Genomic DNA, 115,343 nt, shown 5'->3' with positions numbered 1-115,343 from the left:
ACTTCCTCTCCGTTCCTCCCGCATCTGGGGTCGGACGGGTCCGACCGCGGCGAGAAGGACCTGTGGTCCGGCACGCCGCACGGACTGCGCGTCGTCACGTTCGCTCCCGGGACGTCGTGGCTGATCGCCGGCGTGCTGCTCTGGATCGCCAGCACGCCGATCGCCGGGCCGCGTGGCCTGGAATCCGCCACTCCGGTCGAGTCGATCAGCGAGCACCTGCTGTTCCTGCTCATCACGTGGTGCGTGATCGCGCCGCTCGTCGGGCGGGGATCCGGCGGAGTGCCCCGCGCTCTCCTGCTCCAGCCGCTGGTCAGATTCCTCGGCCGGATCTCCTACGGCATCTTCCTCTGGCACATCCTCGCCCTCGAGGTGTGCTTCCGGCTGCTCGGCTTCACCCGGACGCAAAGCTCGTTCTGGGTGCTCCTGACGGTGACCCTGGCCCTGACTATCCCGGTCGCGGCCGCCAGTTACTACCTCATCGAGCGGCCGACGCAGCAGCTGCGGAGACTCCTGGAGAGGCGGGCCAACAACCGCCGGGCTGGCGCTTCGTCCGTCGTCCCCCTGGAAACGCCGGCGTCGCCGGCTGTCACGTCGGGCCCAGCCGAACAGCCGGCCCTCGCGCCGCGACTCGTACTTTCCGCGAACCCGCCGGGACCGCAGCACGAGGGCGGCGACAGCCAGGAGGAGCAGGGCCGTCGGGAGCACGCCGAGTAGCTCCGCCACCGGTTCCGGGCCGACCCGCCACAACCACCACCGCTCGGAACCGTAGATCGCGAGACCCACGGCGGCAGGCACCCAGATCCACTCAGGGGTGGGCATCCGACGCCGGTGCAGCAGCACGACCAGGAGCGCACAGCCGAAGCCGAGCAGACCGCCCAACAGCGCCGGTACGCCGATCGCGAGCAGCGGCGCGGTCGCCAGGGTGGTCGGCACCACCGGGTAGGACGGTCGGTGGCGGCGTGCGGGCAGCAGGGCCGCGACGACCAACAGCAGCAGGAGACCGCCGGCGACCCGCAGGATGATGTCGTACTGCCGGCCCGGTGTGAAGACGAGGTCGACCCGGCCTGCGGCACCGGCCGGCACGAGCCATGCCTGTTTCCACCCGTCGACGCGGGTCGGTTCGAGCCGGACACCATCGAGCGTGGCACGCCAGCCGGGATTGGCGTTCTCCGGTACGACCAGGTAGCTGCTGCCACCGGGACCGATCTCGACCGAGCGGTGCTCGTCGGTCCAGGAGAGCACTGTCACCGTCTGGCGGGCCGGTTCGTCGGCCATTCGCGCCGCTGTCGTACCGCCGAGGATCACGCTGTCGACGACGAACCGGTCCGCCGGGGCGGAGATCTCGTTCTGACCAGCCCGCAGCGCGACCTGGTCGGCGTCCACCTTCGGCTTCGCCTTGGCCTTCGCCTTGGTCGCCGGCTCGACCGTGCACGCGCGGTACCGCAGTGGCCGCAGGTCCCGAATGTCGCGCAGGGTGCCGGACACTGTCGTCGGCACCGGTGTGCCGTTCACGACGACCGTCGGCCCGACGCCACAGGGCAACGTCACGGCGCGGTCGACGCCTCGGGGTTGGTTGGCCTCGGCCACCCCCTCCACGTCGATGCCGCTCAGACCGACCGGAAGGGCCTGCAGCTCGAAGAACGCTGTCGATCGACTGTTGCGCGGCACCGTCGAGGTCACCGCGATGAAGAGCTTGCTCGTGCGCAGGGCCGGGAAGCGCGCCACTCCGTCCGGGTCGATGGTCACCTCCCGGATGCCGTCGTCGCCGGTGATCCGCAGTGTCCTCGGCGGTGCCGCGACCAGGTTCGCCCCGAACCGCAACCGCACCCAACTGACCTTCCGGGCCTTGGCCCAGCGCAGTGTCACTGTCGGCTGGGCGTCGTACGGGTCCGCCAACCAACTCGTACCGTCGTCGCCGTCGCCCAACGCTCGTGACGAGGCGACCGGGTCGGCGAACCAGGCGCTGGACGTCGTGAAGGTCTCACCGCCCACCATCTCGTCGTACAGGGAGAGAGCGGTGGTCGGCGTCGGACGGGCCAGGCCGGTGAGGCTGGCGGAGGACGCGCTCGGCAGATCGAAGCGACGAGGCGCCAGGCCGGTCTCCTCGCTCTGCCGGATCAGGTCGGGCGCGCAGAGGTAGTGGTCGGCGGCGGCGGCGCAGGCCGATCGATCGACTGCCCTCCGGGCCAGTGCGACGACCTCCGCCGCGCCGCTGGTCTCGGGCAGTGCCGGCAGCCGCAGGTAACGCTCAGGGCTCACCCCCGGCACCCGAAGGTCCCGGATACCCGCACGCCGGGCCGGCACGTCCATGCCGGAGACGCCGTCGACGGTGACGCGGATCCAGGTGGTACGCCCCGCCGGAATCGCCAACCGCTGCGGGGCTCGCCCGGCGTCGGTCATCTGATGCACCGAGGTACCGCTGGCCGTGCTGACCTCGACCCGCGTGACCGGTGCGGCGATCACCTCGTCGTCGACCACCTGTAGGTCCACGAAACCGACCTGGACCGCCCCCGGGAACCGGACCTCCAGCCACTGGCCCACCGGTTTGCGGGAGCCGTCGGTCAACCAGGCCGTACCGCTGTCGCCGTCCAGGGCCGCGAACGGCCCGGCGGACGGGTCACGCAGCCCGGCCGGACCGGCGACGTCGGCCGCGCTGGAGGAGGCCCGCACATCGGTGATCCCGGTGTATCCGGCCGAGGTGAACGACGCGTCCCAGGCGGGGTCGAGGACGTCGTGGACCGCGCGCACCTGCCGTGGCCGGTCGTCGACGGTGAACGTCCGCGAGGTGTTGCCACGGACAAGGCCGAAGTCGACCTCCCGGCGGCGAAGGCTGTCGGCGAGCACCGTGCCCGCACCCGGGGCAGCTGGGCCGTCGCCGTTGAGAATCACCGGCCGGTTGCCGAGGACACCGGCGTCGCTGAGGTCCAGCAGGGTCTCCGGCGCACCGACCAGGTCCAGCGGCTGCGCCGCATCAGCCAGGGTGACCCGAGGGGTCGGCCGGTCCACCTGGTAGATCTCCACCGCGGGGTACGTCTTACGCAGCCCGTAGTCCCAGGCCCCGAGGAGGTCCGGCGGCAGTCCCACACCTGGCCCGAATTCGGCGACCCTGGACAACCCGGGTGCGCTGTCGAGGGTCCGGTGCACCAGGAGCGGCCAGGCGACGGCGCCGACGGGTTGACGCAGGTCATTGCGGACGAGCAGGTAGCGCACGCCCAGTCGGGCCAGGACGTCGGCCAGGCCCGGGGACACCGCACCCGAGGCGAGTCGCTCGTCGATGGCGGAGAGCAGCCGCGCGTTCCCCGCGGAACCGCCCGGCACCAGTGAACGTACCGCCCACGGCGAGTCCAGCAGGGGCTGGACCGGCTCGTCCAACGAGCGACCCCAGTCGTACTCGGCGAAGTTGGACCCGGGTACGAGCAGCGTTGTACCCGGGCCGGCGTGCCGGTCGAGCCAACCGGTCGCCTGCCGCCAGTGCTCCGGCAGGGCCGGGAAGCCGCCGCCCGCGGTGAGGCCCGCGCTGCCCGCGCCGGCGGTCACCGCCACGAGAGCGGCGGCGGTGACTCCCAGCGCCACCCGCCGGGGCGCCATGCCCGTGGGTCGGGAGAAGCGGCGGATGACAGCGATGAGACCGACGGTGTCCAGCATGTGCGCGATGGCCAGGGCCAGCGGCAGACGGACGACGACGTCGAACTTGTGCAGGTTGCGGAGCGCGCCCAGCGGGCCGTCGAGGGCCTCCCGCACGGACGCGGCGAACGGTGCTCCACCGTTCGACAGGTTTCCCGCGGTCAGCGTCAACAGCCCGACCAGCGCCGCGACGAGGAGGAACCGCCGCTCGGGCAGGTCCCGGCGGGCCAGGCCGGCCAGCCCGATGCAGGCGACCAGGCCGGTGAGCAGGGTCATCCAGGGCACTGTGGCGAGGGCCCACCCCGAGGGCCACCAGGGCAGACCGTCGACGGCCAGGTGACCCACCCAGTGGGTGGCGCCACGCACGGCCTCCGGAAGTGTGGTCACGCCGGTCGTCACCGCGGCGCTCTCGGTGAAGGGCAGGAACGCGAAGCCGTACCGCTGGAGGAGCAGCAACGGCGCGAGCCACCAGAAGGTGGCTGCCACCATCGCCACCGTCCAGCACACCAGCAGGAGGATCCGCCGCTTCCCGGGGGCGCGCGTCACCAGATAGAGGAAGGCCGGGAGTACGGCGCACGCGACGGCCGCGCCGTTCACCCCGCCCATGCAGACCACCGCCAGGCCGCTGAGCGCTGCTGCCCGCCGCAGCGAGCCGCCCGCAGCTCCCTTGACCAACGGCAGCAACACCCACGGTGCGACGCAGTACGGCAGCAGTTCCACCGAGACGGTGCCGACCAGGGTCAGCGCCCGGGGCGAGAGGGCGAACACCGCGCCGGCCACCAGGCGGGACGCGGGGCCACCGAGGTCCAGGGCACGGGCCAGGCGGACCATGCCGGTGAGGGCGACGCAGAGCAGTGTCGCCATCCATAGCCGCTGGACGAGCCAGGCCGGGAGACCGATCGCCTCACCGAGGAGGAAGAACGGTCCCATCGGGAAGAAGTAGCCGACGGCCTGGTTCTGCAGGGTTCCGAACTGCCAGTCGACGACCCACAGGTGGGTGGCGCGGGCGAGGAACCCGCCCGGGTCCAGGGCCATGTCCAGTTTCGTGTCGGGCACGATGAGACCCGGGCTCTGGGTGACGCACAGGCCGATCAGCGCAAGGCAGACCAGCAGCTCACGCAGGCGCCACACCGCCCGGGACACCGTCGCGGACGGCACCCCCGGAGCGCGACGGGCGGTCGACCACGCGGTCAGCACTGCCGTACCGGAACTCCGGTGAGGAGTTCGTCTCGACTCGCCCTCGACTCGGTCACGGCGCCCTCGGGTACGCCCACATCGAGGAGCACCTGCCGGATCGCCGCCGGATCGGCACCCGGCACCAGAATCCACAGACTCCGCTGGTCGAGCGCGACGTGCCGGGTATGGGGCAGCAGTGGTGCCACCCGGGCGAGAAGGTCGTTCGGGTCAGGCGTCCGGACCACGAGACACGCGTCCTCGGACGCCCACGGCACCGATCGCGGGGCGAGCAGGTCCCCGAGGACCGCGCGGACCCGTCGGCCGGTGTCCGACCAGCGGAACGCGTCACTCCACTGTCGACATTCATTCGCCATCCGGTCCGCCTCGGACGGGGTGGCGAGGGAGTCCAGCGCGCGGTCCAGCCCAGCGGCGAGATCATTGGCCGGATGCTCGCCCTCACTCACCAGCCACCCGGTCCGACCAGGTCGTACGGCGTCGCGCAGACCGTCCACGTCGAAGGCGACAGTGGGCAGCCCGGCGGCGGCGGCCTCCACCACCACGAGGCCCCAACCCTCGCCCCACGAGCCGGAGACGTGCAACCAGGCGGCGGCCAGGAGCGCGTCCCGCTCGGCGGAGGGCAGGTGACCGTGGACCGTCACCACGCCGTTCAGCCCACGCTCGTCGACCTGCCTGCGGATCGTCTCCACGTCCGGCCCACCACCGACGATGTCGAGGCGCAGGTCGGGCCGCTCGGACCGCAGGTGGTCGACGGCGTCGAGCACCAGGTCGACCCGCTTGTGCCGGGTCACCCGGCCGACGCAGACGAGTCGGGGGTGCTCGTCCCGAGAACCGCGTGGGGGATGGTCGGCGTCCGCCCCGTTCGGCACCACGACCACCGGGCCGGTCCAGCCGAGCCGGTCGCGTACGGCAGTAGCGGTGGAGGGTGAGACCGCGAGGGTCACGCAACGGCGGTAGACCCGGCGGGCGACGGGCCCCTCCAGCCACGCCCCGAAGCGACCGATCAGCGGCCCGAAGTACAGCCGGAACTGCCGGTCGTGCACATGGTGGATCACGCAGACCACCGGCACGCTCGCCGGCAGAACCGCCGGGCTGAAGAACGGGATGCCGTTCTGACAGTCCAGCACGGCGTCGAACTGACGTCGGCGGCGCGACAACCAACCCAGCGCCCGGGGGTAGATGCTCCACCGGCCACCGACCCGGACGATCCGGATGCCGTCCCGAACCTCGTCGCCGCGCTGGCCTTTGGGCCGTGCGGTCAGGAAGGTGACCTGCGCGCCGGCGGTCACCAGATCACGAGCGACCTGCCAGGCGTAGACCTCGGCACCCCCGGCATCGGGATGCCAGGGGTCCTTCCAGTTGAGCACGGCGATCCGGCGGCCCACCACCGGGACGTCGGTGGTGGGAGCCGCAGCGACCGGGGAAGATCCGACACTCACGGCCGCAATCCAACAGTGGCGGCACCAGTGGATACGTCCGGGGCCACCGGGATGGCGACGACCGGCAGCGGCGTGGTGGAGACGGTATTGGCGTGACGGAGCCGCCAGCGGATCTTCGCGACGTCCACGAAGCTCTGCCAGCCGTGGCGGACCGGGGAGAAGCGGGAACCGGGCACGTCCACCCAGTTGACCGGGATCTCCTCCAGCCGGGCACCCGCCCGCTCGACGCGGCCCAGCACCTCCACGTCGAAGGCGAATCCGCCGCACCGCAGTGGCGCGAACGCCCGCCGTGCGACATCGCCGCGGAAGAACTTGAACCCGCACTGCGTCTCGCCCACGCTGCGAACCACCTGCCGGACCGCGCCCCGGAACGCCACCGCACCCCACCGACGGAGCAGGCTGTGCCGCTCCTCGACCACCGATTCGGGGTGCGCTCGCGAACCGACCACCACGTCGACGCCCTCGGTCAGCAGGCCGAGCACCTGCCCGAGGTTGTCCGGCGCGGTGGCCAGGTCCGCGTCGCAGAAGCCGACGTAGCGCGCGTCGCTGGCGAGCACACCGGTCCGCACCGCGAACCCCTTTCCTCGCTCGCCACACCACAACAACCGGACGGGGACCGTGCCGGGCAACGCGGACGACACCACCTCGGCGGTTGCGTCAGTGCTGGCGTTGTCGACCACTGTCACCCGGCAGGGCACACCGAGACCGGCCAGCGCCGCCCGGAGCAGGAGCAGGGTGTCCGGCAGTCGGTCCGCCTCGTTGAAGGCCGGCACCACGACGTCGAGTACGACCGCATCTGACGACACGTCAGGAGGTAGGACCTCCATGGAGGGCCGTCAGCGCTCGCCGTACACGATGATGGGCTGCTCCACGTTTGCAGGCTTGGTGTTGCTGTTGGTGATGGTGGACGTCCCGATCGAGACGGCCAGAATTCCCAGCACGGCCCCCACCGCGGCGGCGACGACCGCGGTCAGGAGGGGATTGAAGGATGCCTTCATTGACGATCCCTTCGACAAGAGGTACCGGACAGTAACATGCACCGCCGCCGTGCTGCGGGGTACGAAAGGGTGATCAACAGGGTGACCCCGAGTACCGAATACCCCAGCGTGGGAGCAATGCCGACAGTCTCTGATGAGTGGGGAGAAACGCCATCAGACAGACAGAACAGCGTCAATGTTCGGCCGCGCCGGATCAGGTCGGCGTCCGCGAAACGGTTCTCGACTTCGGCAGCGTGGGGTTGATCGGTTTGAATGAGTACATATCGCACACCGAGCTTACGGAGGGCCGGGCCGGGATCACCAGGCGCCGCCAACACGGCCGCCACCCGATCGGCTTCACGGCTCTCACCCCTGATCCGGTCCCGGCCGACCAGCACGTCCTGGTCCCCGATCACCGGCCGGCGAAACGCCCGTGCCGCCGGGTCGAGCACGGGCACGTTGCCTCCCCAGCGGTAGGCACGAAACGACGACCAGGGCAGCGAGACCAGGCTTCCGCCGACCGGGTCCTGGTTTACCACCGCACGCACGTCCGCCCACTCGGAGGGAAATCGCACCGTGTCGAGTTGACCGCTGAGACCCCAGGCCAGACCGGGTAGGAGCAACACCGGGGCGAACGCCACCAGCGGGGTCAACGCGCGAGCGCCCGTCCTGAGCAGCGACTCCACCAGCATCCCGAGACCCACCGCCTGGAGCAGCGCGAGCGGCGCGAGCAGGCGGGTGCCATCCCGGACAGCCCCGGCCAACGGAACATGCTCGACCAGCGCGGTCATCCACGCCGTGCCCGCCGGCAGGGCCGGAACGGCGGCGATCAGGGTGCCCAGCACGGCACCGACGAGCAGCCCCCACCAGGCTGCCGAAGGCCACCGACGACGCGTCAACGCGAACCCCCACACCGCAGCCCCGGCGAGCACCAATGCGAGCAGGGCGACCGGCCACTGGTCACGGCCGACCGGCACGGCGTGCCGGCTCCAGACACCGCCGAGCGTGACGACACTGCCGAGCACGCCGAGTGGCGTGTCCGCACGGGCAGCGAACGCGGCGACTCCCCGCTCGTCGAGATCGATCCCGCCTCCGCGCTCGGTGAGCGCCAGCAGCCACGGAGCGGTGAGGCCGACCAGCATCGCGGCGCCCGCGACGACCGCCCGCCACTGGCGGGCCAGGGCCAACGCCGGCGCGCAGGTCAGCACCGCCGCCAACACCATCGCGGGACCGCCCAACACCACCGCCAGGCCACCGGCCACCGCCGAGCGCCGGCGAGGGCCCGCGCCGTCCGCCGGGTCGCTGCCGTCCGACCGCCGTCGCAGCACCCCCAGCACCCAGGCGTACGCCCAGGGCAACGCGGCGTACCCGGCGGCCACCGCCCACTGCCCGAGGTGCAGCCGCCCGTACACCCACGGATTCCAGACGTACCCGAGCCCGGCCGCGACCCGCGCCAACGGGTGACCGACGGGAGCCAACCGGGCGGCACCCACCGCGGCCAGCACGAGGCAGCCGGCCAGGAGCGCCTTCTCCGCCACATCTGCGGGGAGCAACTGGGACAGGCCGACAGCGAGCAGCTCGCTGGGCACCGCACGCGGCAGCTCCGAGCCGCTGCCCCAGACCGTCGCGCCGAACGGCGGGTCCGGCACGAACACCAGGTCGTACCGGAGGAGGTAACCCCGGCGAAGCACCGGGCCGAGGATCGCGAGGACCACGCCGAGACCGAGCACGATCTCCGGCCACCAGCGACGGAGTACGACGACAGTCCGGCGCAGCGGCGTGCCGAACTCCGGTATCGGTCGGCGCACACGGACCCCCACAAAACCTGGACGGGAAGCGCTCCCGACGTCGCACCCCGGGGCTCCGGACAGCACTCTAGGGCCTGTGTCGGGAGGGCGGGCTCCGCTGTCGGCCGAGCAGTCCTTGCGGAGACGGGGCCTAGGCACAGGGCGAGCACGGGGGTACCTTGCCTGACGACGTCGATGAGCTGACGCGTCGAGGTCGCGAGGCTCAGGGCACAGCCATCCCCCGGCGAACCGACATGAGGCGCGATGACAGAGACGACGACCGGTTCCGGGCCGGGCCGGCTGGGAGCGGCCGGCGCGGCGGTGGCGGTCGCCGCGATGGTGACGAACGGCCTGGCCTACCTGCTTCCCATGGTCGGTGCCCGGCACCTTGCAGCCGAGGAACTGAGCGTGCTGGCCACGGTGCTGGCTCTCGTCGCGATCGCCGGTGTGGCGGGCGTGGGGCTGCAGATGGCGGTCGCCGTCCACCGTGCCCGCCAGCCCGGCGCGCCAACCATGCGCGTCACAGTCGTCACGGCCGCGGTCGCCGCCGGCGCCGTCGTCGTGGCCACGCCGCTGATGGTGACCGCCCTCCGGCTGTCGGTGACGGTCGTGGCACTGGTGGCCGCCACGACCTTCGCGGTCGTCCTGGCCGGCCGGTGGCTCGGTGAGCTACAGGGCGAGCAGCGGTTCCTCCGCCTCGCGTGGGCGATGGTCGCGTTCGCCGTCGGCCGGTACGCCGGCATGATCGTCACGCTCGCCCTCGGCGCCGGCGTCGTGGACACCCTCCTCGCCGGCCTGGTGACCGCGTACCTCGTCCTGCCGGTCCTGGCCTGGATCGCCCGCCCGGCCTCTGCCGCCTCAGGCGACGCGGTGAGTGTCGGGACCGCCCTGCGGGTCCGGCAGGTCCTGAGCGCCGGGACCGCCGCGCTGGCGATGCTCGTGGTGTCGTACGCCGACCTGATCTTCGCCCGCCAACTCCTGTCGCCTGCGGACTCCGGGGCGTACTCCGTCGGCACTGTGCTCACCAAGGGCGCGCTCTGGGCACCTCAGGTGATCACGGTGTTGGCGCTGCCCCGCCTCGCCGTCGGTGATCGCCGCCTGCGTACCACAATGCTCGCGATCATCGGCGCCTGCGGTGCCGTCCTCGTCGTCGCCTCGGCCCTGGCCGGCGGTTTCGCGTTCCGCCTGGCCGGCGGCGAGGACTACGCGCAACTGGGCGAGTACGCCCCGTTCTTCGCCGCCACCGGAGCGCTCTACGCGCTGGTCTTCGCTGTGGTCAACGCGAAGATCGCGGCTGGCGCTCGGTGGCCCTCCGCGCCACTCTGGGTGGCCGCCGGTGTGCTGGCCGTCCTGACGATGCTCGTCGCACCGCGGACGTTCCAGGGGATCATGTGGTGCGCTCTCGCCGTCGCAGCGGTGACCGCGCTGGTGATGGTCGGCACGCCGTCCCGGCGGGGCACGCCGCACCGGCCCTCGTCGACGACCTCCGTCGAACACCAGATCGTCGGCTGACCGCCCGGTCAGCTGCCTTCACGCTTGAACAACACCGAGTTGACGTAGCGCGGCCGAGGAAGCACGACACGTCGGACCAGGCTCTGGGTGACCCGCGCTATCGCGCCCCGCTGGTTGGCCCGGATATCGAAGTCGGCGAGCGGCACCCATTCGCGCTCCGGCAGCACGTAGCCGCGGTAACCCCACTCGCCCAGCAGCTCGAAGATCGGTGCGATGGGCTGGATCCTCTCCTCGACCTCGATCAAGAGCACCGGTCCGTCCCGGTCGATGGTCCCGGCCGCTCCGCGCAACGCCGACAGCTCGTGACCCTCCACATCGATCTTCAGGAACCGCACGTCGTGGAGGCCGAGACCGTCGATCGTGACCCGGGGGACGGTGACCGACGTCGAACTGCCGTCAGCCAGTTCGAGGGACGACGTGCCGACAGCCGGGCCGGCCTTCGGCAGGAACAGCTCCGCGCTGCCCTCGTGGTCCGACGCCACCGCACGCACCACCCGCACATCGGGGAACGCGCTCGAAATGCTGCGCGCGAGTTCCTCGTTCGGCTCGATGGCGACGACCTGGTCGGCCCGCTTGCGCATCCGCTGGGTCCACGGCCCGTACCAGGCGCCCACGTCGAGGGCAGTGCCACCGGCGGGCATGAACTCCGCGAGGCACGCGAGTTCCGGCTCCACCCGGGGATAGACAGCTCGGATCGCTCCCGCGACGACCCGGTCGGGTAGGAGCGACGCCACACGCGAACTCACTGCGGTCACCAGACCGGTCGAAGACGGCATGAGCGCAAAGGGTACGGGTCAGCGACACACCTGAAAAGGTGTACTTACTGCCGAGTAGAACCAGGCCGATCGGTCAGGACACCCCTGCCAACCAGTCCTCCAGGAGACGGTGGTCGATCGCGTCCACCCGACCCAGCGAACGGCCGGACTCCACTCGCTCCCGCAGCTCATCCCGGGTGAACCAACGCGCCTCCAACAGCTCCTCGCCGTCGACGCGTACCTCGTCGGACGTGGCGGTCGCCCGGAACCCCACCATCAGGCCGGCGGGGAACGGCCACGCCTGCGACCCCTGGTAGGTCACGTCGGTGACGGTCACGCCCGCCTCCTCGGCCATCTCCCGACGGACCGCGTCCTCCAGGCTCTCGCCGACCTCGACGAAGCCGGCCAACGTCGAGAACGCGTCCTCTGGCGCGCCCGCGTGCCGGGCCAACAAACACCGCCCCGGCGATGCCGGTGCCTCGACCAGCACGATGATCGCCGGTTCGATCCGGGGAAACAGCAGCCGTTCGCACTCCCCGCCGGTACAGGTCCGCAGGTGCCCGCCACCGCCGGCGACGGCCGGCGCACCGCACCTCCCGCAGAACCGCTGCTGCCGGTGCCAGTGCAACAACCCCCTGGCGTACGCCTGGACGGCCGCGTCGCCCGCATCGAGCCGCCCGACCAGCGCCCGTACGTCGACGGCACGCGTCGCACCAGCCATCTCGGCGGCGGACCGCTCGGGGAGCGCGGACAGGTCAGCGGCGAACACCGCCACGTCCCCGTCCAGCCCGAGGAAGACGGTCTCACCGGCGGCGGACCGGACGAGCGACGCACGGTCCGCGGTGAGCCGCACCGGGCCGTCCCCGTCGACGAGACAGCGGTCCCGCCACATCGGCAGCACGACCGTGGTCGGCTCGGCGAGCAGGGCCTCCACCCGGGCCGGATCGGTGCGCAGCGGGCCCGCCCGGTCCAGCCAACCGCCGCCGTACGCCAACACCCGCTCCGCTGTGTCCACGAGGCCACCGTGCCACGTCGGCGGTCCCCCGCCGGCAGCGCCCCCGGGCTCGTGCGACACGCCGGACGACACGCCGCACCTGGGTCCGGTGGGCGTAGCCGCCAAGGACCGCCGGGCATTCGTTACCGTAGGTGCCTCCGGGAGTGGGAAACTCCCGCGGCACCCTGGCGATCGAGGTTCCAGTGACGCTGTACGGCGACAAGACTCCACCCGCCGACGACCGGCCCACCGTGCAGGTCACCGCGGTCACCTGGCCCGACGACGGGCCGGCCACCTCGACGGCGCCCGGCCCCTCCGAGCCGGAGGCCGGCCCGCGCCGCCCCCGCCGCATGCGGATGTTGCTCGCCGCCGGCGTCACCGGGGGTGTGTTCGCCGCGGTGGCAGGTGCGGGTGCCTGGGCGTACGCCGGAGATGTTCCGCGCGGTACCAGCGTGCTCGGCGCCGAACTGGGCGGCCGGAGCCGCGCGGACGCCGACCGGGAGTTGCGGGCGGAGCTGGCCCGGCGGGCGGCGGACCACGCCAAGCCGCTGACCGTCAGCGTCGACGGGCGTACGGCCGAGATCAACCCGGCCGACGTCGGGCTTGAGGTCGACGTGCCGGCGACCGTCGCGGCTGCGGCTGCGGCCGACGCGCACCCGGTCAGCCGGCTGGTCGGTTCCCGCACTGTCGACCCGGTGGTCACCGTCGACGTTGCCCGGTTGGACGAAGCCCTCCGTAAGGTCCTCGGCGACCAGGCCCAGGGCATGACCATGCCGGCGATCACCTATCAGGGCACCAAGCCGAAGGTGGTGCAGCCCAAGCCCGGGCTGGCCCTGGCTCCGGAACGCTCCGCCGAGGTGGTCCGCGCCGGCTGGCTGGCCGGCACACCGATCACGGTGCCGCTGGTGGAGACCCACCCGACGACCACACCGGAAGAGCTGGACCGGCTGGTCAACGAGCTGGCGAAGCCAGCGGTCGCCGCCCCCGTCACGCTCCGCACCACCAAGGGGTCGGTGAAGGTCCCACCCACCGTCATCGCGAAGAGCCTGCGGTTCACCGCCGACAAGACCGGCAAGCTCACCCCGTCGGTGGACGTCAAGCGACTGCGGGCAGCGCTCGGCGACGACCTGAACACCATTGAGGTACCGGCCAAGGACGCCACCATGAGCATCTCCGGTGGCCGCCCCACCGTCACCGACGGGCGCCCCGGCCAGCAACTGGACACGGCAACCCTGGGGCAGGACCTGCTGGCCGTGCTACCGAAGGCGGACGGTCGCGAGGTGACCGGCGAGCTGAAGCCGACCCAACCCGAACTGACGGCGGAGAAGCTGTCCGGCCTGGGCATCAAGGAACAGGTGTCCACCTTCACCACCCGGTTCACCGGCGGCTTGGCCTCCTCGCGCAGCCAGAACATCGCCACCATCGCCAAGGACGTCGACGGCACCGTCGTCCTACCCGGGAAGACGTTCTCCCTGAACGGCCACACCGGCGAACGCGGCTACGCACAGGGCTACCGAGACGCGCCGGTCATCCTCAACGGCAAACTGGTGCCGGGTGTCGGCGGTGGCACCTCGCAGTTCACCACCACGCTCTTCAACGCGACCTACTACGCCGGGTTGGAGGACGTCGAGCACAAGCCGCACTCGTACTGGTTCGACAGGTACCCGGCGGTCATCGAGTCGACGATTTTCTGGCCGGACCTGGACTTCAAGTTCCGCAACAACACCGAGTACGGCCTCCTCATCGACACGTCGTACACGTCCAGCACGATCACCGTGTCGATCTGGAGCACGAAGATCTACGACAGCGTGAAGACGGAGTACGGTCCCCGCCGCAACATCACCACACCGAAGCTGATCCACCTGGAGCCCGGTCCGTCGTGCATCGCGACCAACGGGATCAACGGTTTCACCCAGGACGCCTTCCGGGTCATCAAGAAGGGTGGGGCAGTGGTCAAGCGGGAGAAGTTCACCTGGCGCTACGACGCGGAGCCCCGCTACGTCTGCGGCCCGAAGCCCTCCTAAGCCCCAAGGGCCTTACGGCCTTGGTCCGGTCTGTTCCTCACTGCCTCAGCGCGGAGGTGCCATCGCACCTCCGCGCCCACAATCTGTGGGTAGAACGAACGTGCGCCGGCTGCGCGGGTTGGCGTACCGCCGGCGACTTCACCGACCTCAGCTGACCACCCCCTGGCGGTGCCCCGAACGCCCGGTCGACTCGGTTCACTGATGTCGGGGCATCCAGCGGGCGGGAAACACCGACCTCAACGAAGCCGACTCCCTAGATCGCCAAAGGCGTGCCACCGGGAGCTACTCGCACCGTTGCGCGCGTTGATCGGCTTCGTTTCGCCGATATGGCGGTATCCGCCGCGGGAGATACCGCCACGTCGGCGACCTGGAGTGGATCACGCTGAGGGTGCGCCCGCCATGCAGCAACGGCAGGGTATTGACCGCCTGATCAGGGTGCGGGAACGCAGAAAGGGCCACCCCCATCGGGGGTGGCCCTTTCTGAAAGATTGTCCGGCGGCGTCCTACTCTCCCACACCCTCACGAGTGCAGTACCATCGGCGCTGGAGGGCTTAGCTTCCGGGTTCGGAATGTAACCGGGCGTTTCCCCTCCGCCATGACCGCCGTAACTCTATGAACATATCAAACAACCCCGGGCAAAAGTTCACGGGTGTTCGCTTGTTCAGAGTTGCACAGTGGACGCGTAGCAGCTTAGTAGTCAAGTCCTCGGCCTATTAGTACCGGTCAACTGAACCCGTTACCGGGCTTACATTTCCGGCCTATCAACCCAGTCGTCTAGCTGGGGGCCTTACCCCACAAAGTGGGTGGGATACCTCATCTTGAAGCAGGCTTCCCGCTTAGATGCTTTCAGCGGTTATCCCTTCCGAACGTAGCTAACCAGCCGTGCCCTTGGCAGGACAACTGGCACACCAGAGGTTCGTCCGTCCCGGTCCTCTCGTACTAGGGACAGCCCTTCTCAAGTATCCTACGCGCACGGCGGATAGGGACCGAACTGTCTCACGACGTTCTAAACCCAGCTCGCGTACCGCTTTAATGGGCGAACAGCCCAACCCTTGGGACCTGCTACAGCCCCAGGATGCGACGAGCCGACATCGAGGTGCCAAACCATCCCGTCGATATGGACTCTTGGGGAAGATCAGCCTGTTATCCCCGGGGTACCTTTTATCCGTTGAGCGACACCGCTTCCACTCGCAAGTGCCGGATCACTAGTCCCGACTTTCGTCCCTGCTCGACCTGTCAGTCTCACAGTCAAGCTCCCTTGTGTACTTGCACTCAACACCTGATTGCCAACCAGGCTGAGGGAACCTTTGGGCGCCTCCGTTACCTTTTAGGAGGCAACCGCCCCAGTTAAACTACCCACCAGACACTGTCCCTGAACCGGATAACGGTCCGAAGTTAGATACCCAAATCAACCAGAGTGGTATTTCAAGATTGCCTCCACCCATACTGGCGTATGGACTTCACCGGCTCCCACCTATCCTACACAAGCTAATTCGAGTACCAATGTCAAGCTATAGTAAAGGTCCCGGGGTCTTTCCGTCCTGCCGCGCGTAACGAGCATCTTTACTCGTACTGCAATTTCGCCGGGCCTGTGGTTGAGACAGTGGGGAAGTCGTTACGCCATTCGTGCAGGTCGGAACTTACCCGACAAGGAATTTCGCTACCTTAGGATGGTTATAGTTACCACCGCCGTTTACTGGCGCTTAAGTTCTCCGCTTCGCCCCGAAGAGCTAACAGGTCCCCTTAACGTTCCAGCACCGGGCAGGCGTCAGTCCATATACATCGAATTACTTCTTCGCATGGACCTGTGTTTTTAGTAAACAGTCGCTTCCCCCTGCTCTCTGCGGCCATACAACGCTCCACCCGCGCGGGGCTTCACGTCTCCGGCCCCCCTTCTCCCTAAGTTACGGGGGCAATTTGCCGAGTTCCTTAACCACAGTTCGCCCGATCGCCTCGGTATTCTCTACCTGACCACCTGTGTCGGTTTGGGGTACGGGCCGCTAAGAACTCGCTAGAGGCTTTTCTCGGCAGCATAGGATCACTGACTTCACCTGAATCGGCTCGGCATCACGTCTCAGCCTTCATGTGGTGCGGATTTGCCTACACCACGGCCTACACGCTTACCCCGGCACAACCACCGGCCGGGCTCAGCTACCTTCCTGCGTCACCCCATCGCTTGACTACTACCCGTCAGGTTCCCACGCTCCCCAACATCAACCCGAAGGTCTCCGTCAGTTTGGGTGGTTAGCACAACGAGGTTCATCAGGGACGCTCTTTCGCGGGTACGGGAATATCAACCCGTTGTCCATCGACTACGCCTCTCGGCCTCGCCTTAGGTCCCGACTCACCCAGGGCGGATTAGCCTGGCCCTGGAACCCTTGGTCATCCGGCGGAAGGGTTTCTCACCCTTCTTTCGCTACTCATGCCTGCATTCTCACTCGTGCCGCGTCCACAACTGGGTCACCCCGCTGCTTCACTCGCGGCACGACGCTCCCCTACCCATCCACACACCTGCACAAGGAATCACGTCCAAGCGAGGATAAAATGTGAATGCCACAGCTTCGGCGGTGTGCTTGAGCCCCGCTACATTGTCGGCGCGGAACCACTTGACCAGTGAGCTATTACGCACTCTTTAAAGGGTGGCTGCTTCTAAGCCAACCTCCTGGTTGTCTATGCGACCCCACATCCTTTTCCACTTAGCACACGCTTAGGGGCCTTAGCTGGTGATCTGGGCTGTTTCCCTCTCGACTACGAAGCTTATCCCCCGCAGTCTCACTGCCGCGCTCTCACTTACCGGCATTCGGAGTTTGGCTGATTTCGGTAAGCTTGTGGGCCCCCTAGACCATCCAGTGCTCTACCTCCGGCAAGAAACACGCGACGCTGCACCTAAATGCATTTCGGGGAGAACCAGCTATCACGGAGTTTGATTGGCCTTTCACCCCTAACCACAGGTCATCCCCCAATTTTTCAACATTGGTGGGTTCGGCCCTCCACGCGGTCTTACCCGCGCTTCAGCCTGCCCATGGCTAGATCACTCCGCTTCGGGTCTAGGACACGCGACTGAATCGCCCTATTCAGACTCGCTTTCGCTACGGCTCCCCCACACGGGTTAACCTCGCCACATGCCACTAACTCGCAGGCTCATTCTTCAAAAGGCACGCCGTCACCCCGCAAGGCTCCGACGGATTGTAGGCGAACGGTTTCAGGTACTATTTCACTCCCCTCCCGGGGTACTTTTCACCATTCCCTCACGGTACTTGTCCGCTATCGGTCACCAGGAAGTATTTAGGCTTACCAGGTGGTCCTGGCAGATTCACGGCAGATTTCAGGGGTCCGCCGCTACTCGGGAACACCCACAGAAGGTCAGCAACTTTCACCTACCGGACTTTCACCGTCTACGGTCAGCCATTCCAGACTGTTCGACTAGCCACTAACTTTGTAACTCCTCGAGCGCATGTCAGTACACTCAGCGGGGTCCCACAACCCCGACCACGCAACCCCTGACAGGTATCACACGCAGCCGGTTTAGCCTCGATCCGCTTTCGCTCGCCACTACTCACGGAATCACTAAATTGTTTTCTCTTCCTACGGGTACTGAGATGTTTCACTTCCCCGCGTTCCCTCCACACACCCTATGTGTTCAGGTGTGGGTGACACCACATGACTGGTGCCAGGTTTCCCCATTCGGACACCCTGGGATCACAGCTTGGTTGACAGCTCCCCCAGGCCTATCGCGGCCTCCCACGTCCTTCATCGGCTCCTGGTGCCAAGGCATTCACCGTTCGCCCTTGACAACTTGACCACAAAGATGCTCGCGTCCACTGTGCAATTCTCAACAAACGACCAACCCACAACCCGATCCGCCCCACACCAAACCCAGTCCTCAGACCAGCGGTATGTGAGGCCAGGCCATGCCTGGCAACCTCGCGAACCCACAGGCTCGCTACGGTTCCGAAAGAAACAACACGATGGTTGTTCTTTCAGGACCCAACAGGGTGCTCACATTCTCCCCCAGCCGCACCAGAAGCCACCGTTCCCACCACCCAGGGGTGGCTGTACTAGGCGCCGCCGGCCGTTGCCAGGGCAAAACTTGCCAGTGTCTCCGCCATTCGAGCACCCCACCACCACATTCGGGTGATGCGGGCTCCTTACCGACTTTCGTCGGAAGGTGCTCCTTAGAAAGGAGGTGATCCAGCCGCACCTTCCGGTACGGCTACCTTGTTACGACTTCGTCCCAATCGCCAGCCCCACCTTCGACGGCTCCCTCCACAAGGGTTGGGCCACCGGCTTCGGGTGTTGCCGACTTTCGTGACGTGACGGGCGGTGTGTACAAGGCCCGGGAACGTATTCACCGCAGCGTTGCTGATCTGCGATTACTAGCGACTCCGACTTCACGGGGTCGAGTTGCAGACCCCGATCCGAACTGAGACCGGCTTTTTGGGATTCGCTCCACCTCACGGTATCGCAGCCCATTGTACCGGCCATTGTAGCATGCGTGAAGCCCTGGACATAAGGGGCATGATGACTTGACGTCATCCCCACCTTCCTCCGAGTTGACCCCGGCAGTCTTCGATGAGTCCCCGCCATAACGCGCTGGCAACATCGAACGAGGGTTGCGCTCGTTGCGGGACTTAACCCAACATCTCACGACACGAGCTGACGACAGCCATGCACCACCTGTGACCGCCCCCGAAGGACCCCCCATCTCTGGAGGTTTTGCGGCCATGTCAAACCCAGGTAAGGTTCTTCGCGTTGCATCGAATTAATCCGCATGCTCCGCCGCTTGTGCGGGCCCCCGTCAATTCCTTTGAGTTTTAGCCTTGCGGCCGTACTCCCCAGGCGGGGCGCTTAATGCGTTAGCTGCGGCACAGGGAACCGGAGAGGCCCCCCACACCTAGCGCCCAACGTTTACAGCGTGGACTACCAGGGTATCTAATCCTGTTCGCTCCCCACGCTTTCGCTCCTCAGCGTCAGTATCGGCCCAGAGACCCGCCTTCGCCACCGGTGTTCCTCCTGATATCTGCGCATTTCACCGCTACACCAGGAATTCCAGTCTCCCCTACCGAACTCTAGCCTGCCCGTATCGACCGCAGGCTTGGGGTTGAGCCCCAAGTTTTCACGGTCGACGCGACAAGCCGCCTACGAGCTCTTTACGCCCAATAAATCCGGACAACGCTCGCACCCTACGTCTTACCGCGGCTGCTGGCACGTAGTTGGCCGGTGCTTCTTCTGCAGGTACCGTCACTCTCGCTTCGTCCCTGCTGAAAGAGGTTTACAACCCGAAGGCCGTCATCCCTCACGCGGCGTCGCTGCATCAGGCTTCCGCCCATTGTGCAATATTCCCCACTGCTGCCTCCCGTAGGAGTCTGGGCCGTGTCTCAGTCCCAGTGTGGCCGGTCGCCCTCTCAGGCCGGCTACCCGTCGTCGCCTTGGTAGGCCATCACCCCACCAACAAGCTGATAGGCCGCGAGCCCATCCCAAGCCGAAAAACTTTCCACCACCAGCCATGCGGCCAGCAGTAATATTCGGTATTAGCCCCCGTTTCCGAGGGTTATCCCAAAGCTTGGGGCAGGTTGCTCACGTGTTACTCACCCGTTCGCCGCTCGAGTACCCCGAAGGGCCTTTCCGCTCGACTTGCATGTGTTAAGCACGCCGCCAGCGTTCGTCCTGAGCCAGGATCAAACTCTCCAACAAAAAACTATGTTGAACAGCATCCTGACAACAAACAAATGTTGCCAAAGGAATCCCAACCAGCCAGCAAAAACTGACCAGTCCGGGGTATAAATCATAATTGGCACTGGCTTTACAAGCACCCTGTTGAGTTCTCAAAGAACAACCACACACCGACCAGAAGCCCCACCTCAGTGGAACCCCAACCGGGGCTTTTCGTTCCGTGTCCCCGCCGCTCTCGCGCCGGGCACTTTTACTACGTTACCTCACCGTCTCGGCCGTGTCAAACCGTGTGTCCCGGTCTGTCATGCTTCGTGCGGGTTGGCCCCGGCGCACTCACGCAGCAGCGAACCGCTGCGTCAGGTCGTCGGATTTGGCAGGCCGGCCGCTGCGGTTTCCCGCAAGCTCGCCCGGTGCCCTGCCGGTCGTGAACCTTACCCGGTCGGCTTCGCCGCACCAAATCCGCCTCGCGGCCAATCCGGCGAGCCCCGCCCGGCCGTGTCTCACAGGAGCGAACCCCTGCTTGACCCGGTCACCAGCTTGGTTTGCGGCCTCAGGACTTTCGTCCCGTTTGCCCCGTTCCGCGCTGGCAGAGAGAAAGTTACGCGTCCGCGGGTTTGATCGTCAAATCCGCGGGTAGCGGCGCGCGTCACATTCGGGTTCGCGGCCGCCCACTCACGCCAACGGAAAGGCCGCCAGAGCACCGAATGGGCAGGTCAGGACGCCTGCCGCCGCCGGGCGACCAGCCACGCCCGGATGCCGAGGACACCCACAGTCGTTCCGATGGCCAGTGACGCCCCGATCAACAGCGCGTGCACCCACAGAAAGCTGGTGGGCGCGCCGTCGGCGACCGTGCCGGACGCCCAGGACCGCGGGTCCTGCCAGATGGCAACCGCGAACCTCGGCCAGATCACCCAGGTCCAGATCCCGACCCCGACCAGGAAGACAGCCCACCGTCGCGACAACACCATGGCAGCCGAGTATGCCAGCGCGGCTGCCCACCAGAGCCGCCGTCAAGCCAGCCGGGCATCCCCGCGAGACCCGCACGGGCACAGCAGGCGCCACCGACGCCCGGGACTCATTCCGTTTCCGACGGCAGCGAGGTGGGCACTGCGAAAGAGGACAGTTGCCGACCGTCCCCCCGGAGGTGCCCCGTGCAACCCTCGATCTTCAATCCCTGGGCATGGCGTGACCCGTCCGCCCTCGCTGGCGGATACACGCAGACCACCCCCGCGGTCACGCCGCCGGAAGGCCCGGACGGTGGGCACGACGGCCCGGACGCGCCCGGCCCTGGCACACCAGTGGACCTGGTGGGCTACCACGTGGAGGCGACCGACGGGCGGATCGGCACCATCGACGAGGCGAGCAACGAGGCGGATGCGGGATACCTGGTGGTGGACACCGGCCCGTGGATCTTCGGCCAGAAGGTGCTGCTGCCGGCTGGCACTGTGGTTCGGGTGGACCACCAGGAACGCGTCGTGCACGTCGACCGCGCTCGGCAGGCGATCAAGGACGCACCGCCGTTCGAGGCGGATCCGGCCGACCCGGAGTACCGGGAACGTGTCGGCAGCTACTACGCCGACAGTTACCTTCCCCCGCCCGGAGCCATACCGCGGGTAATCTGAGCTCGTGGTCCGACTGGGCAACTGCGCGTCGGAGGCGGTCGACACGGTCGACGGCCTCCCGCTCGGCGCGCTGCCCGGGATCGCAACCAGCCCCGGCGATGGCCGGGAGCAACTTCTGAACGTCCTCCGTGCCGGTGGTCTGCGGTACCGCGCCGGCGCGCGATGGCGGACGGCTCGCTGAGCCGATCCCGCTGACCGAGGGGTTTCGGAAGGGACCCGCTCGGCGCGCGCCCGCGTCACCCCACCCTCGGATACGAGAGGCACACCACCATGTCCGTCGCACGAATGCTCACCGGCGACCGGCCCACCGGCCGCCTTCACCTCGGCCACTACGTCGGCAGCATCGCCAACCGGGTGCGGCTGCACCGGCGCTACGAGAGCTTCTTCATCATCGCCGACCTGCACATGCTCACCACTCGCAATCGCCGCGAGGACATCGACCAGGTTTCCGGCAACGCCCGGGAGATGGTGACCGACATCCTGGCCGCCGGCGTCGACCCGGAGCGGGCCATCTTCTATCTCCAGTCGGCGATCCCGGAGGTCGGTGACCTCAACACACTCCTCCAGAACCTGGTGACCGTCCCCCGGCTGGAACGGGTCCCGTCACTCAAGGACATGGCCCGAGACGCCGGCAAGGAGGAGATGCCGTACGGATTGCTGGGTTACCCCGTGCTCCAGGCCGCGGACATCCTCTGCGTCAAGGGCGAGGCGGTCCCGGTCGGCCGGGACAACGCCGCGCACGTCGAGGTGACCCGGGAGATCGCGCGCCGATTCAATCATCTGTACGGCCCGGTCTTCCCGGTGCCTGAGCTGATCCCGGCGGACACGCCGAGCCTGGTGGGCACCGACGGCGCGGCCAAGATGAGCAAGAGCCGGGGCAACACGATCGCACTGTCCGACGACGCCGCCACCGTGCGGCGGAAGGTGCTCGGCATGTACACCGACCCGAATCGGGTACGGGCCGACGTGCCGGGCACGGTGGAGGGCAACCCGGTGTTCGCGTACCACGAGGTCTTCAATCCGGACCGCGACGAGGTGGCCGACCTGGCCCGGCGTTACCGGGCCGGGCAGGTCGGTGACGTGGAGGTCAAGGAACGCCTGGTCGTCGCGTTGGAAGCGTTCCTGGCGCCGATTCGGCAGCGCCGGGCCGAGATCGAGGCCGACCGGGGGTTGGTCGACCGGCTGATCGTCGAGGGCACCGAACGGACCCGTCAGGAAGTCCGGCAGACCCTGATCGAGGTACGCCGGGCGATGGGGTTGACCGGCGCGTACCAGCAGGTGCGGCGGCGGGCGGAGCGGAGCCGGCGGCGGACGCAGACCTCGGCCTGAGGCCGGGGCGTCCGGTGCTCGGCGGGGGGACCGGGTGAACGGTCGGCCGGTTCCCGCTCCACCCTGACGCAGAATGCGGGGATGAGGGGGATTTCGGGCGTTCGACCGGTACCGGTGGCGGAGGCGCACCGGACCACGATGTTCGAGATCTTCTTCGATCTGGTCTTCGTCTTCGCCCTCACCCGGGTCATCACGTTCATGGCCGGATCGCCGACCGCGCTCACTCTGGCTCAGGGGCTGCTCCTGCTCCTGCTCCTGCTCTACTCCTGGGGGCCGTACACCTGGGTGGGGAACCTGGTGCGCGCGGACGTCGGCCTGGTCCGCGCGGCCACCCTGGTCGCGATGGCGGCGATCTTCGTGGTCGCTCTGGTGCTGCCAGACGCGTGGACCCAGGGCCCGGGGCTCGTTGACGCGCCGCTCGCGCTCGCCCTGGCCTACGTCGTCGGACGCGCGGTGCAGCTCGTGGTCCTGTTCTGGGTGAGCAGGACGGACCAGCCACTTCGTTCGACGCTGCGCTTCTTCGTCGTGCCGGTGGTGCTGGCGTGGTTCCCGCTGATCGGTGGAGCGCTGCTCGGCGGTGCGGGCCAGACCGCGCTCTGGACGGTCGCGCTGCTGGTGGACATCGGTGGCGCACGGATCGCATCGGCCTTCCGGCCGTGGCAACTGCGCAGCGTGGGCCACTTCACCGAGCGGTTCGGTCTGGTGCTCATCATCGCGCTGGGCGAGTCGTTGATCTCCGCCGGTGCGAGCCCACGGACGATGGCGCCGGTCAGTGCGGCGGTGGTGGCCGCGCTGCTCGGTCTCGCCAGCACTGTGTGTCTGTGGTGGCTCTACTTCGACCGGCTGGCGCCCGCCGCGCGGGAGGCCGTCAGCAACGTGCCGGATGACCGACGCGGCGACGTCGCCGGTGACGCGTACGGCCTCGGGCACTCGCCGTTGATCATCGGGGCGATCTACGTCGCGCTCGGCATCGAGGAGGTGATCGGCCGGCTCACCGAGGAGTCGGCGCGTGCCGATCCACTGGGTTGGGAGGCGGCCACCGCGCTCTTCGGTGGCGCGGCCGTCTACCTGCTCAGCAGGTTGGTCTTCCGCCGACTGACCCTCTGGACGATCTACCCGACGCAGGTCGTCGTCGCGGTGCTGCCGCTGGTCCTGCTGCCGGTCGGCCGCTCCCTGCCTCCGCTGGCGGCGCTCGCCCTGCTGACCGTCCTCCTGGTCGGGGTGACCTGGTTCGAGCGACGGGTGGACCGGCGCGACGAGCGGCCCAAACCCGCGCGGCCAGTGCGGCCAAGAAAATCGTGACGTGCCGTGTCGACATCCCCGGTCTCCGATCGTCGTCATGCTGTACGGCGACACGCCGCACCGAGAGGAGCCGGAACGTGAAGTACATGCTGCTGTTCATGAGTCCCGTGGCCGACGGGGAGGCCGTCGACAACGGGTGCACCGTCGAGGACTGGATCCGCTACGACCGGGAGATGAAGGACGCCGGGGTCTGGGTCTCCGGGTATCCGCTACAGGACCTGACCACCTGCACGACGGTGCAGGTCGGCCCCGGCGGTGAGCGCACGATCACCGACGGGCCGTTCGCCGAGACCCGGGAGCTGCTCGGCGGGTACGACGTGATCGACGTGCCGGACCTCGACGCCGCGCTGGACTGGGCGGCCCGCAGCCCTGGTGCCATCGGTACCGGGTCGGTGCAGGTTCGTCCGATCTTCGAGTTCGACATGCAGGCCTGATCGTGCCGGACGGGGAGTCGGCCGTCAGTTCGTCGGTGGAGGCGGTGTTCCGGGAGGAACGCGGTCGACTGCTCGCCTCGCTCGTGCACCGCTTCGGAGATCTCGACCTGGCCGAGGAGGTCGCGTCCGAGGCCATCGAGGCGGCGCTCGTGCACTGGCCGACCGACGGTGTGCCGAGTCGACCGGGCGCGTGGCTGCTCACCACGGCTCGGCGTCGGGCGGTGGACCGGCTGCGACGCGACAAGGTGCTGGCGACGCGGCTCGCCGTACTCCGGGCCGAGGCCGAGCGGGCCGACCCCGCCCCACCCGCCGACGCGGACCGGGACCTCCCCGACGACCGACTGGCGCTCTTCTTCACCTGCGCGCACCCGGCCCTGGCCGCGCCGGATCGCGGGGCGCTCACCCTGCGGTTCCTCGCCGGTCTCACCACTGTCGAGGTGGCGCGGGCCTTCCTGGTGCCGCCGGCGACGATGGCTCAGCGGCTCGTCCGGGCCAAGCGGAAGATCCGGGACGCCCGTATCCCGTTCCGGGTGCCCGGGGAGGACGAGTTGCCCGGTCGACTGCCCACGGTGCTCCAGGCCGTCTACTCGGTGTTCACCGAGGGGTACGCCGCCAGTTCCGGCCCGGATCTCCAACGGATCGATCTTGCCGAGGAGGCCATCCGGCTGGGCCGGATCCTTCGTCGGCTGCTACCGGCCGAGCGGGAGGTCGCCGGGCTGCTCGGTCTGATGCTGCTGGTCCATGCCCGACGGGACGCGCGTACCGGACCGGACGGCGCGATGATCCTCCTGGACGAGCAGGATCGTGGACGCTGGGACCGCCCGATGATCGAGGAGGGGCGCGGGCTGGTCGTTGTCGCGTTGACCGGCCCCGCCCCCGGCCCGTACGGGGTGCAGGCTGCCATCGCCGCCCTGCACGACGAGGCGGCGGACGTGGCGAGCACCGACTGGCCGCAGGTGGTGGCGCTCTACGACGTGCTGCTCGACCTGGTGCCGTCGCCGATCGTCGCGTTGAACAGGGCCGCCGCGGTGGCCATGCGGGACGGGCCCGAGGCAGGGCTCGCCCTGCTCGACGGGTTGGCCGACGATCCGCACCTGCGCGGTCACCATCCCTATCCGGCGGCGCGGGCCGACCTGCTGCGCCGCCTCGGCCGGTACGACGAGGCGGCCGAGGCGTACCGCAGCGCATTGGCGCTGGTCGGCACCGAGCCGGAGCGGGCGTACCTGCTCGGCCGGCTCAGAGCTGTCACGACCGAGTGAGCTGTACCCTTCCCCGGGTGAGTCTGCCTCTGCCTCCCGGTGAGTTCGCCGCGTACCTGTTCGACTGCGACGGCACGATCGTCGACTCGATGCCGCTGCACTACGTGGCCTGGCAGCGGGCCCTGGAGGAATGGGGCTGCGAGTTCCCCGAGGAGCTCTTCTACGCCTGGGGTGGCCGGCCGACCGCCGACATCATCGTCGCCCTGAACGAGCAGCAGGGTCTGGCGATGCCGGTGGCGACCGTCGTCGAGAACCGTGAGCGCATCTACCAGGAGTTGCTGCCGCAGCTCGCCGCCGTGCCCGACGTGCTGGCGCACATCCACGACGCGCACCGGCGGGTCCCGTTCGCTGTCGTCTCCGGCAGCACCCGCGCCTCGGTCACCGCCTCCCTCGATGCGCTCGGCCTGCTGGACCGGTTCGACGTGCTGGTCTGCGCCGACGACTACACGCGGGCCAAGCCCGACCCGGAGGCGTTCCTGCTCGCGGCGGAGCACCTCGGCGTACCCCCGGAGTCGTGCCTGGTCTTCGAGGACACCGACCTGGGCATTCAGGCCGCGACCGCAGCCGGCATGGCATCGGTACGCGTGCCGCAGCAGCGCACGCACTGACGTCTCAGGCCACCGTCAGCAGGAGCTTCCCCGCGTAGGAGGTCTGCAGACGCTTGTGTGCCTCCCGCACCTTGCCCAGTGGGAACGTCTCCGCGACGTGCACCACGAACGGTCCCGCCTCGATGAGTTCGTTGAGGCGTTGCAACTGCCGGGGGTTCGACTCGCCGTCGTACGCCCGGACCACGACGCCGGGGCGTTCGCTCGGCTCCGGCTGCACCCCGTGGGCGTACGCGACCACGCCGCCGTCGACGAGCGTCTCGGTGAGCCGGTCCACTGTCGCACCGCCGGCCATCGCGAGGATGGCGGCCACTCCGGCCGGTGCCGCGTCCCGGATCCGGGCGAGCACGTCGTCCAGGTCGCCGTGGCCGTCGAGGGAGATGTCGGCACCGAGCCGGGTCACCAGCGCGACGCCGTCCACCCCGGAGGCCACGGCGATGACGTTCAGCCCCTGGCGCTTGGCCAACTGCACCGCCAGGTGACCCTGTCCGCCGCTCGCCCCGAAGATCAGCAACCACGAGCCGGCCGACAGGCTGAGCGTGTCGAGCCCGGCCAACGCGGTCAGCGCGTCGGTGGGCATCGCACCGGCGTGCTCGGCCGGCACTCCGTCGGGCACCTTCGCCGCGTACTCCGCCTTGACGGCCGCGTACTCGGCGTAGCAGCCGCCCTTCGGTCGGGTCGTGGCGGAGACGTAGACCAGCTCTCCGACCGCGACGTTGGACACCTTGCTGCCGGCCGCGATCACGGTCCCGGCGCCGTCGGAGCCGGGCACGATCGGGAGGGAGGAGCCCTCCGGCACGAGGATGCCCTGCCGCTCGTACGCGTCCCACACCCCCACGCCGGCGCTCAAGACCTTGATCAGCACCTCGTCGTCGGCGACCTCGGGGATCGGCAGCTTCCGCAGCGTGATCACCTCCGGCCCACCGAACTCGTCGAAGGCCGCGGCCTGCATCCGCTCTGGCACATCCCCGTCAACCATGTGGATTCCCTCTCCGTGCCGGCGTTCCCGTCGCAGCATGCCGGCTCGGGCACAGGCGCGGTCCAGGGCTGAGCGTCGTTCACCCACAAGGGCGACCGGCTGCTGTCGGCGTGGAGTGACGGGCGTAGCCGGGGCGGAGCGGGAAAGGCGGGCGGACCGCGAGGACGGCTACCGCCGCCGACCACGGTCGGCGGCGGTGACGGAGGCAGCGGTCAGGACGTCCGTGGCTCCTGAGCACGCAGCGCCTGCTCGACGGCGTCGCGTACGCGGGCGTCTTCGCGCACCTTGCGCTGCGTCCGGTTGCGGCGCCGGTACCGGTACGCGCCGACGAGCACCGCGATCAGTACGACGAGCACCAGCACCAGCATCCACGGCAGGGCCCAGCCGTGCGCGGTGACCTGGACCGGCTTGAGCGAGGTGGTGGAGCCGGAGGCGTCGGTGAGCAGCGGGGTGAGGGTCGCGGTCGCGGCCAGCGAGATGGTGGGAGCGACCCCGTGCACCGGCACTGTCACCTTCCAGCTCTCACCGGGCAGCAGCTCCGGCGGCGCGGCGATGTCGGCGGCCCGTACCCGCAGCAGGCCGAACGGACCCGAGACCGTCACCCCCTGCTGCCCGGACAGGGCGGCGTTGCCGATGTTGTGGACCTTGTAGGTGATGGTGGCGTCGCCCTTGGCGAACGGGTTCGACGAGCCGGCGTACGTGACGTGGAGGTCCTCGATCGCGAGGTTCGGCTTCAGCTCGCCGCCGACCCGCAACTTGATCCGGATACCGAGGCGACGGTCGACGTTGATGCCCTCGGCCTGGTCGGCCTGGGTCAGCGCGGTGAGGATGCCGCCGACGTAGTCACCGGGGGTGGCGTTCTCCGGGATGCTGATCTTGAAGGGAACCTGTGCGGTCTTTCCGGGCTGGATCACGACACTGGCGGCGTTCGCCTTCACCCAGGCACCGATGGCGACGGACTTCTTGTCCTTGGTGAGCAGGTCAAGCTGGCCCGCGTCGGTGGTGAAGCCGTCGGCCGCGTACACGGAAAGGGTCAGCGGCGCGGGACCCCGGTTGGCCACGACCATGGCATCGTCGACGGCGCCACCGGGATTGACGTTGTAGCTGTAGCTGGACCGGGCCTCGCCGTAGCTGTTGGAGGCCGTCCGGACCGTCCAGGCGACGTTGCCCTCCGCCGCCGAGGCGGGGACGGCACCGACACCGACGGCCGCGACGGCGGCGAGCACTGACAGTGCGGTCGTACGGAGGAGTGTCTTCCAGCGCGTTACGGACGGGTACATGTCGGTTCCTTGAGGTGATCTTGGGAGGAGTGCAAATGGGTGGCGGGGTAGGCCCCCGAAGGTGCCTACCCCGCCGAATGGAGCGGTCCGGTCAGCTGCTCAGCGCAGTGATCGTGAGGGTGGTGCGGTAGCTGCCCTTCGCGATGCTGTCCGGGATCTTCAGGTCCAGGTCAGCGCCGAGCTTGGCGCCGCCCCGGGGGTGACCCTGGGCCGCCGCACCGAGGGCGCTGGAGACCGAGAGGCCCTTGCCCTGGTCGTCGTAGGACGACAGGATCGGCGCGCCGGCCTCGGCACCCGCTCCGGCGTCCAGCACGTACGGGGTCCAGCCCAGGTAGGAGCCCGAGAAGGTCTTCTCGGCGTCCTGGAAGTCACCGACGTTGGCCGAGATCGACCACGGGGCGAGCGAGCGGCGGCTGTCCGACACGAGGATCGGGTTGATCTTGCCGTTCGCCTGGAAGTAGGTGCCGTTGCGCTCCTGCGCGGTACCCAGGTCCACCAGGCCGTTGTAGCCGTCGATCGTCCAACCGAACTCGCCCGGAGCCGGGTTCGGCACGTTCACCTGGATGGACTGGCCGTCACCGTTGAACGGGTGCACCGTCACGTTGTCGACGATCGAACCGACCGGCTGACCCTCGGGGGTGTTGACGCAGGAGAGGCCGTTCTCGACCGACGCGTTCGGCGCCGCGCAGGTGCCGCTGCGGATGTTGGCCAGGACCAGCTTGTCGCCGCGCACCTGCACCTTGACGTAGCTGCGGACGTGCTCCTGGTTCTGCACGGAGTTGTACCAGTACTTGTTCGGGTCCAGCGGGTCCGGGCCGTTGCCACGGATGCCGGTGCCGGTGGTGTCCGGCTTCTTGATGTCGTAGTACTTCGAGCCGGAGGCCGAGTTGGCGGTCACGTAGATGACGCCACCCGGGCCGGGGAACACGTCGGCGGCACCCGGCTTCTCGGCCGGGTTCTCCTTCTGGCCGTTCTTGATGGAGTAGCTGCGCGAGTAGCTGTGGTCGTGGCCCTGCAGCACCATGTCGATGCCGAGGTTCGAGAAGGCCGTGGTGAAGTCTTCCCGCCGCTGCTTGTTGTCGGTGTCGGTCGCGTGGCTGGCCGGCGAGTAGATGGAGTGGTGGTAGACCAGCACCTTCCACTTGGCCTCGGAGCCGTGCTTGTTGACCACGTCGGTGATGTACGCGACGTGCGCGGCGTCACCGGCGTTGCTGCCGTCGGTCGGCAGCTTGTAGCTGTTGCTGTTGATGTCGATGAACAGCACGTCCTTGTAGACGAACCAGTAGTCGCCACCGGACTTGGTGCCCGCCGGGTTCCCGTTGTCGTAGTACGGGGCCGTGCGGTCGGTGTTCGGGGTGAAGTGGTGCTGCTCGTAGGACTTGCCGCCGACGTCGTGGTTACCGATGGTGGCGACGACGGGGTACTGACGCAGCTGGTCGGGCGCCATGAACGAGGTCCACTGACCCTCGTCGTTGGCGGACTCGACGTGGTCGCCGCCGGAGACCAGCAGCTCCGCGTTCGGATTGGCCGCGGTCGCGACCTTCAGGGTGTCCTCCCAGCCGGCCTGGTCCTTCAGCCGGTCACCGGAGGAGCCGATCTGGGGGTCGCCGAAGAACAGGAAGTCGTAGTCGCCCTCGAAGTCCTGCGTCTTGAAGGCGTACGTCGGGGACCAGCTGCCCTCGGCGCCGACCCGGTACGAGTACGCCGTCTTCTCGCGCAGGTTGCTGATCGTGGCGTGCCGGTTGAACCCGGTGGTGGAGGTGTTCGCCGCGCCGACGGCGTCGAAGCTCACGGCACCGGCCGGGAACTCGCCGTTGACGATCTCGGCGGTCGGGGCGAGCTGGATCTTCTGCGCGGTGTCGGCGGAGGAGTACCAGGTCACGATGCGCTGGGTCTCGTTGGCGCCGACGCCGAGGATCACGCTGCTGATCGTGGTGGACTCGGCCGCACTCGCGGTGGCCGTCAGGCCACTGCCGAGGGCCGCTCCCATTCCCAGGAAGCCGGCGACGACTCCGGCGACCAGGCGCCGCCGCACGAGCCCGGAGGCCCGTGTCGAGGTGCTCAATGTCATCGACATTGTTCCCTTTTCAAATAGAGAAATGGATGTTTCTTCACCCGACACTGGGGAAGCGGATCCACGCTTTCGCCGCCCGATGAACCGATCATGAACGTGATCTTGCGAAAGACTGCACTTCACGAACTACTTAGCCTTACTCAGGACCCGGAAATGCGCTGCACAAACCAGATGAGCCCCATGATGGACACCGCCCCCGAAACAGCTCCGGTCGCCCAGATACCGGCTTTCGGCGCACGGCGACGCAGCACGAGCAACAGCGGGAAGACGATCGCGATAATGCTCAACTGCACAACTTCGATGCCGACGTTGAACACCAACAACGACCACAGCAGGGTCCACGACCACGCCTCGTCGATGCCCAGCGCGCCGGCGAAGCCCAGCCCGTGCACGAGACCGAAGCAGAACACCACGCCGAGGCGGATCCAGCCGGCCCGATCCAAGCTGAAGTGCCCGTGCCCGGGCGTCTCCAGGTCGGCCGCGTGGGTGCCCCGCCGCCAGATCCCCCACAGGTGCCAACCTGCGACGACGGCGATGGACAACGCGATCACCGGCTCCACGATCGTCGCCGGCACCTCGACCAGTCCGAGGGCGGCCAGCATGAACGTCACCGAGTGCGCCAGGGTGAAGCTGGTGGCGGCGAGCACGATCTCGCGAAGCCGCCGCGACCCGGCGATGAGCGCCAGCAGGAACAGGATGTGGTCGATCCCGGACAGCAGATGCTCGGCGCCCAGCAGGAAGAACTCCCCGAACCGGTCGTACCACGCCTGCCCGGTCGAGAAGGAGGGGTGGGCCGCGTCGAGCGCCGCGCTACCCGTACGGCCGTCGATCTCATAGGTGACGATCGTCTTGGTGCCCTTGACGTAGCCCTCGCCATCCGGGAAGAGGTCGCTGCGGACCTCGTGCTCGTCGACCCGCTGCGCGCAGGTCCAGTCCAGCAGCAGACCGGCGTACGGCACGCCGTCGCGCTCACCGATCGTCGCGTCGCCCACCTGGGTCGGCCGGCACGCCGTACTCCCCGACGTGACCGAGAAGCGGTCGGAGACATACCCGAGGACCGTCGACGCGTGGCTCTTCAGGGCTGCGGCCTGGGCGCTGGAGTCACCCGCCTCGAATGCGGCGGTTCCCGCCTGGAAGAGCGGATCGTCGCCACCGGAATCGGCGGCGGACACGACGAGGAGGTCGTATTCAAGTTCGACCGTCGTGCGAATGTGACCCTCGTCTCCCGCTGTGATTTTTGTGTACACAGTCGACGAGAAACCGTGCGCGGACGCCGCGTGAGCGCCCAAAAACGGGATCACCGCTGCGGCGATCCCGACAGCGGTGACGATAACGGTGCGGCGGACGCGGCCCAACATGCGACTCCCTCGGTTGGCCAGTGCACGCTGCATGCCGTGGGTGAACACCAACCCGCGCGCCGACGAACCACCGGAAAACAAAATCCCCGAACCGGCACCCGCAGATTGCCGTCGGCCGGAATTGCGATAGGAATACGAGAAAGTACGCGCACCCCCCCGCCACCATCCGGAGGACGATCACCTTGCGCCCCCCGCTTCGGGCCGTTGCCATGTTGGCCGCGACCGCCGCGCTGGTCACCGCCTGCAGTTCCGGCGACGACTGGTCCCAGCCGCGTCCGGCGCCCAGCGCCATCGGCACTCTCGGCCCCGGGTTCGTCGACCCCTCCACGAAGCCCGCTCCGGAGGCGACCATCACTCCACAGCCGGGCTCCTGGGACGGCGTCCACCCGCCGAAGGACTACCGGGTGGTGCTGTTGACTGCCGGCGACGACGCCCCGACCAAGGCCCTCGTGACGGCCGTCAAGGAGTGGGCGGACGACGAGCACGTCGACCTCCGGACGATCGTCGTCGGCAACGCACACGACGCCGTTTCCCGCATCGCCAAGGCCATGGAGATGGGTCCGGACCTCATCGTCAGCGCTGGCAACGACCTCATCGACCCCCTCGCGCTGGTAACCCCGAGCCACCTCGACGAGAAGTTCCTGGTGGTGGGCGCGGAACTGGCCGAGCCCACCCACAACGTCACAGCCGTCGACTGGGACGGCGCGTCGTTCCGTGGCGAAGGGCTCGGGGCGTCGTCGACCTACGACCCGGCCTCGTTCACCGGAGAAAGGTGCGCCGCCGCCGTCCGGGCGGGCGTGGCCGCCGTTCTCAACGACCTGACCGGGATCGTGGTCTGGCTCTGAACGGGCGGAAGCGGCCTACCTCGGCCCTCGGTCCTCGAACTCGTACGTGGTGGTCAGGCCCTCGGGCAGGTCGGGGACCAGAGCATTGGTGCCGTCGACCACCTGGACGTAGCGCTTGCCCTGGAAGATCGAGTAACTCCCGTCGGCGACCTGGTCGATCCGGAAGAGCTGCGTCGAGGCCGCCGCGTCGCACGCCCGGCCGCGTACGCTCCCCGGCGCGGCGTCGTGCATGACTGTCATGCAGACCTCACCGCCGCCGGACGGTGCGGCCAGCACGATCCGGTACCTGTCCCCCTGCGGGCGGAGCACCCACCGAACCGCGTCGTCGACGCCCGGCTCGCTGATGGCCCGCACCTGGTCGGTGCCAACGCTGATCGCCAACGCGGCGCCGTTCATGCCCGGCACCACGATGCGGACCTGACGCTCACCGGCGAGGATCTCCTGTGGTCCGGCCGAGGCGGTCGCGGACGGAACCACAGACGGTGGGGCCTGACTCGCCGGACCGCCGACCGGCGGCTCGACGTCGGCACGCGCCCGCACCAGGGCGGTGCCAGCGGCGACAGCCACGATGGCCAGGCCCACGGTGCCGACGGTTACCCGGCGTCGCCGGCGCTGATCGCTTCGACGGCGCAACGTCTGGGCCCCTGGCAGCGTGGCGACTCGCCGGACCTCGTCGGCGATCGCCGCGAGGTCGTCGCGCGGATCAGCCATGGGAGGTCTCCTCCTGGTGCTCGTCGGCCAGCAGCCCGGCCATCGCTCTCCTCCCACGGGCGAGGTACGTCTTCACCGTCCCGACCGGCGCCTGCATCTCCGCTGCCACCTCTGCGACGCTGAGGTCGTTGAGGTGGTGCAGCACGACGGCCCGGCGCTCGTTGGCGCTCAACCGCTGGAGCGCCTGCAACAGCGCGACGTGGTCCTCACTCAGACCCGGCACACCCTGGTCGACGGCAGCCCGACGATGGGCGCGTACCCGGTTGAACGCCTTACGCCAACTGCTCACCGCGATCCGTGAGGCCACCCGGCGGACCCAGGCCTCCGGGCTGTCCGTCTCCCGAACCGTCCGCCAACGCTGCCAGGCGCGCATGAACGCCTCCGCGACAGCGTCCTCCGCCTCGGCACGGTTGCCGGTCAGCGCGTACACGTGACCGACGACCCGACCCGCGCAGGCCGCGTAGAGGGCGTCGAACTCCTCGGCATCACGCATCCGACCGGTGCCCTCCCGCGCCTCGTCCCCTGGTCACCGCCCGCATGCAACCCGCCGGGGTGGACCGGCCCGAGCAGCGCGGGGGAATTTTGTGACCAGCGTCATACCGCAGTGATCAACCTGACGACCGGGCCAGACGTCATCGTGCCGCCCCGGGAGAGGCCCGTGGCGGAGAGGACGATGTGCGACGACGGCAACGACGCGCCCTGACAGCCGGCGTACTCGCGACCGTGCTGGTCACGGCGGGCCTGACGGCCCAACCGGCGAGCGCGCAGGAGCAGCCGACCGCTGCGGTCTCCGGCACTTCCGGGACGTTCACCCTGATCACCGGCGACCGGGTGTCGCTGGACGCGGCAGGCCACCCGGAGATCCAGCGGGGGCCAGGGCGGGCCGGCATGCGTTTCGTGAGCAGCCGGGAGGACGGCCACCAGTACGTCGTCCCGGTGGACGCGATGCCACTGCTGCGCGACGGACGGCTCGACCGGCGGCTGTTCGACCTCACCACGCTCGGCGAATTCGGCTACGACGACCGGGCAGCCGAATTGCCGCTGCTGGTCGCGTACCCCGAGAACAGGCCGGCGCAGGCGCGGACCGCCACCGCCGAGGGTGACGGGCGGGTGCGGGCCGATTTGCCGGCCGCGCACGCGCTCGCGGTCCGGGCGGACCGCGACGACCGGGTCACGCTCTGGACCTCGCTCACCCGCGGTACGGCGTCGGCGCGCACCCTCGCCACCGGGGTCACGCACATCTGGCTGGACGGCAAGCGCAGGGTCTCCCTCGATCGCAGCGTGCCGCAGATCGGCGCACCGACTGCCTGGCAGGCAGGATTCGACGGAACCGGCGTCACCGTCGGCGTGCTGGACACCGGGATCGACGCCGACCACCCCGACTTCGCCGGGCACCTCACCGAGGTCCGGGACTTCACCGGCGGGAACGACGCGAGCGACGCGGTCGGCCACGGCACCCACGTGGCGTCGACGATCGTCGGCAGTGGTGCCGCGTCCGGCGGCAGGTACCGAGGTGTGGCACCGGGAGCGAAGCTGCTGGTCGGCAAGGTCTGCGCCACCACGGAATGCCAGGACTCGGACATCATCACCGGCATGCAGTGGCTCGCGCCGCAGGCACGGGTGGTCAACCTGAGCGTGGGCGGCACCGACGCACCCGGTCTCGACCCGCTGGAGACCGCGGTCCAGGAACTGAGCCACCGCCACGGCACCCTCTTCGTGGTGGCGGCCGGCAACGAGGGCAAGCCGAAGTCCATCTCTTCGCCGGCCTCTGCCGACGACGCCCTCGCCGTCGCCGCCGTCGACGCCGACGACCAGCGGGCCTACTTCTCCAGCCGGGGTCCGCGCGTCGGTGACAACCACATCAAGCCCGAGATCAGCGCGCCCGGCGTCGATATCGTGGCCGCCGCCCCGGGCGGCGACTACGCCACCATGTCGGGTACGTCGATGGCGACCCCGCACGTGGCCGGCACCGCCGCCATCCTCGCCGGGCAGCACGCGGACTGGACCGGCCCACAGCTCAAGGCCGCCCTCATGGACTCGGCCAAGCCGACCGGCGAGGACACCATCTACGAGCAGGGCGCCGGCCGGGTCGACATCGCGCGGGCTGTCGCCCAGCCGGTCGCCGCCGACGTCGCCGCCATCGATTTCCCGGTCCAACGCTGGCCGCACGCCGACGACACCCCGCTCACCCAGGTCGTCGGCTACCGCAACACGGGAAGCGTCCCGGTCACGTTGACCCTGGCCGTCGCCCCCGCTCCGGCCGGCATGCTCACCGTCAGCCCGGCCACGCTCGTGGTGCCGGCCGGTGGCCGCGCCGAGGCGACGATCACCGTGGACACCCGGGTGGACGCCCCGGACGGCGTCTACCAGGGGGCGCTGACCGCGACCGGCACCAATGACCTGCGGGTACGGACGCCCTTCGTGCTCAACCGAGAGATCGAGAGCTACGACGTACGACTCGACCACACCGGCCGGAACGGCAAGCCCGCCACGGAGTACACGACGGTGGCGGCGAACCTGACCACCGGAGAGTTCAGCACCCTCGCCGCAACCCCGGGTGGCGGCACCCTCCGGCTTCCCAAGGGCCGCTACGCGCTGTACAGCACCATCCACGAGGGTGACGTCTCGACGATGCTCGTCCAGCCGGTGCTGGACGTCCGTGGTCCGGTCACCGAGGCGGTCGACGCCCGGAGCGCCAAGCCGGTAGCGGTGACCGTGCCCGAGCGCGACGCCGCAGCCACCGCGATCAACGTGAGCGCCAACTGGGACGACGGCTTCCGCTATCCGGGCGTGCAACTCAGCGGGGCGTCCTTCGCGGACGTCTTCTTCGGCCGGATCGGGCCGGCCGTCACCGCACCCGAGTTCACCGCCACACTGGGCGTCGGGCTCGCCCGGCCGGGCCGGGACGGCACCTTCCGGAACAGTCCCTACACCTACGACCTGGCGTACGTCCGCCGGGGCGACATGTTCACGGGCCTGGCCAGGAAGCTGTCACCGAAGAACCTCGCCACCGTCCGGACGACCTACCGCAGCCAGTCCACCACGACGACGGCCACCCGGTTCCACCGCGCCTCGGCACCCGGCGGCTCCGGCCCGATCGGTTCGAGCACCCCGGTGGACCTGCCGTTCCACGGCACCGAGTACTACAACACCGACGGCGGCATCACCTGGACGTCCACACTCGTCGAGGGGGACAACAGCACCCTCCAGGAGTCGACCTTCAAGGCGGGGAGGTCGTACACCCAGACCTGGAACGCGGCGCCCTTCGGCCCCACCGTGGCCCAGGCCCCGGCCCTCGCACCCCTGGGGTACGCCGGCCGCGACGGTGACACCATCTCGGTCGCGGCGCTGCCCCTGTTCGGCGACGCCATGGGCCGCCCGGCGAGCCGCGACGACCGGCCGATGCAGATCCGCCTGCTGCTCGACGGTAAGGAGATCGGCACCTCGGACAGCCCGTGGGCGGAGTTCGCTGTCCCCGCCGCCAAGGCCGCCTACCGTCTCGAGGCGACCACCACCCGGGGCGCCCCGGACACCCTGTCGACGTCGGTCTCGGTGGCCTGGACCTTCACCTCGGCGTACACGGCGTCGCCACAGCGGCTGCCACTGACGACGGTCCGGCCGATGCCCGTGCTCGACGACACCAACACGGCCCGGGCGGGCCGGATCATGACGATTCCGGTGACGCTGGACCGGCAGGCTGACTCGAAGGCGGCGGCCAACCGCACGCTCGGGGTGTCCGCGTCGTTCGACGACGGCCGTACGTGGGTCGCGTTGCCGGTGCTCCGGAACCTCGCGTTGATCAGCCACCCGCGACGGGCCGGATTCGTGTCGCTGCGGCTGACCGCCACCGACACCGCCGGCAACACGGTCACGCAGACGATCCAGCGGGCCTACCGGATCGTCTGACGCACTGCCTGGTCCGGGGCGGTGGCCGCTCGAGCCACTGCCCCGGAGCGACCTTCGGCGCCTCAAGCGGTGAGGGCACCGTCGATGGCGATGGACGCACCGCTGATGAAGGTGGCCTCGTCGCTGAGCAGGAACGTGGTGAGCGCGGCGACCTCGTCGGAGGTGCCGGCCCGCCCGGTCGGCTGCGCCGACAGGTAGCGCTCAGCAATCTCCGGGGCCTGGTTGACGACGCCCTGCCAGAGCGGCGTGTCGATCAGGCCGGTGACCAGGGCGTTGACCCGTACACCGGAGCGCGCCACATCGTGGGCCGCCGAGCGGGTCAGCCCGATGACGCCGTGCTTCGCCGCGTTGTAGGCGGCCTGGGTCCCGTCACCCTTCACGCCGGAGACGGAGGCGTTGTTGACGATCGCGCCACCGCCGGAGGCGATGATTGCCGGCAGCTCGTACTTGAGGCCGTAGAACACGCTCGTCAGGTTGAGGGCGAGCGACAGGTGCCAGTCCTCGCTCTCGGTCGCGCGAACGCTGGCCATCGGGCCGCCGCCGGCGTTGTTGAACGCGCCGTCCAACCGCCCGAACTCCGACACCGCGGTGCCGACGAGCCGCGCCATCTCCTCCTCGACCGTCACGTCGGTCGGCACGAACAGGGCGCTGCTGCCCGCGCTCCTGATCTGCGCGGCCGCCTCCTCGCCCCGGTCCTTGTCCCGGGCGCCGATGACGACGTGGGCACCCTCTTTGGCCGCCCGCTGCGCGAACGCCAGGCCCATGCCCTGCGTACCGCCGGTCACGACCAGCACCTTCGAATCCAACCGTCCGGACATTCCGCTTCGCCTTCACTCGATGTGTTGAGCCCCGGCAGTCCGCAGGGCTTCGCGAGGGAACGCTAGTCATTTCTGGAACGGTCGACAAAGTAACAGTCCTCACAAGGCCGGAGTCAGGCCTTCTAGAATCCGGCTAAACCGGCCGACACCGTCGACACCCGAGCCCGTGCCGACCGCCGTGCGGCTGTAACCACAGGCACATTCTTTGGTGATCGTTCCATAAAATAGTTAGCTTTGGTGCGTCGTTCGAATACCTTCAAATAACTCCTAAGGGACAGTCATGCCTACACGTCACGCCGCTTCACAGTCGCAGCGATGGAGAGCCCTGCTGTTCATCTCCATCGCCCAACTGATGGTGGTGCTCGACGGCGCCGTCATGAACATCGCGCTTCCCTCCGCCCAGCAGGCGTTGCACTTCACGGACGGGAGCAGGCAGTGGGTGGTCACCGCGTACGGTCTGGCCTTCGGCGGCCTGCTGCTGGTCGGTGGCCGGATCGGCGACATGGTCGGGCGCAAGCGCATCTTCCTGATCGCACTTGGCGGTTTCGCCATCGCCTCGGCCATCGGCGGTTTGGCCGCCAACGCCGCGATGCTGTTGACCGCCCGAGCGCTGCAAGGCGTGTTCGCGGCCCTGCTCGCGCCAGCCGCACTCTCGTTGCTCTCCCTGTCCTTCACCCAACCGAGGGAACGCGCGAAGGCGTTCGGCGTGTTCAGCGCGGTCTCGATCGCCGGTGGGGCGGTCGGCCTGATCGTCGGCGGCCTGCTCACTCAATATCTGAACTGGCGTTTCGCGATGTTCGTGCTCGTTCCGATCGCGGTCATCGGGATCCTCGGCGCCAGTCGCACCGTCCACGACGACAGCGAGCGGCACCGCGCCCGTCTCGACATCCCCGGCGTCCTGCTGGCAAGCCTCGGGCTCGTCGGCCTGGTCTACGGATTCGGTGTCGCCGAGAGCCACGGTTGGTCGGCGGGCGTGACGATCGGGTCGTTCACCGCTGGCGTGCTGCTGCTGGCGACCTTCGTCGTGGTGCAGACCCGGGTCACGTCTCCGCTGCTGCCGCTGCGCGTCCTGACCGAACGCAACCGCGCCGCCGCGTACCTCTCGGTTGGTCTTGCCATCGTCAGCATGTTCGGGATGTTCCTCCTGCTGAGCTACTACTTCCAGCAGGTCAAGGGATGGTCGCCAGTCATGGCTGGTCTGGCCTTCATGCCGATGGCGGTGCCGCAGGCGGTCGGAGCCACGCAGATCGGTGCAAGACTCGCGCACCGGATGGCCCCTCGGCCGATCATGGTCGGTGGTTACCTCGTCACCGCGGTCGGCCTCGTGTTGCTCGCCCTGCTCCGCGCGGACAGCGGCTTCCTGGAGATCGCGTTCGCCGAAGCGGTGATCGGGCTCGGCATCGGCACCGCGTTCATGCCCGCGATGAGCATCTCCACCCACGGTGTCGAGCCACGGGACGCCGGTGTCGCCTCCGCGATGATCAGCTCCTCGCAGCAGGTCGGCGGCTCGATCGGCACGGCACTGCTGAACACCATCGCGACCAGTTCGGCCGCCACCTACCTGGTCTCGCACGGTGGCCCCGGGGCCCGGAACGAGTCGCTCATGCACGGCTACTCGGTCGCCTACTGGGTCGCCGTCGGGTTCGTGGTCGCGGCAGCTCTGGTGTCGGCGGTCATGGTGAACGCCGGCGCTTCGAAGCACGTCCCGGCCCTGGCGGACGATCTTCCGGACATCGCACCGGTGCCCGCGCACTGAACGGCGTTATCCCGCCACCGGTGACCGAGGACACGGTGCGCGGAACCGTCCGGCAGGGTGGAATCAGATGCGTGAGCAGAGCAAACACCACGAGTGAGGATGGGACGCACGCTCTGCCGAACCGCCGTCCGGCTTCCACCAGCGGTGACGATGCCCCCTCGTTGGAGGAACCGGTGCGAGAGAGCGCAGCGCACCGACAACGCTGGGCGGTCCAGACGATGGCCGTCGCACCCGACGATCAGGTGTTGGAGATCGGCTGCGGTCGAGGAGCAGCCGTCTCCCTGATCGCCGACCAGCTCAGGACCGGCCGGATCATCGCCGTCGATCGCTCGGCGACGATGGTGCGACTCGCCGTCGAACGGAACAAGCGCCACATCGACGCAGGTAGGGCCGAGATCCGATGTGCCGGATTCGAGTCGGCCGACCTCGCCGCCCACCGCTTCACCACGATTTTCGCGGTGAACGTCAGTCTTTTCTGGTTGGGCGACGCGACCCAGCACGTCGACCGGGTGCGGAGCCTGCTCGCGCCCGGTGGGCAGCTCTACGTCTTCGGCGAGCGGCCCAGCGCCGCACACGCCACCGCGAATCTCACCGCTACCGAGTCGCTGCTCCAAGCTCACGGCTTCGCGACAACCAGGTCGAGCGTCGTTCGCGGCAAGGGCCGCGTGCTCACCTGCGTCAGCGGCACACCGAGCGAGTAGGTCAGGGCGCGCCTCCCCATTGGGCGCTGTCATTTCTGGGACTTGAGCAACCGCCAAATTGATCTATCGTCCCCGGTGCATACCCGCCTGGGTTGCAGAGGTGTCGTAGCATTGACCGCGAACGTTATTCATCCCGGCTCGGGGAGGGAGCGGCATGAAGTTCGACATGGGGGCGCAGACTCTCGGCAGCCTCACGAAGCAGACTCAGGGGTCGTCAGATGATCTCGGGAGTCTGATCAAGCAGTTGATTGCCGCTGCCGAGCCGTTGCAGGGCAACTTCAACGGTGCGGGACGGGTGGCTTTCGACTCGTTCAAGGCTAACGCTGATTCGATCACCGCTGCGTTGAATTCTGCGTTGGGTGCGATTCTCGGCGGTCAGGGCGGAATGGATTCCGCGTTCGGTCAGGGTGACACCGAGATGGCCGACAACGCGTCGTCGGCGGCGGGGACCGCCAACTTCGACGCCGCCAGGTTCTCGAGCAGCCGCTGATCCCGGGGGAGTGGGCAGGTTATGAGCACGGACCGACGCAGTTTTGACGTGAGCACCTCGCAGCAGGTTCAGGGTGACCTCGCCGGGATCATCGCCCGGTTGGAGGCGGTGATCTCGCAGCGCAGCGCCGATGTCTCGGCGGCGATGGCGGACTTCCAGGCCGATGGTGTCTCGGAGGAGTACCGGACGGTCGAGGATCGGTGGAACCGCGCCGCAAGTGAGGTGCGCACGATCATCGATCTGGTCAAGACCACCATGGTGAAGAACGACGACACGGCTACGACCACGTTGGCCAAGGCGCGCACGGCGGTGCAGTCCATCGGCTGAGCCGGGCTTTTACTTACCAGTGTTGACGAGGGAGCACTAGCGTGAGCGCCTGGGATATCTCCCCCGGTGGAGTGCGTGATGTCCTGAATCGCACTCATGCCGCTGCCGCCCCGTTCGAGGGGCAGATGAAGAACTTCAACTCAGCGTTGGAGGGTTCTGCCGTCCAGTCGAGTTCGGAGATCGTCGGGCAGGCGCTTCAGGGCTTCGTGGAGTCGATTCGTAAGGACCTTGAGTTCGTGTTCACTCGCACGGGGGCGTGCATGAATGCGGCGGCGCAGGCGACGAACGCCTATGTCCAGGGCGATCTGGACATGGCAGCCAACGCGCAGCGCAGCGCCTCGGCGGCACCCGACCCGTCGGCCACGATGCCGGGCCCGGGCCGTCAGGCGGTGCCACGATGATCAATCCGGGTGAGATCCCGCAGATCCCGGGCAACATGGAGTTGTTGGCCACCCACGCACAGACGATCAAGACCACCGGCGTCGACTTCGCCAACACCGGCCAGGCGGTCGACACCACCTGGCAGGGGCTGGCTGCGGTCTACGAGGCGCCGGAGGCGGCGCAGTTGTTCGCTGCCTCCGGCCCGATCCGCACCGTGTCAGCGTCGGTCGGCGAGGACGTCCAGGCCGTCGGCACCGCCCTGGCCACGTACGCCAGCGAGGTCAAGGAGATCAAGGCCCAACTCGCCGCGCTCAAGGGTCAAGCCGAACAGTTCGTGGCCTCCACCAACGGCGACGAGGACTGGCGCGAGGACGAAGGCAAGGTCGACAAGCACAACGGGCTGATCTCTGCGGTGAACACGCAGGTCGCCGCGTTCTTCGAAGCGCAACGCAAGTGCGCCAACACCATCAACGCCCTCTACGGTGGCCGCCAGTACCGGGCCGACAACGCCGACGGCAAAGCCGAAGACGGCGAGTACGGGTTCGACGCCAACACCCTCAACGCGGCAGCCGGTGAGGACGGGGCGCTGCCCTGGGGCAGCACCGAGGAACACGACCGTGGCTTCCTCGGTGACGTCGGCGCGTTCTTCGGCGGCATCGGTGAAGGCTTCGTCACCATGCTCGAAGACCTCGGTGGGCTGATCGGCCGTGACCCGACCACCGGCGAATGGAGCTGGGGCACCGCCGGCCAGTCATGGTTGGGCCTCGGCAAGTTCGTCTGGGCGGTCTCCATCTACATCAACCCGGTCACCATCGTGATCGACCAGACCGTCGGCATGCCGTTCATGGAGAAACGCGAAGCCGGCAACCTCCTGCTCAACGCGGGTAAGACCATCATCGCCTACGACATGTGGGGTGAGGACAAGTCGAGGGCCGGTGGCCTCGCCGCGTTCAACATCGTCTCCGCGGTCGTCGGCACCAAGGGCGCCGCCTCCGGTCTGCGCGGCGCCGGCGCCGCCGTCAACGGCATCCGGGGCAGCGCAACGGCCGCCCGCATCAGCGCCGGACTGGTCCGCGCCGGCAACTGGCTCGACAACCTCCCCACCGTGGGCGAGGTCGCCATCAACTTCGCCAAGAAGTTCGACATTCAGATTCCGCAGCTCGGGCTGGTGCCCTCGATCGCGGGCGACGTGCCCACCACACGCGGCTTCGACGTCGAGATGCCGGGCGACCGCACCCCCAACACCATGAACATGGACGGCGGCAACAACCCCGCCGGCAACACACCCGGCGGCAACAACCTCCCCGGCGACACCCCACCCACCAGGAACCTTCCCGAAGAGACCCCACCAGCTGCCAGGAACCTGCCGGAGGACAGCACCCCGGGCAACGTCCCGGACGACACCACCCCGGGCAACGTCCCGGACGACACCACCCCGGGCAAAGACGTGGATGCCGACGACGGCCCCCGCAACGATGGCAGCAACGACTCGGATTCTGACGTCGATCCGGACGACAAGCCCGCAGAGAAGGCCAGCGACGAACGCGGCGACAGGACTGCGGACGACGAGCCCGTGTCGGGTGGACGGCCTGAGCCCGACAACGCGGGAGATTACAAGCCGCCGTCAGCGGGGGACCAGCGCGTGGAGAACCCACCGAACTTCCCCGAACCCGAGGACCCGGGCCCTGCTCCAAGAGTGACGGATCCGGAATACGCGCGAGACCCGAGCCGAGGCTCCATCGTCGATGAAATCGACGTGAATGACACCAGCCGAGTGACGACTCGAGACGGCATTATTACCGAAATCGATGGAAAGCCCGTCCGGGATTACATGGAAGACCTGTCACGGCAGCGTGCGACTGACGTACATGTCCCGGGGCGCGAACGAGGCGAGGGCCCAGTTTCCGCCACCGCCATCGATCTCCGCACAGGCAAGATCGCCGAAGGCGTCAATGGAACGGATCTTGACCTGATCGCGCCGAAGAATCTGCATCCGTTACTACGCGACAACTACCTGGACATGGCGGAGTGGAAACACCCGGTCATGCGATCGGAGACCGAAGCCGCGCAGACGCCGGTCCTCGATCCGGTGACCGGCAAGGCAGTCCGGAACGAGGCGGGCGATATCGTGTTCAAGGACGCGGTGCTGGATGGGCGGGCGCACTTCGACAATCCGCTACGTCACGCCGAGGTCAAGGCGACCAATGAGCTACTTTGGGAGCGCCAACGATTGCACGATGAGCAATGGAGACGCGAACACGGACCGGATTCAGAGCCACCGCCACTGGGCCGGGACGTCCTCGATGAAATGCGTTTCGACCCACGTTGGCTGGACGACGCACGTCACCATTCGCCCGGCGACCCGGCTCCAGCCTGCGGAAACTGCAACAGTATACTCCGGGGCGTTCCGAGCTACACCGGTCGCTACCAGTTCCCGCCTGGCGACTACCGGCGCATGGATACGTTCGAGCCTCCGTGGAGTGACTGATGCGCGTTGACGAGAAAGAGACCTACGTCGGTGACGACCTTCGGGTGATGCACGGTGATGAACCGTTCACCGGCGAGGTGGCAGCCATGGGCCCCGAGGGAAACATTGTCGAGCTCGCCACCTACTTCGACGGCGTTCCCCACGGACCTCAGATCATCTGGTATTCGAATGGCCAAAAAAAGCAGGAAGGCGTACGCGACTACGGTCGCAACGTCGGGGAATGGCGGCGGTGGCACAAGAATGGTCAGCTCGCCGAATGTACTGTTTTCGGCGACCACAACTTGCCGGCAAGCCGAAAGCGTTGGGACGATCAGGGGAATCTGACCGAGGAAGGCCCATAGCCTCGGAGGGCCTTCGTGGCCTCAGGGCTGCGGAGGCCGTCCGCAATCGCTTAGACCTAGCCGCGCTGCATGCACGAACATGGCCACCCTGGCAGCCAGTTCATCCCGGAGTAAGCACTGTGCGAGTCGACTACGACGACGTCGCGACCGAGGACGACCTTCGGGTGACCTACCAGGGCGAGCTGTTCACCGGCGAGGTGGTCGAGCGCTCGCCGCAGGGTCAGATCATCGCTCTCACCACGCACTTCAAGGGTATCGAGGACGGCCTCTCCGCCGAGTGGTACCCGACCGGCGAGCGTAAGGCTGAGGGCACCGCCCACTACGGCATGGCTGTCGGCGTCCACGAGGAGGGGCACCGCAACGGCAGCCCCGCCACCCGTGTCGAGTGCGACGAACAGGGCAAGATGCTGAGCCGCCAGCGCTGGGCCGAGGACGGCACTCCGATCGGAAGCCACGTCGTGCAGGGCTGAACACCCGATGCCGGACGGCAGGGGTCGCTGCCGTCCGGCGCACCCGTGGGGCGGTCAGCCGGCGCCCTGGCCGGCGGTGCTCAGGCCGTACCTGCGCAACACCGCAGTGAGGTTCTCGTACGGGGCGCCCGGCCCTCTGTCCACCCTGTACCACCACGCGCGTCGGGCACCCCGGCCGAGCGCCCGACCCGGGACCATCTCCGGCTCGGAGTCAAGCGCCTGTTCCTGACGGCCGACCAGGATGCCCAGCGGCAGGGCGGGGAGGCTCGGCGTGCTGGACCGTAGCCCGCCGGAGCGGCCTGGGTGCACGGTCACGATCATGCTGCGCACGGTCGTCGCCAACTTCTCGGCGAGTGCCTCGACCGTCTCCTCGTCGACCTCCGACAGCGGAGGGCCGGCGAGTCGGAGCTGTTCGCGGACGCCGACGTCGACCCGCTCGACCGTCAGGACCCCGAGCAGCGCCGAACGTTGCCTTCCGCCGACGATCGCCACGCTGGATGGTGCCGGCGCCCGCGTACGGCAGAACGAGGTGAGCTCGCGGCGCGACCACCGCTCGGTGACCGGCTCGGCGACGCCCCACCCGACCGGATCGTTGCCGGTGAGGGCGCGAACGGCGGCCTCGGTGCTGGCGCCGAGGTCCAGGGCCTCGGTGGCCGGGTGCAGCGTGACGATCTGGATCTCCAGACCGCCGGACCAGGGTACGGCGGTCGGCAGCGGACCACCGGCAGGCGACCCGTTGGACGCCGAGAAGCATCGGCCGTCCCAGTGCAGGGGCAACCCGGTGAGCCCGTCGCGGTACTGGTCGCCGGCGCGCACCACCCACTGCCCCTGTGCCTGCGCCAGCATCACTTCGAGCGGGTACGTGATGGAGCCGTCGGCCGGCGTGACGAGTTGGAGCAGTAGCCCGTTGCGGACCGCGTCGACGGCCGCTTCGGCGAGCCAGGGCGAGAGGCCGACCACCGCGCGGTTCTGGTGCAGGACGACGGCTCGGTCGGTGATCGTGTCGGTCGCGCCGGTCATCGGTTCGCCCATGTCAGTCCTCCCGTTATCGATACCAGCGCGGTGGTGAAGTTGCGGGTCAGCTCGGCGGCCTGCGGGTCGCCGTCCGGTGCCCGGCTCTCCACCCACCAGACTTTGCCGGCGAAGGAGTCGTCCAGCGTGACACCGAGCAACCGTTCCGCCTCCCCCGGCACCTGTACCAGCCGCGCGGTCTCGACGGTCAGCAACAACCGACCGTCGGTAGGGTCGAACAACTGCACCAACCCGGCCGAGTCCACAGTGTCCATCTTGAGGTCGGAACCGACAGCGACCAGGGCGCCGATCATCGTGGCGGCATCGGGCTCTGAGCGGCAGAGGGCCACCGTGTCGTACGTCATCAGTGCTCCTTGGTCTCGCCGAGGTACGCGGTCTGCGTCATGCGTGAGGGGTGACCTGGGCGGATGAGCTGGCCGCGCCCCACCGGCAGGACCGTTGGTCGGACCCCCGTGAACAGTTGCCCCTCCGTGCGGTCACCGGACATGAGCAGGCTCAGACAACCGGCCTCGCGCACGGCCAGTGGGAACGGCTCGAACAGGCCGCGCGAGGCGCCGGCCACCCGACGTGTCATCACGACGTGCAGCCCGGTGTCGCGCGCGGCCGCCACGTAGGGGACGAACGCGCCGAGCGGTTGGCTGGCCGACGCGGCGAGGATGTCGTAGTCGTCGATGAGCAGCACGATCCGTGGCCGCGCCGAATCGGACGGCTGCCGCGTCGCGAGTTCCTTGCACACCGCTGCCGACAACTGCTGGGCGAGCGTCGCGTTGGTGGCGTAACCACCGAGGTAGGTCTCGGGCACCACGTCGGCGAGCCCTCGCCGTGGATCGAACACGGCGAACACCAGCTCGTCGGAGGTGTACTGCCCCATCAACTCCTCGGCCACGAGCCGCAACAGGTTCGTCTTACCGGTACGGGGGTCGCCGAGGACGAGGAAGTGCTGGTCTTGACCGAAGAGGTCGAGCACGGCGGGGGTGAAGTCGCTCTCGAACCGGCCGAAGGGCACCACGCCGTGCCCGGCCGGCGTGTCGGCGAGGTCGGCCAGCGGGAGCACTGCGGGAAGCACCCGCACGGATGGCGGCAGGGGCCCCGACCACGATCCCCGTACCGATTCGGCCGCGGCGACCAGGCCGGCGTTCGCCGGATCCGGCTGACCGTCGAGGCGCGGCAGGGCGATCTGGGCGAACAGCTTACCGCTGGTCAGCGCCCGGCCGGCCTGGTCCGACGGGATGCCCCGGGCCAGCCTGCCGTCGATGCTGGACTCGGCGGGCTCGGTGAGCCGCAGCTCGATGCGGTTGGCGAAGGCGACCTGCTGGGCGGCGCGAACCTCGTTCCACCGCCGGGCGGTGCCGATCACGTGGATGCCGTAGCGGCCGCCTCTGGCGAGCAGGTCGTGCACCTTGGATTCGAGGCTTTCGAACTCGGTGTTGAGCTGGCCGTACCCGTCGATCAGCAGCACCACGTCGACACAGCCGACCTCCGCGCGTACGCGTTCGTCGGCAGCGCGGAGGTCGTCGATGGTGTCGAACTGGTGCTGGGTGTAGATCCGCTGGCGTTGCGCGAGCATGGCGTGCACCTCGTCGACGGTGCGGCGGATGCGCTCCCGGTCCTCCCGACCGGCGACGCCGCCGACGTGGGGCAACCCGACCAGGCCCGACAGTCCGTTGCCGAGCAGGTCGATGCAGTAGATGCCGACGTCGGTCGGACGGTAGGAGGTGGCCAGACCCAGCGCCAGGGTGCGCAGCGCTGTCGTCTTGCCGGTGCCGGGGCCACCGAGCACGAGTGCGTTGCCACCGCTGCTGGCCAGGTCGACCAGCCAGGGACCCTGCCACTGACGGGCCGGGTCGTCGAGGCGTCCGAGTGGTACCCGCAGCCCGGTCTCGGACTGCCCGGCGATGTCCAGCCGGAGCCCTTCGGGGGTGCTGCGGATCCCGCCGGCCACCTGGTCGAGGGTGAGGGCGGGCGGCAACGGCGGCAGCCAGATCGCCTGAACGCGCTGGTCACTCGTGGCCATCTGCTCGACCACCGTCGAGAGCAGCGTCGGGCCGGTGGTACGCCTGGTCGCCTTCGGTTCCTCGGGGATGTCGTCGGTGTCCCTGCGGACGGTCCCGAACACCGGCATCGGCTTCGCCATCGGGCCGACGATCGGGGCGAGTTCGGCGTCGGCGCCGTCGGTGAGCGGGCCGGACACGTAGGCGGCCTTGAACCGCTGGTAGATCGAGACGTCGACCTTCAGGTACCCGTTGCCGGGCAACGGAGGCAGCTGGAACGCGTCGACAGTGTCGAGAACGGTGCGGGACTCCATCTCGGTGAGGGTGCGCAGCCCGAGGCGGTAGGCCAGGTAATTTTCCAGGCCGCGCATCTTGCCCTGCTCGACCCGTTGGCTCGACAGCAGCAGGTGCACCCCGATGGACCTGCCGATCCGCCCGATTCGGAGGAACAGGTCGATGAACTCCGACTTGGCGGCGAGCAGTTCGCCGAACTCGTCGATGAGCACGAGCAGGTGCGGCAGCGGGGGCAGGGTGCTGCGCTCGCCCTGCACCGCGCGCAGCAGGTGGTACTCGACGATGTCGGTGACCTTGCCCGCGTCGGCCAGCAACTGCTGGCGGCGCTGCACCTCGCCGTCGAGGCTCGTGTACATCCGTTCCACCAGCGCGGCGTCGGCGACCAGGTTGGTGATCAGCCCGGACACGTGCGGCATCTCGGCGAACGGTGCGAACGTCGCACCACCCTTGTAGTCGACGAGCACCATCGCCAACCGGTCGGGCGGGTGGCTCGCGGCCAGGGCGAGGACGAGCGTCCGCAGCAACTCGCTCTTGCCCGACCCGGTGGCGCCGACACACAGCCCGTGCGGGCCCATCCCCAGCTGCGCGGATTCCTTCAGGTCTAGCAACACCGGACGTCCCACCGGGTCGACACCGATCGGTACGCGCAGGAAATCCCGCTCGCCCCTCGGCCGCCACAGCGTGGCCAGGTCCAGGTTCGTGGGATCGGACAGCCCCAGCAGATCCTGGAAGTCGGCCGGCGGGGTGCCGGTGCCGTCGTCGTACGAGTCGGCCGACAGTCGCAGCGGTGCGATCCCCCGGGCGAGGCCCTCCACCAGGGGCACCGGCACCTCGTCGACAGCGCCGACCACTGTCATCGGCGGCGACGCGGCGAGATCCTCCAGCACGAGCGAACCGCCGTCGATGGTGATCCGCCGGGAGATGTCACCGGGCTCGTGCAGCCGGTCGGCGAGCAGGTGGACCACTGTGACTCCGAGGCTCCCGAGACCCACGAACTGGTCGGGGCTGGCCAGCGCGCGGGCCACCTGGCCGTGGGCGTCGTCGATGACCAGCAGCCGCGACCGCGTACGGGCCTCGGCCCGTCCGGCGTTGTGGCGGAACGACTTGAGCGCGCTCGTGGCCCGCTCCTCCAGATCCCCGGCGAGGAGCTCGGCGAGTGTCTCGGGGGCGGTGACCAGCAGCGGGGTCGGGCCGCTCGGGCCGATCGAGGCGCGGTCGAGCAGGTGCGGCAGCCACCGCGCCCACCGCCAGGTCGTCGCCCGCTCCGGCGTGGTGACGATCGCGAGCGTCACGTCGTCCGGGGCGTGGAACGCGGCCACCTGGACGAGGATCGCGCTGGCGAGGGCGACCACCTCGTCGCGGTCCGGCGAGATCACGCTGACATCGCCGGCGCAGTCCAGGTCGACCCGGAGCGGCAGCCCCGGCGTCAGTTCGAAGCGGCGCATCAGCGACTGCGCCTCGTGACGCATGAAGGGGTCGAGCGGGTTCGTCGGTGTGCTCTGTTCGCGCAGTTGGATCGGCCGGACGGGTAGCGCGCCCATGCCCACCCGTACCCGCAGGAAGTCGATGTCCGCGCGGCGGCGCTCCCACAGGCGCGCCGGGCTGCGGATGACGTCGAGCAGCCGGCCGACCGGCGGGTCCAGCACCGTCGCCTGTTCCTGGAGGCGTTGCTCGTCCTCGCGGAGCTGCTCGCGTAGCTCTTCCAGGTAGTCCTGGTACCGCTCGCGCTGCACCCGGCGCTGCCGACCGGCCTTACCGAGCTGGGTGAGGTACATCGCCCCGGCGGCGGCCAGCGCGACGACCATGACGACCGCGCCCAGCGCCGCGAAGCCGGAGCCGCGCATGAACATCATCATGCTCATCGCCACGCCCGCGCCGGCCATCGGCAGCAGCGCCTGGAGCCCCACCGCGGATCGGCCGTCGGGGAGCTGGGGTGGCGCGTCCAGCACCAGTGGTTCCATGGTGGACACGGGCCTTGCGACCCGGGTTGGACGGTGCACCATACGCGTCGACATCAGGGCGTCCTCCGGTCACATCCGCCGGGCCGTGGCCAGCGCGAGGCCGGCCGCGCGGGTCGCCTCGACGAGCGTCGCCTCGCCGATCCGCGACGGTGTGATGAGCGCCCCGGCCGCCAGGTGACGGTCGTAGGGCAACACCACCACCGGTACGCCGGTGTTTTCGATCAGCTCGCGGGCAGCGTCGCCGAGGAGCGCGGTGCGCCCGTCGGGGTTACTGGTGCTCAGGACGACCACCACCCGTGCCAGCCACGCCCCGTACCCGCCGTCGACGATCCGGCGCAGCGCCTGGTAGGTGGCCCGGACCCCGTCCGGCGTCCCTGCGGCGACGAGCACCACCGAGTGGGCGTCGGCCATGGCCGCCGCCGCGGTACGGGACTCCAGGCCGGGCGGGCAGTCGACGACGGCGACAGCGAAGAGCCGCGACAGCGCCCGCGTCACCTCGCTGCACAGCGTCGGGTTCGAGGTGCCGCTCGGCAACACCCACAAACCCGTTCCGGTACGCGGAAGGAGCGGCTCAAGCGCGTGGAGGTCGCCGCCCCGGGCCGCTATCAGGTCGGGCGCCAACCGCTCCAGGGGCGGCTCGCCCGGCGCGCCGAGCCGCCAGGTCAGCGAGCCCTCGTATGGGTCGGCGTCGGCGACGAGCACCGGATCCGCTCGCCGCGTCGCGAAGACCGACGCCAACACCGCGGCCACCGTGGTCTTTCCCGCTCCACCGTGTACGGAGGCCACCGCGATGCGCCGGCCGGTGTGAACCGGCACCTGCACCTCGGCCGCGAGGTCGGCGAGCTCCCGGGTTGCCCGGCCACTTGTGAACATGCGGCTGGCGGTGCGCCAGAGTCGCCGCAGTGCCGGGTCGCCGGGAAGGATGCGCCGCACGAGTGACAGGTCGTCCCCCTCCGACCTCGCCAGCTCGCCGGGCGTCCGAGGTGTCGGAGCCGGTCGGGCCGGTGCCGACGCCGGGGTGGTCGAGCCTCCCCTCACCCGCCGCTGTGGTGGGTGCGGTCCGTGCCCCCCGGAATGGGTCGGCCCGGGAACCGGTGGAGCACTCATGCCACCGCCTCAATCAGAACGTGTTGAGTAGTCGCGAGTAGAGCCCGAACACTCCGACCGCAACGGGGACCAGTGCCATCACTGTCAGCGCCTCGACGCGGTCGGCGTATTGCCGGGCTCGGGCCAGAGCGTGCGGCGGCGGCCGGTAGGCCAGGATCACGAGAGTCACCGCGCAGAAGGCCAGCGCCACGAGCGCCGGGCCCCACCACATGCCGGGCGCATCCCGTGCCCAGCGCGTCAGCAGGCCGCCCGCGATCACCAGCGAAGCGGCCACCAGCCCCACAACCTCGACGGTCAGCGGGAACGCCCGCATCCGCAGCAGCAGAGCGGCGGCCACCAGCGCTGCCAACACCAGAGCCCAGGAGCCCGCTGCGGCGGCCAGGACGAGGCCGCCGAGCGCCGCCGACGTAGCCGTCGCCAGCGTCGCCACGGCCAGCCCACGGTGCGCGGCGTCGACTGCGGCCAACACCGCTACGCGGCTCACCAACTCGTCGTTGCTCCGCCGGTCGTCGAGGCGGGTGAGACCGGACGCGATCATCGCGATCCGGGGCAGCAGCCCCAGCAATCCCACGGAGACGATCGTCAGCACCGCCGCGACGCGCTCGGCGGGCACGGCGAACGCCAGGGGTACGCCCCAACCGGCCACCAGGGTCAGCAGCGTGCCGCCACCGAGGACGCCAGCACGGCGGTTGCCGGTCACCGCGCCCACGGCGAGCACGATGCAGCCGACGCCGATGGCCCAGAGCGCCCAGCGCAGGGTGCCCCCGCTCGTCAACGCGGGCACCATGGTCATCGTCATCGCGGCACCGCTGAGCAGGACCGCGATCCCAACGGCGCGCCTGCCCACCAGCCCGACGAGAAGGCCAGTCAACGCGACCACGCCCCCGACGATGCTGACCGCCACGGGCCCGAGTTGGGGGGCGGCGAGCACCGCCGCCAGGCTGGCGGCGACCAGGCAGACGGCGGTGGCGGTCCACATTCGTGGGGCGAGCCCCCATCGTCCGTGGCGCCGGGCAAGGTCGTCGCCGACCTCGTCGGCGACGTCGTGCACGATCGCCGCCGGTGGCGCTTCGGAGATCGGGTCGACCCGCAGCATCGCGCCATCGGGGACGGCCGCCTGTCGCAGGCTGCCGGCCGGATCGAGCACTGTGCCGTCGAGGGTGCTGATCTGGTAGCCACGGGAATCGTCCACCGGCTGGTGCCCGACCATGGCGACGATCTCGGGCAGCAGCAGGCCCAGCGGCTCGTCGGCCGGCAGCACGAGGTCGATGCGACGGCGTGCCCCGGCCAGGGTCACCCGGCTGAGTTGGCCTGCGGCGGCGGAAGGCTGCGTCTGGGTCATCGCGCCCCCTCCGACTGGGCCGGTGGTGGATTGCGGGCCTTCTGCTGGTCGGCGATCACGCCCTTGAGGAAGGACCAGCCCACACACCCCGCGCAGGCCACGGCCGCCAACACGAGCCCGATCCGCAACCAGCGGAACCCGTCGCCGGTGGCCCGGACGCGGCGCTGCCTGCCCCACAGCAGCAGCTCACGCATTCGGGCACGGCGGACCGCGACCGACTCGATGAGCTGGGTGTCGTATTCACGAGCCACGGCCCGATTCTATCCACGATCGCTAATCCACCGGGGTGACGATCGGGTGGTGGTGCCGCCCCCAACTGGTCGTTTCGTGGACGGGCCCGCGACGGGATTGTCCGTCGCGGGCCCACCTTCCATGGATCAGCGTCGCAGGGTCACTAGACCCGGCTCAGCGTTGCAGGGTCAGCAGACCCGGCCGGTACGGCAGCAGCCCGTAGTCGACGCCGTTGGAGCTGGGCGAACGACCCTGGTAGAGCAGTTGCAGGTTGCACGCGTTCACGGTCATGGTCTGGTCCGCGCTGGTCCGCAGCAGCTCACCGTGGCTGATGTCGTTGGTCCAGGTGGCGCCACTGTTGGCCTTACCCGCGAACGGGTTGCTCTCGGACGTGGCCTGCGGCGTCCACGAACCACCCAGGCTCGTGGCCGTGAACGACCGGAAGTACCGGCCCTGCGAACCGATCGCCTCGACGATCATCAGGTACTTGTTCAGACCCTGGAGCTTGTAGACCTGAACAGCCTCGAACAGGTTGTTCGTCGTGTCACTCATGATCGTCGTGTAGTTCGACCCAAAGCTGCCCGGGAAGTTCCCGATCGGCATGCTCGCCCGATAGATCTTGCCGTTGTCCCCGGCAAAGAACAGATACATGTTCTGGTCGTCGCCGATGACGGCCTGGTCGATCGGCCCCGTACCCGAACCGGTGATGCTGCCGCTGAACAGCGTCTGCGGCGACGACCAACCGTTCGGGTTGGTCGGGTCACTGGAGGTCCGGTACGAGAACGCCGGCCCACCCCACTGGTACGCCAGCACCCAGATGTTGCGCGGCGCGAAGTAGAACAGCGACGGCGCGACGGTTCCCGAGTTCATCGCGTTCTGGCTGGCCGAGCCCATCTGTGAGTAGTTCGAGAACAACCCGAAGTTCATCGAACCCCAGCTCGACCCGAAGTCGTGCGTGGTGGCGTAGACGAGCTGCTGGCCGTTGTACGGCGCGACGGTGAAGTCCTTCAGCGACACCCAACCGGACCTCGGCTGCGCCAACGCACCCGACGACGACCACCGGTACGTCGAGGGAAGGTCACACGTGCCGGTGGGCGGCGGCGTGGTGGTGGGGGGTGGGTTGCTCCCGCCGTCGACGCGGACGAGCTGCCACTGCTGGTTGGTGCCGTTCCAGTCGTCGTACTGCACGATGTTTCCACCGTCGGCGGTCGAGGCGCCCTGCACCTCCATGACCCGGTTGCTGTTGCGGTTGATCAACCGCACATAGCCGCTGTCCGAGTCGGCCAGCCGGAACTGCTGGTTGGTGCCGTTGTTGTCCGCCCACTGCACGATCGCGGCACCGTTGGCGGTCGAACGCTGGTAGACGTCGAGCACCTTGTTCGACAGCCGCGACTTCAGCCGGTAGTAACCACCACCGGAGTCCACGAACTGCCACTGCTGCTGGTTGCCGTTGTTGCGGGCCCACTGCGTGATCCGGGCACCGTCGTTCGTGGCCAGGTTGTAGACGTCCAGGGCCTTACCGCTGTTGCGGTTGACCAACACGTACCACGCGCTCGTGTCGACAGTCGCGGCAGCGGCGGGTGACTGCACCACCGCCACGGCGGCACCACCGACCATCACCGCCGCCGCGCCGGCGGCGAGGAGGCGGGGCAACCACCATCGCCGCCGCGGCGGCGCGATCGATGGAGACCTATCAAGGGCAGACATGATCCTCCTTCAGTGACCAAGTGCCGAACGGTCCGCCCGAGATGGGCACACCGCAACACGTGCCCGGGCGCATGCGTCGGAGGAGTTAGCGCTAACAAGCCGCCTACATGCCCTGGTGCACGCCTGATTCGAGGTCGACGAAGCAGGCCCGCCCGGCAAGCCGTCGTGTCGCCGTCCTTAGGCATCGACTGTGAGCGATAACATGGCGTTCGTCAAGACGTAACGTGCTGGGAACATCGATGGATGACACGACACTTCCCGTGACGCGATCCGTCGCTCGTGAGCAACGGCAGGCCACCACCCCGTAGAGCGGTTCGGGACGGTGCACGTTGGCGCTAACATCGACACCAGACCATGGCACGCGGCGTCCGCCCGGCCGCCGTGGAGGAGGGCGTTACCCCTTCGCGGCCCAGAAGACGTAGACCGCGCCGTACGGCACGGCAGCGGTCGCACCGTCGGTGCAGGGGCCGGCCGGGGCGACACCACCCGAGGTCAGCAGGCGGCTGATGTACGCGACGTTGCTGAGGGTGCCCTTGCCGGTGTGCGCGTCGACGGTCAGCAACAGCTCGGGGATCGTCCCCGGACGCGGGCTCTCCGCGGTCTTCTTCGCCGTGATCAACGAACCGTCCCGCTCGGACTGCCAGCTGGGGCCCTTGAAGTGGTGGACACGCCCGCCGGTACCGAACAGCTGGCCCTCCGGCACGGACGCGCCGGTGAACACGCCGCCGGCGCACGTGTAGGTCTGCGTTCCTCGGGTGACGACGTACGCGCCGACGGGGCGGGATCCCGCCGGCGGCCTGATCGTCGAGGCGATACGCGGTGTGTCGGCCCGGCTGGTGTCGGCGCTCACCGCCGGTACGGCGACCTCGGCGGCGGACGCCTGATTCGTCACCCCGCCGATCGCGGCCAGGACGCCGGCCAGGCCGACGACAGCGAGCGCGCGGACCCGGGAGCGCGATGTGTTCGGCATTCGATTCCTCCGTCTCCGGTGGGCGCACCCGCGCCCACTCCCTTTCGACAACGGACAGGATGCGTCGACCGATCAATATGTCGTCGGATTTGAACGACCATTCACCTGGTGGAGGTGCCGTCGGAAGCTCAGGCGCTGGTAACTCCCACCCGACTCGCTCGTTGGTCGCCGTGTGCCGTAGTCAGCAGCCTCAAGCGCCAAATGTCGGCTCGGGAATCGTCACGACCTCGGCGTGCAGCGTCAGCGGAAGGCACAGCGGAAGCGCTGACAGATGACGAGCACCGGCCCGACCGTGCCACGGCGCAACCCAAAGTCGTCGAATCGGGCGACGCTCATGGAGTTGTTCTTCGACGTCTTCTACGTCGCCATGTTCGCGCAGTTGTCGATGCAGCTGGCCCAACATCCCACCTGGAGCGGACTGGGGCAGAGACTCATCCTGCTGCTGGCCGCCTGGTGGACCTGGTCGGTCACGGCGGTCACCACCGAGTTCTACGATCCCGGGCTCCGGGTGATCCAGGGCGTGATCGCCAGCACGATGTTCGGCGTGAGCCTGATGGCGGTCGCCGTGCCGGGCGCCTACGACGGGCGGGGTCTCCTCTTCGCCAGCGCGTACGTCGGTCTGCACCTCGTACGGGGCATTCTGCTGATCGTCGCGCTGCGCCCACGGCGCGGGCACGCCCGGGAACAGCGGTTCCTCCTCTGGTTCGTCGTCTCCGGAGCCCTGTGGATCGCCGGCGGACTGGCCGGACCAAGCTGGCGCACCGGTTTGTGGGCCAGCGCGCTCGCGGTCGACTTCGCGGCTTCCGCGCTGCGCTACCCGACACCCGGGCGAGGCCGGGTACCACTCGACCAATACGCGCAGTTGAGCGTCCATTTCGGCGAGCGGTACCAACAGATCGCCATTCTGGCCCTCGGTGAGCTGACGCTGATGGCCACGCTGCAATTCGGCAGCTCGGTCTACACACCGGCCCGCACGGTCGCCTTCCTCGCCGCGATCGTCACCGCGCTGCTGTTCTGGCAGATCTACGTGCTGCAGAGCAACAAACTCGTCGACCGGTCGGCGCACAAGCACCCGCGCCACGCGGTGCGCCTCGCGCCGTACGTCTACGCCGTTCTGGTGACCGGAATCATCGCCACCTCCGCCGGGGTCGACCTCGTCCTCCACGACCCCCTCGGCAGCACCACGGCGAGCTGGGTAGTCCTCATCGTCGGCGGACCGGTCCTGTTCGTCGTCGGACGAATGGGCTCCGAGTACGTACTCCTGGGCCAACTCCCGCCGTCGCGACTGGCCTGGCTTGCACTGCTGGTCGGCTCGACACCGTTGTTGGTCATGCTCGCCCCGATCCTCGTCGTGGCTCTCGTCGGGTGCGTCCTGGTCGGCATCACGATCACCGACAGCCGCCGCATCCGACGCGAAGCCCCGGCGGGCTGACCCGCGAGGGTCACCGCCCGGCATGGCAGGAGTCAACGTCGCGTCCCCCGCCCCAAGATCCGCGCAACTTCCCGGATGCTGCTGCCTCCGACGTGCGGGAGACACCAACATCCCCGATGTTGCGCGGATCTTTGCGACGAGCACTCGACGGGCACCGCCTACCACCCGGCAGAACAGTCAGGAATGCACATGTCTGATTTCGTACGGACGTCAACAGCACGAAAATCGTCCAGTACAACTGGGGTGGCAGCGGGACGCTGAACGACCAGTGGTACCCGCAGTTCGTGCGGAAATCGGCCGGTTCGACTTCTACCAGTTCAAGAGCTGGCTGAACCCCGCGAAGTGCCTCAACGTGCAGGGCAGCACGACGTCGAACGGTTCCGACCTGATCCTCTACCCGTGCGCCACGACGACCAACGCCATCTTCTCCTGGGCGCCGGCAGTGCAGGCGTAGGTAGCGGTGTCGCTGTAGTGACCCCTGGCGTGTGAGTCCGAGAACGTATGCCACAGGTATGACTCGCACATGGCTCACATGAACACAGGGTGGATAGCCGACTGGCTATCCACCCTGTGTCATAACTCTGTGCGCCCGAAGGGACTCGAACCCCTAACCTTCTGATCCGTAGCCAGAAGGAGAGGGTGCCCATGACCTGCGGCTATGCGGATTTGTCCGGATCTAGGATGTAGCGGTGTCGACGGAAAGTGACGCTAGACCCCGTTTCCTTCCCCCACGGTGCCCCCCAGGGGGCACGGGGCAGATGCACCGATCAACTACGCCAACTGTTGCGGTTGCCGCCGATCAACACGCGCTTGCCTCGCCGCCTGGCGGACATCTAAGCCACCGGCGCGCGCCCCGCCACCGCCGGCGAAGGCTGCGAGGCACGGCGTAGGGACGTTCCCGGCGACAGTCCGCCGGCCCTACGCCCGGCGGCTGGCCTGAAGCGGTCGGCGCGTCCGGTTCGGCGCGGGGATGTGAGCTTGGCGGGGAAGTGCGATGATGCCAGCAAGAATTGCACTGGTACGGGAGGGGCGTTCGGGTGGCTTACTCATCCTCGTTGGCGGCCGCTCTCGGTGGCGTGAGCGAGGGGCAGCTCGTCCACTGGCGGCGTCAACCGAACCCAGTCCTCGTCCCCGAGTATGGCAGCCGGCCCCGCGTCAGCTACAGCTTCCGAGACCTGCTCGCGATCCGCACCGTCGCTCGGATCCGCACCCAGCTCTCGCTTCAAAAGATCCGCAAGGCGATCCAGAACGTCAGAAATCTGGACAACTTCGAGCATCTCTCCAACTACAAGCTCGTAGCTAAGGGGAACACAATCGTCTGGATCCAGTCCGAGGATCAGATGGTTGATGTACTCAAGCAGCCGGGCCAGCAAATCATCGCAACGATGCAGGACATCTTGGGTGAGTTCGTCGGCTGGACTGGCGAGACTGTAGTACCACTGGAGAATCCAAAGCCGGGCATCCGAATCAATGCTGGCGTCCTCCGCGGTTATCCCGTCATCGACAACACCCGGGTCCCCTACGACACCGTCGCCTCCCTGGTTGCCGACGGCCTCGACGCCACCTCGATCCGCTACTTCTATCCCTCGGTAACAGACATCGGCGTGAAGGGGGCTGTAGCCCTGGATCGGTACGTGAGCGAGTACCCACGCCGGGCTGCGTGAGCCCGTGAAGATTTTGCTCGATGAGCAAGTGCCCGAGCCTGCCCTTGCACCCCTCCGTTTCATGCTGCCTGGCCACCACGTCGACCACGTCCAGCGGATCCGGTGGAAGGGCAAGCAAGACCTGCAGTTGATTCCCGACATGGCCACGCGCGGCTACCTGATGCTGGTAACGGCCGACACCGGCCAACTGGAAGACCATGAGGAATGCGGCGCTATCAAGAAGGCAGGCATCCACCATGTCCGCTTTGAGCGCCATGGCAAGGGAATCGCTTCAACCGCCAGCGCGATCGCAACGGTGGTAGCCGGTGTGCCCATCATCGTGCCGCTGCTCGAGGGCCAGCCGCAGCGCCTTGTTGAGCTGGGCGTGGTCAAGTGCGGCCAGACGAGGTACAAGATCGTGGATCCAGAGCGAGAGCCTCCCACCCAATACTGGCCGGGCCGCAAAACGGTACGCCGTCGCCGTCCGCCCCGACAGACCGACTCGAGCTAGACCCCCCCGTTCGGCAGTATGACCCTGCCGCCAACCGCAGTGGCTCCGCTACTCTTCGAGAGCATGAGTGAGCTTCAAGGCGGATGCTGGGCACCCGTGCAACGCCACCTCAACGACGACACCAACGACTGGATCAATCTCCGCCTGGCACACGGCCTACGCATCGTTCGCGAAGGAAGCCGTTACCGCATTGCCGCCGATTTCCCCCACGGCCTAATCGTCACCGACCTCATCGACTCAAGTGCGTACGCTGACGCCCGCCGTGAGCTCGAAGAACTGGTCCGCAGCATTCGATAGCGCGGGCCACGGCGGCGAGCGCAGCGAGGCACTTACCGCGGCGCAAGTCGCCTAGCGTGGGAGCTATCCTGACTATGGCGTTTGGGTGTGGCGCCCTTCGCTGGCACGAGCCCGGAGCCCGTCGGGCCCGGGCTCGTCGCCGTCGTGCGGGCGAGGCTAGCTCCGACCGCACCGCCCGCCTGAAGAGACCTTCAAGCGGGCGGCGATGCCTCCGTCACGGTCAGTTCTGCGGATACTCTGTTGGCGAAGCGTCGACTTCCGCCAGCCTGTAGGGCACGCCTTGAACTGGAAGTTGCGGTTGCTCCGCAGTGCCGGCTCCGCCGCTCAAGCCGATAGCATGTTTGACATTGCGCACAGCCGCCGCCACCGGTCCGCGGTTGGTGGCGATCTTGCCGTTCTTCCCGTCCGGAACAACGATGTTGTTGGCCCAGATGCCTGCGCTGCGCTTCCAGTCGATCTCGGCCGCCAGCTTGCGGTAGTAAGCCGAACGCTGCTCCGGGTCGGTAGTCTGCCGGTTGATCTCGTACACCACCGTGCCGATGACGTTGATGCCCGTGGCGGTCAAATTCACCCACTTCTCGCGTAGAGCGACGATCTTGTCCGCGCCGCTGCCGGAGGTCGGCAGCTGTGTAATCTCGGACCACGGCTGCATCAGCTCGGTCAGTACACCAAGCATGGTCAGCGTCTCGGCGACGAACTCCTCGCGCTGCTCCTGGGTAGCCAGCCGTGTGGCAGCCATCCGACTAAGCGTGTCCTCTGCAAGTGCATAGTCCCCGAAGAGCAGGCTCTTGACCATGCCGCGGATCTGGTTAAGCAAGAACAGCTTCTGACTAGCCTTCGGCAAGGTCTTACCCAGCTCATCGATGCGCCCGTGCAGCAGCTTCGACTCGTCGGTGATACGCGCGAGGACCTGGTTGACCGGCTCGCGGGTGTTATACACGGCAAGAAGGCTGGCGGGGATCTGCTTAGTCTGCGCCGCATCTGCGAAGTCCTGCTGGATACGGCCGCGATTGCTCTCGATGACGATGAGCACCGCCAAGCCGTCCTCAGTCAGTTTCGGGTTGTCGGACAGCGCACCCGGTACGTGGGTCCTGCCCTGCGGGTAGCCAGCCAGTGCCGCAAGCCGGTGCTGGCCGTCGGTGACATGAAACCGCGTGCCGTCGTGCACGATGATGTAGCCAAGCCGGGTCGGCGCACCAACCGCCTTCTGCACGTGGAGGCTCGGCATGCTGTCGGTGTTGAGGGTGACCGGCGGGAGGATGTAGTCGTCAGGGTTTGCCACCAGGTACTGGTGGATGCTCTTTGCATGCTCCGGGATCAGCGGCCGGTTGGTGTGCTCGCGCGGGCTGCCGTTCTTCTCCGCGCTGTCACTGACCACCTGACGACGGATGAACTGCAGCGGGAAGCTGGTCGACACCATAATGCGCCTGCCCTGCTTGAACACCACGCACGGAAAGATCCGGCCCCCCACGGCGCCGGCCTCACGCACTGCGCTGGAGAAGGCCTCGACGATGTCGACGTGTTCGGTGGGCTGGAAATCATCGCTGGAGTAGTTCGCCACCTCGTCAGCCTCCGAGACGGATTCGGGATAAGTATTCATCGGCACTGTTGGATCCTTTCACTGGCGTTATTGGGTGTGGCGCCCGTAGACAAGGCACACTGTAAGTATGGATCCAACGTGGAGTCAAGGCATCTACTGAACAAGGCGCCCTGGCGCGAAACGTGCTCTGATCAACGTCCTACGCGGACCGTGCTCCACTGTGAAGACCGGCGCCCTTCTCTGATACGTGGACTTGTGCACGTATGAGAGAAGGCTTACCAGTTCGCTAATACACCTCATCTTCAGGCAGACGCCGACGCAAGGGCCTGACGCCGACCCGGCGAGGACAAGGCGTGTTGACGAGGAAGGTTGACCCACGCTCGAACCTGACAGCCGCGATGCCAAGGTCGGCCAACCAAGGCGTCGTCGGCGGCCTCAACACCTCCCCTCGCGGCGCCTTTGGCTTCACGAACCAGCCAGACATCAGGACATGAGGCGGGCGACCATATTGGGGTGGTGGCACCGGAACCACCCACAGTCGGGCCATGCCAGCAAGGGCGCCCGAGTTCGGGGATCCGCCAGGATCACAGTCCAAAGGCTCTTGCGCCCGCCTCGCTCCATCCGGAAGACCGGGACCTCGATGATCAAGGCGCCGCCGAAGCCTCGCCGCGACGAACTGCTCACGTGTCGCACAAGGCAAGGCAGCGGTCTACCGCAGATTCGAGGCGATCGCCATGAGGTGGGACCTCGGCTACCGCGGGTAACTTTTTCCCGCCATTCGTAGCTTTGGTGCCCCCGGGGGGCACCAAAAAACGCCCCTCTAGTCGATCGCTATCGATCGCCAGAGGGGCGTTTCCGCAGGTCAAACCCTGTGCGCCCGAAGGGACTCGAACCCCTAACCTTCTGATCCGTAGTCAGATGCTCTATCCATTGAGCTACGGGCGCTCGTGCTCAGCCAGTGTACACACCCGGCTTTCGCGCGGAGACTCCGGGATTCGAACCCGGGAGGGGCTTTAAGACCCCAACCGCATTAGCAGTGCGGCGCCATAGACCAGACTAGGCGAAGTCTCCCTGGTGGCCCTGCAGACCACCGCGCCCGAGGATACAGGTCGCCACCCACCGGGAGCAAAACGACTTCCGGGGTACGTCCACCGAGACCGCGCGCCCCCGTGTTTCCGCGCTGTGCGACGGGGTGATCAGGACTACGCTCCATCGATATGCAGGAGCAGCCGCCGAGCGAGCCGACCCGTCGAGAGCCTGCTGAGAGGGCGCGTCGACGCTCCCCACGGGCCACCTTCACGCCGCCGGTCGCCGCCGAGCAGCCCGTCCCGCCCGCCGAGCCGTCCGCGGAGACGACACCGCCGGCTACGCCTCCGGCGGGTCAGCGTCCTCGACAGGCCAAGGCTGCCCCACCGGTGCTCTTCCAGCCACCGGAGCCGGACCGTGCCCTACCCCCGCGGCCGAGGCGCGCTCCGACCGAGCTGACCAGCGATGCCTCCGCCACGCCCAGCGACGCGAACGCCGAGAAGCCAGCGCCACCGACCGCCGAGGCGCACGAGAAGCAGCCAACGCCGCCGAGCGCCGACCCGGACGGCAGCGCGACACCCAAGGTCACGACACCCAAGGCCCGGACAGCGAAGGACCAAGCGCCGGAGGAGGACCAGGCTCCGAAGGCCCGGACCACTCCCGTCCGCAAGGCAGCCACCAGGAAGTCGACGGAGACGGCCACCGAGGTGACGCCGACCACACCGGCACCGGCCAAGCGCGCCGCGACCCCCGCCAAGCGGGCGGCGGCCCCCCGAAAGAGCACCACGCCGAAGAAGGCCGAAGTCGAGCAGCAGTCGACACCGGAACGTCCCGCCGAGCAGCAGGCGGTGCCGGCTTCGGGGCGCACCCCGGAATCGGAACTGCGGGCGGTGACCACGCGGGTGCTCGACCACCCGGGGTTCGCGCCGGAGCTGTTGGCTCTCGCCGCGGTGCGGGCGCTCGGGCCCGGCGCGGCCGAGTGGGCCACGCGGCTGCGGAACCGGTATCCGGACGCGTCGGCGGACGGCTTGGCCCGGTTGGCCACCCGGCGGTTCGTCCGCTCGGCGGGAGCGGGTGGGGCGACCGCCGCGCTGGCCGGGTTCTTCGCGCCGCTGGCCGAGCTGACCTCGGTGCTGTGGACGCACGCGAACCTGGTGCTGCACCTGGCTGCCGCGTACGGGAAGGATCCGGCGCATCCCGACCGGGCCGTCGAGTTGCTGGTGCTCACCCAGGTCCACCCGGACGCGGCGAGCGCGGAGGCGGCCCTGGCGGCCGCACAGGAGGCGGGCGACCCCGTCGAGGGAGGCTGGCCCCGGGCGGCGGAGGCCGCCTGGCGGTTGGCCGCCCCGCTCACCGCGCAGGCCGGCGGGTGGGTCGCGTTGCGGCTGGTGGCGCGACTGTTGCCGGGTGCGGCGATGCTCGCGGCGGCGCTGGGCGACGCGGCGGCGGCCGACCGGCTCGCGGCCCGCGCGGTGGCCGTCTACCGGCCCGCGCGACGCTGACCGGTCAGAGCCAGTCGAACCACTCCCGGGGCAGCAACGCGTAGCCGACGAAGGCGAACACGTCGAGCAAGGTGTGCGCGATGATCAACGGCATCACCCGGCGGGTGCGCAGGTAGAAGAGGCTGAACACGACGCCCATCACCGCGTTGCCGACGAAGGCGCCGAAGCCCTGGTAGAGGTGGTACGAGCCACGCAGCAGCGCGCTGGCCGCGATGATCGCCGCCAGCCGCCAGTGGAGCTGTCGTAGCCGGGTCACCAGGTAGCCGACCACGATCACCTCCTCCAGCACGGCGTTCTGCACGGCGGCGAGGATCAGCACCGGGACCGTCCACCAGAGGTCCGGCAGCGCGGCCGGCACCAGCGTGGCGTTGACCCCCAACTGGGCGGCCACCCAGAACAGGGCCAGCCCGGGCAGGCCGATCAGCGCCGCCAGGCCGGCGCCGCGGGCCAGGTCCTGACCGGGCCGCCGGGCGTCCAGGCCGAGGGTTCGCGCCGGGTCGCCGGGGTCCCGACTGAGCAGGTGTACGGCGAGCAGCACCGGCAGCAGCGCGAACACGATGCCGAGCAGTTGGTACGTGAGGTCCAGCCAGGGTCGGGACGACGCCGAGGTGTTCAGCGAGGCGGTCTGCTTGGAGAGCGGACCGTCGGCGGTGAGCTTCGCGATGATCGAGACGACCGCGTAGACGGCGGACTGGCCGAGGGACAGGCCGAGGACCAGCAACGTCTCGGTACCGAGCAGTCGGCGGGACACCGGGCGGGTCAGCTCAACGGTCACCGCACCACTCTGCCCGACGGGTGGTGCCGGTGACACGGCCGACCGGCCAGCATGAGCCGATCGCACATTCTGTGCGACCAGTCGACACTCTCCGTGGAGATTCTATGAGCGCCCGATCCGCTGCCGTCAGGAGAAGGAGCGCCCCGTGGACAACCTCGCACGGTTGCTGAAGGAGAGCTGGACCCTGGTCGAGGACGACCGGGTCCGGCTGAGCGGGCACTTCTACGCCCGGCTGTTCCTGCTCGACCCCGCCCTGCGGCAACTCTTCCCGGTGCAGATGACCGGCCAGGGCGACCGCCTACTGGAAGCGATCATCACGGCGATCCACACGGTCGACGACCCGGAGAGCTTCGACGAGTTCCTGCGGGCGTTGGGCCGCGACCACCGCAAGTACCACGTCGACGACTCGCACTACGCGACGATGGGAGTCGCTTTGCTGGACGCTCTCCGTAGCACCGCCGGCGACGGCTGGAACCTTGAGTACGACCAGGCGTGGCGGGAGGCGTACGCGGCGATCACCGCCCTGATGGTGGCCGGCGCGAAGGCCGACGACGATCCCCCGTTCTGGCACGCCGAGGTGCTGACCCACGAGCGGTACGGCCCGGACACCGCCGTGCTGACCTGCCGGGCGCTCCAGCATCCGCTGCGGTGGCAGGCCGGGCAGTACGTGAGCCTGGAGGCGCCGCGCCACCACCCCCGGGTGTGGCGGAACTACTCGATCGCGAACGCCCCGAACGACGACAACCTGCTGGAGTTCCACGTGCGGTCGCCGGGTGCCGGCTGGGTGTCCGGCGCGTTGGTGCGCCGGGTGCGGCCGGGTGAGCTGCTCCGCGTGGCGGCGCCGATGGGGTCGATGACCCTGGACCGCGACTCCGAACGGGACGTCCTGTGCGTGGCCGGCGGGGTCGGCCTGGCGCCGATCAAGGCACTTGTCGAGGAGTTGGCCACCTACAACCGGACCCGGTGGGTGCACGTCTTCTACGGCGCCCGGCAGGCGGCGGACCTGTACGGCCTGGCCGGGTTGCAGGAGCTGGTGGCCGTACACCCGTGGTTGTCGGTCACGCCGGCGTGCAGCGAGGAGCCGGACTTCGACGGGGAGCAGGGTGACATCCCGGACGTGGTGGCCCGGTACGGCCCGTGGACGACGCACGACTGCTACGTCTCCGGCTCCGCCCGGATGGTCCGCTCCACGCTGCGGGTGCTCGCCGCGGACGAGGTGCCGCCGCCGCACATCCGCTACGACACCTTCGGTGACCTCTAGACGTTCCTCCCCCCACACCGGGGCGCGTGCCCCTGCCCCCTGGGGCACGCGCCCCGGTCCCCAACGGTCAGTAGCGCCAGGGGTGCCCGGTCTCGCGGTATTCCTCCACCGGCACCAGCGGCACACCGGGTGCCATCCGGTCGACGTAGAGCCGACCCTCCAGGTGGTCGATCTCGTGAGCCACCAGCCGGGCCATGCCGAACTCGAACGACGTGATGACCCGGCTGCCGTCCCACTGGGCATGCTCCACGTCGAGCCGGAGCGGTCGAGGCACCAGACCCCGGTGGTCGAAGAAGGAGAGGCAGCCCTCGTACTGCTCGTCGGTGTCGGGGCCGGCGTCGACCACCCGGGGGTTGAGCAGCACGACCGGCTCCGCCGAGCGGTCCGGGGGGCGGACCACCGCCGCCGCCCGGCCGACGCCGAGCTGCGGTGCGGCCACCCCCACCCCCTTGCTGAACGGGTGCAGCTCGTCGAGCCGGGCCAGGGCCGTGGTGAGCCGGTCGACCAGGTCCCGGGCGACGGGTTCCTCGACGGGCAGGTCGAACGGCCGGACGTGTTGGCGGAGCAGGTCGTCGCCGCGTTGCACGATGCCGAGACCGCGCATCCGGTCGCTGGGCCGTACCCGGGTGCCGCCGGGGCCGCTGTCGGGTTCCGCTTCCGGTCGGGCTCGGAACCGCCACTGCATCCGGTAGCGGGCGTTCAGCGGGGGGTCGTCGGTCTGCCAGTCGTAGATCGCCCGGTCGCCCTCGTCGTGCCGCTGCGGTGCCGTCCGCAGCGGGCCCTCCTCCGCGGAGAGGGAGGTTTCCACGCCCCAGACCTGCGGGTCGAGCGGCGCGGGCAGGTCGAGGCGTACGGCGAGCTGCCGGGTGGGCAGCCGGACCGCCCGCTGGAACCAGGGGCCCCACTTCTCGTGACCGACGCTGTACGCGTACTCGATGGTGGCCCGGTCGCCCGGGTAGAGCGGGAACCGCCGCTCCCCGTTCTCGAAGAGCAGCCAGATCTCCTTGAACGCGTCCCGGTCGTGCTTGGCACGCCAGTGCATCGGCTCCGGCTCGCCGCCGCCGTCGTCGCGGCGGGCCTGTAGTTGCAGCTCGGCGAAGGTGAGCGGGTGTTCCCGGTGGTGCCGGTTGGAGCGGCCGGGGTCGTTCGGGTAGCGGTCGACGGCGACCCGGACCAGGTAGCGGGTGACCGGCTCGGTGCCGGCGTTGTACAACTCGCGGTGGATCACACACCGGTAGCCGTCGTCGGTGTGGGTGAGGGTGGCGAGTTCCCGCTCCACGACGAGGCCGGTGCCCGGTGGCAGCCACTGCCCGGGCGCGTACTGCTCGCGGGACGGGTTGCCCGCGCGGGCGTGGCGGAGGTCGTCGTACTCCCGGAAGCGCTGCCAGATCGCGCCGCTGGCCTCCAGGACGGCCTCGGCGCGGCGGGCGAAGTCCTCGGTCGGCCGGTGCCGGCGTCCCTCGACGTGGCTCACGTACGAGGGGTCGAACCCCATCAGGACGGCTAGTTGTTTCTTGGACAGCCCTCGCCCGGTCCGTTGCCGGGCGAGCTCGGCCGCGAAGGAGTCGGCAGCCCGTTCGAGGGGTGAGGTCGTCATCGGCTTCCTCGTGGCCGGGGGATATAAGTTTCACGTTCCGTGGCCGAGTGCACACGTATCTGGCATCTTGTCGACACTCTGATTGACAATTCACCGATAGACATCGATCCTGCGGCAGCGTTTTCCTGCGGAACCGCCGGGTAGTAGCCGAGGTGGGGCGCTTCTCCCACCGGGCAACCGGCGTGACCTGGGCCTCTCGATGTGACCAAGGTGAGGCTTCCCTTAGACCCGAGGGCGTGGTTAGGCTAGCCTTAGCTCAGGACGGCAGTGGTCGTCCGCCGGGGCGCACATTCCTCGGTCACGCGGACGGGGGATCTCAGGTGACAGCGGTGCTGCCGGGGCGGGACGTGACCGCCACGCCACTCGCCCCCGTCACCGCGGCGTTGCGCGCCATGTTCGGCACCGACGATCTTCCGGGCCTCGCCCCGGGCCTCCTGGTCGACGACGAGTTCGGCTGGTCACCCGCCACCACCCTGATCGACGGCAGCCGGCTGCCGGAGCTGCTGAACGGCGCCGCCACCCGCTGGGGTGGCACCCCGCACGCCTGCGCCGCACTGGCCTGGAAGTCGTACAGCTACTGGACCGCGCTGCCGGTCGTGCTCGGCTGGGCCTCGGCCCGGCGGGTGCCGCTGTTCGATCCGGCCGACGTCTTGATCCACTTCGAGGACCACCGGCAGCTGCTCACCATGGGCCTGCGCCGTGGGATCACCGTGGCGGTGCTGCCGAGTGATCCGCTGGCGCTCGCCGGCCTGCCGGAGGTGCGGGTCGTCGCCGACGAGGCCGAGCTGCTGACCGCGCTGCGCGTCTCCCTGCTCGACTCCCACCTGGCGCCGCTCATCACCGCCATCCAGGCGGAGGTCCGGGTGGGCACCCGGACGCTGCTCGGCTCGGTCGCCTCCGGCATCGCGCACGGCATTCTCCGGGCTGCCGACGGCCTGCCCGGCTCGACGGTGCAGAGCATCGACACAGTGCTCGGTGCCCTCGATCTGACCGACCTGATCGAGCTGGTGCCCGGCCCGACCGGTGAACCGACAGTGCAGCGGCGCACCTGCTGCCTCGCCTTCACCCTCCCCCGGCCGAAGGTCTGCCAGGGCTGCTGCGTCCGCTGAGCCTCAGTCGGTCAACGGTCGGACGTCCCACACCCACACCCCGCCGGTGAAGACCGGTTGGATGCCGGTCAGTTCGGTCATCCCCCGACGCAGCGCGTCCTCGTGCTCGTGTGGGCCGAGGATGACCACTCCGGCCCGCCAGAACCGCAGGTCGTCGACCGCTCGGACCCGGCTCTGCGGGGTGATCGGCGGCACCGCCCCGGTACGACGGATGGTGGCGAAGAAGCTGCTGGTGGGACGTGGTGTGGCCCCGAACAGCGCGACCTTGGGTGGATCGGCGCTGGGCCGGGTGTCCGGGCCGAGGAAGTAGCCGCGGGCCAGCGGCATGTCCAGCCGGGTCGTCGCGGACCAGCGCAGCGGTTCCGCGTAGGTGCTGTCCGGCAGCGGCAGGGCCACCACACTGCGCCCACCGGCCACGTACGGACGCCACGCCCCACTGGTCACGAAGGTGGGAACGGGGTCGAGATGGGCGACGGGCAGCGGGGTCGGCACGATCGGGAGCAGGGCCATCACGAGCACTGTGGCGGTGACGAAGCGGATCTGTCCCCGGGCTGCCGGGTGCGAGGCGGCCAGTTCGCGGGCGCGTTCGGCACCGTAGGCGAGCAGCAGCCCGATGATCGGGGTGATCGCCAGCGCCCACCGGGTCGGCACCACCGAGTGCAGGATGGGCAGGTTCTCCAGCGCCGCCCAGGGGCCCGGCACACCCGTCCCCTTGTTGTCGAAGCGAACCTCGCGGCCCAGCGAGAGCACCGCGAAGAGCAGCCCGAGCCCGGCCAGCGCGAGCACGACGACCGAGCGGCGCAACCACCAGACCAGGGCGATCACCAGCACGACCAGCGCCCAGCCGAAGAAGCTGTTCTCCTCTGTCGGGTTCTTGGCCAGGCCTGCGGCGGTGCGTGGGCTGCCGGCGAGTGACTCCCGGGAGTACGCGACGAACGAGGCGAGGTCGCTTGAGTAGCCGCGGATCAGGCGGGACAGCCCGGAGTACGCGCCCGGGCCGAAGAACTGCACGTACAGGGGGTACGCCAGCAGCAGCCCGGCGACCCCGGCCGCGACGGCGAGACCGGCGAGGAAGGGCCGGGTCCGTGCTCGGAGATCGGCGCGGCCGAGGGCGAGCACGCCGATGACCACACCGAGCCCGATCGCTGTCATCAGCAGGATCTCCAGATTGAGGAAGGCCTGCCAGACGATCACGAGCGCGAGGAGGACGCCGTTGCGCAGCCAGCGGCCCGGCTCGCCGAGACGCAGCGTGCGCCAGATGATCAGTGGAACGACGAACTGCGACACGATGTTCGGGTGCCCGTTGGCGTGCGACACCATGGCGGGCGCGAACGCGCAGAAGCCGGCGCCCAGCCAGGCGGGCCCGCGGCTGCCGATCAAAACCCGGGAGAGCAGGAAGTACCAGGCGGTCGCTGTGGCAATCATGCCGGCAGTGAGAAAGACCAGGAATGCCGCCCGAGGCCCGAACAGGAGGGTGATAGGCGTAAATGGTAACGAAATGGATAATACGGACGTGTTCGCCATCAAATTGACGCCGTCCGGGACGTTCATCTGATCCGAATGGAACGGGTAGGCGAAATGCGTGATTACCCGCGCACCGTGCGCCATCATCCATTCGAACTGCGACTGATCGGACTCGTTGTCGCGTACCGCGCCGCCGGGGTCGAGCCAGAGTCGACACGTGACCCAGAAGCCGAGCACCAGGAAGCTCAGCACGGCGGCCAGGTCGGCCACCTTCCCCCGGCGTGGCCGCCGAGCATCAGCCGAGGCCCCCTCCACCGACGCAGCGGCCGGGCCGTCGCCGTCGCCGGGCGCGTCCGATTCGGGAGTAGTCATGACAATTCATAGGGTAGTCACGGGCTGACGCTGCCGTGACATGTTTCGGGGTACTGCCGTACTATGTGCCGGGTTCGCCGACGCCGATCACGAACCCACCCCCCGACCACAATTCGGCCACCCCCGATGCCCCGATTCTTCTGCCGTCCCAGCGGATGATTCACTCTGTCGGTCCAGGCACGGGTCGAGTTCATATCGTGAGGAATCGACGCATGGCAGATATCACTGGGGATCAGCGCGTGCAGTCCGAGGTGCTGGAAGGCCTGGCGACGGCTGTCAACCACCGTCGCTGGTTCATCGAGCTGGCAGTGCCGTACCTCGGCGACGACCCCATCGAGATCGGCAGCGGCCTCGGTGACTACGCGCTGGAGTGGTCAGAGCTGCTGCCGCGGTTCACCGCCACCGAGGCCGACCCGGACCGGCTGTTGCAGCTCAAGGAGCGCCTCGCCGAGCGACCGAACATCGACGTCCGGCAGATGCTGCTGCCGCACAGCGAGCGGGGCGACTACAGCGCCGCGGTCTCGTACAACGTCCTGGAGCACATCGAGGACCACGTGGGCGCGCTCAGCAGCATGCGCGACCTGGTCCGACCCGGCGGTGCGGTGATCATCATCGTGCCGGCGTTCCAGTTCGCGATGAGCCCGGCCGACATCGCCACCGGGCACGTCCGCCGCTACACGAAGAAGACCCTTCAGGCGGCGATGACCGAGGCCGGCCTGACCGTCGAGAAGATCCACTACGCCAACGCGTTGGGGTTGATCGGCTACTTCATGGCGACCAAGGTCTTCCGGCTGATGCCGAAGGAGGGCCCGATGGTCAAGGTGTACGACACCGTCGTCCTGCCCGCCACCAAGGCCGCCGAGCAGCTCGTCCGCCCCCCGTTCGGCCAGTCCGTCTTCGCGGTGGCCCGCGTCCCCTCCTGACCCACCCGGCCCGCGATCTCGCGCGCCCAGCCCGGTCGATCATGGAGTTGTGGTGCCAGGTTTATTACCTGACGGGTGTTTTGACACCACCACAACTCCATGATCGACGAGACGGGGCGGCGTTCTGGGTTACTCCTTGATCTGGTACGTCGGGCGGATCACCGCACGGGCCAGGGTGTGGAACGTGAGGTTGAAGCCGACGTAGGCCGGGCTGGCGTCCGGAGTCAGATCCAGGCGCTCGACGTCCACGGCGTGCACCGCGAAGACGTACCGGTGCGGACGGTCGCCGGCCGGCGGAGCCGCCCCGCCGTACCCCTGCTCGCCGTAGTCGTTGCGGACCGAGAACGCTCCGCCGAGGTCGGTGCCCGCCGCGCCACCGGCCCCCGTGGGCAGCTGCGTGACGCTGACCGGCACGTTCACCAGCACCCAGTGCCAGAAGCCGCTGCCGGTCGGCGCGTCCGGGTCGTAGCAGGTCACCGCGAAGCTCTTCGTCTCGGCGGGGAAATCCGACCAGGTCAGCTGCGGCGAGACGTTCTCGCCCCCGGTGCTGCCGTGCGCGTGCCGCGCATCCATCGGCTCGCCGTTCTGCACGTCGTCGCTCGTCAGCGTGAACGAGGGCAGCGTCGGCAGCAACTCGTACGGGTCCGGGGCAATCGGTCGTTCCAGGGTCATCGGGACGAATCCTTCCGGTGTGCGGAAATACCAGCCTCTTCTTACCCCGCGCTGTCCCTTCCGACGAGCGGCACCGTGGTTTTCCGGAGTTACGGTGGAGTTCGGGGGAACGTTCCTCAGGGGGACATCGTGGCCGGCATCTGGCGGGACTTCGCGGTAGCTGCCCTCACCGCGTTCCGCCGCCGGGACGCCCGGGCCATCGCCGACGAACGCCGACGAGCAGTCGAGCGACTGGCCGAGGAGACGATCCGCGACGAACGGCGGAGCGCGGACCCGCCGGAGTGACCGGGACGTGGGACGCCGCAACCCTCCGGGACCAACAGTCAAGATGATCTGATGTGGCGGATCGTCCGATCCCGGCCGGTGGTCACCGCAGAGACGCACCGACCGACGCTGTTCGAGGTCTTCTTCGACCTCGTGCTCGTCTTCGGGCTCATCCGGGTCACCACGTTCATGAGCGAGCGACCCACGTCGGTGACGCTGGTGCAGGGCCTGCTCGTCCTCATACTGCTGTGGAACTCCTGGCTGGTCTATGCCTGGCTGGGCAACTACGTCCGGCTCGACGTCGGGTTGATCCGGGCGGGCGTCGCCGTGGCGATGGCAGCCGTCTTCCTCATCGCGTTGGTCCTCCCCGAAGCCTGGGAAACCGGCAGGGGTACGAGGACACCCCGGCTGATCCTGGTGCTGGCGTACGTCGTGGTGCGGTCGACCCAGTTCGCCCTCTTCTACTGGGCGTCGGTGGACGATCCTCGGCGACTCAGAACCGTTCGGCTCTACGCCCTCACCACAGCGCTGTCCTCGATCCCACTCGTCCTCGGAGCCGTGTTCGGCGGCACCGCGCAGATCCTGCTCTGGGCAGCGGCGCTCATCGTCGACATGGGCGGTGGGGTGCTCGCCCTGCTGGTGGGCGGGTGGCCGGTACGCAGCCCCGGCCACTTCGCGGAACGGCACGGCCTGGTGGTGATCATCGCGCTCGGAGAATCCCTGATCTCGGTCGGCGCCGGGGTCGGAACCCAGATGATCCACTGGCCGACCCTGGCGGCAGCGCTGCTCACCCTCACCGTCACCGGGTGCCTGTACTGGCTGTACTTCCCGAGCGCGGCGAGCGCCGGGAACGCACTGACGACGGACTCCGGGCTGCACCGGGGCTTCATGGCCGGCAACGCGTACAGCGTTGCCCACCTTCCGCTGCTCGCCGGAACCATCTACGTGGCGCTGGGAGTCGAGGAGGTGCTCGCCGGCCTGGCGCACGGCAAGACCCCGCACACCCTGCACTGGATCCCGGCCGTCGCGCTGTTCGGCGGGACCGCCCTGTACCTCGCCGGCCGGGCGACGTTCCTGGCCCTCAGCGTCCGGTGCGTACGACCCGAGCAGTTTCTCGCGCCCGCCGTGGCGCTGCTCCTACTCCCCGTCGGGCGTTACCTACCCGGCCTGGCCGCCCTCGGCCTGCTCACCGCGTTCCTGGCCGTGCTGCTCAGCTACGAGGCGTGGACCGGGGGCCGGTCCGGGACGTCAGTCGACCCGACCGAGTCATGATCCACTCACCTTCCGGGAAGTCGCGGTATCCAAGACGTCTCGATACACCAACGTCGGCGTAATCGAGTCGATCACGGTCGCGGAGGTTGTGGGATTCGAAGCCACGAAGACATCGCCCTTAACATTGACCGCGATCGGCGTGGGCGTGGCGGGCCGGGTGCTTTCCATGCGGGGCGTCAGGAAGGTCGAGCCATGACGAGGAGCGTTGCCCTCTCCGCTGCCGTCGTCGGAGCTGTGGGAAGCCTGCTCTCCGCCATCGCACTTCCGTGGGCCCACTACGGCGACATCACCGTGCCACTCACCAGATTCTCCGGCTGGGGTGGGTATGTGGGCAGTGTTCTTGCGCTGCACGCCTGCGTCGCCTGGGCCGTACTCAGTCGGACCGCCCGACCAGCGCTCACCCTGGCAGCCACCGCCGCGCTGAGTCTGGTCGCCGTCGGATCGACGCTCCTCCTCGCGCTCACCTACGACGAAGCGTCAGCCCTGTTCGATGGAGCGATACCTGCTGTCATGCCCCGTCCAGGGCTCGGTGTCATGGTCGCCGTCGTGGCGATTCTCATCAGCACCGGTGCGGCAGCGGTCAGTGGCGCAGGCCACCGCGCGATGGCGGCGGTACCGGCCAACGCTCTCCCGTAGCGCAGCCGTTCACTCGGAGCCTCGGTTTAGTTGGCGTATTGACCAGCGGGAACGAGGCACAGGGAGTTGCGTTTTTAGCGTTTACAGCGCATGCTCGGCCTATGGTGACGACGACGAGTGAGGGCCTTCTGACCACCGGTCAGGTTGCCAAGCTGCTGGGGTCGTCGCGTCAGCAGGTGGTCAACCTGTGCGAGCGCGGCGAGCTGCCGTTCGTGAAGGTCGGCATGCATCGGAGGATCAAGCGGGACGACGTTGAGGCCCTGCTGCACCCGAAGCCGGAGCTGACTCGTGATCAGCTCAAGTCGCTGTGGTTGCACCAAGCGGTGGCCGGCAGTCTGGTCACCGACCCGGACGAGGTGCTGGGCAAGGCCAGGGAGAATCTCGATCGACTCCTCCGGCAGCACCGAGGGACCATGACCGAAGTGTGGCTGAATCGCTGGCAGAACAAGATCAACGAAGGCGTCGGCGCCGTCCTCAAGGTGCTGACCTCGGATGATCCCGAAGCCGTGGAGCTACGACAGAACTCGCCCTTTGCCGGGGTCCTGTCACAACCACAGCGCATGAAGATTCTTGAGTCCTTCAGACGCAGCGGCTGAAAGCGAGCGGCGTGAGCCGCGAGCAACTGGAGCATGTCCTGCGGTCCGCGTGCCAAATCGCCGGGGACCCGGACGTCCTCGTCATCGGCAGCCAGTCGGTGCTGGGGGCGATCCCGGAAAGCAGACTTCCGCTGGAAGCCACCGCCTCGATGGAAGTCGACGTGGCATTCTTCAACGACCCGGACGACCAGAAAGCTGACCAGGTCGACGGGGCCATCGGCGAGTTCTCGCTGTTCCACGAGACGAACGGCTACTACGCCCAGGGCGTGAGTGTGTCGACCGCGAGGCTGCCCGACGGGTGGCGGGATCGGCTGGTTCTGGTGGAGTCCCAGAGCACCCGACCGGGGCGTGGCTACACGCTCGAACCGCACGACTGCGTCGTGTCCAAGCTCATAGCTGGCAGGGAGAAGGACCACGCCTTCGCCGCCGCGCTGATCCGGGCCGGGCTCATCGAACCAGCAGTGGTCGCCGAGCGGATCGAGATGGTCGACGTCCACCCTTTGGTGCTGAAACGGCTGAGGGACTGGATCGCCATCTACTGCCGGCAACCTGACGGCTGCAGACCGGCGGTCGCACCACTCTGCCGACTTGCCTAGAACCCCCACCAGCCCCCCGGCAGCAAACAGCCCCGACCGAAGTCGGGGGCTGAGCTGCGTAAACACCCCACCAGGGGAAGCGGAGGGTGTGGGATTCGAACCCACGAAGACATCGCTGCCTTACCGGTTTTCAAGACCAGCGCCATCGGCCACTAGGCGAACCCTCCTGGGCCGCCACCCGCAGGCGTACGGCCACGCATAGTCTGCCACGGCTCGCTCCGGCCGGCCCGGTGTCCCTCCCCGTACCGGTTGGGCAGGCGCTCCAGCGGGTCCACTGTGGGCTGGAGGGTGCGCCTGCGGCATCAGGTGTGATCGGGTAAGACTGAGCCATGCGAGCCATCACCATTCCGCAGCCCGGTGGACCCGAAGCGCTGGTCTGGGCCGAGGTGCCCGACCCGGAGCCGGGCCCGGACGAGGTGATCGTGGATGTGCGGGCCAGCGGGGTCAACCGCGCTGATCTGCTGCAACGGCAGGGAAACTATCCGCCGCCGCCCGGCGCGTCCGCGTACCCCGGATTGGAATGTTCCGGGGTCATCACGGTGGTCGGCGCGGACGTTGCCGGGTGGGCGGTCGGGCAGCAGGTCTGCGCGCTGCTGGCCGGCGGCGGGTACGCGGAGCGGGTGGCGGTGCCCGCCGGGCAGTTGCTGCCGGTGCCGGCGTGCGACCCGGTCGACGCCGGAGGGCTGCCCGAGGTGGCCTGCACGGTCTGGTCGAACCTGGTCCAGGTGGGGCGGCTCGGCGCTGGTGACACTCTGCTCGTGCACGGTGGGGGCAGTGGGATCGGCACCTTCGCGATCCAGCTCGGGGCTGCACTGGGCGCCACCGTCCTGACCACCGCCCGGGAGGCCAAGCACTCCCGGCTGCGTGAGCTGGGCGCGTCGCACACGATCGACTACCGGGAGCAGGACTTCGAAGAGGAGGTCCGGCGAGCCACCGACGGTCGCGGCGTCGACGTCGTCCTGGACATCATGGGCGCGTCCTACCTGGGGCGGAACGTCTCGGCGCTGGCCACCGGCGGACGGCTGGTGGTGATCGGCATGCAGGGTGGGCGCAAGGCCGAGCTGGATCTCGGCGCGCTGCTGACCAAGCGGGCGAGTGTCGCCGCGACGTCGCTGCGCTCCCGGCCCCTCGCCGAGAAGGCGGAGATCGTCCAAGGCGTACGGGCCGAGGTGTGGCCGTTGATCGAGGCGGGCACGGTCCGACCGATCGTCGACCGGCGGCTGCCGATGACCGAGGCGGCGGAGGCACACCGGCTCGTCGAGTCGAACGATCACTTCGGCAAGGTGCTGCTCACCCTGGGGTGACGGCGGGAGGCGCGTCAGCTGGTCGTGGCAGCATCAGGCGGGCGCCGGGCCCTTCGCCGGCCAGCGCGTCCCCGGGGTTGTAGAGCACGCAGCGTTGCAGGGAGAGGCACCCACAGCCGATGCAACCGTCGAGGTTGTCGCGGAGCTCGGCGAGCAGTCTGATCTTCTCGTCCAACCGGCTCCGCCAGCTCGCGGAGAGCTGCGCCCAGTCCTGTGGGCTGGGGGTGCGGCCTTCGGGGAGCGAGTCGAGTGCCGCCCGGATCTCATCGAGCGAGACGCCGACCTGCTGGGAGATCCGGATGAAGGCCACCCGCCGCAACTCGGCGCGGGCGTAGCGGCGCTGGTTGCCGCCGGTCCGGTCGGCGCGGATCAGCCCGAGTCGTTCGTAGTAACGCAGCGCCGAGGGGGCCACGCCGGAGCGGACGGACAGCTCACCGATCGTCAACGAATCCGGCATCACCAGGTCCTTTAGTTGAAGTGCACTTCAACTAAAGGTTAGCCCGCTCGAAAGAGCTGGCGTCGGTCAGCGGGGCGCGGGGACCGGGCGGCGGCGGGCGCGCTCGCGACCGAGGATCCAGATCGCCTCGACCCCGTCCTTCCAGGTGATCTTCTTGCCCTCTTCCCGGCCACGTGCCCGGTAGCTGATCGGCACCTCGTACGGGCGGATGCGGCGACGCAGCAGCTTGCCGGTCACCTCGGCCTCCATGCCGAAGCCGCGAGAGCGCACCTCAAGCGACCGGTAGAGCGCCACCGGCATCAGCTTGAAGCAGGTCTCCAGGTCACCGATGTACGAGTTGAACAGCACGTTGGCGGCCATCGTGACGCCCTTGTTGCCCATCACGTACCAGAAGCTGTAGGCGCTGTGGCTGCCGAAGGTGCGATTGCCGTAGACCACCGTGGCCCGCCCGTCGAGCACCGGGTCGAGCAGCTTGGGGATGTCCTGCGGGTCGTACTCCAGGTCGGCGTCGAGGATGACCATGTAGTCACCCTCCGCGCTGTCGACAGCCGTCTTGATGGCGGCACCCTTGCCAGCGTTGCGCTGGTGGGTGATGACCCGCAGGCGCGCGTCGTCGGCGCGGCCGAGGACCTCGCCGGTGCCGTCCCGGCTGCCGTCGTCGACCACGACCAGCTCGATCTCGCAGGGATAGTCAACCGCCAACGCCTGCTTGAGGGCATCCGCGATGCGTTCTTCCTCGTTGTAGACCGGCATGAGGATCGAGAGCTTCACGGGAATCTCCACGGTGGCGACAATACGTCGGGCATAGCCTAGCCTGGCTGGTTGGCACACCGCGTGCCGCCACCGTCGGGCCGTCGGCGTGGCGGGCTCAGGCGGATGGTGTTTACTTCCGGCCATGTCGGCTGCCGGCTCCCTGCTCGCGGTGTTTCCCGCCGCCTCGGTGCTCCTACTCACCGTCGCGCTGAGGTCGCGTGCGATCGATGCGGTCGCACCGCTGCGACTCGCCGTGGTGCGCTCCGCACTGCTGACCGGGGTGTACGCGGTACTCGTCGTCGAGCTTCTCGGCGCGATGCACGCGCTGAACCGGCCGGCCTTCGTCACCGCCTGGCTGCTCTTCTTGGTCGCTGCCGCGACAGCCGCCGGTCTGCGGCGACGGTCGAGCCGACCAGCGCCTCCTCCCGCCGCCACCCCACGACCGGTGCCGGTCGGCGCCGCGGTTTCCGGTGCCAGCCCGGACCCGTCCGACCCGACCGTCGAGCCCGCCGCCACCAGGTCCGACCCCGCGCCGACACGGACCACTCGGGCACCCTCCGGTCTGCTCTCCGTGGCGGTCGACGCCTGGCGTACGGCCGGACGGGGCGAACGACTGCTCGTCGGCACGATCGCCGGGCTGGTCCTGGTGGAGCTGCTGGTCGCGCTGCTCGCCGAGCCGAACAACTTCGACTCGCAGACGTACCACCTGCCGAAGGTGGAGCACTGGGTTGCCCAGGGCGACCTGGACTTCTGGCCCACCGCCATCCACCGGCAGGTGACCATCCCGCCCGGAGCCGAGTACCTGCTGCTGCACCTTCGCCTCCTCACCGGCGGGGACCACCTGCACAACCTGGTGCAGTGGGCGGCCGGCGTGCTCTGCCTGCTGGTGGCCGCACGGATCACCGCGCAGCTCGGCGGCGGCCGGAGGGCTCAACTGCTCACCGCGTTCGTGCTGGCGACCACGCCGATGGTGGTGCTCCAGGCGACCAGCACGCAGACCGACCTGGTCTGCGCGGCGTGGGTCACCTGCGCGGCAACCCTGGTGCTGGACGGGCTGCGCCGGCGGACCGGCTGGGGCACGCTGCTCGGGTTGGGGGCGGCCACCGGCCTGACGGCGGTGACCAAGACCAGCGGCCTGATCGCGGTCGGCCCGCTCCTGGTGCTCTGGGGGTTGGCGCAACTCCGACTGACCCTGGCCGCTGGAGCGGCAACAACCGGATCGGCCGCGAGCGCGGCGACCGGAGCGGTTCGGCGACCTCGGCCGGTCGGTGGGGTGGCCCGCACGGTCGGCGGTTCAGTGCTGATCCTGCTGGTCGCGGCCGTGGTGGTCGGCCCGTTCCTGGCCCGGGTGACCGCCGAGTTCGGGCACCCGCTGGGCCCACCCCGGCTGCGCGAGTCAATCCCGATGGAACGGCACGACCCGCAGTCGATCCTGGTCAACGCCCTGCGGATCGGGCACACCGCGTTCGACACGCCGCTGGCGCCGCTGCGTCGAGCCGGTGCCGAGGTGATCATCGACGGCGCGGGTGTGATCGGCGTCGACCCACAGGACCGGGCGATCACCTTCGGCCGGGAGATCTTCCCGGAGCCGGCCTGGTATCCGGACGAGGACCGGGTGGCATTTCCCCTGACCGGGGCTCTGGCGCTGATCGGTGCTGTCGTCGCGCTCGCCCGTCCGCGCCGGATCGATCCCGAGCAGACCGGGCCCCTGCGCGCGTACGCGGTGGTGGTGCTGGCCGCCGTCCTGCTGCACACCTCGATGATCAAGTGGCAGCCGTGGGGCAACCGGCTGATCCTCTACGCGGTGGTGCTGGCGGTGCCACTGGCCGGGCTCTGGGTCGACGCGCTCCTGCGTCGACGCCGCGCGAACTCGGCGCGCCGGTCGGTGGCCACAGCGGTGGCGGTCACCGTGCTGGCGACCTCGGCGCTGGCCGGGGTGCTCGCACTGTCGTACGGCTTCCCGCGCCGCCTGGTCGGCTCCGGTTCGGTCTTCACCACCTCGGACTGGGACACCCGGTTCCTGCGTCGCCCGCAGTGGGCCGACGAGTTCCGTTGGGCCGCGGCGGCGGTACGCGACAGCGATGCCCGACGGATCGGGTTGGTGCAGCAGAACGACAACTGGGAGTACCCGTGGTGGCTGCTGCTGCGGCAGCCGGATGGGAGTTCCCCCGACCTGGTGGCATTGCAGTCGGTGCTGCCGGAACGACCGCCGGCCGACCCCTCCTCGGTCGACGCGATCGTCTGCACCGGCAGCCGTCCGGCCTGCACGAAGTTGGTTCCGGCCGGCTGGCGGTTGGAGTTCCGCGGCTACGTCGGCTACGCCCTGCCGCCCACACGCTGACGGCGGCAGCGCAAGCCGGGCCACTGACGGCGGCAGCGCACGCCCGGCCGCCCGGATAGTCCGATCCGGGCGGTTCGGCAGCCCGCGCGCAAGGACCTGAGGCGCATTCACATCTGTTGATCCGCACGTTACCGTCTGGTAACTCAGTCGACGTCCCGCGACTGAGCCGAAAGGAGTGCGTCGATGCCTGCAATACCCGCCAGGCCCGAACGCGCGACCCGACGACGGGCCATCACCGTCGCCGTCGCCGTCGCCGCTCTCGTCCTACCGATGCTCGCCGGACCGGCCACCCCCGCCACCGCCGCCGACCGTCCAACCGTCCAACCACTCCCCGCCAACCTCGAAGCAATCCGGGCCGCCGAGGCCACCGCCCTCTACGGCAGCCCGGCGATCCGCCCGATCGAACAACGCCGCACCGCGCTGGTCACCATGGGCGACAGCGAGATCTCCGGCGAGGGGGTCGGCAACTACGTCCCCGGCACCCACCAGGACGGCAACTGGTGCGACCGCTCGTACGACCAGGCGGTGTTCCGCACCGGCATCACGTCGGACGCGCAGTACAACATCGCCTGCTCCGGTGCCACGCCGTGGAACCTCATCGCGGGCGGCCCGACCCAGCACAACGAGCTGAACCAGGGCGACTACCTGGGCATCAAGGCGCGCAACACGCACGTGAAGCTGATCTGGGTGGTGGTCGGCGCGAACGGTGACGGCACCATCCAGTTCGGTCCGGTCGCCACCGACTGCGCCGTCCGTCGGGTCTTCTTCCAGGGGCCCTGCTACCCCACGTACACCGACCAGTGGACGATCCGCACCGACGGCAGCCGCCAGGCCGTCGAATCCGCGCTCAACGACATCCGGCAGACCATGACGAAGGCCGGCTACCTGCGGTCGGACTACGAGCTGGTGCTGATGTCGTACCCGAGCCCGGGCAGCCCCGACGTGGAGGACAACCCGAACTTCCCGGGCTGGTACTCGGGCGGCTGCCTGCTCTACCTGGCCGACGCGGCGTTCGCCCGGAACAAGGCGGTCCCGATGTTCGAGTCGGCGCTACGCTCGGCCGCCGCGAACACCGGCACCCGCTACCTGGACGCCAGCCGGCTCTTCCACGGGCACGAGGTGTGCACCGACAACACCTCGGTACGCGGCCTCTACATTGAGGTCGGCATCTGGAACGAGAACGCCGCCCGCCAGTCCTTCCACCCCAACGCCCGTGGGCACGGCATGTTCGCCCAGTGCATCACGCAGTTCTGGAACTCCGGTCAGGCCCGGGCCAGTTGCGTCGACCCGGCGAGCACCGGCAGCGGCGTGCTCTACCCGGGTCTGCTGGACTTCAGGCAACTGCGCAACCTGGCCACCGGCACCTGCGTCGACGGCAAGGGGTACGACTCCCGCAACGGGACCGTTCAGCAGCCGTACTCCTGTCACGGTGGGCGTAACCAGGGCTTCTGGTACGACTCGGCCCGGCGGTCGCTGCACTCGGAGCTGTCCCACGATCGCTGCCTGGACGTCTCCAACAGCTCGATGACCGCCGGCACCGCGGTCAACATCTACGACTGCAACGGCACCGGAGCGCAGCAGTTCGTCTTCTCCGGCAGCCAGATCAAGCCAGCCGCCGCGAGCAACCTGTGCGTGGCGTTCGACAACCCGTTGCTGGGAAGCCCGCGCCTGCGGTTGGCGAACTGCGGGAGCAGCACCCGGCAGCAGTGGTCGTTCGAGGCCCGTACCGCCGCCAACCCGGTCGGTTACGGTCACGACGACTTCATCGGGTCGCGCGTGTACTGACGAGCAGCGGGGCCCCGGCGTCGGCCAGGGCCCCGTTCGCTCACTTCGCGCGGGGGATGAGCACGAGCCGCGCCACGCCCTTGTCGCCGTCCTTCGCGCCGGCAACGCCGAGCGTCGCGCCGACCTTCACCTCGCTCGGCTGCACCGTGGCGCGCCGCTCGACGACCCGCAGGTCCTCGCCGAAGGTCCAGGTCATTGTGAAACCGTCGGTGGACTTGACGGTCATCGAGCCGCCGTCGATCGCGGTCACCTCGCCGCGCTGCACGGCCACGGTCTGCGTACCGCCGTCCTTGGTCTTCACCACCGCCTCACCGTGCAGGGTGTTCTTCCGCAGCAGCACCCGCGCCTGCCGGCGCTTGCGCCACTCCTCGCCGCGCTTCTCCCGGGCCTTCTCCTGGGCGGTGGGGGAGGCACCGGGCGTCGGGGTGGCCGGTGCGGCGACGGTCTGCACGTCCAGGTCGTCGGCGTCGAAGCCCATCGCGGTCAGTGCCTGCCCCTCGACGCCCATCGCGGCGGCGACCTCGACGGCCGCCTCCCGGGCGGGCTGGCTGGCCACCTCGGCCGCACCGCAGCCGCTGAGACCGAGCGCGACCGCCGCCAGCAGAGCGGTGGTGCCGGTGACGAATCCCCAACGTGGCATGACTCTCCCTCTCTGTCAGTGGAGCCCTCAGCCTCCCCGGGAACGACGAGCGGAGCGTCAGGCCGATGTTCGGGTCAGGTAAGGATCACCGGGCAGCCGGACCGTGAAGGCGGCACCGCCCTCCGGCGCGTGTCCAGCAACGATCTCCCCGCCCAGTCGGCGGACCAGGCCGGCGGCCAACGCCAACCCCAGCCCACTGCCCACCTTGCGCACCCCCCGGTACCGCTCGTGCAGCGCACCGCGTTCGAACGCCACCGCCAGGTCGTCGTCGGTGAAGCCGGGCCCGCCGTCGCGGACCTCCAGCACACCGCCGGCGGCCGGGTCGGCACCCGCCGGCCGGACCGCGAGCACCACGGGCGACCCCGGGGGTACGACCCGCAGCGCGTTCTCCAGCAACCCGTCCAGCACCTGACGGATCCGACCCGGATCGGTGTACGCGGGCACCTGCCGACCGGGCGTCTCCAACCGGAACGGCACCCCCACCGCCGCACACCGGCTGGACCAGGCCGGTTCCGCGTCCACTGCCAACTGGGTGAGGTCCACCGGCACCGGTTCGAGGGGAAAGTCGGCCGCCTCCAACCGGGCCAGCGCCAGCAGATCCCCGATCAGCCGGTCCAGGTGCTGGGCCTCGACCAGCATCGTCCGACCGGTGTCGACGGTGTCGTCCGCGCCGAGCACGCCGTCGGCGAGCGCCTCGGCGTACCCCCGGATCGCGGTCAGCGGGGTGCGCAGCTCGTGCGAGACGGACAGCAGGAACTCCCGCTGCCGTCCCTCGCTGGTGGCCAGCGCGCCGGCCAGGCCGTTCAACGCCTCGGCCAGGTCGGCGACCTCGTCCGGTGGTTCGACAGGCACCCGGACGGCGCGGTCCCCGGCGCGGAGCCGGGCGGCGGCGGTGGCCGCGACGCGGATCGGCCGGGCGAGCCGGCGGGCCAGCAGCAGACCGGCCGCCACGCCGGCGGCCAGCCCGGCCAGGAGCGGCAACCAGAGGCTGCGCAGCACCTGGGCCCAGAGCCCGTCCGACGACGGACGGGACAGCACCACGCCGTTGCCGTTGGGCAGCGCACGGCCCTCGACCAGGGCCCGTTTCCCGTTGACGACGCGCCGGACCGACACGTTGCGGCCCTGCTCGATCCGCTGCACCACCCGCGGCGGCAGGCCCGGTCGGTCGACCGTCCCGCGCCGGATCAGGTACGCGTTGATGCCCTGGTTGCGCAGTTGTTGGATGAGCCGCTCCTCGTCGGTGCTGCGACCCCGGTCCAGTCGGGTCCGTAGCACCTCGGCGGCGAGCCGGGCCTGGGCGGCGAGCGCGTCCTGGTCTCGTCGCTCCGCTCCGCGGATCGCCAACGGCACCGCCACGATCGCGGTGACCAGCACCGACACCAGCGCCACCGTGCACGTGACGAGCACCGCCCGGGCGGTCAGCGTACGACCGAAGCGGCCACGCCGAGGTGCGGCCGGCGGGTTGGCGCCGACCACCGGCAGGGTCATGGTCGGCGACTCGACGCGCTCGGGACGGTCAGGCATCGACCGCGTACCCGACGCCGCGGTGGGTGCGGATCACGCTGGCGGGGCCGAGCTTCGCCCGTACCTGGGCGACGTGCACGTCCACGGTGCGGGTGCCGGCGTGTGCGGCGTACCCCCAGACCCCGGCCAGCAACTCCTCACGGGTGAAGACCCGGCCGGGCCGGGCCATCAGGTGGGCCAGCAGGTCGAACTCGGTGGAGGTGAGCTGCACCGGTGCACCCCCGACGCTGACCGTCCGGCGTGCCGGGTCGAGCGTCACCGGCCCGACGACGCGCGGCCGCTCCGCGCCCTCCGGCCCACCGGCGGAACGGCGCAGCACCGCGCGTACCCGGGCGACCAACTCCCGAGGGCTGAACGGCTTGGTCACGTAGTCGTCGGCACCCAACTCCAGGCCGACGATCCGATCGACCTCGTCGTCGCGGGCGGTGAGGAAGATGACCGGTGTCCAGTCGCCGGCCTCGCGCAGCTGACGACAGATCTCGGTGCCGGGCAGGCCCGGCAGCGCGATGTCCAGAACGCAGGCCACCGGGCGTAGCCGGCGGGCGGCGCTCAGACCGGCCACACCGTCGCGTTCCAGGTGGACGCCGAACCCGTCCCGGGTGAGATAGAGCCGGACCAGGTCGGCGATGGCCGGCTCGTCCTCGACCACGAGGACGAGCCCGCGGTGCGGCGGTTCGACGGTCACCGGCCCATGATTGCCGACCGGGCGGGCCGGCGCGATCGGTGCGTGTTCGGGTTAGGTAAGAGCGGCGCAAGGCGCCCGGTGAGAGCTGGTCAGCTCACCGGGGCCGGGCGGAACGCGCTGGGCCGAGCGGTGGCCGGCGTGTCGCTGATCGTGGCGACGACGCGCTCCCGGGGCACCCGCAGGCGCGTCCGGAACGCGTGGTTGAGCAGCGCGTCGAGCTGCCACACCCGCTTCGGGTGACTGGTACGGATGAGGAACCGCTCGCGGATCCCGTCGATCGCCGTGGCCGCCAACTCGACGCACTGCAGTCGTGGGTCCGGGCTCCAGGTCACGTTGCTCAGTTCCCGCAACTCGGTGTTGAGGTGCAGGCGCAGTCGGTGCAGGAGTCGGGTCTGCTGGGTCACCACCAGTCGACGGTGGGTGAGCAGCAGCAGGTAGTCGCCGGTGACCGGACGGTCGGGGCGGCTGCAACGGGTGACCAGGATGGTGGCGTCACCGGAGCCGACACAGCGCCGGAAGACCGGCATGTGCCGGCTCACGGTCTGCACGGCCAGGCCAGCCTCAGCGGCGGCCGGGAGGAACGTTCGGGAGAAGACGTCCATGACCTGCCCAACGACGCCCCCGACGGGGTGACGTGGGTCACGCCGGATTTTTGGAAGTTCCACGCCACCGGGACGCACCGGCTGTCCGACTTCCGACTCCGACGGATCGTGGTCAGGAATCCGGCTGGAACGGGTCAGCGGCGAAGATCTCCTCCAGCCAGCCGGGAACCGCGTCGGCGTACTCGGCACGCGACTCGCCCGGCGTGTCCAGGGCGCGACGCCAGGAGAGCGAGCGGCTCACCGGGCCCAGTTCGATCGCGAGGTCCGCGGCCTCGACGAGGGTCCGACGGTCGTACCCGTCGGTCCACGCCTCCAGGTAGGCGTCACGCAACCGGGCCAGTTGGGTGTCGTCGGCCGCCGGCTTCTTGGCGTACCGGATGGAACGCAGGGTCACCAGCAGCGTGCCGAACGGGTGCGCCACCGACGCGTCGCCCCAGTCGAAGTAGCGGTATCCGTCCGTGCCCGCGAAGACGTTGCCGTCGTGCAGGTCGTCGTGTTGCACGGTGGCCGGAATCCCAATGTCGGCGAGCCGGCGGCACCGCTCGGCGTACGACGGCAGCTCCGCCCGCAACCGCTCGTACATGTCCTGGCTGAGCCCGCCCTCGGCACCGATCAGCAGCGCCCCGTGATCGTCGAGCAGTTCGGCGAGGAGGCCGGCCAGCACCTCCGGACGGTGGTCCGGCACGCCCAGGGCGACCAGCTCGTCGGCGCGCGGCGCGCTCGCCAGTTGCAGTGCCGCGTACCCGGGGAGCGCCCGCTCCCAGTGCGAAAGGTCGGGGTCGCGCCCCAGCACGTCGCGCAACGACTCACCACCGTCGGGCAGCAACGACCAGCCCTGCTCCCGGTCCACGGCGATCGGGGTCAGCACCCGTTCGGGGGTCAGCTCGGCGAGCGTCTCGACCAGAACTGCCTCGTGCACAGTGCCCGGGTTGTTGGCCTTGAACCAGACCGTGCCGTCGTCGGTGGGCACCCGCCAGACCAGTGACCACGGACGCACCCGAGGCTCCACCAACCCGGTCACCCGTCGGCCGGCGAGGCTCAGTTGCGCGTCCACCCAGGAGCGGGCCCGCACCTGCCACTGCTCGTCGGACCAGTCAGGGCTGCGCTCAGCAGGGGTCGTCGTCACGCTGGGCACCCTAGGCCGCCCGGTCGGGTCGGGGCGACGCTTTTTCCGGCAGGTGTCAGATCAGCTCGACGATGGTGGCGTTGGCCATGCCGCCGCCCTCGCACATGGTCTGCAGGCCGTAGCGGATCCCGTTGTCCCGCATGTGCTGGAGCATGGTGGTCATGATCCGGGCGCCGGAGCCGCCGAGCGGGTGGCCGAGGGCGATCGCCCCTCCACGTGGGTTCAACCGCTCCGGGTCCGCCTCGGTCTCCGCCAACCACGCCAGCGGCACCGGGGCGAACGCCTCGTTCACCTCGTACACCCCGATCTCCTCGATGCCCAGCCCCGCGCGGCGCAGCGCCTTCGCGGTGGCCGGGATGGGCGCGGTGAGCATGGTGACCGGGTCGTCGGCGGCGACCACGGCGGTGTGGATCCGGGCCAGGGGCCGCAGGCCGTGCCGGCTCGCCCACTCGGAGGTCGTCACCGCGAGGGCCGCGGCGCCGTCGGAGATCTGGGACGCGGACCCGGCGGTCACCACACCGTCGGCGCGGAACGGGGTGGCGAGTTCAGCGAGTTTGTCCAACGTCGTGTCCCGGCGGATGCCCTCATCGGCGGCGAACTTGCCGCCATCGCCGAGCGGCACCGGCGTCAGCTCGGGTTCGAATGCTCCGGCGTCCTGCGCTGCGGCCGCCTTCTCGTGGCTGGCCAGCGCGAACTCGTCGAGCTGCGTACGCGTGAGCCGCCACCGCTGGGCGATCAGCTCGGCCCCGACACCCTGGTTGAACGGCAGGGGCGCGTCGTCGGCGAAGCCCTCGACACCCCGGTACCGGTCCCGGAGCTGGTCGCTGAACGGCATGCCGCCGGCCACGCTGGAGCCCATCGGAACCCGGGTCATCGACTCGACGCCACCGGCGACCACCAGATCGGCCTGACCGGAGAGCACAGTGGCGGCCGCGAAGTGCAGAGCCTGCTGGCTGGAGCCACACTGCCGGTCCAGTGTCGTGCCCGGCACCGTCTCGGGCCAGCCGGCGGCGAGCACGCCGTTGCGGGCGATGTTCCACGACTGCTCGCCGACCTGGGACACGCAGCCCCAGAAGACGTCGTCGACCTGCGTCGGGTCGAGCCCGGTGCGCTCGGCGAGGGCGCGCAGCACGTGCGCCGAGAGATCGACCGGGTGGACGCCGGCGAGGCTGCCCTTACGCCGCCCGACCGGGGTACGCACCGCGCCGACGATGACAGCGTCACTCATGTTTACTCCCCGGTAACTTGGGCTGCCCCGATCCTACGCCGACGCGGCGGGCCGCCGCTCAGCCCTCTCCGGCGTCGATCATGGAGTGGTGGTGGGCAGAAGGTTCCACTTCGCACCATATGTGGGGCACCACAACTCCATGATCGACGGCAGCGGGAGGCCGTGACCGCTGGCATGCTGGGCGGGTGGATGACATCACCGGACCCCGGCAGTGGCGGGTGCCGTCGACCCTGCCCGCGGCGAAGCTCGCCGGTGCCGTTCTGCTGATCGCACTCGGGTTGCTCTTCGCCGACGGCGACGCGGTCCGGCTGGTGCTCGCCATTCTGACCGCAGCCGTCCTGGTCGTCTGGGCGGTACGCGACCTGATCGCACCGGTTCGGTTGGCGGTCGATCCGACTGGACTCACCGTCATCCACGGGTTCGCCGGCCACCGGCTGCTGCCCTGGCCGACCATCGAGGCGATCACCGTGGACCGTCGACCGCGGTTGGGGCTGACGTCCGAGGTCCTGGAGATCGACGCCGGTGATTCGCTGCACCTCTTCGGCCGATTCGACCTCGGCGCCACCCCGGACGAGGTGGTCGCCGAGCTGCACGCCGCCCGCCCGCACCCCTGATCGGTCAGCCGAGCAGGTAGGCGGTGCGGACGAGGACCAGGCCGACCAGGGCCAGCAGGATGATCGCACCGCCGACGACCTGCACCAGCGTGCGTCGACCGCGCGGCGCGTACGCGAGCACCAGTGCCATCAGCGCACCGACCACCAGGCCGCCCAGGTGCCCGGGGATGGAGATGCCCGGCACGGTCAGGGTGAACACCAGGTTGATCACCAGGATCGGGATCACCTGGGAGACGTCCCGGCCCATCTTCCGCTCGATGATGATCAGCGCGGCGAAGAGGCCGAAGACGGCTGTCGACGCCCCGGCGGTGGCCGAGTTCTGAGCGCTGAACAGGTACGCGGCCACGTTGCCGCCGAGCCCCCCGATCAGGTAGAGCGCGCCGAAGCGCAGCGGCCCGAGGTTGGCCTCCAACGACCGGCCGAGCACCCACAGCGCCCACATGTTGAGCAGCAGGTGGATCACGCCGTAGTGCAGGAACATCGCGGTGATCAGCCGGTACCACTGGCCGTCCGCGATGCCACCGAGCGTGCCGTCGGGGAAGACCGCCAGCCCGAGCACCGACCCCCAGTTGGTCAGCGGGGTGCTGCCACCCATCAGGCCGCCGAAGCCGGAACCGCCCACCGCCGCGTCCCCACCCCGGTCCGAGGCGATGGAGAGCAGCATGAGCAGCACGTTCACGGCGATCAGGGCCTTGGTGACATAGCCGTGCCGGCCGGCCGTACCGCCACCGAAGGCGGTACGCGCCGGCCGGACACTGCGACGGCCCTCGTTGACGCACTCCGGGCACTGGTGCCCGACCGACGCCTCCCGCATGCACTCCGGGCAGATCGGCCGGTCGCAGCGGGTGCACCGGACGTAGGTCTCCCGGCCGGGGTGCCGGTAGCAGACCGGGGTCGTCGGCGGCGACTCGCTCACCGGGTCGACCCGCCGTCCACCGCCGCGCGAACCACCGACGCCGGACGGTGCGGTGCTCCGGAGCGCTCAATCATGCGAGCAAAGGTACCTCGCCGGTCGCTCAGGCAGCAGACCGCTCGATCTCGACCCGCTCGATGACGACGTCCTGCAGCGGACGGTCGCTCGGGCCGGTCGGGGTGTTCGCGATCGAGTCGACGATCTTCACCGACTGCTCGTCGGCGACCTGCCCGAAGATCGTGTGCCGGTTGTTCAGGTGGGGCGTCGGCGACACGGTGATGAAGAACTGCGAACCGTTGGTGCCCGGTCCGGCGTTCGCCATCGCCAGCAGGTAGGGCCGGTCGAAGCGCAACTCCGGGTGGAACTCGTCGGCGAACTTGTAACCCGGCCCACCCCGACCGGTGCCGGTCGGGTCGCCCATCTGGACCATGAACCCGCTGATCACCCGGTGCGAGATGGTGCCGTCGTAGTACGGCCCGCTGCCCGGCTGACCGGTGCGCGGGTCGGTGTACTCCCGGTTGCCCTCGGCCAGGTCGATGAAGTTGCGGACCGTCTTCGGAGCGTGGTTCGGGAAGAGCTCCAGCCGGATCGGGCCAGCGTTGGTGTGCAAGGTGGCGTAGACAGCCTCGGCCACGGGTACTCCTCACTCGTTGGTCAGTTCCATGCGGATCCTCCCATGTGCCCGATCTGGCATCGCGGAGGCATCCGAAGGTGGAGGATGACGAAGGAACAACTCCCAGGAGGTAGGACCGTGTTTGGATTCGGGCGGCGCAAGTCCCAGGGGCAGCTGGCGAGGGCCGAGCTGAACCAGAGCATCAGCCACCTGATGCAGGCAGCCAACCACGCCGCCACGGGCGCTGGCGCGACCGTCGGCCCGCGGGTCCAGGTGGCCCGGAGCTACGTGGCGCCGACCGCCGCGAAGGTGCGCGACCGCGCGTCGACCGGCTGGGGGACGACACTCACCACGCTGGCGCCGCTGGCGGCGGCGGCCCGTGACGGCGCCGCGCAGGCAGGGCCGCTGACCAGGAAGGCCAAGTCGAAGACCATGCGGATCACTGGTAAGAAGAAGCAGCCGCGCCGTCGCGGCTCGATGATGACCGGCCTGTTGGCGGCGGGTGCCATCGCCGGCCTGGCCGGCGCGGTCGCGCTTCGTCGCCGCCGGGAGCAGCAGGAGTGGGCCGAGTACGACCCGACCCGCACCCTGGAGCCGATGCGCGACGAGGTCGACTCGATCGAGGTGCGTACGCCGTCCGCCACCAAGGGCAGCGACGGGTCCGCCATGGCCGGCGCGGCGGGGATGACCGGCGCGGGCAGCTCGGCGGTGGCCGGCGGCACCAGCGCCAGCACCACCAGCCCGGCCAAGCAGACCGGCATCCGCCCGACCGACAAGGTCCCCTCGGTCGCCGAGGGCGCCACGAACGTCTCCGGTCGGCCGACCGACGACCTCACCAAGGCCCTGGGCAAGGACACCGCCCGCACCAACGGGCGGCGCTGACCCCGGCGATCAGGCATCGAGCGCCGGCGCGCGGATCACTCCGCGCGTCGGCGCTTCCGTGTCGCGGTCGCGGTCAGAGCCAGCCGTTGCGGCGGAACCAGCGGTAGAGAGCCAGCGAGACGCCGAGCATCAGGGCCAGGGCCACCGGATAGCCGTACGTCATCTTCAGCTCGGGCATGTTGTCGAAGTTCATGCCCTCGACGCCGGCGATGGAGGTCCAGACCGCGGCGATGGCCGCCCAGGCGGCGATCTTGCGCATGTCGTTGTTCTGGTCGACGGTGACCTGCGCCAACCGCGCCTGGAGGATCGAGTTCAGCAGGTCGTCGTAGGAGTTCACCTGCTCCACGGTGCGGCTGAGGTGGTCCTGCACGTCCCGGAAGTAGCGGCGGACCTCCTTCGGCACGTCCCGGTTGACCTGCGAGGTCAGCGTCATCAGCGGCCGCTGCAACGGCACCACCGCCCGCTTGAACTCCACCAGCTCCCGCTTCATCTGGTAGATCCGCTGGATCCGCCCGTGGCCGTGCCGGTCGAAGACCTCGGCCTCCAGCACGTCCAGGTCGTCCTCGATCTGCTCGGCCACCTCCAGGTAGAGGTCCACCACCCGGTCGGTCACCCCGTACGCCACCGCCCACGGGCCGTGCAGCAGCAGGTCCTGCTTGGTCTCCAGGTCTGCGCGGATCGGGGCGAGCCGGCAGGCGTCGCCGTGCCGGACGCTGATCACGAAGTTCGGGCCGATGAAGAGCATCACCTGGCCGGTCTCCACGACCTCGGAGTTCTCGGTCAGCTCGGCGTGCTCGCAGTACCTGGCGGTACGCAGCACCAGGAAGACGACCTCGCCGAACCGCTCCAGCTTGGGGCGCTGCTCGGCCTTGACGGCGTCCTCGACGGCGAGCTCGTGCAGACCGTAGGTCTCCGCGATGGCGGTCATCTCGGCCAGCTCCGGCTGGTGCAGGCCGAGCCAGACGAAGCCGTGCTCCTCGCGGCGGGCCGCGGTCAGAGCCTCCGCGTACGTCCAGTCGCCGGGTTGCCGCTTGCCGTCGACGTAGAGCGCGCAGTCGACGACCGAGCTGCGACCGGCGCCGGTGGGGGTCGGCGCCGGTGGCGCGCCGTCGGTGTGCAGGATCCGGGTCATCGCCCGGACCGGGGAGGGCCACGCCCGGGGTCGTAACACCCGACCGGTGGTCGACGGTGCCGTCCGGTCCCGCTCTGTCCGATCCGTCATCGCGTCACCTCCCGCGCTCAGCTGCGGCTTGCAGGCTACGCCGACTGCGGTCGAGGGAGCGTGTGACGGCGGTCGCGCAGGGGTGGTGCCGGGTGGGCCGGGCCGCATCGGGGGGTGTGCGGGAACGACACGGCCCACCCGACACCCGTGGGGGCGGGAGGTTGTGCTGCCGCGTCATCCGGGTCGTGGCCGGCCCGGGGGAGGGTCGGGCGGTGATCTCCGCGACATAACACGAATGACGCTCGCAGCATTGTGGGCCGCCGGCCGCCCGGGCGGGAGTCCCGGGACGGCCGGCATCGTCGTTCTGTCAGGAACCCGACAGTTCGTTCAGCTGCGGACGGCCTCGACAGCGTCCGCGAGACGACGGACGCCCTCGTCGATCCGATCGGCGGTCACCGCCGAGAAGGCCAGTCGAAGGGCGTGCCGCCCACCGTCCAGCACGAAGTCGCTGCCCTTGACCACGGCGACCCCACGCTCGGCAGCAGCCGGGGCGAGCCGGTCGACGAGCACGTCCTCCGGGAACTCCACCCAGAGGAAGTAGCCGCCGTCAGGCTCCACGAACCGCGCCTGCGGCAGGTGCCGGCGCAAAGACTCGGCGAGCACCCGGGCCCGCTCACCCAACGCCGCGCGTACCGTCTCGATGGAGCGGTCGATGTCACCGGAGACGCAGAACTGGTGCACGATCGCCTGGGACACCATCCCCGGCGAGATGTAGAGACTCGTCGCGTTCTTGGCGATGTCGGCGATCAGGTCCGCCGGACCGACCAGGTATCCGACCCGGACACCCGGGCAGACCGTCTTGGTGAAGCTCGACGCGTGCACCACCACGTTGCGGGTGTCCAGCGAGAGCATCGACGGCAACGCCTCGCCACGGAAGCGGATGTCCGCGTACGGGTCGTCCTCGAAGATGGTGAACTCGTACTCGGCGGCCAGGTCGAGCAACTCCCGACGCTTCTCCAGGGAGAGCGTCATACCGGCCGGGTTCTGGTAGTTCGGGATCACGTGCGCGAGCCGGGGCCGGACCCCGGACTCCAGCAGCTTGCGCAGCTCGGCCGTGTCGAGACCGTCCGGCTGGACGGAGATGCCGTGCAGCTCACCGCCCATCCGCTGAAGGTTGAGCAGCGTCCGGTCGTACGTCGGGCGTTCCACCACCACCGCGTCGCCGGGGCGGACCAAGTGGTCGAAGAGGAACGCGTCGGCCTGGAGCGACCCGTTGGTGACCAGCACCTGATTGGTCTCGACCCCGTGCTTCTCGGCGATCCACTTTCGCAGCGGAACGTAACCGACGGAGGTGCCGTACGCCGTCACCCCCGCGGGGTCGGCGTCGAAGGCGCGGACGGCGGCGGCCTTGAGCCCCTCGACATCGACGATGTCCAGCGAGGGAGCCCCACGGGCAAAGGAGATCAACTGCTCGGCGGTCATGGATGTTGAGCGTACGGGCGGCGACGGGGCTCGCGCGGACGGCACGGCGATGTCCGCATCCTGAGCCACCGGGACGGGTGACCCGACTCCACCGGTCGGCGACAACTCAGACCGGAAGGGCGAGCGCGTCGTGGTGCGCAGCCCGGGAAAGCCCCTCAAACTGCACGCCGAGCGCATCGAGGAGTTGGCTCCAGTCGAAGTAGGAACGCCAGGCGGTGATCCGACCCTTGCGGGCCCGGACCACGTCGGCCACCTCCCAGCTCACCGTCCGACCGGTCGGCGCGACGGTGCCGTACGGCGAGTGCAGCGTGCCGGTGTGGGTGCCGGTCAGGCGCAGCTCGACGGCGGCGCCACCGCCGGTGCGGACCGCGCCAAGCGCGTCGACCCGCAGGTCCGGAAAGGCGCCGGTCCAGGTACGCAGGAGTGCGGGCAGCTCGATCGGTCGGACCGTCACGCCCGGCATGGCGTAGAACGCCTCCGGGGCGTAGAGATCCGGCAGACGGGCCACATCCCGACGCAGGAGCATGGCGTACTGCTGCTCGACCAGGCGCTCCGCGTCACGCATCGGGCCCTCCCCTGCGGGTGACGGTCTCTCCGCGCCCGCAAGGGATGCTTACCCGTCGATCCGACCGGCCACACCTCACCCGGTCAGGTCGTCGCGACGGCCTGGCTCTCCGCCCACACCCGCATGATGTCCCGGACCGAGATCACCCCGGCCACCTCCCGACCGTCCAGCACCACCAGGTGCCGGAAACCGCCCCGGGCCATCGCCGCAGCGGCCTCGGCCACCGTCCACTCCGGCCCGGCGTAGACGACGTCCCAGGTCAGGTGGGCCCCGGTGCGTTCCACGTCACAGTCCAGGCCCGCGCCGACAGCCTTCAAGACATCGCGTTCGGTCATGATCCCGACTCCCTCGGAATCCGGGTCGATCACGACCGCCGACCCGACACCGCGGGCCGACATCATCCGGGCCGCCTGGCGGAGCGTGTGCTCCGGGCCGACGACGAGAACCTGGCTGGACATGGCATCCCGTACCTGCATCACACATCACTCCCTTGGGACGGTGGCATCCGGTAGGAACATGGTCGTCGGTGGATGTTTCCGGGACAAGGCCGCGCCTTGGCACAACACGAACGCTCGCTACTGTCGGATGGTGTCCACCGAGCCCCTGCGCTGCGCCGGCGCGCTGATCGTCGACCACGACGGCCGCATCTTCTTCCAGCGACGCTCACCCCACCGACGCCTCTTCCCCAACTGTTGGGACATCGTCGGCGGCCACGTGGAACCCGGCGAGGACATCGACACGGCGCTCCGCCGGGAGATCACCGAGGAGACCGGCTGGTTCCTCTCGCACGTCCTCGACCAGGTGGGCGAGTACACCTACGTGGGCGACGACGGCCTGACCCGGACCGAGTACGACTTCCTGGTCCGCGTCGACGGCGACCTCGACCACCCGAGGCTGGAGGCCGGCAAGCACACCGAGTACCGCTGGCTCGCCGAACACGAGCTGTCCGTCCTGGACGAGCACCGGGACGTCAACGACGGGCTGATCCGGCGTATCGCGGACGAGGGTTTCGCCGCCCTGCGTTCGACAGGTTTGTGAACAGCGTCGAGCTGGCCCCACACCGGATCGCCGGGCTGCTCGCTCCGGCCGTGGACCGGGTCTTCCGGGCCGGCATGCTGGCCGGTCGCGACGGTGGCGGCGCCGTTCTGGCCCAGAGGTACGGCGGGATGGCCGCGGCCGGATTCCTGGTCGACCTGCGCACCCGGCTGGCCGCACCCGGCGGCCGGGTCGACGGGCCGGGGTTCGCCGCTGTCACCCGGTACCAGGACCCGGTCGCCTGCCGCCGGGCAGTGGACAAACAGGTGGCGTACGGGATGCTCCAGCGCAGCGCGGACGGCACGCTCTCCGCCAGCGAGCGCGGAGCGGCCTTCCTCAGCGAGCTGTACCAGGTACACGCCGACGTCACCGAGGAACTGTGGGCCGGACACGACGAGCGGGTGTCCCGGATGGTGGCGGCGCTCGGCCGGCTGCTGTCCTACGCCCTGGTGCTGGCCGAGGAGGGCGACGACGGAGGCTCCGCCTTCACCGCGATGGCGCCCCCGTACGAGCCGGACGGCACTCCGTCGGGCGTGCTGCTGCTCAACCGGCTCGGCACGCTGCGCTACCACCGGGCCGACGCGCACGCCGCCGCCTGGGCCGCCGCTGGGCACACCGCGGCCAGCGTCGCCACCCTGCCGGCCGGTCCCGAACGGACAGCGATCGAGCTGGAGACCGACCGACGGGCCGCCGGCCCGTACGCGGCCCTCGGGTCGGAGGAGCGACTGACCCTGCTCGCCGACCTCGCGGCGTTACCCGGCTGACCGGTTGACCAGAGCGGGCCGACCGACCGGCGCTATCCTCCACCGATGACGGGCAGCAGGACGAGGGAGGATGTCGCGATGATCGGAATGGTGCTCGCGGCCGGAGCGGGACGCCGGCTGCGTCCGTACACCGACACCCTGCCGAAGGCGTTGGTGCCGGTGGACGGCGAGACCACGATCCTCGACATCGCGCTGGGTAACCTCGCCGAGGTCGGGCTCACCGACGTCGTGATCGTGGTCGGCTACGCGGCGGACGCGGTCCGGGAGCGGCAGGCCGACCTGGAGAAGAAGTACGGGGTCACGATCACCCTGGTGCACAACGACAAGGCCGAGGAGTGGAACAACGCCTACTCGCTCTGGCTGGCCCGTGAGTACTTCGCGCGTGGGGTTCTGCTGGTCAACGGGGACACCGTGCACCCGGTGAGCGTGGAGAAGACCCTGCTCGCCGAACGCGGACCGGGCATCCTGCTCGCTGTGGACACCCTCAAGCCGCTGGCCGAGGAGGAGATGAAGACCACCTTCGACGCCGCCGGCCAGCTCACCCGGATTACCAAGATCATGGACCCGGGCGAGGCGTACGGCGAGTACATCGGCGCCACGCTGATCGAGCCGCAGGTCGCCGACGCCCTCGCCGACGCGTTGGAGGCGACCTGGCGACGGGACCCGAACCTCTACTACGAGGACGGCTACCAGGAGTTCTCCGACCGGGGCGGGGAGGTGCGGGCCGCACCGATCGGTGACGTCCCGTGGGTCGAGGTCGACAACCACGCCGACCTGGCCCGCGCGCGGGAGATCGCGTGCCGCTACTAGCGCGGAGCGTCCTCACCCCGCTGCACATCGACGTACGACGTGGGGCTGTCGCCGATCTGGCCACGATCCTGGCCGACGGGCGGATCTCCTCCGGCGGTGACGTAGCGGTGGTGGTCGGTCCAGGCCAGGGTGCCCAGATCGCGGAGCTGATCCGGCCGTCACTGCGGACCGCCGACGTGTTCACCGTTACCGGGGGCACGTTGGACGCCGCCGACGACCTCGGCGGCAAGCTCCGCGCCAGGTCGTACGACGCGGTCGTGGGCATCGGCGGCGGCAAGACCATCGACGTGGCCAAGTACGCGGCCACCCGTCGAGGGCTGCCGATGGTGTCGGTGGCCACCAGCCTCGCCAACGACGGGATCGCCTCCCCGGTGGCCAGCCTGATCACCGACGGGATCAAGGGCTCCTACGGGGTGCACATCCCGATCGCGGTGATCGTCGACCTGGACTTCGTGGAGAGCGGCCCGGACCGACACAACCGGGCCGGCATCGGTGACGTGGTCAGCAACATCAGCGCGCTGGCCGACTGGGAGCTGTCCCGCCAGGTACGCGGCGAGCCGGTCGACGGGCTGGCCGCCTCTCTCTCGCGGGCGGGCGCCGAGGCGGTCCTCAACCATCCGGGCGACATGACGGACGACGCGTTCGTCACCGTGCTGGCCGAGGCGCTGATCTCCAGCGGCCTGGCGATGGCTGTCGACGGCACCAGCCGCCCGTGCAGCGGCGGCTGCCACGAGATCATGCACGCGGTCGACTCGCTCTTCCCCGGCACCGCCTCACACGGCGAGCTGGCCGGCCTGGGCGCGCTGTTCTGTACCTGGCTGCGCGGAGATCTGCGCCGCTTCGGGGAGATGTCGGCCTGCCTGACCCGGCACGGGCTGCCCCGGCTCCCCGCCGAGGTGGCGCTCACCGACGACCAGTTCGTCGAGGCGGTGCAGTTCGCGCCGCGTACCCGACCGGACCGGTACACCATCCTCGAACACCTGGCGCTGTCGCCTACCGAGACGCGGGAGCGGCTGGCAGACTACGCCGGTGCAATCCGCGACCAGCTTGGCTGACCCCCGTCCCACCGTCGCCGACTTCCACCGGGTGAACCGGGGCGGCGGCCTGTTCAGCGAGTCGATCAGCCAGTGGCTGGGTGCCGTCTTCGCGCTGGTCGCCCAGCGTCTCGGGCTGCGCCCGACCGCGTTGACCCTCGCCAACCTGGTGCTCGGGCTGGCCACCTCGGTCACCGTGGTGGCGCTCGCCGGCCCGGTCGCCGACGGAGACGTACCGGCCTGGGTGGTCGGCCTGCTCGCCCTGATCGGCTGGGAGGTGGCGTACTCCCTGGACTGCGCCGACGGGCAGCTCGCCCGGGTGACCGGCCAGGGCAGCCCGGCGGGCGCCCGGATCGACATCCTCTGCGACGTGGCCGCGCAGATCGCGCTGGTCGCCGCGCTGGCCGCCACCGCTGTGGCACAGGAGTCGTCCACCCCGACCTGGCTGGTGGCGACCTTCGCGGGCACCTGGATGGTCAACCTGGTGACGTCGGTGATGCAATCCGGCCCGAACGCCGCCAGCATGGTCACCTCGACCTCCCTGCCGGTCCGCCTGGTGAAGCTGGTCCGCGACTACGGCGCGGTGGTCTTCGTGGCCGCCCTGGTGCTGGCCGTGGCACCCGCTCTGGTCCTCTGGGTGATGGTCGCGTTCACCATCGTCAACGGCGGCTTCCTGCTGGCGAGCATCGCCTTCTCCGCCCGCGCCTCCCTGCGCTGACCCACCCCGCGCCAGCTCCGCCCGCCTCGCGCGCCGCCCGCAAGATCCGCGCAACTTCCCCGAAGTTGCTGCTTCCAGCGCCTGGGAAGCCCCAACATCCCTGATGTTGTGTGGATCTTCGGATCGAGCGGGATCTTGACCAGGTACGGCCGCCCGGCGCGGGGCGCCGCCGAGCGGGACGAGGTCAGGCGCGGGTGGAGGTGCGGGCCAGGCCCGCGTACACGTCGATGAGCTGCTTGGTGACCACGTCGGGGTGGAAGGTGCGCTCGTAGCGGGCCCGAGCGCCCGCTGCCAGCCCGGGCGCGCCGGCCCGGGCGACCGGCAGGGCAGCGGCCAGCGCGGCCGGCTCCGGGGCGACGACCCAGCCGGCGTCGCCAAGACCGATCCCGGCCGGCATGGGCGACTCGCCACCGGCCACCCGGGGAGCGACCAGCGAGGCGACCTCCGACGTGACCGGCGAGGCGACGGCGGAGGCGTTCTCGGCCGGGCCGGTGCCGGCGGGCTCGTGCGGGGCGTCGGCCCCGACCAGGTACGGGATTCCGCCGAGCGCCGTGCCGAGCACCGGCCGACCACTGGCCAACGCCTCGAGGATCACGGTCGGCAGCACGTCGTGCCACATGGAGGCGGCGATCACCACCGCGCTCGCCTCGACCGCTGCCCGCACCCCGGCCCGGTCGATCTGACCGAGGTAGACCACGTCGGATCGCTCGGCGGCGGCGGACTCCACGAGCGGGCGCAGCTCACCGTCGCCGGCCACGCGCAGCGTGCCCAGCGCACCCACCGGGTGCCGACGCCAGGCGTCCAGCAGCAGGTCAAGGCCCTTCTCCGGGGAGAGCCGGGCCATGTAGAGGAACCCGTCACCGAGCGGCGACGGCTGGCCCGGGTCGGGCACCGAGTTCGGCTTCACCACGATGCGTTCGTCCGGAATGCCGTAGTCCCGGAGGTGGTCGGCGATCGCCGAGGTGAGCGCGACGTACCGGTCCACCGAACGCCAGGTGCCCCGGTGTACGGCCAGGGTGGTCGCCATCAGGGCACTCTGGGCCGCCGAATCGCGGTAGCAGCGGTGCTTGATCGCCGGCACCCCCAGCGCCCGGCCCTTGCAGTCCTGGCAGATCACCCCGTCGCGGAAGTAGATCCCCGAGGAGCAGACCTGCCGGTAGTTGTGCACCGTCTGCACGACCGGCACGCCGTGACGGTGCGCGGTCCGCACCACCCAGGGCGACAGCAGGGGGTACGGGTTGTGCAGGTGCAGGACGTCCGGTCGGTGCTCGGTGAGCAGTCGACTCAGGTCGTGCTGGGCGCGCGGAGCCCAGATCGGCGAGATCGGCAGCAGCGCCTTAGCCGCCTTCGACATCGACGGGATCTCGTCCGAACTGCGGATGAACGGCAGCACCTCGACGCCTGCGGCGGTGAGCTGGGCGATCTCCGAGTCGACGATGATGTTCTCGCCGGAGGGCTGTGCTTCCCGGTACCGGTTGTGCGCCACCACGATTCTCACGGGAAAGAAGGCTACCGTTGGCTGGTGCCCGAACTACCGGAGGTTGAGGCGCTCGCGGGTTACCTGCGGCAGCGCGCGGTGGGGCGGCGTGTCGACCGGCTGGAGATCGCCGCGATCAGCGCCCTGAAGACGTACGAACCGGCACCGACCGCCGTCGCTGGTCGGGCGGTGGTCGATGCCGGCCGGCACGGCAAGTTCCTCGACGTGCTGTTTGAGGGGGACCTGCACCTCGTGGTGCACCTGGCCCGGGCGGGCTGGCTGCACTACCGGGAGGCGTTCCCGGCCACCACTCCGCTGCGGCCCGGCAAGGGCCCGATCGCGCTGCGCGTACGCCTGGACGACGGCTCCGGCTTCGACCTCACCGAGGCCGGCACCCAGAAGAAGCTGGCCGCTTACCTGGTCACCGACGTGTCGGCGGTGCCCGGGGTGGCCAAACTGGGCCCGGACGCGCTCGCTGCGGACCTGCCCACCTTCGCGGAGCGGTTGCGGAGCCGGCGGGGGCAGGTCAAGGGGGTGCTGACCGACCAGTCGGTGCTGTCCGGGGTGGGCAACGCGTACTCCGACGAGATCCTGCACGCCGCGAAGCTGTCTCCGTTCGCGATCACCGATCGGCTCACCGACGCCCAGATCGCCACCCTGCACGCGGCCACCCGGCAGGTGCTCGGCGACGCGGTCGAGCGGTCCCTGGGTCAGCGGGCGGCGGAGTTGAAGGGCGAGAAGCGCTCGGGGTTGAAGGTGCACGCCCGCACCGGGCTGCCCTGCCCGGTGTGCGGGGACACCGTGCGGGAGGTGTCGTTTGCCGATTCGAGCCTCCAGTACTGCCCGACCTGTCAGACCGGCGGAAAACCCCTCGCTGACCGACGGTTGTCCCGTCTCGTACGGTGAGTAATTCCACTTGGCGACTACGGAGCGGAATCGGCCTTCCTGAGCGGAAGCTCCGGTCCGCCGTTCTCGCCACGCGCGCATCCATCGGTATAGTGGCCCGGTCCCCGGCTTCTGAAATGGTGCGGAGCCGGCCAGATCCCGCCGGCACCATCGATCGCCAATCTCCCTCGGGGCGGCGACCGGTCGGAGCCCGCGTGGGAGACTGGGACGGTGGGCGACCCGGGCCCTCACGCCGAGTGAGCGGCCCGTGTCATGCGGGAGGACATGGGTGAGGTGACGGCAAGCCTCCAGCGCCCGGTAACCAACGAAGGCCGGAGCAGACTCGTGCGGCACGTCGACAGCTTCGAGATCCAGCCGCCGACGCCGCCGTCACACAACGGCGTCCCTCGGTCGGCGTGGACCAGGGCTCGACGCCGTGTCTCCCGTTGGCACCGCCCCTACATCGCCATCCTGCTGCTGCTCGACTTCGGCGCGGCGGCGTTTGCCAGCTGGATCGCGATCCAGCTCTTCGATCAGGCTGCCTCCGGGTTCAGCGGCACCAACCAGGATCCGACCTGGTTCCACACGATCTCCTACCTGCTGCTTCCGCTCGGCTGGGTGGTGATCCTCTGGAGCAACCGGGCGTACGACCGGCGCTACCTGGGGCTCGGCCCGGACGAGTTCAAGCGGGTGATCCGGGCCGCGGTGACGGTGGCCGCGAGTGTCTCGTTCCTCGCCTTCGCCACCAAGACCGCGTTGTCCCGTTGGACGGTCGGCACGGCCCTGCTCGGCGCCCTGCTGTTGATCCTGTGGGGCCGGTTCGTGGCCCGCTGGGCGCTGCACTACATCCGGCGTCGGGCCGGCCAGGCCGCCCACCGGATGGTGCTGGTCGGCACCCTGCCGGAGTGCCTGGAGGTCTACGCGGCGGTCACCCGCAGCCCGGCCGCCGGGCTGGTGCCCGTCGCCATCCACATCACCGACGGCTACGCGGCGGCCCGGGGAATGCCGACCCCGGTTCCGGTGTACGCCGGCCGCGACGTCCTGGCCCTGGTCCGCGAGGTCGGCGGGGACACCATCGCCGTCTGCGGGTCGGCCAGCGCCGAGCCGGGCGAGCTGCGCCGGCTGGCCTGGCAGTTGGAGGGCTCCGGCGTCGACCTGGTCGTCGCACCGCAGCTGACCGACATCGCCGGGCCCCGGGTGCACATCCGGCCGATCGAGGGTCTGCCGCTGCTGCACGTCGAGGAGCCGACCCTCTCCGGTCCCGCGCTGCTGGCCAAGAACCTGATGGACCGGGTCGCCGCCGGCCTCGGTCTGCTGCTGCTGATCCCGCTCTTCGTGGTGATCGCCGTAGCGATCAAGATCTCCGACCGGGGGCCGGTGTTCTTCCGCCAGCCTCGGGTGGGGCACGAGGGACGCACGTTCCGGGTGTGGAAGTTCAGGACCATGTACGTCGACGCCGAGGATCGGCTGGCCAGCCTCGTCGACCGCAACGAGACCGACGGCATGTTGTTCAAGATGAAGCAGGACCCCCGGGTCTTCCCGGTCGGCGGCTTCCTGCGTGCCTCGTCGATGGACGAGCTGCCGCAGCTGATCAACGTGCTCTGGGGTGAGATGTCGCTGGTCGGGCCCCGCCCGTTGCCGGCCGACGACGGCGACTTCCTGGGCGACGTACGCCGCCGCCTGCTGGTCCGCCCCGGCATGACCGGGCTGTGGCAGGTCTCCGGCCGCTCCGACCTGTCCTGGGACGAGTCGGTCCGACTGGACCTCTACTACGTCGACAACTGGTCGTTGGCGTACGACCTGAGCATTCTGTGGCGCACCGTCGGGGTGGTGCTCGCTCGAAAGGGCGCGTACTAGGGGCTTGGCGGGCCGGCCCGCAGGGGCAAGGATCGCTGCGTGGGTGCCAACCTCTCCGCCGTGGTCGGCGTCGTGTCGCTCGTCACCGCGCTGACGGCGGCGCTGTTGGCGGTGCTGCGGCTGCGCGCCCGCCGTGGCATCGCCACCGCCACCCAGCGGGCCACCTACGAGGTGCTGCACACCGCTGGTCTGGCCGCCGAGCCGCTGCGTGCGGGGCTGAGCGAGGCGGGCGCCGCGAAGGCCGTACGCCATCTGCGGGCCCTGGTGGGCGCGGTCGGGCTGGCGATCACCGACACCGACCGGCTGCTGGCCCTCGACGGCCGCGGCACCCACCACGGCGAGCAGTTGCTCGCGGCGGCCGAGCGGACGGTGGACACCGGCCGCTCGACGGTGCTCGGTGAGCAGGAGTTGCACTGCGACCGGGTGGACTGCCCGATCCGTGGGGCGGTGGTCGCGCCGTTGCAGGGGGCCGACGGTCGGGTGGTCGGCGCGCTGGTGGCCGTCGCCGACAGTCCACCACCGCCGGGACTGGTGCAGGCCACCCTGGAGACGGCGCACTGGGCCGGCAACCAGCTCGCCCTGGCCGAGCTGGACTCGTCCCGGGAGCGGCTGGCCCGCGCCGAGATCCGGGCGTTGCGGGCGCAGATCAGCCCGCACTTCATCTACAACGCGCTGACCGCGATCGGCTCGTTCGTCCGCACCGATCCGGAGCGGGCCCGGGAGCTGATCCTGGAGTTCGCGGAGTTCACCAGGTACTCCTTCCGGGCGCACGGCGAGTTCACCACACTTGCCGAGGAGTTGCGCTCCATCGACCGCTACCTGACCATCGAGCGGGCCCGGTTCGGCGACCGGTTGCAGGTGCGGTTGCAGATCGCCCCGGAGGTGCTGCCGGTGACGCTGCCGTTCCTCTGCCTCCAGCCCTTGGTGGAGAACGCGGTCCGCCACGGGTTGTCCCGTAAGCCGGGCACGGGCATGGTGAGCATCGAGGCCCGGGACGCGGGCGCCGAATGCCACATCACGGTGGAGGACGACGGAGTGGGAATGGATCCGACCACGCTGACCGCCGGCATCGCCGAGCTGGCCCGCAGCACTGGCGACCCGGGCGACGACACGGGTCAGCACGTCGGTCTCTCCAACGTCGACGAGCGGCTCCGGTCGGTCTTCGGGGACCGGTTCGGCCTGGTCGTGGAGACCGGGCTGGGCTCGGGCACGAAGGTGAGCATGCGGGTGCCGAAGTTCCACCCGGGTGTACGGGCAGGGTCGTGAGCGAGCGCACCGGAACGGCCGCGGTGAACGCGTCGGGTTTCCTCCGGGTGCTGGCGGTGGACGACGAACCGCCCGCGCTCGACGAGCTGGCGTACCACCTTCGGGCCGACCCCCGGGTGGCCCGGCTGCTCACCGCCGGCGACGCGACCGAGGCGCTGCGGTTGCTCCGCGACGGCGACGTGGACGTGGTCTTCCTGGACATCCGGATGCCCGGGTTGGACGGGATGGAGTTGGCCCGGGTGCTGCGCCGCTTCGCCCGGCCGCCAGCGATCGTGTTCGTCACCGCGTACGACGACGGCGCTGTGGACGCCTTCGACCTGGGTGCCACCGACTACGTCCGCAAACCCGTCCGCGCCGACCGGTTGGCCGAGTCGTTGCGCCGGGTGATCGGTTCACGGGTGGTGCCGTCGCATCCGGCGGCGCTGGCCCGTGCCGAGGAGGACCCGACGATCCCCATCGAGTTGGCCGGCACCACACGGATGCTGCCCCGTTCGGCGGTGCGGTGGGTGGAGGCGCAGGGGGACTACGCCCGGTTGCACACAGCGGAGGGGTCACACCTGGTGCGGGTCTCGCTGGCCACGTTGGCGGAGCGCTGGGCCGACGCCGGTTTCGTCCGGGTGCACCGGTCGTACCTCGTGCAGTTGAAGTTGATCGCGGAGTTGCGGCTGGTCAACTCCGGCTATGTCGTGGTGATCGACTCGACCGAGCTGCCGGTGAGCCGACGGCACACCCGGGAGCTGAAGGACAAGCTGGTCAGGGCCGCGAAGCAGGACTGGAATCGCTGACCCGGGAATGGAACGGCGCTTACCGTACGTTGTACGCTAGTCCGTACGACTTCCGGGAGGCCGCTGTGACCGTGACCCCGTTCGACGCCGAGACCGAGTTCGACCGCCAGGTCGACCATCTGGTGCACCTGGGCTACCCGGCCCTGGCCGGGCTGTCCGAGACCGCCTTCCGGGACCTGGTCGCGCCCCTGCGAACCAGGGCGGTCGACGGCGCCGCCGGGCTGCCCGCTCCCACCGACGCGCGGGTGCCGTTCCTGCTGGTGATCACCCGGGACCTGGTCGGGGTGCCGGAACGGCTGGGGCTCACCACGCTCGCCGGGAAGCGCAAGCCCGGCGTTCTCGACCGGAACTACGCCGAGGACGACCTCCCGCGCTTCGACCCGATCAAGGAGTTGGAGGTGCCGGCCGGGCCTGCCTACCTGCTCTTCGACGTGGACCGGGGCGAGGAGTTCCGCAACCTGGCCCCGGCAACCGCCATCGAGGGGATGACGGCCCAAGGTCGGCTGCCGCTCACCATCGACGAAGGGCTGGCGTTCGTCACGCTGCACCCGGCCTCGTTGGCGAGCAACAGGTGCTTCTCACTCGTCGGTTCCCGGTGTGGCGACAAGCGGGTGCCGGCGCTCTGGATCAGCCAGGGGGCACCGAAGCTGGGCTGGTGCTGGTACGGCAACCCGCACACCTGGCTCGGCTCCGCCTCGGCCCGCCCGGAGCGCGTCGGCCTGGAGTGACCGTCCGCTGAGGAGGGATGGCCGGCCGCGCGATTCCGCCCGACCGGCCCTCCCGGCTGACATAGCCGATGGCCTACTCTCCGAGTGCCGATTCCGTTACGGGGCGCAGGGTCGGTGTGGGCGGAGCCTGCTCAGGCCGCCCCGCCACCCTCACGTGGGGAAATCCATGAAGCTGTTCCCAGCCCGCCGCGCCCTGCTGGCCGGTGCCCTCGTGGCGGCACTCTTGCTGCCCGGTGCCACACCGGCACAGGCCGCGGCAACGGGTGCCATCAGCGGACGATTGATCACCAGCACCGGCACACCCGCCGCCGAGGTCCAAGTGCTGGTCTACGAGACTGATAGCTGGAACTACGTCGACGACACCAGCACCAACGCCGACGGCAACTACACCTTCTCCGGGTTGCCCGCAGGCTCGTACCTGGTGGGCTACTTCCCGCTCGAGCAACCTGGGCAGTATTACCGCCAGCATTCGACGATCTGGGACGCCACCCCGGTGACCGTCACCGCCGGTGGCACCGCAAGGGCCGACGATCAGCTCTTCAGCACGGGCACCATCAGCGGCCAGATCGTCAACGCCGCAGGTGACCCGTTGCCCGACCTGGCCATCGACGCCCGAGAGGTCGACACGGACGCCTTGGCCGGGGGTCGCACGGACGACCAGGGTCGGTTCACCTTCGTCACGCGGCCGGGCCGCTACATCCTGAGCCTCCAGCCGATCCAGGGCTCCGACCAGGTGCAGTACGTGCCCGGCACGACCGACCGGGAGAGCGCCAGAGTCTTCGACGTGAAAACGGACGAGACGACCGTAGTGAACGAGACGGCGCTGATGGCGGGCGGCCTCAGCGGCCGCTTCACCACTGCCGCCGGTGCCCCGCTCGCCGACGCCCAGGTCATCGTCAGCGCCACCACCGGTGCCAGCGCGGCCTACCTGCAGACCGACGCGAACGGTGAGTTCAGCGCGCAAATGCTCCCGGGCTCCTACATCGTCGGCCTGTTCGCCGGTGACCGGCAGCAGTACTACCGCGGCAAGTTGACGTCCGAGGAAGCCGACCACATCGAGGTGCGGGGCGGTCAGCAGACGACGATCACGGACTCACTGCTGGGCACCGGCTCGGTCACCCTGCAGGCGGTCGACTCGGTCACCGGCGTGCCCATCGCCGACTTCTGCGCCCAGTCGGTGTGCAGCAACGGCACGGGGACGGTGACCGTCACCGACCTGCCGCAGGGCCGCCACACCCTCTACCTGGACGCACCGGACCGGCTCCACTTCTCCCGCGAGGTGACCGGGGTGCGGGTGAAGGCGAACGGCGACACCAAGCTGACCGTGAAGATGCGGCCCGGGGCGCTCATCAGCACCACCATCGTCGACCGACAGAGCGGCGCACCGGTGGCGGACATCTGCCTGGACACCTTCCTGGCGAAGCAGGCGTCGCTCCGGGACGGCTACGGCGACTGCAGCGACCGCAACGGCAAGATCCAGGTGGGACCACTCGCCGCCGGCAACTACAAGCTCCTCGCGGTGCCGCTTAGCGACACGTACGGCCGCCAGTGGGTCGGTGCCGACGGCGGCACCGGCGACGAGCGGCAGGCAGTGGCAGTCGCCGCGACCGTTGGCCAGGTCGTCACCGGGCCGCAGGTCAAGATGGACCGGGCCGGCACGATCACCGGCACGGTCACCGACCCGACGGGGCAGCCGGTGCCGAACGCGGGCGTGTCGGTGCTGACCGCTGACCCCGGTGTCGGCGCCCAGGACGCCACCACCGACGAGCACGGCGTCTACACGCTCAAGCGGCTTGGCCCGTACGCGTGGCCGCTGGTGGTCGGCGCCAACCCGTACGCCAGCGAGTGGTCCGGCGACAAGACCGACCGGTTCACCGCCACTCCGGTGACGGTGACAGCTGGGGCGGCAGCGACCTACAGCGCCCAACTCGACCAGGGCACCGAGCTGACCGGCACCTTCCGCACGCCGGACGGCACCGCGTTCGACAGTGGGTTCGTCATCGCGCGCAGCGTCGACACCGGTGACGTCGCCGGCAGTGGCTGGATCAGCGAGGGGCAGTTCAGCATGCGCCTCAAGGGCCCGCAGCGGATCTTCTTCACCTACAACGCGTCGCTCGGCGACAGGTACTTCGACGGCCGCTACCTAGTCACCCAACCGGACGGCACCCGCAAGCTGGAGCGGTTCACCGTCCCTGCCAGCGGCAGCATGTCCGTCGGTCTGGTCGTAGCGACCAGCTGACGTATTCGCGTGGCGGGGTCGGTGGCGGTGTCCACCGGCCCCGCTTCGGCGTTCGTGAAGGCCAACCGGCATCCTCGCCCCGGTTATCCACAGGCGTGAGCCGTTCTCCACAGGTTATTCACAACGCCACCCACTGATCTCCACGGCGGCTCCCTACAGTCAGGACCCATGACGCAACGTCGGGTACTGGTGGTCGAGGACGAACGGACCATCGCCGAATCCATCGCGGCTCGACTCAGGGCCGAGGGTTTCACGGTGGAGATCGCCGCGGACGGGCCCAGCGCCGTCGCGCAGTTCCACGCCGGACAGCCGGACCTCGTCGTCCTCGACGTGATGCTGCCCGGCTTCGACGGCCTGGAGGTGTGCCGTCGGATCCAGACCGACCGGCCGGTCCCGGTGCTGATGCTCACCGCCCGCGACGACGAGACGGACCTGCTGGTGGGGCTCGCGGTCGGCGCGGACGACTACCTCACCAAACCGTTCTCCATGCGGGAGTTGGCCGCACGGGTGCATGTTCTGCTGCGCCGGGTGGATCGGGCCGCCGCTCCCGTACCGCCCGCCATCCGCATCGGCGACATCGAGATCAACGAGGCCGAACGGCGAGTCCGCCTCGGCGGTGCTGACATACACCTCACCCCGACCGAGTTCGACCTGCTGGTCCACCTCGCCGGGCGTCCCCGCACGGTGCTGCCGCGAGAGCGACTGCTCGCCGAGGTCTGGGGATGGGCCGACGGGAGCGGCACCCGCACTGTGGACAGTCACATCAAGGCTCTACGCCGCAAGCTCGGTGCCGACCTGATCCGGACCGTCCACGGCGTCGGCTACGCCCTGGACCTTCCCGCGTGACCGGCCAACTCGTGGACTGGCTGGATCGGGCACTGCCCCGCCCGCTGGATCCGGTCCGCTCGATCAAGATGAAACTCGGCGTTCTGCTGGTCGCTTCCTGGGCCGTGGCCATCGGCTACTTCTGGTACGGCATCGGTTGGCTCCCGCCGGGCACGGCGGTCACCAGCATCTGCATCGGTCTTGTCACCTCGCAGGTGCTCGCCCACGGGATGACCTCGCCGCTGCGCGAGATGACGGCGGCAGCCGGCGCGATGGCCCGGGGCGACTACACGCGACGGGTACGCGCCACCTCCCGGGACGAGGTCGGCGAGCTGGCTCAGGCCTTCAACAAGATGGCCGAGGACCTGCACGCCGCGGACCAGCGCCGACGTGAGTTGATCGCCAACGTCTCACACGAGCTGCGTACGCCGATCACCGCGTTGCAGGGCGTGCTGGAGAACATGGTCGACGGGGTGGCCGACCCCGAGCCGGCGGCGCTGCGCTCGGCGTTGGGCCAGACCGAACGGCTCGGGCACCTCGTCGCGGACCTGCTCGACCTGTCCCGTCTCGACGCCGGCGTGGTGCCGTTACGGCGGGTACGGACCGACGTGGGGGACTTCCTCGACGAGGCGGTGGAGCACGCCACCGCGAACGCGTCCGGTGCCGGCCTGGACGTGCATTTCGAACTCCGTGACCTGCCGGCGCCGGTGACGGTGAACGCGGACCCGTGGCGGCTGCACCAGGTCTTCGCGAACCTGCTCGACAACGCGGCGCGGCACAGCCCGCCCGGCGGCTTCGTCCGGGTCAGCGCCGCAGAAGACGGCGACCACCTCCGCTTCGAGGTGAGCGACGAGGGCCAGGGCATCCCGCCGGCCGAGCGGTCCCGGGTCTTCGAGCGGTTCACCCGCGGCGACCGGTCGGCCGGGGGCGGAACGGGTCTCGGTCTGGCGATCGCGCGATGGGTCGTCGAGCTGCACGGCGGCCGGATCGCCGTCCTCGACCCCATCGGCCCGCACCGGGACGACCGGCCCGGTTGCCGCATCCAGGTCACCATCCCGAACAACGGTTCCCACCGAGAAGAGGCCGCATGACCAGCCCTGGCAGCGTTCCCGTTCCGGCCCCCGGGCCGACCGGAGCGCAGGTCCCCCCGACCGTCAGACCTGGCCCGACCGCACCGCCGACCGCCGGTCAGCTCCAGCCCTGGCCGCCCGCGCCGGTCCTGCCGAGGCCGCCGTCGTTCACCGAGCGGCGTTGGCCGGGGCCGTCCGGTGCGGCTCGACCGCTGGTCCTGGCCGCACTGACGGCGGCGACCGTCGTCGGCGCGTCCGCGCTCACCGTCGTTCGCCCCGGCCTCGGCTGGCTGGTGGCGGCGCTGGCCGGCGTCACCGCCCTCGGCGTCGCCGCCGTCGCCGCCGGCACCAGCACCGCCGTCGCCGGCACCAACGCCACCAGCACCGCCGTCGCCACGGCCACCGGCACCACCGCCCCGACCGTTACCGCCTCTCCCACCACGCCGGGACCGACAAGCCCTCCGACGGCTGCCACGACACCGGAACCGACAGGTCCCACGACAGCCACGACGCCATCGGAACCGAAGAGCCCCGCGACGACGTCCGCCGTCAAACCGGCCGCGTCGACTGCGGCGACCGCCGCCCGTCCCGGTGCCACGGGGGCACCGGGGCGGGCGCCACAGGTCGCCTGGGCTGTCGCGACGATCGCGTTGGTCGCCGTCGGCACGGTTCGGGCGGCCGGCTGGCTCTTCGCCCTCTGCCTGCTCGCGGCCGTGGTCACCGGGACGCTGGCGCTGACCGGCGGGCGAAGCCCACTCGGAATGCTGATCGCCGCTACCCTGCCCCCGGCCGCGACGGTACGGGCGCTCCCCTGGGCCGTACGCGGGCTGCAGGGCGGGCGGTCACGCAGCTCGGATGCTCCGATCGGGCGCATCCTGACCAGCCTGGCGCTCTCCGCCGGTCTGCTGATGCTGTTCGGTCTGCTCTTCTCCTCCGCCGACGCTGTCTTCGCCGACCTGGTCACCGGCCTGCTGCCCGACGTCTCGTCGGTAGGTGTGGTCGACTGGTTGGTGCGGCTGCTGCTGATCGGCGGGGGCCTGCTCGGGGGCGCCTTCCTGGTGAGCCGCCCACCCGACCTGGAGGGCCTACGCCCGAAACAACCCCGCACGGCGCACCGACTGGAGTGGACCCTCCCGCTGGGAATGCTCGTCGCCCTGTTCAGCGTGTTCGTGCTGGTCCAGCTGACAGTGTTGTTCGGTGGTGCCGGGCACGTGCTGCGTACGGCCGGACTCACCTACGCCGAGTACGCCCGTGGCGGGTTCTGGCAACTGCTCGCCGTCACCGCGCTCACCCTCCTGGTGATCGCCGTTGCCGCCCGCCGCGCGCCGAAGGCAACCCGGGCGGACCGTCTGCTGGTGCGCGTACTGCTGGGTGCGCTCACCGCGCTCAGCCTGGTGATCGTCGCCTCGGCGCTCTACCGGATGCAGGTCTACGCCGACGCGTACGGCGCTACCCGGCTACGGCTCGTCGTGGCGACCATCGAGCTGTGGCTCGGGCTGCTCTTCGTACTGGTCGGAGTGGCTGTGGTGCGCTTGCGGGCGGACTGGCTGCCCCGGTTGGTGATCGGCACGGCGGTGCTGGCGCTGCTCGGCCTGGCCCTGGTCAACCCGGACCGGTTGATCGCCGAGCGGAACGTCGACAGGTACCTGCAGACCGGCCGGCTGGACGTCGGTTACCTGTCCGGGCTGTCGGCGGACGCCGTACCGGCACTGGTCCGATTGCCCGAGCCGGTACGCGTCTGCGCGCTGGGGCAGATCGCCGCCGAACTGCCCCGGGACGGGGTCTGGGAGACGAACCTCGGCCGGGAACGGGCGCGACGGATGATTGAAACGATTCCGCTGATCGGCAGCGAGGCACCCTGTCTCGAGCTGCAGCGATGGTGAGCGCAGCCGTCTGACGATCCCGCACCCCCTTCAGGTTGTCGAGCGGGGTGAGTGAGACCGGTCGCGGCCGGTGCCCGGGAGGCATGCCTCCTCGGCCGAAGAGCTGCCGCGCGCTATCCGGCAGACGGTCGCCTGGCGGTATTCCACCTCCCCGCGCACGACGAAACGACCGTTGTAGGATCGCTCCCCGCAACGTCGCGCCACAACGGGGGATCAATGTCGTCAAGTACTGCAAATCGCTACAGTCCGCCGTCGAATAGAGAATCGGCCGAAACCGAAGAATCGGTCGTACGGGAGGCCCCGGGGCGATCGTCACAGGATCGGAAGCCGCGCCTTTACGTGGTGGACTTGTTACGCTTCGGAGCTGCGGGGCTCGTGTTGAGCTATCACCTCTTTCGGCTCGATATCTGGAACGCGGTCGAATCCAGCGCCGGAAACCCCTGGCTCCAGGCGCTGGGAAAGGTCTCGGACTACGGCTGGATGGGCGTAGAGCTGTTTTTCATGATCAGCGGATTCGTCATCTGCATGAGCAGCTGGGGCAGGTGTCTGGGCGATTTCTTCATATCCCGGACGACCCGCCTGCTTCCGGCCTACGTGTTCGCGGTCCTCCTCACCGCCGCCCTGCTGTTCACCTTCCGAGACGGAGGCGGTAACGAACCGCCACTGACGACGGTCCTGGGCAACCTGACCATGATCCAGGGGCTTCTCGGAATTCCGCTTCTGGATCACTCGTACTGGACGCTGATGGTGGAACTCATGTTCTACCTGTGCTTCGCGGTCCTCGTCTTCTTCGGACTCACGTACAAGCGGGTCCTGGCGTTCTGCATCCTCTATACGGCGATTTCGCTGATCGCTCAGGCGAGCAAGGAGGACTTCCTGATCGTTCTCACGCGGCCGGACTACACGTCCTTCTTCGTGTTCGGCGTGATCCTGTATCTCATGTACCAATTTGGCAGCAGCCTCCTTCTGACGGGAATCCTCACGGGCTCCGGCATCCTCTGCGCGATCTCGTTGAGCCACCACGTAGACGAACACATTGCTGTCGGAGAACGAGTGAACTTCGCCATGGCCCTCCCAATCATGTGCGGATTCTTCGTTGTCATGATCGCTGTCGCCAAAGGTTGGCTGAATTGGATTCAGGCACCCGTGCTGGTAACGGTGGGCGCACTCACCTACCCGCTCTATCTGTTGCATCAGACGAACGGTCACATCGTCATCAGGTTGTTTCGGGACGACGTTCCTGCCTGGCTGCTGCTCACATGTCTCGTCTCAGGCCTGCTAGTGCTCTCCTACGGCATCCACGCACTCATCGAGAAGCCCGTCGGAAGCGCCATGCGGCGCAGCCTACGAGCCAACTTCGCACAAATCCGTGCCGCTGAGCCGAAATCTGTCGAGAGCCCCCGTTAGTCATGAACCGTTCTCCACAGGTTGTGCACAAAACCAAGGCACCGACCCATCTGCACGACGCCGGTGAGCGCCAGCGCTTGACAATCGCGCACGGCGGGCGAGACTGCCGGGGTGGCCGAGCAAATCCCTGACGTGGGGTCGGGCGGTGCGGTACCGCCGCCCCGGCGGGCCCGGATCGTGCTGGCCGAGATCACCAGGCAGGACAGCCGCGCCGAGCGGACCCGCGCCGAGTTGGCCCAGCAGACCCAGGTCGGTGAGGCACTGGTCCGCGGCCTGGTCCGTGCTCAACTCGCGTTGGCGCTGCGGCTCTCACTGGTGGTGGTCATCGGGTTGGGCGGGTTGCCGTGGTTGTTCGCCATCGCGCCCTCGCTCGGCCGGACCACCGTCGCCGGTGTCAACCTGCCGTGGCTGCTGCTCGGTGTGGCCTCCTTCCCGTTCCTGATCGCGGTGGGCTGGGCGTACGTGCGGCTCGCCGAACGCAACGAGCAGGACTTCACCGACCTGGTGCAACGGCCGGAGCACTGAGGTGGGCAACGATTTCGTGGTGCCGGCCATCGTGGCGGTCACCCTGGTCACCGTCGGGATCGGCTTCTACGGGCTCCGGTTGGCCCGGACCACGTCCGACTTCCTGGTCGCGTCACGGGCGATCAGCCCGACGTGGAACGCCGCCGCGATCGGCGGGGAGTACCTGTCGGCGGCGAGCTTCCTCGGCATCGCCGGGCTGGTCCTCAAGTACGGCGTGGACGTGCTCTGGTATCCGGTCGGGTTCGCCGCCGGGTACCTGGCCCTGCTGCTCTTCGTGGCGGCACCGCTGCGCCGGTCCGGCGCGTTCACACTGCCCGACTTCTGCGAGCTGCGGCTCGGGTCGCGCCGGCTACGGATCCTGGCCACCGCCTTCGTGATCTTCATCGGCTGGCTGTACCTGGTGCCGCAGCTCCAGGGGGCCGGACTCACCCTGGCCACGGTCGCCGGCTCCCCGTACCCACTCGGTGCCCTGCTCGTGGCCGCCGTTGTCACGGCGAACGTGGCGCTGGGCGGGATGCGGGCCATCACCTTCGTGCAGGCGTTCCAGTACTGGCTCAAGCTGACCGCGCTCGCCGTACCCGTGATCTTCCTGGCCCTGCAGTGGCAGGCCGACGGCCGCCCGGCGGTGACTCCGCCCGACGGGCCGACGTTCCGGGCCGCGACCACCGTCGTGGTCGAGCACCGCGCGACCCTCACCCTGCCCGACGGCGACATCCGGGAGGTACGCCCCGGCGACGAGCTGACCTTCGCGGCCGGCGACCGGGTGCCGGAGGTGTCCGGGGTGGCCACCGAGGCGAACGACTGGCTGCTGCCCAGCGCCGCGGGGGACGACGACCGAGGGCTCTTCGCCACGTACTCGCTGATCCTCGCCACGTTCCTGGGCACCATGGGCCTGCCGCACGTGCTGGTCCGCTTCTACACGAACCCGGACGGTGCGGCGGCCCGCCGGACCACACTGGTCGTGCTGGCCCTGGTCGGCGCCTTCTACCTGCTCCCCACCCTCTACGGGGTGCTCGGCCGGATCTACACGCCGCAGTTGCTGGTCAGCGGGCAGACCGACGCGGTGGTGGTGTTGCTGCCCGGCGCGACCCTCGGTGACGGCACGGTTGGCCGGCTGCTCGCCGCGCTGGTCTCGGCTGGCGCGTTCGCGGCGTTCCTCTCCACCTCGTCCGGGCTGCTGACCAGCGTCGCCGGGGTGATCTCGACGGATGTGCTCGGCCGAGGCTCGGTACGCGGCTTCCGGCTGGCCACGGTGATCGCCGGAGCGGTGCCGACGGTGTTGGCGTTGCACGTCTCCGGGATGGACGTGTCGCAGGTGGTCGGGCTGGCCTTCGCGGTAGCCGCGTCGAGTTTCTGCCCGCTGCTGGTGCTCGGCATCTGGTGGCGTGGCCTGACCGACCTGGGTGCCGCCGCCGGGGTGCTGGTCGGCGGCGGGGCGGCGATCGGGGCGGTGCTGGTCACCGTGCTCGGTCCGCCGTTGTCCGGTTGGCCGGCCACGCTCACCACGCAGCCGGCCGCCTGGACGGTGCCGCTGGCGTTCACGGTGATGGTCGCGGTGTCGATGGCGACCCGTCGGCGGGCACCAGCCGACGTCGCGGCCACCATGCTCCGCCTGCACACCCCCGAAGCCCTCCGCATGCAGTGACCTGATCCAGGTGCCGTTCAAGGGCTGAGAGCTCGGTGAGGGAGTTACTACACTGCGTTCGTGACGTACCCCCCGGATTTGAGTAGATCGATCTCCGAGCTGCTGTCGACACTCGGCGGCAGCGACGCAGGCAGCG

Annotated in this window: 99 protein-coding genes, 3 tRNA genes, 3 rRNA genes and 1 pseudogene (2 of these 106 only partly in view); 57 read left to right on the top strand and 49 right to left on the bottom strand. The window is 69.4% G+C overall.

Features of this window, described 5'->3' with window-relative positions; genetic code table 11:
* On the top strand, positions 1-714 hold the end of the coding sequence (locus tag FHU34_RS34200; RefSeq protein ID WP_145785407.1) for an acyltransferase family protein. 765 nt of this gene lie to the left of the window's left edge; only the last 714 of its 1,479 coding nucleotides appear in the window; its start codon lies beyond the left edge, outside the window; the stop codon is at positions 712-714.
* A gap of 879 nt (positions 715-1,593) precedes the next feature.
* Here the strand turns inward: FHU34_RS34200 and FHU34_RS34195 are convergent.
* From FHU34_RS34195 to FHU34_RS02455, 5 genes and pseudogenes are all read right to left on the bottom strand, one after another.
* Positions 1,594-4,755 (bottom strand): annotated as a pseudogene (locus tag FHU34_RS34195) (DUF3367 domain-containing protein); the annotation flags it as partial.
* Positions 4,756-4,814: 59 nt separating this feature from the next.
* On the bottom strand, positions 4,815-6,257 hold the full coding sequence (locus tag FHU34_RS02465) for a glycosyltransferase family 4 protein (RefSeq protein ID WP_208744909.1): 1,443 nt from the start codon (positions 6,255-6,257) through the stop codon (positions 4,815-4,817).
* The gene (locus FHU34_RS02460) at positions 6,254-7,063 is read right to left on the bottom strand and encodes a glycosyltransferase (protein ID WP_167524747.1); all 810 of its coding nucleotides are present in this window, start codon (positions 7,061-7,063) and stop codon (positions 6,254-6,256) included. Before FHU34_RS02460 ends, FHU34_RS02465 begins: the two co-directional genes overlap by 4 nt.
* A gap of 30 nt (positions 7,064-7,093) precedes the next feature.
* On the bottom strand, positions 7,094-7,255 hold the full coding sequence (locus tag FHU34_RS32805) for a hypothetical protein (protein ID WP_157742438.1): 162 nt from the start codon (positions 7,253-7,255) through the stop codon (positions 7,094-7,096).
* On the bottom strand, positions 7,252-9,042 hold the full coding sequence (locus FHU34_RS02455) for an MmpA family trehalose lipid delivery protein (protein ID WP_145778499.1): 1,791 nt from the start codon (positions 9,040-9,042) through the stop codon (positions 7,252-7,254). Before FHU34_RS02455 ends, FHU34_RS32805 begins: the two co-directional genes overlap by 4 nt.
* A gap of 243 nt (positions 9,043-9,285) precedes the next feature.
* Here FHU34_RS02455 and FHU34_RS02450 point away from each other — a divergent pair, with 243 nt between their 5' ends.
* Entirely contained in the window at positions 9,286-10,533 is a 1,248-nt protein-coding gene (locus tag FHU34_RS02450; protein ID WP_145778498.1) for a lipopolysaccharide biosynthesis protein, read from the top strand.
* Positions 10,534-10,541: 8 nt separating this feature from the next.
* Here FHU34_RS02450 and FHU34_RS02445 read toward each other — a convergent pair whose 3' ends face one another.
* Both FHU34_RS02445 and nudC read right to left on the bottom strand, forming a co-directional pair.
* Positions 10,542-11,309 (bottom strand): FkbM family methyltransferase, encoded by a 768-nt coding sequence (locus tag FHU34_RS02445; RefSeq protein WP_208744908.1) that lies wholly within the window; start codon positions 11,307-11,309, stop codon positions 10,542-10,544.
* Positions 11,310-11,382: 73 nt separating this feature from the next.
* Positions 11,383-12,303, bottom strand: a complete 921-nt coding sequence (nudC, locus tag FHU34_RS02440) for an NAD(+) diphosphatase (RefSeq protein ID WP_145778497.1) — start codon at positions 12,301-12,303, stop codon at positions 11,383-11,385.
* Between the two features lie 182 nt (positions 12,304-12,485).
* Between nudC and FHU34_RS02435 the strand changes: the two genes are divergently transcribed.
* The gene (locus FHU34_RS02435; protein ID WP_145785404.1) at positions 12,486-14,306 is read left to right on the top strand and encodes a VanW family protein; all 1,821 of its coding nucleotides are present in this window, start codon (positions 12,486-12,488) and stop codon (positions 14,304-14,306) included.
* Positions 14,307-14,796: 490 nt separating this feature from the next.
* On the opposite strand, the gene rrf is transcribed toward FHU34_RS02435, so the two are convergent.
* From rrf to FHU34_RS02410, 4 genes are all read right to left on the bottom strand, one after another.
* Positions 14,797-14,913: ribosomal RNA gene (gene rrf, locus FHU34_RS02430) — 5S ribosomal RNA — on the bottom strand.
* A gap of 86 nt (positions 14,914-14,999) precedes the next feature.
* Positions 15,000-18,108: ribosomal RNA gene (locus FHU34_RS02425) — 23S ribosomal RNA — on the bottom strand.
* A gap of 377 nt (positions 18,109-18,485) precedes the next feature.
* Positions 18,486-20,000: ribosomal RNA gene (locus tag FHU34_RS02420) — 16S ribosomal RNA — on the bottom strand.
* The 16S, 23S and 5S rRNA genes sit together here, the layout of an rRNA operon.
* A 692-nt stretch (positions 20,001-20,692) precedes the next feature.
* On the bottom strand, positions 20,693-20,947 hold the full coding sequence (locus FHU34_RS02410) for an SCO4848 family membrane protein (RefSeq protein WP_145778495.1): 255 nt from the start codon (positions 20,945-20,947) through the stop codon (positions 20,693-20,695).
* A gap of 183 nt (positions 20,948-21,130) precedes the next feature.
* Here FHU34_RS02410 and FHU34_RS02405 point away from each other — a divergent pair, with 183 nt between their 5' ends.
* The 7 genes from FHU34_RS02405 to FHU34_RS02380 all read left to right on the top strand — a co-directional run bounded on the left by FHU34_RS02405 (position 21,131) and on the right by FHU34_RS02380 (position 26,533).
* Entirely contained in the window at positions 21,131-21,601 is a 471-nt protein-coding gene (locus FHU34_RS02405; protein ID WP_145778494.1) for a PRC-barrel domain-containing protein, read from the top strand.
* A gap of 4 nt (positions 21,602-21,605) precedes the next feature.
* Entirely contained in the window at positions 21,606-21,782 is a 177-nt protein-coding gene (locus FHU34_RS32800) for a hypothetical protein (protein ID WP_167524730.1), read from the top strand.
* A gap of 89 nt (positions 21,783-21,871) precedes the next feature.
* Complete coding sequence (gene trpS, locus FHU34_RS02400) at positions 21,872-22,930, top strand: tryptophan--tRNA ligase (RefSeq protein WP_145778493.1); 1,059 nt, start codon at positions 21,872-21,874, stop codon at positions 22,928-22,930.
* An 81-nt stretch (positions 22,931-23,011) separates the two neighbouring features.
* Positions 23,012-24,232 carry a low temperature requirement protein A gene (locus FHU34_RS02395; RefSeq protein WP_145778492.1) on the top strand — a complete coding sequence of 407 codons (1,221 nt, stop codon included), beginning with the start codon at positions 23,012-23,014 and terminating at the stop codon, positions 24,230-24,232.
* 86 nt (positions 24,233-24,318) lie between these two features.
* Positions 24,319-24,666, top strand: a complete 348-nt coding sequence (locus FHU34_RS02390; protein ID WP_341874457.1) for a YciI family protein — start codon at positions 24,319-24,321, stop codon at positions 24,664-24,666.
* Between the two features lie 2 nt (positions 24,667-24,668).
* The gene (locus FHU34_RS02385) at positions 24,669-25,925 is read left to right on the top strand and encodes an RNA polymerase sigma factor (protein WP_244311524.1); all 1,257 of its coding nucleotides are present in this window, start codon (positions 24,669-24,671) and stop codon (positions 25,923-25,925) included.
* A gap of 17 nt (positions 25,926-25,942) precedes the next feature.
* Entirely contained in the window at positions 25,943-26,533 is a 591-nt protein-coding gene (locus FHU34_RS02380; protein WP_145778489.1) for an HAD family hydrolase, read from the top strand.
* 4 nt (positions 26,534-26,537) lie between these two features.
* Here the strand turns inward: FHU34_RS02380 and FHU34_RS02375 are convergent, their stop codons facing one another.
* The 4 genes from FHU34_RS02375 to FHU34_RS02360 all read right to left on the bottom strand — a co-directional run bounded on the left by FHU34_RS02375 (position 26,538) and on the right by FHU34_RS02360 (position 32,035).
* Positions 26,538-27,509: an NADP-dependent oxidoreductase gene (locus FHU34_RS02375; protein ID WP_208744907.1), complete on the bottom strand. Its 972-nt coding sequence runs from the start codon at positions 27,507-27,509 to the stop codon at positions 26,538-26,540.
* Positions 27,510-27,721: 212 nt separating this feature from the next.
* Positions 27,722-28,789, bottom strand: coding sequence for a WxL protein peptidoglycan domain-containing protein (locus tag FHU34_RS02370; RefSeq protein ID WP_145778488.1), 1,068 nt, complete (start codon positions 28,787-28,789; stop codon positions 27,722-27,724).
* A 91-nt stretch (positions 28,790-28,880) separates the two neighbouring features.
* On the bottom strand, positions 28,881-30,860 hold the full coding sequence (locus FHU34_RS02365) for a purple acid phosphatase family protein (protein WP_145778487.1): 1,980 nt from the start codon (positions 30,858-30,860) through the stop codon (positions 28,881-28,883).
* 143 nt (positions 30,861-31,003) lie between these two features.
* Positions 31,004-32,035: a HupE/UreJ family protein gene (locus tag FHU34_RS02360; protein ID WP_244311523.1), complete on the bottom strand. Its 1,032-nt coding sequence runs from the start codon at positions 32,033-32,035 to the stop codon at positions 31,004-31,006.
* Between the two features lie 368 nt (positions 32,036-32,403).
* Between FHU34_RS02360 and FHU34_RS02355 the strand changes: the two genes are divergently transcribed.
* Positions 32,404-33,066 carry a type 1 periplasmic-binding domain-containing protein gene (locus FHU34_RS02355; RefSeq protein ID WP_145778485.1) on the top strand — a complete coding sequence of 221 codons (663 nt, stop codon included), beginning with the start codon at positions 32,404-32,406 and terminating at the stop codon, positions 33,064-33,066.
* 15 nt (positions 33,067-33,081) lie between these two features.
* Here the strand turns inward: FHU34_RS02355 and FHU34_RS02350 are convergent, their stop codons facing one another.
* Together FHU34_RS02350 and FHU34_RS02345 are read right to left on the bottom strand one after the other, a co-directional pair.
* Positions 33,082-33,777 (bottom strand): RICIN domain-containing protein, encoded by a 696-nt coding sequence (locus FHU34_RS02350; protein WP_145778484.1) that lies wholly within the window; start codon positions 33,775-33,777, stop codon positions 33,082-33,084.
* Entirely contained in the window at positions 33,770-34,270 is a 501-nt protein-coding gene (locus FHU34_RS02345; protein ID WP_145778483.1) for a sigma-70 family RNA polymerase sigma factor, read from the bottom strand. The genes FHU34_RS02350 and FHU34_RS02345 overlap by 8 nt, the downstream gene beginning before the upstream one ends.
* Before the next feature lie 182 nt (positions 34,271-34,452).
* Between FHU34_RS02345 and FHU34_RS02340 the strand changes: the two genes are divergently transcribed.
* The gene (locus FHU34_RS02340; RefSeq protein WP_145778482.1) at positions 34,453-37,683 is read left to right on the top strand and encodes a S8 family peptidase; all 3,231 of its coding nucleotides are present in this window, start codon (positions 34,453-34,455) and stop codon (positions 37,681-37,683) included.
* A 62-nt stretch (positions 37,684-37,745) separates the two neighbouring features.
* Here the strand turns inward: FHU34_RS02340 and FHU34_RS02335 are convergent, their stop codons facing one another.
* Positions 37,746-38,501 (bottom strand): SDR family NAD(P)-dependent oxidoreductase, encoded by a 756-nt coding sequence (locus FHU34_RS02335; RefSeq protein ID WP_145778481.1) that lies wholly within the window; start codon positions 38,499-38,501, stop codon positions 37,746-37,748.
* A gap of 280 nt (positions 38,502-38,781) precedes the next feature.
* On the opposite strand from FHU34_RS02335, the gene FHU34_RS02330 reads away from it, so the two are divergent.
* The 8 genes from FHU34_RS02330 to FHU34_RS02295 all read left to right on the top strand — a co-directional run bounded on the left by FHU34_RS02330 (position 38,782) and on the right by FHU34_RS02295 (position 45,455).
* The gene (locus FHU34_RS02330) at positions 38,782-40,257 is read left to right on the top strand and encodes an MFS transporter (RefSeq protein WP_145778480.1); all 1,476 of its coding nucleotides are present in this window, start codon (positions 38,782-38,784) and stop codon (positions 40,255-40,257) included.
* 173 nt (positions 40,258-40,430) lie between these two features.
* Positions 40,431-40,958: a class I SAM-dependent methyltransferase gene (locus FHU34_RS02325; protein ID WP_145778479.1), complete on the top strand. Its 528-nt coding sequence runs from the start codon at positions 40,431-40,433 to the stop codon at positions 40,956-40,958.
* A gap of 154 nt (positions 40,959-41,112) precedes the next feature.
* Complete coding sequence (locus FHU34_RS02320) at positions 41,113-41,448, top strand: hypothetical protein (protein WP_145778478.1); 336 nt, start codon at positions 41,113-41,115, stop codon at positions 41,446-41,448.
* A 21-nt stretch (positions 41,449-41,469) separates the two neighbouring features.
* The gene (locus FHU34_RS02315; RefSeq protein ID WP_145778477.1) at positions 41,470-41,775 is read left to right on the top strand and encodes a pore-forming ESAT-6 family protein; all 306 of its coding nucleotides are present in this window, start codon (positions 41,470-41,472) and stop codon (positions 41,773-41,775) included.
* A 41-nt stretch (positions 41,776-41,816) separates the two neighbouring features.
* The gene (locus FHU34_RS02310) at positions 41,817-42,176 is read left to right on the top strand and encodes a DUF6507 family protein (protein WP_145778476.1); all 360 of its coding nucleotides are present in this window, start codon (positions 41,817-41,819) and stop codon (positions 42,174-42,176) included.
* The gene (locus FHU34_RS02305; protein WP_145778475.1) at positions 42,173-44,644 is read left to right on the top strand and encodes a YwqJ-related putative deaminase; all 2,472 of its coding nucleotides are present in this window, start codon (positions 42,173-42,175) and stop codon (positions 44,642-44,644) included. Before FHU34_RS02310 ends, FHU34_RS02305 begins: the two co-directional genes overlap by 4 nt.
* On the top strand, positions 44,644-44,985 hold the full coding sequence (locus tag FHU34_RS02300) for a toxin-antitoxin system YwqK family antitoxin (protein ID WP_145778474.1): 342 nt from the start codon (positions 44,644-44,646) through the stop codon (positions 44,983-44,985). The genes FHU34_RS02305 and FHU34_RS02300 overlap by 1 nt, the downstream gene beginning before the upstream one ends.
* Positions 44,986-45,104: 119 nt before the next feature.
* Positions 45,105-45,455, top strand: a complete 351-nt coding sequence (locus FHU34_RS02295) for a toxin-antitoxin system YwqK family antitoxin (RefSeq protein ID WP_145778473.1) — start codon at positions 45,105-45,107, stop codon at positions 45,453-45,455.
* Between the two features lie 54 nt (positions 45,456-45,509).
* Here FHU34_RS02295 and FHU34_RS02290 read toward each other — a convergent pair whose 3' ends face one another.
* The 8 genes from FHU34_RS02290 to FHU34_RS02255 form a co-directional block, all read right to left on the bottom strand.
* Positions 45,510-46,487, bottom strand: a complete 978-nt coding sequence (locus tag FHU34_RS02290; protein WP_145778472.1) for a DUF6177 family protein — start codon at positions 46,485-46,487, stop codon at positions 45,510-45,512.
* Entirely contained in the window at positions 46,472-46,831 is a 360-nt protein-coding gene (locus tag FHU34_RS02285; RefSeq protein ID WP_145778471.1) for a hypothetical protein, read from the bottom strand. The genes FHU34_RS02290 and FHU34_RS02285 overlap by 16 nt, the downstream gene beginning before the upstream one ends.
* Positions 46,831-50,733, bottom strand: coding sequence for a type VII secretion protein EccCa (eccCa, locus tag FHU34_RS02280; RefSeq protein WP_244311882.1), 3,903 nt, complete (start codon positions 50,731-50,733; stop codon positions 46,831-46,833). The genes FHU34_RS02285 and eccCa overlap by 1 nt, the downstream gene beginning before the upstream one ends.
* A gap of 69 nt (positions 50,734-50,802) precedes the next feature.
* Positions 50,803-51,666 carry a MinD/ParA family ATP-binding protein gene (locus FHU34_RS02275; protein WP_208744906.1) on the bottom strand — a complete coding sequence of 288 codons (864 nt, stop codon included), beginning with the start codon at positions 51,664-51,666 and terminating at the stop codon, positions 50,803-50,805.
* 187 nt (positions 51,667-51,853) lie between these two features.
* A complete protein-coding gene (gene eccD / locus FHU34_RS02270) occupies positions 51,854-53,182 on the bottom strand; it encodes a type VII secretion integral membrane protein EccD (RefSeq protein ID WP_145778469.1) in 1,329 nt (442 codons plus the stop codon).
* Positions 53,179-53,433, bottom strand: coding sequence for a hypothetical protein (locus FHU34_RS02265; protein ID WP_145778468.1), 255 nt, complete (start codon positions 53,431-53,433; stop codon positions 53,179-53,181). The genes eccD and FHU34_RS02265 overlap by 4 nt, the downstream gene beginning before the upstream one ends.
* Positions 53,434-53,587: 154 nt before the next feature.
* Positions 53,588-55,120 carry a non-reducing end alpha-L-arabinofuranosidase family hydrolase gene (locus FHU34_RS02260; protein ID WP_145778467.1) on the bottom strand — a complete coding sequence of 511 codons (1,533 nt, stop codon included), beginning with the start codon at positions 55,118-55,120 and terminating at the stop codon, positions 53,588-53,590.
* 394 nt (positions 55,121-55,514) lie between these two features.
* A complete protein-coding gene (locus tag FHU34_RS02255) occupies positions 55,515-56,090 on the bottom strand; it encodes a DUF3455 domain-containing protein (protein WP_145778466.1) in 576 nt (191 codons plus the stop codon).
* 334 nt (positions 56,091-56,424) lie between these two features.
* On the opposite strand from FHU34_RS02255, the gene FHU34_RS02250 reads away from it, so the two are divergent.
* The 5 genes from FHU34_RS02250 (at position 56,425) to FHU34_RS02230 (ending at position 59,973) form a co-directional block, all read left to right on the top strand.
* A complete protein-coding gene (locus tag FHU34_RS02250) occupies positions 56,425-57,522 on the top strand; it encodes a low temperature requirement protein A (RefSeq protein WP_167524746.1) in 1,098 nt (365 codons plus the stop codon).
* A 268-nt stretch (positions 57,523-57,790) separates the two neighbouring features.
* A complete protein-coding gene (locus tag FHU34_RS02245) occupies positions 57,791-57,976 on the top strand; it encodes a hypothetical protein (protein WP_145778464.1) in 186 nt (61 codons plus the stop codon).
* Positions 57,977-58,559: 583 nt separating this feature from the next.
* On the top strand, positions 58,560-59,186 hold the full coding sequence (locus tag FHU34_RS02240; RefSeq protein WP_145778463.1) for a DUF433 domain-containing protein: 627 nt from the start codon (positions 58,560-58,562) through the stop codon (positions 59,184-59,186).
* A gap of 4 nt (positions 59,187-59,190) precedes the next feature.
* Positions 59,191-59,676, top strand: coding sequence for a PIN-like domain-containing protein (locus tag FHU34_RS02235; protein WP_145778462.1), 486 nt, complete (start codon positions 59,191-59,193; stop codon positions 59,674-59,676).
* A 63-nt stretch (positions 59,677-59,739) separates the two neighbouring features.
* Entirely contained in the window at positions 59,740-59,973 is a 234-nt protein-coding gene (locus FHU34_RS02230; protein ID WP_145778461.1) for a hypothetical protein, read from the top strand.
* Between the two features lie 220 nt (positions 59,974-60,193).
* On the opposite strand, the gene FHU34_RS02225 is transcribed toward FHU34_RS02230, so the two are convergent.
* The 3 genes from FHU34_RS02225 to FHU34_RS02215 all read right to left on the bottom strand — a co-directional run bounded on the left by FHU34_RS02225 (position 60,194) and on the right by FHU34_RS02215 (position 62,584).
* Positions 60,194-61,573 carry a DNA sulfur modification protein DndB gene (locus FHU34_RS02225; RefSeq protein ID WP_244311881.1) on the bottom strand — a complete coding sequence of 460 codons (1,380 nt, stop codon included), beginning with the start codon at positions 61,571-61,573 and terminating at the stop codon, positions 60,194-60,196.
* An 812-nt stretch (positions 61,574-62,385) separates the two neighbouring features.
* Positions 62,386-62,458, bottom strand: a tRNA-Arg gene (locus FHU34_RS02220).
* 35 nt (positions 62,459-62,493) lie between these two features.
* Positions 62,494-62,584 (bottom strand) — tRNA-Ser (locus tag FHU34_RS02215).
* A gap of 146 nt (positions 62,585-62,730) precedes the next feature.
* Here FHU34_RS02215 and FHU34_RS33520 point away from each other — a divergent pair.
* The gene (locus tag FHU34_RS33520) at positions 62,731-64,041 is read left to right on the top strand and encodes a hypothetical protein (RefSeq protein WP_244311522.1); all 1,311 of its coding nucleotides are present in this window, start codon (positions 62,731-62,733) and stop codon (positions 64,039-64,041) included.
* Positions 64,042-64,045: 4 nt separating this feature from the next.
* Here FHU34_RS33520 and FHU34_RS02205 read toward each other — a convergent pair whose 3' ends face one another.
* On the bottom strand, positions 64,046-64,816 hold the full coding sequence (locus FHU34_RS02205) for a CPBP family intramembrane glutamic endopeptidase (RefSeq protein WP_145778459.1): 771 nt from the start codon (positions 64,814-64,816) through the stop codon (positions 64,046-64,048).
* A gap of 145 nt (positions 64,817-64,961) precedes the next feature.
* Here FHU34_RS02205 and FHU34_RS02200 point away from each other — a divergent pair, with 145 nt between their 5' ends.
* Complete coding sequence (locus FHU34_RS02200) at positions 64,962-66,077, top strand: globin domain-containing protein (protein WP_145778458.1); 1,116 nt, start codon at positions 64,962-64,964, stop codon at positions 66,075-66,077.
* Positions 66,078-66,144: 67 nt separating this feature from the next.
* Here the strand turns inward: FHU34_RS02200 and FHU34_RS02195 are convergent, their stop codons facing one another.
* Positions 66,145-67,674 carry a peptide deformylase gene (locus FHU34_RS02195; protein ID WP_145778457.1) on the bottom strand — a complete coding sequence of 510 codons (1,530 nt, stop codon included), beginning with the start codon at positions 67,672-67,674 and terminating at the stop codon, positions 66,145-66,147.
* Positions 67,675-68,066: 392 nt separating this feature from the next.
* Between FHU34_RS02195 and FHU34_RS02190 the strand changes: the two genes are divergently transcribed.
* Positions 68,067-68,783: a hypothetical protein gene (locus FHU34_RS02190; RefSeq protein WP_425280559.1), complete on the top strand. Its 717-nt coding sequence runs from the start codon at positions 68,067-68,069 to the stop codon at positions 68,781-68,783.
* A gap of 3 nt (positions 68,784-68,786) precedes the next feature.
* On the opposite strand, the gene FHU34_RS02185 is transcribed toward FHU34_RS02190, so the two are convergent.
* Positions 68,787-70,619, bottom strand: coding sequence for a DUF6311 domain-containing protein (locus FHU34_RS02185; protein WP_244311521.1), 1,833 nt, complete (start codon positions 70,617-70,619; stop codon positions 68,787-68,789).
* A gap of 212 nt (positions 70,620-70,831) precedes the next feature.
* On the opposite strand from FHU34_RS02185, the gene FHU34_RS02180 reads away from it, so the two are divergent.
* Positions 70,832-71,542 carry a class I SAM-dependent methyltransferase gene (locus FHU34_RS02180; protein WP_145778456.1) on the top strand — a complete coding sequence of 237 codons (711 nt, stop codon included), beginning with the start codon at positions 70,832-70,834 and terminating at the stop codon, positions 71,540-71,542.
* Positions 71,543-71,671: 129 nt separating this feature from the next.
* Here FHU34_RS02180 and FHU34_RS02175 read toward each other — a convergent pair whose 3' ends face one another.
* On the bottom strand, positions 71,672-72,214 hold the full coding sequence (locus FHU34_RS02175; protein WP_145778455.1) for a YbhB/YbcL family Raf kinase inhibitor-like protein: 543 nt from the start codon (positions 72,212-72,214) through the stop codon (positions 71,672-71,674).
* 129 nt (positions 72,215-72,343) lie between these two features.
* Between FHU34_RS02175 and FHU34_RS32795 the strand changes: the two genes are divergently transcribed.
* The 5 genes from FHU34_RS32795 (at position 72,344) to FHU34_RS02155 (ending at position 75,578) form a co-directional block, all read left to right on the top strand.
* Positions 72,344-72,499, top strand: coding sequence for a hypothetical protein (locus FHU34_RS32795; protein WP_167524745.1), 156 nt, complete (start codon positions 72,344-72,346; stop codon positions 72,497-72,499).
* A 51-nt stretch (positions 72,500-72,550) separates the two neighbouring features.
* Complete coding sequence (locus tag FHU34_RS02170) at positions 72,551-73,750, top strand: low temperature requirement protein A (RefSeq protein WP_145778454.1); 1,200 nt, start codon at positions 72,551-72,553, stop codon at positions 73,748-73,750.
* Between the two features lie 192 nt (positions 73,751-73,942).
* Positions 73,943-74,386, top strand: a complete 444-nt coding sequence (locus FHU34_RS02165) for a hypothetical protein (RefSeq protein ID WP_145778453.1) — start codon at positions 73,943-73,945, stop codon at positions 74,384-74,386.
* 101 nt (positions 74,387-74,487) lie between these two features.
* A complete protein-coding gene (locus tag FHU34_RS02160) occupies positions 74,488-74,982 on the top strand; it encodes a helix-turn-helix domain-containing protein (protein ID WP_145778452.1) in 495 nt (164 codons plus the stop codon).
* Between the two features lie 11 nt (positions 74,983-74,993).
* A complete protein-coding gene (locus tag FHU34_RS02155) occupies positions 74,994-75,578 on the top strand; it encodes a DUF6036 family nucleotidyltransferase (RefSeq protein WP_145778451.1) in 585 nt (194 codons plus the stop codon).
* 80 nt (positions 75,579-75,658) lie between these two features.
* Here the strand turns inward: FHU34_RS02155 and FHU34_RS02150 are convergent.
* Positions 75,659-75,745 (bottom strand) — tRNA-Ser (locus FHU34_RS02150).
* A gap of 162 nt (positions 75,746-75,907) precedes the next feature.
* Here FHU34_RS02150 and FHU34_RS02145 point away from each other — a divergent pair.
* The gene (locus tag FHU34_RS02145) at positions 75,908-76,882 is read left to right on the top strand and encodes an NAD(P)H-quinone oxidoreductase (RefSeq protein WP_145778450.1); all 975 of its coding nucleotides are present in this window, start codon (positions 75,908-75,910) and stop codon (positions 76,880-76,882) included.
* Here FHU34_RS02145 and soxR read toward each other — a convergent pair.
* Both soxR and FHU34_RS02135 read right to left on the bottom strand, forming a co-directional pair.
* Positions 76,869-77,339 (bottom strand): redox-sensitive transcriptional activator SoxR, encoded by a 471-nt coding sequence (soxR, locus tag FHU34_RS02140; RefSeq protein WP_145778449.1) that lies wholly within the window; start codon positions 77,337-77,339, stop codon positions 76,869-76,871. The two genes, FHU34_RS02145 and soxR, sit on opposite strands and share 14 nt — an antisense overlap.
* Positions 77,340-77,405: 66 nt before the next feature.
* Positions 77,406-78,110 carry a glycosyltransferase family 2 protein gene (locus FHU34_RS02135; RefSeq protein WP_145785398.1) on the bottom strand — a complete coding sequence of 235 codons (705 nt, stop codon included), beginning with the start codon at positions 78,108-78,110 and terminating at the stop codon, positions 77,406-77,408.
* A 124-nt stretch (positions 78,111-78,234) separates the two neighbouring features.
* On the opposite strand from FHU34_RS02135, the gene FHU34_RS02130 reads away from it, so the two are divergent.
* Positions 78,235-80,433 (top strand): ArnT family glycosyltransferase, encoded by a 2,199-nt coding sequence (locus FHU34_RS02130; protein ID WP_167524744.1) that lies wholly within the window; start codon positions 78,235-78,237, stop codon positions 80,431-80,433.
* Positions 80,434-80,616: 183 nt separating this feature from the next.
* Positions 80,617-82,218 carry a ricin-type beta-trefoil lectin domain protein gene (locus FHU34_RS02125; protein WP_145778448.1) on the top strand — a complete coding sequence of 534 codons (1,602 nt, stop codon included), beginning with the start codon at positions 80,617-80,619 and terminating at the stop codon, positions 82,216-82,218.
* A 40-nt stretch (positions 82,219-82,258) separates the two neighbouring features.
* Here the strand turns inward: FHU34_RS02125 and FHU34_RS02120 are convergent, their stop codons facing one another.
* From FHU34_RS02120 to FHU34_RS02095, 6 genes are all read right to left on the bottom strand, one after another.
* A complete protein-coding gene (locus tag FHU34_RS02120; RefSeq protein WP_145778447.1) occupies positions 82,259-82,858 on the bottom strand; it encodes a hypothetical protein in 600 nt (199 codons plus the stop codon).
* Positions 82,859-82,915: 57 nt separating this feature from the next.
* On the bottom strand, positions 82,916-84,382 hold the full coding sequence (locus FHU34_RS02115) for a sensor histidine kinase (RefSeq protein ID WP_145778446.1): 1,467 nt from the start codon (positions 84,380-84,382) through the stop codon (positions 82,916-82,918).
* Positions 84,375-85,067 carry a response regulator transcription factor gene (locus FHU34_RS02110; protein ID WP_145778445.1) on the bottom strand — a complete coding sequence of 231 codons (693 nt, stop codon included), beginning with the start codon at positions 85,065-85,067 and terminating at the stop codon, positions 84,375-84,377. The genes FHU34_RS02115 and FHU34_RS02110 overlap by 8 nt, the downstream gene beginning before the upstream one ends.
* Before the next feature lie 89 nt (positions 85,068-85,156).
* The gene (locus FHU34_RS02105) at positions 85,157-85,669 is read right to left on the bottom strand and encodes a hypothetical protein (protein ID WP_145778444.1); all 513 of its coding nucleotides are present in this window, start codon (positions 85,667-85,669) and stop codon (positions 85,157-85,159) included.
* A gap of 112 nt (positions 85,670-85,781) precedes the next feature.
* Positions 85,782-86,795 (bottom strand): phosphotransferase, encoded by a 1,014-nt coding sequence (locus FHU34_RS02100; protein WP_145778443.1) that lies wholly within the window; start codon positions 86,793-86,795, stop codon positions 85,782-85,784.
* A gap of 55 nt (positions 86,796-86,850) precedes the next feature.
* Positions 86,851-88,023 (bottom strand): thiolase family protein, encoded by a 1,173-nt coding sequence (locus tag FHU34_RS02095; RefSeq protein ID WP_145778442.1) that lies wholly within the window; start codon positions 88,021-88,023, stop codon positions 86,851-86,853.
* A 185-nt stretch (positions 88,024-88,208) separates the two neighbouring features.
* Between FHU34_RS02095 and FHU34_RS02090 the strand changes: the two genes are divergently transcribed.
* Positions 88,209-88,637, top strand: a complete 429-nt coding sequence (locus FHU34_RS02090) for a PH domain-containing protein (protein WP_145778441.1) — start codon at positions 88,209-88,211, stop codon at positions 88,635-88,637.
* A gap of 4 nt (positions 88,638-88,641) precedes the next feature.
* On the opposite strand, the gene FHU34_RS02085 is transcribed toward FHU34_RS02090, so the two are convergent.
* Positions 88,642-89,553: a rhomboid family intramembrane serine protease gene (locus FHU34_RS02085; protein WP_145778440.1), complete on the bottom strand. Its 912-nt coding sequence runs from the start codon at positions 89,551-89,553 to the stop codon at positions 88,642-88,644.
* A gap of 100 nt (positions 89,554-89,653) precedes the next feature.
* On the bottom strand, positions 89,654-90,184 hold the full coding sequence (locus FHU34_RS02080) for a peptidylprolyl isomerase (RefSeq protein WP_145778439.1): 531 nt from the start codon (positions 90,182-90,184) through the stop codon (positions 89,654-89,656).
* An 84-nt stretch (positions 90,185-90,268) separates the two neighbouring features.
* On the opposite strand from FHU34_RS02080, the gene FHU34_RS02075 reads away from it, so the two are divergent.
* Complete coding sequence (locus FHU34_RS02075; RefSeq protein ID WP_145778438.1) at positions 90,269-91,045, top strand: hypothetical protein; 777 nt, start codon at positions 90,269-90,271, stop codon at positions 91,043-91,045.
* A 73-nt stretch (positions 91,046-91,118) separates the two neighbouring features.
* Here the strand turns inward: FHU34_RS02075 and corA are convergent, their stop codons facing one another.
* The 4 genes from corA to FHU34_RS02055 form a co-directional block, all read right to left on the bottom strand.
* Complete coding sequence (gene corA / locus FHU34_RS02070; RefSeq protein WP_145778437.1) at positions 91,119-92,267, bottom strand: magnesium/cobalt transporter CorA; 1,149 nt, start codon at positions 92,265-92,267, stop codon at positions 91,119-91,121.
* 327 nt (positions 92,268-92,594) lie between these two features.
* A complete protein-coding gene (locus tag FHU34_RS02065; RefSeq protein WP_145778436.1) occupies positions 92,595-93,689 on the bottom strand; it encodes an aminotransferase-like domain-containing protein in 1,095 nt (364 codons plus the stop codon).
* A 106-nt stretch (positions 93,690-93,795) separates the two neighbouring features.
* A complete protein-coding gene (locus tag FHU34_RS02060; protein WP_145778435.1) occupies positions 93,796-94,254 on the bottom strand; it encodes an ester cyclase in 459 nt (152 codons plus the stop codon).
* 83 nt (positions 94,255-94,337) lie between these two features.
* On the bottom strand, positions 94,338-94,730 hold the full coding sequence (locus FHU34_RS02055; protein ID WP_145778434.1) for a CBS domain-containing protein: 393 nt from the start codon (positions 94,728-94,730) through the stop codon (positions 94,338-94,340).
* 109 nt (positions 94,731-94,839) lie between these two features.
* Here FHU34_RS02055 and FHU34_RS02050 point away from each other — a divergent pair, with 109 nt between their 5' ends.
* From FHU34_RS02050 to FHU34_RS02030, 5 genes are all read left to right on the top strand, one after another.
* Entirely contained in the window at positions 94,840-95,292 is a 453-nt protein-coding gene (locus FHU34_RS02050) for an NUDIX domain-containing protein (protein ID WP_244311520.1), read from the top strand.
* Entirely contained in the window at positions 95,289-96,053 is a 765-nt protein-coding gene (locus FHU34_RS02045; protein WP_145778432.1) for a hypothetical protein, read from the top strand. Before FHU34_RS02050 ends, FHU34_RS02045 begins: the two co-directional genes overlap by 4 nt.
* A 78-nt stretch (positions 96,054-96,131) precedes the next feature.
* Positions 96,132-96,863 (top strand): phosphocholine cytidylyltransferase family protein, encoded by a 732-nt coding sequence (locus tag FHU34_RS02040; protein ID WP_145778431.1) that lies wholly within the window; start codon positions 96,132-96,134, stop codon positions 96,861-96,863.
* Complete coding sequence (locus tag FHU34_RS02035; protein ID WP_145778430.1) at positions 96,851-97,918, top strand: iron-containing alcohol dehydrogenase family protein; 1,068 nt, start codon at positions 96,851-96,853, stop codon at positions 97,916-97,918. Before FHU34_RS02040 ends, FHU34_RS02035 begins: the two co-directional genes overlap by 13 nt.
* Entirely contained in the window at positions 97,893-98,615 is a 723-nt protein-coding gene (locus FHU34_RS02030) for a CDP-alcohol phosphatidyltransferase family protein (protein WP_145778429.1), read from the top strand. The genes FHU34_RS02035 and FHU34_RS02030 overlap by 26 nt, the downstream gene beginning before the upstream one ends.
* A gap of 184 nt (positions 98,616-98,799) precedes the next feature.
* On the opposite strand, the gene FHU34_RS02025 is transcribed toward FHU34_RS02030, so the two are convergent.
* Positions 98,800-100,113 carry a glycosyltransferase family 4 protein gene (locus FHU34_RS02025; protein WP_145778428.1) on the bottom strand — a complete coding sequence of 438 codons (1,314 nt, stop codon included), beginning with the start codon at positions 100,111-100,113 and terminating at the stop codon, positions 98,800-98,802.
* A 24-nt stretch (positions 100,114-100,137) separates the two neighbouring features.
* Between FHU34_RS02025 and FHU34_RS02020 the strand changes: the two genes are divergently transcribed.
* The 13 genes from FHU34_RS02020 to FHU34_RS01960 form a co-directional block, all read left to right on the top strand.
* A complete protein-coding gene (locus tag FHU34_RS02020) occupies positions 100,138-100,998 on the top strand; it encodes an Fpg/Nei family DNA glycosylase (RefSeq protein ID WP_145778427.1) in 861 nt (286 codons plus the stop codon).
* A gap of 264 nt (positions 100,999-101,262) precedes the next feature.
* On the top strand, positions 101,263-102,834 hold the full coding sequence (locus FHU34_RS02015) for a sugar transferase (RefSeq protein ID WP_167524925.1): 1,572 nt from the start codon (positions 101,263-101,265) through the stop codon (positions 102,832-102,834).
* Between the two features lie 39 nt (positions 102,835-102,873).
* The gene (locus tag FHU34_RS02010; protein ID WP_145778425.1) at positions 102,874-104,100 is read left to right on the top strand and encodes a sensor histidine kinase; all 1,227 of its coding nucleotides are present in this window, start codon (positions 102,874-102,876) and stop codon (positions 104,098-104,100) included.
* 23 nt (positions 104,101-104,123) lie between these two features.
* Positions 104,124-104,885 (top strand): LytR/AlgR family response regulator transcription factor, encoded by a 762-nt coding sequence (locus FHU34_RS02005; protein ID WP_088987132.1) that lies wholly within the window; start codon positions 104,124-104,126, stop codon positions 104,883-104,885.
* A 65-nt stretch (positions 104,886-104,950) separates the two neighbouring features.
* Positions 104,951-105,613: a DUF5701 family protein gene (locus FHU34_RS02000; RefSeq protein WP_208744905.1), complete on the top strand. Its 663-nt coding sequence runs from the start codon at positions 104,951-104,953 to the stop codon at positions 105,611-105,613.
* A 166-nt stretch (positions 105,614-105,779) separates the two neighbouring features.
* Positions 105,780-107,852 (top strand): carboxypeptidase-like regulatory domain-containing protein, encoded by a 2,073-nt coding sequence (locus tag FHU34_RS01995; protein WP_145778423.1) that lies wholly within the window; start codon positions 105,780-105,782, stop codon positions 107,850-107,852.
* Positions 107,853-108,020: 168 nt separating this feature from the next.
* Positions 108,021-108,698: a response regulator transcription factor gene (locus tag FHU34_RS01990; RefSeq protein WP_145778422.1), complete on the top strand. Its 678-nt coding sequence runs from the start codon at positions 108,021-108,023 to the stop codon at positions 108,696-108,698.
* Positions 108,695-109,768, top strand: a complete 1,074-nt coding sequence (locus FHU34_RS01985) for a sensor histidine kinase (RefSeq protein WP_145778421.1) — start codon at positions 108,695-108,697, stop codon at positions 109,766-109,768. Before FHU34_RS01990 ends, FHU34_RS01985 begins: the two co-directional genes overlap by 4 nt.
* The gene (locus tag FHU34_RS01980) at positions 109,765-111,630 is read left to right on the top strand and encodes a DUF4153 domain-containing protein (protein ID WP_145778420.1); all 1,866 of its coding nucleotides are present in this window, start codon (positions 109,765-109,767) and stop codon (positions 111,628-111,630) included. Before FHU34_RS01985 ends, FHU34_RS01980 begins: the two co-directional genes overlap by 4 nt.
* A gap of 216 nt (positions 111,631-111,846) precedes the next feature.
* Positions 111,847-113,037 carry an acyltransferase family protein gene (locus FHU34_RS01975; RefSeq protein WP_145778419.1) on the top strand — a complete coding sequence of 397 codons (1,191 nt, stop codon included), beginning with the start codon at positions 111,847-111,849 and terminating at the stop codon, positions 113,035-113,037.
* A gap of 111 nt (positions 113,038-113,148) precedes the next feature.
* The gene (locus FHU34_RS01970) at positions 113,149-113,562 is read left to right on the top strand and encodes a DUF485 domain-containing protein (RefSeq protein ID WP_244311519.1); all 414 of its coding nucleotides are present in this window, start codon (positions 113,149-113,151) and stop codon (positions 113,560-113,562) included.
* A 1-nt stretch (position 113,563) separates the two neighbouring features.
* Positions 113,564-115,207 carry a sodium/solute symporter gene (locus FHU34_RS01965; RefSeq protein ID WP_145778418.1) on the top strand — a complete coding sequence of 548 codons (1,644 nt, stop codon included), beginning with the start codon at positions 113,564-113,566 and terminating at the stop codon, positions 115,205-115,207.
* 60 nt (positions 115,208-115,267) lie between these two features.
* A protein-coding gene (locus FHU34_RS01960) for a YbaB/EbfC family nucleoid-associated protein (protein WP_145778417.1) crosses the window boundary here: on the top strand, positions 115,268-115,343 show its beginning. The gene runs 338 nt beyond the window's last position; 76 of the gene's 414 nt are visible here — the first part of the coding sequence; its start codon is at positions 115,268-115,270; the stop codon falls past the right edge of the window.

Source organism: Micromonospora taraxaci (assembly GCF_007830095.1).
GTDB classification, from domain to species: Bacteria; Actinomycetota; Actinomycetes; order Mycobacteriales; family Micromonosporaceae; genus Micromonospora; species Micromonospora taraxaci.
This window is presented reverse-complemented; position numbering and strand designations above follow the sequence as displayed.

Excerpts from the sequence above, each read along its gene's own strand:
- FHU34_RS02260 (WP_145778467.1), bottom strand. The coding sequence starts at position 55,120 with ATGTCTGCCCTTGATAGGTCTCCATCGATCGCGCCGCCGCGGCGGCGA.
- FHU34_RS02390 (WP_341874457.1), top strand. The coding sequence starts at position 24,319 with ATGCTGCTGTTCATGAGTCCCGTGGCCGACGGGGAGGCCGTCGACAAC.
- FHU34_RS01980 (WP_145778420.1), top strand. The coding sequence starts at position 109,765 with ATGACCAGCCCTGGCAGCGTTCCCGTTCCGGCCCCCGGGCCGACCGGA.
- FHU34_RS02290 (WP_145778472.1), bottom strand. The coding sequence starts at position 46,487 with ATGGGCGAACCGATGACCGGCGCGACCGACACGATCACCGACCGAGCC.
- FHU34_RS02320 (WP_145778478.1), top strand. The coding sequence starts at position 41,113 with ATGAAGTTCGACATGGGGGCGCAGACTCTCGGCAGCCTCACGAAGCAG.
- FHU34_RS02335 (WP_145778481.1), bottom strand. The coding sequence starts at position 38,501 with ATGTCCGGACGGTTGGATTCGAAGGTGCTGGTCGTGACCGGCGGTACG.
- FHU34_RS02410 (WP_145778495.1), bottom strand. The coding sequence starts at position 20,947 with ATGGTGTTGTCGCGACGGTGGGCTGTCTTCCTGGTCGGGGTCGGGATC.
- FHU34_RS02050 (WP_244311520.1), top strand. The coding sequence starts at position 94,840 with ATGGTGTCCACCGAGCCCCTGCGCTGCGCCGGCGCGCTGATCGTCGAC.
- FHU34_RS01990 (WP_145778422.1), top strand. The coding sequence starts at position 108,021 with ATGACGCAACGTCGGGTACTGGTGGTCGAGGACGAACGGACCATCGCC.
- FHU34_RS02125 (WP_145778448.1), top strand. The coding sequence starts at position 80,617 with ATGCCTGCAATACCCGCCAGGCCCGAACGCGCGACCCGACGACGGGCC.
- FHU34_RS02330 (WP_145778480.1), top strand. The coding sequence starts at position 38,782 with ATGCCTACACGTCACGCCGCTTCACAGTCGCAGCGATGGAGAGCCCTG.
- FHU34_RS02345 (WP_145778483.1), bottom strand. The coding sequence starts at position 34,270 with ATGCGTGATGCCGAGGAGTTCGACGCCCTCTACGCGGCCTGCGCGGGT.
- FHU34_RS02095 (WP_145778442.1), bottom strand. The coding sequence starts at position 88,023 with ATGAGTGACGCTGTCATCGTCGGCGCGGTGCGTACCCCGGTCGGGCGG.
- corA (WP_145778437.1), bottom strand. The coding sequence starts at position 92,267 with ATGACGGATCGGACAGAGCGGGACCGGACGGCACCGTCGACCACCGGT.
- FHU34_RS02180 (WP_145778456.1), top strand. The coding sequence starts at position 70,832 with ATGGCAGATATCACTGGGGATCAGCGCGTGCAGTCCGAGGTGCTGGAA.
- FHU34_RS02300 (WP_145778474.1), top strand. The coding sequence starts at position 44,644 with ATGCGCGTTGACGAGAAAGAGACCTACGTCGGTGACGACCTTCGGGTG.
- soxR (WP_145778449.1), bottom strand. The coding sequence starts at position 77,339 with ATGCCGGATTCGTTGACGATCGGTGAGCTGTCCGTCCGCTCCGGCGTG.
- FHU34_RS33520 (WP_244311522.1), top strand. The coding sequence starts at position 62,731 with ATGCAGGAGCAGCCGCCGAGCGAGCCGACCCGTCGAGAGCCTGCTGAG.
- FHU34_RS02105 (WP_145778444.1), bottom strand. The coding sequence starts at position 85,669 with ATGGACGTCTTCTCCCGAACGTTCCTCCCGGCCGCCGCTGAGGCTGGC.
- eccD (WP_145778469.1), bottom strand. The coding sequence starts at position 53,182 with ATGACCCAGACGCAGCCTTCCGCCGCCGCAGGCCAACTCAGCCGGGTG.
- FHU34_RS01995 (WP_145778423.1), top strand. The coding sequence starts at position 105,780 with ATGAAGCTGTTCCCAGCCCGCCGCGCCCTGCTGGCCGGTGCCCTCGTG.
- FHU34_RS32805 (WP_157742438.1), bottom strand. The coding sequence starts at position 7,255 with ATGAAGGCATCCTTCAATCCCCTCCTGACCGCGGTCGTCGCCGCCGCG.
- FHU34_RS02065 (WP_145778436.1), bottom strand. The coding sequence starts at position 93,689 with ATGACCGCCGAGCAGTTGATCTCCTTTGCCCGTGGGGCTCCCTCGCTG.
- FHU34_RS02185 (WP_244311521.1), bottom strand. The coding sequence starts at position 70,619 with ATGACTACTCCCGAATCGGACGCGCCCGGCGACGGCGACGGCCCGGCC.
- FHU34_RS02075 (WP_145778438.1), top strand. The coding sequence starts at position 90,269 with ATGACGAAGGAACAACTCCCAGGAGGTAGGACCGTGTTTGGATTCGGG.
- FHU34_RS02230 (WP_145778461.1), top strand. The coding sequence starts at position 59,740 with ATGAGTGAGCTTCAAGGCGGATGCTGGGCACCCGTGCAACGCCACCTC.
- FHU34_RS02145 (WP_145778450.1), top strand. The coding sequence starts at position 75,908 with ATGCGAGCCATCACCATTCCGCAGCCCGGTGGACCCGAAGCGCTGGTC.
- FHU34_RS02305 (WP_145778475.1), top strand. The coding sequence starts at position 42,173 with ATGATCAATCCGGGTGAGATCCCGCAGATCCCGGGCAACATGGAGTTG.
- FHU34_RS02015 (WP_167524925.1), top strand. The coding sequence starts at position 101,263 with ATGGGTGAGGTGACGGCAAGCCTCCAGCGCCCGGTAACCAACGAAGGC.
- FHU34_RS02130 (WP_167524744.1), top strand. The coding sequence starts at position 78,235 with ATGTCGGCTGCCGGCTCCCTGCTCGCGGTGTTTCCCGCCGCCTCGGTG.
- FHU34_RS02445 (WP_208744908.1), bottom strand. The coding sequence starts at position 11,309 with ATGCCGTCTTCGACCGGTCTGGTGACCGCAGTGAGTTCGCGTGTGGCG.
- FHU34_RS01975 (WP_145778419.1), top strand. The coding sequence starts at position 111,847 with ATGTCGTCAAGTACTGCAAATCGCTACAGTCCGCCGTCGAATAGAGAA.
- FHU34_RS02285 (WP_145778471.1), bottom strand. The coding sequence starts at position 46,831 with ATGACGTACGACACGGTGGCCCTCTGCCGCTCAGAGCCCGATGCCGCC.
- eccCa (WP_244311882.1), bottom strand. The coding sequence starts at position 50,733 with ATGGAACCACTGGTGCTGGACGCGCCACCCCAGCTCCCCGACGGCCGA.
- FHU34_RS02190 (WP_425280559.1), top strand. The coding sequence starts at position 68,067 with ATGTTCGGCACCGACGATCTTCCGGGCCTCGCCCCGGGCCTCCTGGTC.
- FHU34_RS02195 (WP_145778457.1), bottom strand. The coding sequence starts at position 67,674 with ATGACGACCTCACCCCTCGAACGGGCTGCCGACTCCTTCGCGGCCGAG.
- FHU34_RS02120 (WP_145778447.1), bottom strand. The coding sequence starts at position 82,858 with ATGCCACGTTGGGGATTCGTCACCGGCACCACCGCTCTGCTGGCGGCG.
- FHU34_RS02060 (WP_145778435.1), bottom strand. The coding sequence starts at position 94,254 with ATGCGTGACGCGGAGCGCCTGGTCGAGCAGCAGTACGCCATGCTCCTG.
- FHU34_RS02250 (WP_167524746.1), top strand. The coding sequence starts at position 56,425 with ATGGAGTTGTTCTTCGACGTCTTCTACGTCGCCATGTTCGCGCAGTTG.
- FHU34_RS02255 (WP_145778466.1), bottom strand. The coding sequence starts at position 56,090 with ATGCCGAACACATCGCGCTCCCGGGTCCGCGCGCTCGCTGTCGTCGGC.
- FHU34_RS02375 (WP_208744907.1), bottom strand. The coding sequence starts at position 27,509 with ATGGTTGACGGGGATGTGCCAGAGCGGATGCAGGCCGCGGCCTTCGAC.
- FHU34_RS02165 (WP_145778453.1), top strand. The coding sequence starts at position 73,943 with ATGACGAGGAGCGTTGCCCTCTCCGCTGCCGTCGTCGGAGCTGTGGGA.
- FHU34_RS02040 (WP_145778431.1), top strand. The coding sequence starts at position 96,132 with ATGATCGGAATGGTGCTCGCGGCCGGAGCGGGACGCCGGCTGCGTCCG.
- trpS (WP_145778493.1), top strand. The coding sequence starts at position 21,872 with ATGTCCGTCGCACGAATGCTCACCGGCGACCGGCCCACCGGCCGCCTT.
- FHU34_RS02175 (WP_145778455.1), bottom strand. The coding sequence starts at position 72,214 with ATGACCCTGGAACGACCGATTGCCCCGGACCCGTACGAGTTGCTGCCG.
- FHU34_RS02365 (WP_145778487.1), bottom strand. The coding sequence starts at position 30,860 with ATGACATTGAGCACCTCGACACGGGCCTCCGGGCTCGTGCGGCGGCGC.
- FHU34_RS02450 (WP_145778498.1), top strand. The coding sequence starts at position 9,286 with ATGACAGAGACGACGACCGGTTCCGGGCCGGGCCGGCTGGGAGCGGCC.
- FHU34_RS02315 (WP_145778477.1), top strand. The coding sequence starts at position 41,470 with ATGAGCACGGACCGACGCAGTTTTGACGTGAGCACCTCGCAGCAGGTT.
- FHU34_RS02395 (WP_145778492.1), top strand. The coding sequence starts at position 23,012 with ATGAGGGGGATTTCGGGCGTTCGACCGGTACCGGTGGCGGAGGCGCAC.
- FHU34_RS02055 (WP_145778434.1), bottom strand. The coding sequence starts at position 94,730 with ATGCAGGTACGGGATGCCATGTCCAGCCAGGTTCTCGTCGTCGGCCCG.
- FHU34_RS02160 (WP_145778452.1), top strand. The coding sequence starts at position 74,488 with ATGGTGACGACGACGAGTGAGGGCCTTCTGACCACCGGTCAGGTTGCC.
- FHU34_RS02225 (WP_244311881.1), bottom strand. The coding sequence starts at position 61,573 with ATGAATACTTATCCCGAATCCGTCTCGGAGGCTGACGAGGTGGCGAAC.
- FHU34_RS02350 (WP_145778484.1), bottom strand. The coding sequence starts at position 33,777 with ATGGCTGATCCGCGCGACGACCTCGCGGCGATCGCCGACGAGGTCCGG.
- FHU34_RS02370 (WP_145778488.1), bottom strand. The coding sequence starts at position 28,789 with ATGTACCCGTCCGTAACGCGCTGGAAGACACTCCTCCGTACGACCGCA.
- FHU34_RS02170 (WP_145778454.1), top strand. The coding sequence starts at position 72,551 with ATGTGGCGGATCGTCCGATCCCGGCCGGTGGTCACCGCAGAGACGCAC.
- FHU34_RS02115 (WP_145778446.1), bottom strand. The coding sequence starts at position 84,382 with ATGCCTGACCGTCCCGAGCGCGTCGAGTCGCCGACCATGACCCTGCCG.